Below are 115,343 nucleotides of genomic sequence, written 5' to 3' on the forward strand. Positions count from 1 at the left end.
CACGGCCTGGGGCCCCTCACCTGTTCCTACGCGGTGCCCCACGGTGACTGGCTGATCATGGACTACGACGGACCGTCCCGGTACGCGGGGGCGAATCTGGTCGAGGACGAATTCCCGCGCTACCGCAACCCGTTCGCCCGCATCACGTGGCAGCAGGATCGGTATGTCATTCACCACCAGGACAGATCGGTGATCCACGACGTCGTCAACGGAACCCGGACACTGGGCGGCCGACTCGGGACTCTGAAACATGACACCCCGCTGACCATCTACGCACAGAACATGGGTCTGCTGCCGGGGCCGCTGTACAAGGGCGTCGACAGCGATCGCGCGTTGGGGCACCTCATCGCGATCCTGCGGCAACGCCAACCCGACATCGTCGGGCTCAGCGAGATGTGGACCGACTCCGACCGTTCCCGGGTGACCGAGGAATTGGCCGACATCTACCCCTACAGCCGTGTCGGCCCGCGCGACCCACTTATCGAGACCCCATTGGGCGACATCGAGCTGATGGACGGCGGTCTCCTGTTGCTGAGCCGGCACCCGATCATTGCGGCCGGGTCCACGGTGTACCGCCAATGCTCGGGTGACGATTGCCTGGCCAACAAAGGCGTCCTGCACGCCCGCATCCAGCCGAGGGGAAACCCCACTCCGATAGATACTTTCCTCACCCACACCCAGGCCGCCGAGCCGACGGTCGGCGGTACCACCGCAGGTGCGCGGCACGCGGTCGAGGGCCAGATCCGCCACCTCGCAGCGTTCATCCGCGCCAGCCGCGACCCGATGGGACCCGCCCTGTTGTTCGGCGATTTCAACGTCGAGTTCTTCAAGCATCGCGACCTCTACGACTTCCTGGTATCCGCCCTCGGCACGCCCGGAGATACGGCCCCGGCGATCGGCACACCGGTCCCGAGACCATTGGCGACAAGCGAAAGCGACTCGTCGAAGATCTCGTCGTTCCAGCCGGACCATCCGGCCCGCGAACCCGACGCCGGCGAGCGGTTCGGGTCGAGCTCCGAGCGCCTCGACTACATCTTCGCCTTCCCCGGAATCCTGTACCAGCAACATGTCTCTTCCTCGCGCGTGCTCGTCGAACAGTGGACCCGCGGCCGTGACATGTCGGACCACTACGGTGTCGAGGCCACCATCGACACCACCACCGAACAGCTACCGACAGAGCGGCCGCTCGATGTCACGGTGACGCTGACGGGGTTCCGTTGCCTGCAGACGACCGGCGGTCCCGGCGACGACGAGGTCAGGTTCACCATGAGCGTGCTGCCGGGCAGGGGCCGCGCCCAAATCGTGTCGACCGGCGAGATCGACGACGTCGGAGCCGGCGACGCCCGAAGCCTGAACCTCGTGGTGAACGTCGGCGATCCCGGTGACCTGACCGTCGCTGTCGGCGGCCTCGAAATCGATACGCTCTCCGCCGACGACGCTCTGGGACGGGTCTCACGCACCTTCGAACACGACGACCTGTGCGCGATCGCCGACACCGGACAGGCACTGATCGGGATGCCCGTGCTGCTCGGGGACGGCGGCGAGTACGTCCTCGACATCACTGTTCAGGTGGACAGCGCCACCGGCTGACCCGTCGATCCTCGGTCGCTCGTGTGACCAAACGCCCCAATAACCACCTCCAGCAACATCCACCTCGGTAACGTCGGCAGAGATGCGGCGGGCACTGACGTGTTGATGGCGGCGTTACGCGATCTGCAGTGGCGGCGACGGCGATTCCTGATCGCCGCCGTCGGCACCGGCTTGGTCTTTGCCATGACGTTGGTGTTGACGGGCCTGGCTCACGGTTTCCGCGTCGAGGCTGAACGCAGTGTCGACGCGCTGGGCCTCGACGCCTACATGATCAAGGAGGGTGCGGCGGGCCCGTTCCTCGGCTCGGCACCGTTGCCGCCCACCGACGTCCAGCGTGCCGCGCGCCTGCCCGGCGTCACCGCAGCCGTCCCGCTCGTCTACGGCTCCTCGACGATCCCCAACAACGGCACCCCGCGCAACGTGAATGTGTTCGGGGTACCCGATGCCGGCCCGGGCACACCGGCATTAAAGGAAGGCCGGGCTCCGCACGCGCCCGACGAGGTCGCGGTATCGACGACGATGGACCAGCCGATCGGCTCCGATGTCCCGGTCGGGGCGGCCAAACTGCGCGTCGTCGGCCTGGTCGACGACCTCACCGCCCTGGCCGCCCAGGACAACATCTACCTGACGGTGCCCGGCGCCCAACAACTGCTGTTCTCGGGGCAGAAGCTGATCTCCTCGGTCGGCATCGTCGGTACCCCGGGCCCGCCGCCACCGGAATTCCGCATCGTCGACCGGTCCGGCGCCATCGACGACATGGTGCGCCCACTGCGGGGCGCCAACCAGGCAATGAGCCTGATGGCCGGCCTGCTGTGGGCGGTCGCGGTGTTGATCGTCGGCTCGGTGATCTATCTGTCGGCGCTGGAACGCACCCGCGACTTCGCGGTGTTCAAGGCCGTCGGCGTGGCAAGCCGATCGATCATGGCCGGCCTTGCGATGCAGGCCGTGACGGTCGCACTGCTGGCAGCGGTGCTGGGCGCGGGGCTGTCATTGCTGCTCGGACCGCTCTTCCCGATGCGCTGCGACGTGCCCACCGTGGCATTCGTCGCGCTACCGATCGTCGCCGTCGTGGTCGGCCTGCTGGCCAGTGTGGCCGGCCTGCGCCGCGCCGTGAACGTCGACCCAGCCCTGGCATTCCGAGGACCCTGACATGGCCGACTTAGTCGTCAAAGACCTCGTCGTGGAGTACTCCAGCGGCGGCTACGCGGTACGCCCGATCGACGGGCTCGACCTTGAGGTCCCCGCCGGATCGCTGTCAATTCTCTTGGGCCCCAGCGGTTGCGGGAAGACGACGCTCCTATCGTGCCTGGGCGGGATCCTCAAGCCGACCGCGGGCCGGATCGAATTCGGCGACATCGACGTGACGACGCTCGACAAGAAAGCGCTCTCGGATTACCGGCGCGACACCGTCGGCATCGTGTTCCAGGCCTTCAACCTGGTACCCAGCCTGACCGCGCTGGAGAACGTGATGGTGCCCCTGCGCGCCGCCGGCAAGACACGGCATGAAGCCCGCGAACGCGCCACCGAACTGCTCACGCGGGTCAACCTGGAGAGCCGATTGCACCACCGCCCCGGCGATCTCAGCGGCGGGCAGCAGCAACGCGTCGCGGTGGCCCGTGCCATCGCGCTCGATCCTCCGTTGATCCTGGCCGACGAGCCGACCGCGCACCTGGATTTCATTCAGGTGGAGGAAGTGCTGCGGCTCATCCGTGAGCTCGCCAGCGGCGAGCACGTCGTCGTCGTCGCCACCCACGACACCCGCATCCTGCCCCTGGCCGACCACGTGGTGGAGCTTGTTCCACACGTCGCCGTCGAGCATCAGAACACCGAGACCACGACCATCGAGGCCGGCGAGGTGCTGTTCTCCCAGGGCGAGATGGGCGACCTGATCTACATCATCAGCGAGGGCGAGATCGACCTGGTCCGCGAATTGTCCTCCGGCGGTGAGGAAGTCATCAAGATCGTCGGGCCCGGCGACTACTTCGGGGAGATGGGGCCGTTGTTCAGCCTGCCCCGGTCGGCCACCGCGCGCGCGAAGACCGACGCCACCGTCATCGGCTACACCATCCAGGCGTTCCGGGAACTGCTCGGCCCCACCGGCGCCCGCAATCTCATCGGGCAACCCGAAGCCGAGGACTGACATGACCGAACTCAACACCCGCGTCGCGGTCTACCTCGACTTCGACAACATCGTGATCTCCCGCTACGACCAGGTCAACGGCCGCAACTCATTTCAGAAGGACAAAGCCAAAGGCCTGGAACCCGACAAGCTCACCAAGGCTACGGTCGATATCGGCGCGATCCTGGACTTCGCCTCGTCCTTCGGCACGTTGGTGCTCACCCGCGCCTACGCGGACTGGTCGGCCGAGGTCAACGCCGAGTACCGGCAGCAGCTCGTCGGCCGCGCCGTCGACCTGGTACAGCTCTTCCCCGCCGCCGCCTACGGCAAGAACGGCGCCGACATCCGGCTGGCCGTCGACACCGTCGAAGACATGTTCCGCCTGCCCGACCTCACCCACGTGGTGATCGTGGCCGGCGACTCCGACTACATCCCGCTGGCCCAGCGCTGTAAACGCCTGGGCCGCTACGTCGTCGGCATCGGAGTCGCGGGCTCCTCGAGCCGGGCGCTGGCCGCGGCATGCGACGAGTTCGTCATCTACGACGCGCTTCCCGGAGTCCCCACGATCACTCCCGAGCCCGAACCCAGACAGCAGAAGCGCACCCGTAAGACGGAAGAACCCGACCCGCAGGCCGAGGCCACCGCGCTGCTCACCCGCGCCCTTCAGATCGGCCTGGAGAAGGACGACGACGTCGAGTGGCTGCACAACTCCGCGGTCAAACGCCAGATGAAACGGATGGACCCGTCGTTCAGTGAGAAGTCCTTGGGCTTCAAATCTTTCAGCGACTTTCTGCGGTCACGGACCGATGTCGTCGAGCTGGACGAAAGCTCGACGACGCGCATGGTCAAGTTGCGGTAGCCGGCCCCGCGCCACCACCCGCGTGCGTCCTGGTGATGCCAGGCTCCGGATATCCCGCCTCACGCACCGCCCCCAACACCGCCTCGCCGACCGCATTCACCCGCTCCTGCGGCACCAGCGCGATGACGCAGCCACCGAACCCGCCACCGGTCATCCGCGCCCCGAGCGCGCCGGCCTTCACCGCAGTGTCAGCGATCAGATCGAGGTGAGGTGTGGTGATCTCGAAGTCGTCGCGCATTGAGGCATGCGACGCGGTCCACAGCTCACCGACCGCGGCGAAATCCGACGACGCCAGCGCGGCAACACAATCGAGCACCCGCTGGTTCTCAGTAAGCACGTGGCGTGCCCGCCGGGCATCGACCGGATCTCTCACCGCCGTGAGCGCTGCGAAGGCAGACACCTCACGCAGCGAGGCCACCCCGAGCTCGGCGGCAGCCCGCTCGCACGATGCCCGCCGGGCCGCGTACTCGCCACCGGCGTGCGCGTGCCGGGCCCCGGAGTCGATCAACAGCAGTGCCACCCCGGATGACCCGGGATCGAAACGCACTGGCCGCACGGTGATGTCGAGGAAGTCGATCAGCATGGCCTGTCCGGGTTCACCGAACAGCGACGCCAGCTGATCGAGCAGTCCTGTTGGCGCACCGACGTACTCGTTCTCCGCCTGCTGGGCAATCCGCGCCTGATCGACGCGATCGAGATCGTCGCCGTCTGCGGCAAGTAGCGCGCCGAGCACCGCGCATTCCAATGCTGCCGACGACGAGAGCCCCGACCCGGTCTCAACCTCACTCGTGATCGCCATCGTTCCACCCGGCACCGCGATCCTGGCAGTCCGCAGCGCCCACACCACCCCGGCGACATACGCCGCCCACCCCGTCACCTCTCCCGGCACGGTGTCCAGACCGATCCGCACCGGCCCGTCGCTCAACGAACTCGAAACCTCTAGAGCACGAGATGAATCCGGATCAAAGCTGACAAAGGTCCGCTGCGGCAGAGCAATCGGCAGTGCAAAGCCCAGGTTGTAGTCGGTGTGCTCACCGATCAGATTGATCCGGCCCGGTGCGGAGTATCTGATTCGCACTAGTGCGGATCCACCCGGTGGGCCCGGCGGAAGCGGTCCAGATAGGCCGGCCAGTCCCAGGTGGACAGGAACTCCGTGGTCGCCGCGTAGCCCTTGTCGTACAGCGTCTCGGCCTCGTTGCGGGTGATGTCGAAGTCCAGCACCCCGACGTCGGTCGAATCCACCTGGATCGCACGCACCTTCACCCACGGCAGGCTCAGATGGGCCTGGTCGTGACCGACCAGCAAGGTGGTGAGCAGGCTTTCCAGGAAGGTCGGTTCGCCGCAGCGCAACATCCCCAACCCGGGGATGAGCTGCTCGGCCGAGGGCGCGGGCAGGTACGGCACCACGGCCGCCCCGAAGGTGGGCCAGCGCGGCTCGGCACCGTCGGGACGGTCGAACGAGTCGATCGGGAAGTTCGACAGCACCCCGCCGTCGACCAGCGTGCACGGCTCGCCCGCAGCGGTGTTCAGTGTGACCGGATTGAACAGGAACGGGATGGCCATCGAGGCCCGCACCGCATCGGCGACGAGTTGCTCGTCGGGGTCCAGGCCATAGACACGTCGGTAATCCCAGGGCAGACGAACCAATTGCTGGGTCGTCACGTCGGTCACCGTGGCCACGAACCGGTAGCGACGTTCAGGGAGCAGATGATCATCGGTGATCGCCAGGTCACCGAAAGTCTTGACGCCCAGGTTCTTCAGCTCGCTGCGTATCCAGTCGTAGGCGAAATCCCCGCGATAGACACCGGTCTCACGCAGCAACCCCCACGCGGTCCCCAGCACCGGGATGCGTTCGATCGGCCCGCTGTCGCGGAACTTGCGGTAGGGCACGTTCAAGGCGAGCTCGCGCAGCTGCGCACTGGTCAGGTCGTTGCGTTGCTCGGCGGCCGCCACCACGGCGCCGACCAAAGAGCCGGCCGAGGTTCCGGAGATCCGCTCGATCGCGTACCCGGCGTCCTTGAGCGCGACGATCGCTCCCACCAGGCCGATGCCCTTGACCCCGCCGCCGGAAAGCACGAGGTCGGCGCGGTGCGGGGAACGTTTCGCAGCCATATCTCCAGCTTGGCACGCGAGTCTGACGCTCGGCTGGACATCGGGGCGCCGGTTTCCGAGTCCACGCACTTGTCGGTGACTGTTTGTACGTTCACCTGTTCGCCTGGCGTGGATACCAGGCACCAGACACGAAGGAACGACATGAGCATTCCCTATCCGCCCGCCCCCGGTCAGTACCCGCAGCCCGTCGCACCGGCCAAGAAGGGACGGAAGTGGCCGTGGATCTTCGGCGTCGTGATCTTTCTGATCGCGATGTCCGCGTTCGCCAACGGCGACAAGGAGGACACCAAGCCCGACACCCGTGCCGCTCTGGTCCCCACGACCGCGGCGGCACCCGAACCCGAGTCTGCGGCGGCCACGCTGAACACCCCGGTGCGCGACGGCAAGTTCGAGTTCGTCGTCCGCACGGTCCAACCCGGCCTGGCCCAGGTCGGCGACAACCCGTACCTGCAGCAGCGGGCCCAGGGCCAGTTCGTGATCGTCACGCTCAGCGTGCAGAACATCGGTGACCGCGCCCAGGGATTCAGCCCGGACAACCAGAAGCTGTTCGACACCGACGGTCGCAGCTTCGAGACGGACGCGTCCGCGCAGATCGCCCTCGGCGACTCCGATATTCCGCTGTGGGACAACATCAACCCCGGCAACGCCGTAACCGTGAAACTGGTCTACGACATGCCCCAGGGTGCGACGCCGGCCCGCATCGAGCTGCACGACTCGATGTTCTCCGGAGGGGTGGCCGTGAACCTGATGCCGTAGCCCTCCGACCTGAGGACCGCCCCGATGCCGGGACGGTCCTCAGCCGGGGTGTGGGCCCATGGTGGTCTCCAACCCGATGAGCAGCACGTCGAGGCCGCGGTCGAGTTCGGCTGCGCCGTCGTAGGACCCCAGCGCGGAAGCCAGTGCGCGCACCTGCGGGAACTCCGTGATGGACAGTCGGTGCAGACCCAGCCGCAGCACATCGTCGGACTCCTCTGGCCGTTCGACGACCTCCTGTAACTCGGTGAGGATGTGGCCGTGCAGGTAGCCGAAGAGCATTCGGTAGATGTACAGGGCATCCGTCCCGCAGAATCCTGCTGCTGTCAACAGCGTCAGGACATCCTCCAGTGGCCGCAGCATCCCCGGCGGACGCTGCCCCAGAGTGGTGGCCAGCGGACGAGTTACCATCAGCGGCACGATATTTGGGTGATCCAGGGCCAACTGGCGAAACCTGTGCGCCGCCGTTCGTAGCTGGCCGGCCCAGTCTGGATCGGCGGTGTCGACGCGCAGCTGGCCGATCACCATCTCGGTGACCCCGTCGAGCAACGCGGCCTTGTTGGGCACATGCCGGTAAAGCACGGCAGGATCGCGGCCGACCTCCTCACTGAGCCGGCGCATCGAGAGGCCATCGACGCCGTCGCGGTCCACCAGTCGCAGTGCAGCCTGCAGGATCACCGAACGGTTTATCTGACCGTCCACACCACGCCGTGCCGCGGTCGCCTGTTTAGCCATCGTGACGACTCCTCCAAATGACTGGGAGCGCCAGACTACATCGCATGCCCGCAATGGGTTTCTACATCGTTGACAGCGGGAGCATCTCTCCACCGGCTGTCAACACTGTTGGCACACATCGTTGCGGGTGCAGTGGACCGCGCGTAGGGTCAAGCTATCGGGACCACACAGGCCCCCAAGTCAAAGGGGCCGACCATTTCTGACAAGTCGCCACGCCAGAGTATGACCAAGAAATCAGGGAAGTCGCTCAAGGAGAAACGCGCGGCCAAGCGGGACAACGCAGGCGACCCACACTCGACCGAGGGAGTTTTACACCCGAAAAAGCGTTGAGACTCCGTCAACTCGGCTCGCCGGATAAGCCAGGGGGAAGGAGGGGCCCGGGCGTAACCACGTCCGGGCCTTTCGATGCAAACACTCCCGCACGCCTGAAACCGCCACTCGCGTAGCATCGAATTGCTATGCGGATAGCCATCAGTGGAGCCGGGGTCGCCGGGGCGGCGCTCGCACACTGGCTGCACCGCACCGGCCACAGCCCGACGCTGATCGAGCGGGCGGCGGCATTCCGCACCGGCGGCTACATGATCGACTTCTGGGGCATCGGCTATCGGGTGACCCGAAAGATGGGCATCGAATCCGCCATCCGCGACGCGGGCTATGAAGTGGGGGCGGTGCGCTCGCTGCGATCTGACGGCGCCACCCGCGCCGAACTTCGCGTCGATGTGTTCCGCCGAATGGTCGGCGACGATCTCACCAGCCTGCCCCGCGGCGACCTGGCCGCCGCCATCTACCGCACTATCGAAGGCTCCGTGCCGACGCTGTTCGACGACAGCATCACCGGCATCGACCAGCATTCCGACGGGGTCCGGGTGACGTTCGAGAACGCACCGGCCGGCGACTTCGACCTCGTCATCGGCGCCGACGGCCTGCACTCCAACGTGCGCCGCCTGGCGTTCGGTCCCGAGGAGCGGTTCGAGCACTACTTGGGCTGCAAGGTCGCTGCCTGTGTGGTCGACGGCTACCGCGGCGGGTCTGGTTCCGACGCCTATCTCACGTACAGCGTTCCGGGGCGCCAGATCGGGCAGTTCACCTTGCGCGGCGACCGCACCATGTTCCTGTTCGTGTTCCGCGATGAGCATGACGACCGCGGTATGACGCCAAAAGAGCAGTTACACAACCAGTTCGACGATGCCGGATGGGAATCTCGACAGGTCCTGGCCGCGGTGGACCAGGTCGAGGATCTCTTCTTCGACGTGGTCAGCCAGATCCGGATGGACCGCTGGTCCGAAGACAGGGTGTTGTTGATCGGCGATGCGGCGGGCTGCATCTCCTTGCTGGGCGGCGAGGGCACCGGGCTGGCGATCACCGAGGCATACGCCCTGGCCGGGGAACTCGCCCGCGCTGGTGACGATCACCGCCGCGCCTTCGAGAGCTACGAGTCGCTGTTGCGGCCGTTCATCGAGGGCAAGCAGGCCGGTGCCGAACGACTGCTGGGTTTCTTCGCCACCAGGACCCGGTTCGGGTTGTGGTTCCGCGATGTCGCGATGCGCACGATGAACCTCGGACGCCCGGTGGCGGGGCTGTTCGCCGGCAGTCTGCGCGACAACCTCGACCTGCCCGATTACGGGATCGGCTAGCGCGGGGTGGCCTCGGCCCGGCTGCGATCGTCCTCGACCGAGGGCTCGCGGACGGTCCGCACACAGATCCGCGCCCCACGATCGGGCACCAGCGTGACGTGCTTGACCTGCTGCCGTTCGTCCGCGGCGGTCGTGGTGAAAAGATCCACCCGACACAGGATTTCGCGCAGCACCACCCGCAGCTCGACCATCGCGAAAGTCGCCCCCAGGCACCGGCGGTTGCCGCCGCCGAACGGGAACCAGGTGGTGGGCCCCAGCGTCACGCCGAGCATGCGGCCCGGGTCGAACCGGTCGGCGTCGGGATACACGTCGTCGCGTTCGTGCACCAGCCCGATGCCCGGGGCCACCATCACCCCGGCGGGCAGTCGGTAGCCGGCCACCTCCACCGGTTGTTTCAGCACCCGACCCACGTCGAACACCACCGGCCGGATCCGCAACGTTTCCTTGGCCACGGCGTCCAGGTACTCGTCGTCGCCGGTACGCGCGGCCCGCACCGCCTTGTCGAGTACCGCGGGATGACGGGTCAACCGCTCCAGCGCCCACGACAGTGCGGTCGCGGTCGTCTCATGCCCGGCGGCGAGCAGGGTCATCAGCTGATCTCGCAGCTCACGGTCGGTCATCGTGTGCCCGTCCGCATCGGCGGAACGCACCAGCATGGCCAGCACATCGGTGCGTGTCGCCAACTCCGGGTCGGCGCGCCGATCGGCAATCTCGGCGAACAACAGCTGGTCAGCATTCTCGATGTTGCGTTGCAGGGTCCGCCACGGACGCCGCCGCTGAAGGCCCGGGCTGGCGATGGCCAGCGTCTCCCACGGGCCGACACTGAGCAGCCGTGGCATGACCTCCCGCAACGCGGCCAGCCGGGCCGGATCCGACGCCCCGATGACGGTTCGCAGGATCACCTCCAGGGTGATCTCAGCCATCTTCGGCGCCGCCGCGAAGGGAGTGCCCACTGGCCAGCTCGCGACGTTCGCTGCGGCGATCTCAGCCATGATCTCGGTCTGGCGGGCCACGGCGTCGCGGTGAAACGGCGGGAGCATCTGCCGGCGGCGTTCGCGGTGTTCGTCCTCGTCGATCACCAGTACCGAACTGTCGCCGAGCAGCGTACTGAGCACCGAATTCGCTTCCCCGGCATGAAAAATTGTCGGATCTCCGGCGAACACCACCTTGATGTCGGCCGGGTCCGCCAGGTACACCATCGTGCCCATCGCCGTGATTCGCAGCGTGAATACGTCGCCGTAGCGTCGCCGGCAGGCCGATACGAACCGCGGCCAGTAACGGAGCATCAATGCGGCCTGTACGGCCCGGGGCAACGGCGGCCCCGGCGGTAGTGACGCGGTACCACCCATAACCCCACCATACGAGCAGTGGCGGCAAGCCGAAGGCCCGGACGCCGGCTTGCGTCCGGGCCTTGCCTCCCCCAGGCCTACTTGGCGTGGTTGCGCTGATGGTGGTGATGGACCGAGGAGCCGGGCTGAGGCATGTTGTGCTGGTGCGGGAAGGCCTGATGCGAGCTGGACGACGGCCCGGCGCTGAGGGTGGCGGAATCGGCGTGAGCGGTGGCGGCACCCAGGGCGATCAACGCGGGAGCGGCGGCCAGGGTGAATCCTGCGGCGATGCGGCGGGCGATGGTGCTCATGTCGACTCCTTTGTCGGATAAGGCTTTTCGTTGCTTCCGGTGTCCGTTCCGGCGTTGAAATAAGAATGCGCCGATCCGACCTTCGGGTGTATCGACCGACCGGCCCATCGACCGGACGAATCCCATGTCCCCCGATCGGGGGAACGAGCCCGGCCAGGTTCCGGCCGGCCTACGCTGGTCATAGGAGTGTGACCATGGCCAGTGGTGCGGTGAATCAAAAGGTCGCGCGGGGAAAGCTGCGCAAGACCAGCCGAGCCCCACGGGTGGTGCAAGCCGCCGCCGTCATCAAAGACACCCTGTTTGCCGACGTGTCTGAGTGGCAACGCCCGGTCGATGACAGCTACCCGTACCAGGTGCTCTCGATCCGGGTCAGCGACGGCACGTACCGCGACCACAATTTCGCGGCCAACTACTCGTGGATGCGCAGCGCCCTGGATTCCGGGCGGCTGGTATTCGGCATCGTCTACACCTACTGCCGGCCCAATTGGCTGGCCAACGCCACCACCGTGCGCGCGATGATCGACGCCAACGGGGGCGTGCACCCGCGTATCGCCCTGATGCTCGACGTCGAGCAGGGCGGTAACCCGCTCGGCGACGGCTCGGATTGGATCAACCTGCTCTACGGGAATCTGTCCGATTACACCGGCGACCGCGCCCGAATCATCGGCTACGGCAACGTCGGCGACCTGAACAGGATGTGGCGCACCAAACCAGGCGGGATCCGGCTCGTCGTCGCCGCGTACGGCAGCAACCCCGACTATCCCGGCAAGGTCGCCCACCAGTACACCGACGGCAGCGGGTTCGGTTTCGGATTGCCGCAGGGCGCACCGCCGTTCGGCAACTGCGATATGAACTCCGCCGACGGCCTCGACCCGGTGCAGTTCGCTGCGGCCTGCGGTATCGCCACCCCGTCACAGGAAGGCGCCGACCTGGTCTGAATGATCGGGATCCGGCATCAAAACCATTGCGCTGCAACGGATTACAATCAACATTCGGGCAACGTTGACACGGCCCCCATATCGGCGTCTACTGGGAGTACAGGGCGCGCCACCCGTTGATCGACAGCTTCTCCCTGTTCGACCACCAACGGCACAGGGACTGCAGAAGTAACGTTCCTTTTCGGGATCCCGGTCAGATGGGTGGCGCCGCTCGGAACACCGCGCGCCACCCCGCATTGGGCAGCGCGAGTTTGAAGATAGTCCGCACAGTCTGCAGGTACTGGCGGGTGAGCGACCCGCTGGTGTAGGGCAGGTTGTACTTGTCGCACAATGCGCGCACCCGCAGGCCGATCTCCGGCAAGCGATTACTGGGCAGGTCCGGGAACAGGTGGTGCTCGATCTGGTAGCACAGGTGCCCACTGGAAAATGCCAGCACCGGGCCGGCTTTGAAGTTGGCTGCGCCCAGCATCTGCCGCAGGTACCACTCACCGCGGCTCTCCTCTTGCAGCACTTCCGGGCCAAACCTCGCGGCGCCGTCAGGGAAATGTCCACAGACGATCACGACGTACGCCCACAGATTGCGCAGCACATTCGCGGTCAGATTCGCGACCAGGGTCCGCTTCCAGCGCCGCCCACTCAGCGCCGGCAGCACGACGTAGTCCTTGGTGAGCTGACGGCCGATCTTCGCGCGCAACTCCTGCCGCGCGGCATCTTTACCGCTGTCGGTGGTCGCCCGGTCCCGAGCGGAGTAGAAGTCGTGCAGGGCGATGCCCCATTCGAAGATGAGGGCCAACAGCACATTCCGCAGGGGCTGCACCAGATGTTGACGTTCCCATTGCTGGTCGCGGCTCATCCGGAGGATCCCGAAGCCCAGGTCATCGTCCACGCCCAGCACGTTGCTGAACACGTGATGTCGGTAATTGTGCGAATACCGCCACTGCGGCGACGGGCCCACCATGTCCCACTCCCAGGTGCTGGAGTGGATCTCGGGATCGTTCATCCAATCCCACTGGCCATGGCCGACGTTGTGCGCGAGTTCCATGTTCTCAACGGATTTCGCGTAAGCCAGCGTCGCCGTCCCGGCAAGCAATCCGGCCTTCGACCGGGTGCCGGCGATCAGTAACCGTGCGGCTACCTCGAGCGCCCGCTGGAACACGATGGTGCGTCGAATGTAAGCAGCATCCCGCGCACCGAGTGAATTCTCGATGTCGCTGCGGATGGTGTCGAGTTGAGCCGCGATCGCGTCGATGTCCGCGCAGCTCAACTTCGAGTATGCCGCGATATCTCTGATAGTCAGTTTCCAGGTCCGTCTGTGTAGGGCGGCATGGGTCCGGGCCACCTGGGAGTGAGTGCCTTCAGCCTAGGTGCGGATGCGGATCTCTGCCACAGCGCGACGTCGAGCACCCCTGACCTGGTCATACGCTGCGCTCCCCGTGCAATGCGCCCAGCAGTTCGGGCAGGGGGACGGTGGCAATGCGGATTGCGGCGTCGCCGACCCCGAACGGCAGCACCAAGGTGTCGGCGTGCACGAGCGCGCCGCAGGAGTACACGACATTGGGCACGTAACCGTCGCGTTCGTCGTCCGCCGCACTGAGCAGCGGTTCAGTGAGCCGACCGAGAATCCGGGTTGGATCGTCCAGGTCGAGCAGGAGGGCCCCGATCCGGTAGGTGCGCATGGGGCCGACGCCGTGGGTGAGCACCAGCCATCCATCCTCGGTCTCGATGGGTGGACCACAGTTTCCCAGTTGGAGCGCCTCCCAGGGCTGCGTCGGCTGCTGGCACGGCAACGAGCTCGTCCACACCGCCGGGTCGTCCGAATAGGCGATCGTGTTCGATTCCCGGTCTGATCGCGACATGGCCGCGAATCGTCCGCGGATCCGGCGCGGAAACAGGGCAAGTCCCTTGTTCGCGGCGGCCCGTCCGACCATCGGCACCGAGGTGAACGACCGGAAATCGGTGGTCGCAAGAAGCTGTTGGCTGATCTGCGAGCCGCTGTACGCCGTGTAGGTCGCGTAGAACGTGACCGCACCGTCGTTGTCAACGAAACGCACGAAACGCGCATCTTCCATGCCGGCGGCTTCTGCGCTGGTTGCGGGCCACAGCACACGTTCTGAGAGTGCGGTATCGCCGGAGAATTCGACCCCGTACGCGCGGTCCGCGATCGCTCGAATCAACGCGATTGTCGCCGGTGCATGCCGGCGGGTGCTGCGGTGTCGCTGCAACTGCTCCAGCCGCTCATCCAGGTCGGCACGGGTGAACCGATCGCCGAGCGCATCGAGCACATAGTCGGATGCCTCGCCTCGACCTTCCAGCCAGGCCAACTCGCTGCGAAACACATCCGCGTCGAGGAGCGTCGGCACAGTTGCACCGAGGGAGGCGAACGGTACCGGGTCGTCGACCACGACCCGGCCGGCATCATCGACGGTGCCGGTCCGGAAGCCGATCGATGACCGGTGCCCCTCCCCGATCCCCCGCACGCTCATCACGAATCTCACACTGCCCGTCGCGGTTCCGGATTGATCCGGGTGCACGACGATGCTGGGGTTGCACAGTGCGGCACCCTCGATCGCGTATTCACTGGTGAACACCGCGCCAAGCAACAACATTCGAGACTCGGATAGCTTCGCACCCAAAGCGAGCCGGTCGGCCAGCTCCGCGGCATGGCGCCGAAACGTGTCGATGAGGCCGTGGTGGCGATCACCGTGTCTGAGAAAGACATCGTCCAGCGCCGCCAGCACCTGGATCTCGTCCAGATCCAGGATCCGCCTGAGAACCTTGCCCGCCCGGGATTCCTGAAGTTCGAAACCCTCCTGACCCGGCACGAACAGCTGTGTGATCACCCGCGAATGGTCAGGTATCAACCACTGAGAACTGCGCGTGAGTGTTAGCGGACGGATCGACGTCATGGGGCGACATGGGAAAAGCGTTGTGCCTGTTGAAAAGTCGAGAGCACTGCCAGCGTCGACTCGGCACCCTGATTGCGGTTCACCCCATCGGCGTGCAACCCGTCGAATCCGCCACCGGTCTCGGGATCCCACATCAGCTCGCCGATATCGTTGGCACCCTGGAACCAGGCGGCGGCGGCCCGCACGGTTTCTGGCCAGATCGCGCTCGGATCGACAGCAGCCGCGCGGGCACATGCATCTGCCAGTGCGGCCACCTCGATCGGCTGCTGGTCGAATCCCGGCCGCGGATCATCGACGCCCCAGCCGCCGGCAGGGGTGACCGACAGGTGATCGCCGGCCGTTTCGCGCTCGACCAGCCATGCCAGCAGGTCCAGGCCCCGGTTGTACAGCGCCGAGTCTTCGATCGCGACGCCCGCGGCAATCATGGCTTCGGCGAGAACCGCATTGGCGTAGGTGAGTCTCGGTTCGGGCCAGGGCCAGGCCGGGTCACCGGTGGGCGCAGGAATACCGGCGACGTAGTCGGCGATGAGCGAGTGGGCGACGCTGTGCCCGGGGTGGGCGGAGAGCAGCTCAGCCGCTCCCAGCACCGCGAACGCCATCGCCCGTGGCCACACCGACCTCCGCTGTGCGCCACGCTGGAATTGATTGGCAGCCATCTTGCGGACCATGCCGACATCACTGTGTGCAGCGGCGGTTCCCAAGCCCCACAGGCAACGCCCCCAGGCGTCCTCCAACGCCGGTTCGTCGACCCACGCGCCGGAACTTTCCATCCGGTTGCGGCAAGCACCGGTGAGGGTCTGCGCCTCGTTGAGGAAGCGCATCGCCACGCCCGCGAGATGGTTCAGGTCCCGGTCGGGGCCGGGTGCGCGCGTGGCGACGATCAGTACGCGCGCCATATCGTCTGTGCAATAACCATTTTCGGCTCTCGGCTCGGCCAGACGGGCATGCTCGAAGGTTCCGCTGCCGTCCGTCATCCGCAGTAGGTGGTCGAAGCGGGGGATCGGCAGGTCGGTCACTGGAGTTCCGACCGGTCGGCCAGGATCTTCCGTGCAGTCGACAGGTAGGCATTGGCGACGACTGACCACGACATCATCGGTGCCAACCGACGCGCCTCGGCTGCCATCGCGCCGGCGAGGCGCGGTTGGGTGAGCACGCTGCGCAAGGCGGAGGTGAGTGCCTCTGGATTCTCGTGGTCGACCACGATGCCCGCCCCACTCCCGAGCAGCTCAACGGCATGAGGAAAGGCGGTAGCGACAACCGGCCGCCCATGGGCGACCGCGTCGACCAACACCCCGGAGGTGACCTGCTCTGTCGAGTCGTAGGGCAGCACCACTACGGCCGCGGAGCGGAGCAGAGCAGTCAGCGACGCCCCGTTGAGATAGCCGGAGTCGAAGTGCACCGCGTCGGCCAGGCCACTACGCCGTGCCTTTTCGATACAGAAGTCGCGGTAATCCTCGCCATCTGCAGCGAGCACCTTTGGATGCGTCCGGCCGGCTACCAGATACCGTGGCCGACCGTTGAGCTGATGCAGGTCGCCCATTGCGTCGATGACCCGCTCGATACCTTTTCCCGGCCCGAGCAAACCCCAAGTCAACAGGGTGGGCCTGCCTCCGCGCTTGGTCTGCGCAGGCGCCGGGACAATCGCACCATGCGGGATCGTGGTGACTTTTCTCCGCTCAACGTGGAAGCCGAGACACAGTCGCCGGTGAGCCGACTCGGACATGACGACGACCTGATCCGCCAGTGCCGCCACTATCTCCAGCACTGAACGCTGTTGGGGCGTCGGATCTTTGGGAACGGTGTGCAGAACGACGATCGACGGAACATCGAGGTCACCGATGATGTCGACAACCTCGGCGCCGTCAGGACCCCCGTATATGCCGTACTCGTGCTGGATGACGGCGATGTCATTCTGATTGAGCAGATCCGAACTGGCCGCGACCGATGCCGCGGATCCGTTGACCAACTCACCGACGACCCGACCCCCGCCAGACGGCGAACCATCAGAGACTCGAACGACACTCACATCCGTACCGGTAGCGGACAAACCATCCGCGAGCGCCGCACTGAAAGTCGCCAGACCACAAGGAGTCGGCGGATACGTACTGAGTATCCCGACTCTCAGAGGATCGGGATAGGCACGCACCCCTCTGGGGCCGGTCGGCAAGTGCAGAACGGCCGGAGCGCTCAAGACGAACCCGACATGATTTGGGCGCGAAGCGCTTCCATCGTGGCCAAGGCCGCGATGGAAACTTCTGAATCGTCAACATCTTTCGACTTTGACGGTCCCATATCCGCATGGTTGCCGATTACCCTCGGCTCGGTGATGTGCGTCATGTACTGCCCTCGCTTCGGCTCACGGCCGACATCTCGGGCCACTCCGAGCGCGTCAAGACCGTGTATGAACTGAACCGAATTTCGCGATACCGCAGGAAAACTCGCTGCTTTCCGCTAGCGCGTGGATCGATTGTGCCTATTGGCGGGATCCGGGCCAGAACACCAGTCAACGCTGCACCACAGGCATTGTCAACCGCGCCGACCTGTGCCGTTGCGCATAGCCGACCGTAGGCGGAGGGTTCCAGGAACCGGGACCGACACAGGCCCCCACATCAACGGGGCCGACATGGCCGACAAATCGCCGCGGCAAAGCCTGGCCAAGAAGTCCGGCAAATCCCTCAAAGAAAACGGTCCGCCAAACGTGTCAAAGGTGGCGATACGTCGTCCACAGATGACGTTCTGAACCCCAAGAAGCGCTAGATGTAGCTCCAGGCCTCTCGATCCGAAACGTGCGCCGGACCCCCTGACCGTTTACGATCAGCAAACACGGTCAAGGGGGTCTCATGTATGTGCAACGTGCGGTCGCCCCGGCCATCGCCGCTATCGCACTGGCAGGCGCTGCCCTCGGTGGTTGCAGTGTCAAGCAAACGAATGACCCCGACAGCACACAGGTCGACGTCCTGGGCAGCATGTTGGCCAGCGAATCGGAACTCAACACCATCCTGGGCACGACGGGCCTACGCCCCAAGACCGCGCTGCGTCAGCCCGCCAGGCTCGACGCCGACGAGCGCGCCTCACGCCCGGTCTGCCTGGCCGTCATCGGCAACGCCATGGACGAGATATACCGCGACAGTGGATTCCGGCAGTTCCGCGAGTCACTGTTCGCCGACGAGGATGTTGACCTCGAAGTCGATCAGGCCGTCACCGCCTTCGATACGCCCACGGCGGCGCGGGCACTCGTCACCCGCACGGTCGATACCTGGCGGCAATGCGCCGGTGACACGCTCAGGCTCACCTACGAGGGCAACCGTCAGCCCAGCTCCTTCACACTCGGCAACCCGAGCGTCGTCGACGACGTCGACGTCACCAACGAGCAGACGCCGACCAGCCCGCAGCAGGGCAGCCGCCGCGCGATCCTGTCCGTGGCCAACCTGGTGGTCGACGTGCGGATCACCGGAACCGACCTGACCGATAACCAGGTGGTGCAACTCGCCAAGGCCATCGCCGGGCGCAACGCGGTCTGACTGCCGCGAGGCGTCAGTGGAACGCCCCGTTGATCACGGGTTGGGTGATCATGCCTTTTTCCACACCCCACATGGTGGCGATGGTGCGGTACTCGCCGGTGCCCATCACGTGCTCCAGCGCCAACCGCAACGACTCTGCCAAACCGGAACCCTTGGCCACCGGCCATCCGTAGGGCGCCGAATCGAACACGTCACCGGCGGGCTCCAACGCACTGCCGCTCAGCTTGATCGCGAACCCCGTGACGGGTGAATCGGCGGTCATGGCGTCCACCTCACCGGCGATCAACGCGGCCGTCACCTCATCCTGATGGGTGCGCACCACCTTCTCGATGGGAGGAAGCCCCGCCGCCACGCAGGCGTCCGATTTGGCCGGGATCTCCTGTGTGTCCTGAATCGTGCTGTACGCCACGCCTATTCGCAGTCCACACGGAGAACCCGGATCGGCCGACGAGCCGGGCCGCCGTGCCCACAGCGTGCCCGCCTGGAAGTAGGTGACGAAGTCGGCCTGCTGCTCGCGCTCGGCGGTGTCGGTGATCGAGGACATGCCGACGTTGAAGTTGCCGTCCTGCACCGACGGTAGGATCCCGTCGAAACCGGTTTCGCGGAAGTCGGGCACCAGCCCCATCGCGCGGGCCACCGCCTTCATCAGGTCGATGTCGAACCCGACGATCTCGCCGCTGGAATTCTTGAACTCATTGGGCGCATACGGCACGTTCACCCCGACGACCAACCGCCCGGAGTCACGGATGTCGGCCGGCACCGTTTTCGCGATCTCGTCCACCGCACCCGTCGGCGCCTGCACCGGACCGGAACCCGCCGAACCCACCGCATTGGCCACCCGGTCCGGACCGCTCCCCCGCAGCTGCCACACCCCCACCGCGCACAGGGCGGCCACCAGCGCCGTCGCACCGGCGATCGCGGCCACCTTCTTGGACACCCGGACCCGGGTCGGAACCCGTTGCGCCGAATGCCGTCCCGACCGCCCGGCGGCACGGACCGGGACCGACAGCGCTTCCTTGGCCGCCACTGCCAGCGCCCCGGCACTCTGATAGCGCTTCGACGGCTTCTTGGCCATGCCCTTGGCGATCACCTCGTCGAAGGCCGCCAAGCGCGGGTCCTTGTCGGAAGCCCGCGGCGACGGGGACACCATGTGCCCGGCGATCTGCTGTTCGAGGCTGTCCGCCGGGTAGGGCCGTTCCCCGGTGAGGCATTCATAGAGCACGCACGCCAGGGCATAGATGTCCGAACGCGGATCGACCTTGCCACCGTCGAACCGCTCCGGCGCCATATAGGCCAGCGTGCCCAGGGTGCTGCCCGCAGTGGTCATCCCCGAGTCCCCCGCGGTACGGGCCAACCCGAAATCGATCAGGTACACGAAGTCGTTGTCGGCGATCAGGATGTTCGACGGCTTGACGTCGCGATGGATCAGCCCGGCCGCGTGCGCCCCGTCCAGCGCCTCAGCCACCTGCCCGACCATCCCGACCACGAACGCCGCGTCCAAGGGCTTGCCGGTCTTGGTGAGCATGGCGCCGAGGTTGCGGCCCTCGATCAGCCGCATGTCCAGATAGAGCCGGCCATCGATCTCGCCGTATCCGTGGATGGGCACCACATGCGGGTTGCTCACCCCCGCCGCGGCGTGCGACTCGCGACGGAACCGTTCCTGGAACGTCGCATCCTGCGCCAGATGCGGAGGCAGAACCTTGAGCGCGACGATGCGGTCGGTGTCGGAATCGTAGGCCTGGTAAACCTCGCCCATCCCGCCCCGACCGATCAGCTTCTGCAGCTGATAGTGCCCGAATGGGGTTGAATCCACCGTTCAACTCCTCCGGAGCGGCCAATTCGGCGTCGGCATGTCGATCGAAGCTACATCACGTTGCTCGCATGTGTCGGTCCAGATCACATCAGGCGAGCAAAAATTGTCGCCCACGGTGACGCGTGAGACCGATGTGAATTCGTAACGGTCCAGATCGCCACCAAACGCCGATATCGGCATCCGAGCCCGCTACCTTGGTCGCGGGCTTTGATAGCGCGTCTCTATAACGGGCGGGAAAGGGGGAACATGCGCGTCGACGGACGGGACATCACCGTCACCGGCAGCCTCCTGCAACCCCCGACCCGGCGCACCAACGACATCCTGCGTCTGACGCTGGCCGCGATCTTCCTGGCCACCGTCATCACCAGCTCGCTGATCACCCGCTACGAGTGGGAGGCACTGGAACGCTCCATCTCCGAGATCGTCGGCGTTCTGACCCCTACCCAGTCCAATCTGGTGTACCTGGCCTACGGCATCGCGATCTTGGCCCTGCCGTTCGTGATCCTGGTCAGCATCGTGTTGGGGCGGCAGTGGAAGCTGCTGGGCGCCTATGCCGCCGCGGCCCTGATCACCATCGTGTCGCTGTCGATCTCCGCCAACGGCATCGCCGCCCCCAAATGGCATTTCGACCTGTCCGACCGGCTCGACTCGCAGCTGTCGCAGTTCCTCGACGACCCCCGCTGGATCGGCATGCTCGCCGCGGTGCTCACGGTGTCCGGGCCGTGGCTGTCCCGCCGGCTGCGGCGCTGGTGGTGGACGCTGCTGCTGGCGTTCGTCCCCATCCACCTCGTGGTCAGCGCCGTGGTGCCGGCCCGCTCACTGCTGGGGCTGTCCGCGGGCTGGTTCGTCGGCGCCCTGGTGGTGTGGATCGTCGGCACCCCCGCGCTGGAAGTCCCCCTCGACGGTGCGGTGCGCGCCCTGGCCCGGCGCGGCTTCGTCGTCTCGGCGCTCACCGTGGTGCGCCCGGCCGGCACCGGCCCGCTGACGCTCGACGCGGCGTCCCAGGATCCGGACTCCAGCGCCGTCGTCGAGCTCTACGGCCCCAACCAACAGAGCGGCGGCGCCGTACGTCAGGTGTGGCGAAAGCTGCGCCTGCGCTCCAACGAGACCGCACCCCTGCAGACCTCGATGCGCCGGGCCGTCGAGCACCGGGCCCTGATGGCCATCGCCATCGGCGACCTGGGCCTGGCCAGCACCTCGACCATGTCGATGGCCGCGCTCGACCGCGGTTGGACGCTGTACGCGCACAACCGCAAACGCGGCATCCCGCTGGACCAGTGCACCGACGAGACCACCGTCGGGCGGGTGTGGAACGCGTTGCGCACCCTGCACGACCACCAGATCTCCCACGGCGACCTGCACTCCAACGAGATCACCGTCGACGACAGCGCCGTGCTGTTCGGTGGGTTCGGCAGCGCCGAATACGGTGCCACCGACGCCCAATTGCAGTCCGATATCGCGCAACTGCTCGTCACCACCACGGCGCTGTACGACCCGCAGTCCGCAGTGGCCGCGGCGATCGAGGCGTTCGGCCGCGACGCCGTGCTGACCGCGTCACGCCGCCTGACCAAGGCCGCGGTGCCGACCCGGGTCCGCGACGCCGTTCCCGACGCCAAGGCCGTGATGGCCGCCGCGCGCGACGAGGTGAAACGCCAGACGGGTGCCGACCAGATCCAGACCGAAACCATCACGCGGTTCACCCGAACCCAGGTGATCCAGCTGGTGTTGCTGGGGGCCCTGGTCTATGTGGCCTACCCGTTCATCAGCACCGTGCCGACGTTCTTCTCCGAACTGCGCACCGTGAACTGGTCATGGGCCGCACTCGGGCTGACCGTCTCGGCATTGACCTATGTCGGTGCGGCGGCCGCACTGTGGGCGTGCGCCGACGGGCTGGTGAGTTTCCGCAACCTCTCGATCATGCAGGTGGCCAACACCTTTGCCGCCACCACCACACCCGCCGGTGTCGGCGGCCTGGCCCTGAGCACCCGGTTCCTGCAGAAGGGCGGGCTGAGCACGACACGCGCCACCGCCGCGGTGGCCCTGCAACAGTCGGTGCAAGTGATCGTGCACGTGATCCTGCTGATCCTGTTCAGCACCGCGGCCGGCGCCTCGGCCGACCTATCGCATTTCGTGCCGAGTTCCACGATCCTGTACCTCATCGCCGGGCTCGCGCTCGGACTCATCGGCGCGTTCCTGGCCGTGCCCAAACTACGACGCTGGCTGGCGTCCTCGGTGCGGCCGAAACTCGAAGAGGTCACCGCAGACCTGGTCAAACTGGCCCGCGAACCTCAACGACTGGCCCTGATCGTGCTGGGCGCGGCAGGCACGACTCTCGGTGCGGCCCTGGCACTGTGGGCCAGCGTCGAGGCATTCGGCGGAACCACCTCATTCGTCACCGTCACGGTCGTGACGATGGTCGGCGGCACCCTGGCCTCAGCGGCCCCCACCCCCGGCGGTGTCGGCGCGGTCGAGGCCGCGCTGATCGGTGGTCTGGCCGCCTTCGGCGTGCCCGCCGGGATCGCGGTGCCCGCGGTACTGCTCTACCGGGTGCTGACCTGCTGGCTGCCGGTGTTCATCGGCTGGCCGGTGATGCGCTGGCTGACGAAGCACGAGATGATCTAGATCGGCATGCGGTAGCCGTAGAACTCGTGGTCCTCGTTGTACCCGCCGTGTCCCCATCCGACCTCACGGAAATCCGCCACGAACTCGACCGCCTCGATCCACTTGACCTGTTTGAAGCCGAGCTCCAACTCGTTACGCAGCCGCAACGGCGCACCGTGCGCCTCGCTGAGCATTTCGCCATTCATCTCATAGGCCAACAACGCCATCGGCTCACGCATGTGCTCGATGCGGTGGCAGTCGTAGTAGCGCCCATGACCGGGTTCGGCCCCTTCGGCGAACGAGTAGAACACCACCCACTTCGCCTCCGCTAGCGGCTGCACCAGCGCCAGAATGTCGGCCATCCGCACCCCACCCCACTTGGCCACCCCCGACCAGCCCTGGATGCAGTAGTGCTGGGTGATCTGCTCATGTTTGGGCATCGCCAGCAGCTCCGGATAGGACAGTTCAACGGGATTGGCGACCAGGCCCTCGATACGCAACCGGTACTGCAACCAGTCCCCGCGCTGCAGCCAGCGGTAATTCTCGGAGTTGGGCAGGGTGCCGTTGGACCACAAGTAGGGAGAAATATCCTTGTCCCGGTATGACATTCGGGGATGAGTGCGCTCCATCCAGGCCTTCGCCCACCCGACAGTGAACCGCCCGGCGTTCTGCACCACCCTGGGATAACGAATCGTCACCGGCGAGGCCGCCAACCACAGAGCGACGACCAGCGCGGCCGCCAGGCCGAATACCGCCAGCGCCCAATAGGAATCGGTGTCGGTACCTAGTGTGATGTGAGTGAGGTTCTCCACCGCGCCCGTGGTCATCACCATGGTGACGTGGATGACGATGAAGACCACCATCCACAACCAGACTGCGAAATGCACAGTCCGGGCGACCTGACGGTTCAACGGTCCCCGGCCGGTGCCGAACCGGGCCGCGATCGCCGGCGCTTGCAGCAGGCCGGTGACGAATGCCAGTGGCGCGGCCACGAAGACCGTCAGGAAGTAGGCCAGGATCTGCATGCCGTTGTAGGCGGTAAACCCCTGGTTCACCGGGAAATTCAACGAGGCGTACTGCACCGCGGTCGACAGCGCATTCGGGAACACGTCCCACGACTGCGGCACGATCCGCTGCCACTGCCCGGTGCTGAACAACAGCACGTAGAACAGCGCACCGTTGATCAACCACAGCAGGTCGAAACTGAAATGCCACCATCGGGCCAAACCAATGGAGTGTCGGAAACCCGGTATTCCCAACCATTTCGGCAAACTCACTGCATCGTCCTTGGACGTCCACACCCGCGCCGGATCGCTCTTGTCCATCCGGTCGGCGGGCACCTGGCCACGCATCCGCAACCACTCGGTGCCGGGCCGGCAACCCGAATTCAGATACAGCCGTGGATGATCGGCCAGGATCTGCAGCCCGGATCGCAGAATGAACAGCATGAAGACGATGTTGAAAAAGTGCTGCCACCGCAGCCACGCCGGGAAACCGCCGGTTACCGCGGGCGCGTATCTGGTCGAGGTGCCCGGATAGCGCGTGATGAAGCCCTGCATCCAGCCGTACTCACGTAGCTGTTGGGCCACCGCGACAGCGACGAGCAGGCCGACGGCACCCAGGGCGATCAACCACAGCGCGTTGACCCAGTGCCGACCCAAACGAACCGTCGGGAAGCGGGCCGGCACTTGCGGTATGCCGCCGCCGAACTGCAGTTCATCGACGCGTTCGTGCAGCACCCTGGCCGGGTGATGGTGATCTAGCAGCGACTCCAACCGGTTATCGACGGCCATGCCCCGACCTCCTCATCACCGCGCATCACAGGATCCACGGAAAATTCCCGTACATCGGGAAGGTGTTGATGAACGGCGGAGCATCGTTGATCTGCGCGTTGCCCGGTGAGATGCACATACTGCCGACGTTGGTGGTAGTGCAGGTCTGCGGGGCCGGCTTGATGTGCTGACTGCCGGTCGCTACCGGTGCGGCTCCCGCCAGGGGCGCCAAGATGAGAGACACCGCGACGCCGGCCGTGGCCAGCGCGGCGGCAGGGAATATTCGCATGATCCGCCACCTTCCATATGTTTTTGTATGGTGCAACTCCAAGTTAGCTCCGCCAGCTGGGCATTCCCTGTGATGAACGTGAGCGGAACCGAGAACTTCGCGAAGAGCAGCCCGGCCACCCCGGCGGAATCCGTGCACCCGGGCCCGGCCCGACAGTGCAATGATGATTTGCCATGGACAGCTCCGACCCCGCTCAGCTGATCCGCCATGCCGATGCGGCGCTCGCCGGTATCGGCAAACTTCGTGCCGAGATCGCCGACCGCATCCACGCGAGCACTGACGGGGTGGTGAACCGGACGCTGCAGGCCGCGCCACTGGAGCACGTGCGCCCCTACCTGGCCCGGGGCGCCCGTCTCGGCGGGCTGGCCAACTCCGAGTACCGCACGGCCGCCGACGTCCTCACCGTGCCGGCCCGGCTGTTGACCCAGGTGCCCGGGGTCGACATCGAGGCCGCACAGTCGGTGCAGGCCGCGGCACAGGCGATGGCCGAACACATCCGCACCACCACGCGCCCCCAGCTACGCGATGAGGACACCGCGCTCCTGACCTCGCTGCTGACATTGGTCCACGCCGATGCCCCGGTCAAACAGTTGCGCCGACTGATGCCGCGGCTGCGCAGCCATACCGCCTCCGATCAGTTACGGGAATCGGTCGGCGAGCTGGTCGACCGGATCGAGGAGGCCCACCACTCCCAGGGCGACCCGTGGGGTTCGTACCGCGCCGACCCGCGGCCGATCGACCAGTTGATGAGTGAATTCGCTTCCGGGACAACCGATGTGGATGCCAGCCAGGGGTTTGTCGGGGCGGAGGTGGCCGCGCAGGTCGAGCAGACCGTACTGAACCGCTCACTGCTGCAGACCGAATTGCGTGGGTACCAGGAGTTCGGCGCCCGCTATGCGGTGGCGCGCGAACGGGTTCTGCTATGCGACGACCTGGGGCTCGGCAAAACCCTGCAGGCATTGGCGGTCGTCGCGCACCTGGCCGCCGTCGAACAGCTGCGCCACACCCTGGTGATCTGCCAGCCCAACACCGGAATCCATTGGGCCGCAGAAACAGCCAAGCACACCACGTTGCGGGCGATCGAGATCCGCGGCCGTGAGCGTGATGCCCGCCTGGAGAATTGGAAGACCGCCGGAGGCGTGGCCGTCGTCTCCTACGACACCGTGGCGCGCATCAAGCTGCCCGAACGTCCCGGCCTGGTCATCGTCGACGAGGCACACCTGCTGCGCGACCCGAAATCCGACCGGTCCCGCGCCGTCCGCAACGTGTTGACCTCCGACAACCGCGTGCTGTTCCTGTCGGGTGTGCCGATGCACCAACGGATCGGTGGTTTCCGCCACCTCGCCGATTTCCTGCAGCCAGACGTCGCGGGCAAGGTGGCGCCGAACGCGGGCGACCGCGGATCGATCGCCTTCCGCCGGGCAGTGGACCGGGTGTACCTGCGACGCGACTACCGCGACGTGGTCGACGAACTGCCGGTGCGGATCTCCACCGAGGAATGGGTGCGGCCCACTCGGGCGGACCGCGAGCGCTACGGCCAGGCCGTCACCAGCGGCAACTTCAGCGCGATCCGGCAGGCGGCCTGGCCGTCCGGTTCGCCGACGCCGGCCGCCAAGCTGGACCGACTCGTCGAACTCACCAACGAGGCCCACATCAATGGGGCCAGGGTGGTGGTGTTCTCCCACTTTCCCGCCGTGCTCGAGGTGATTCGGAAAGCCTTGCCGGGAAACACCTTCGGAACCATCGACGCATCAGTACCCGATCAGCAGGCCGTCGTCGACGCATTCGCCACCGACCGCGGGCCGGCCACCCTGCTGGCCCACATCGGTGCAGGCAAGCTGGACCTGCGCCGACTGGACGCCCCGGTGGTGTTCATCATCGCCGAACCCCAGTGGCAGCCGCGCGCCGAACGGCAGCTGATCGGACGCACCCAGCGGCTCAGCGAACTGCACACCGTGCGGGTCTACCGCTTGCTGGCCAGGGGCACCGTCGACGAGCAGATCCGCCGCCTGGCCCAGCACCCCGACCAGGCTCCCCCGCATCAGGACGAGGTGGTGCGGGCCGAGCAGGCCCGGATCGCCCGGTCCGGGCTCACCACCAGGTTCAGTGGAAACGGTTGATGATCGGGATGCGCTCGATGATCCGGTCCCGCAGCCGCGGCTGCGGGTAGGTCACCGGCGGCGGCACATACGGCGGAGGGCTGTAGACCGGGGCCGGCGCGGGCGGCACATAGACCGGAGCCGGCGCGGGTGCCGGAGCGGCAGGAAGCTGAGCGGGCGGTTGATGTGCCGGCGGGCTGACCTGCTCGACCGCCTGCGCCGGCGGCGGGGCCGCGGGAGTGTGCGGCGGCGCCGCTGGTGCCGGCTTGGTCGCAGCCTTGTCCACCGACTTGTGTACCGGTTTCGGTGCCGGCCCCGCCTCGGGGGCCGATTCATGGATACCGGCGGCCTGCGCCGTCTCCGATACCGCTCCCGGATGCAGATGCAGGCCGACCGCCGCCGAGGTCGCGACGACGAGCGCCACCAATGCCCCACCGATCACCGACGACAGGGCTCCGACCTTGGTCCAGTGCACCGCCTTGGCGGGCGCGGCCGCGGTATTCACCGCGAGCGCTGCTGCCAGGCCCGCACCCCGGGCAAACGCCAGATCGGATTCGTTGGCGGTGATCACCGCGGCCGGGATGGACTCAGCCAGTGCGGCAACGATCGGACCGTCCGCATCGGAACCCAGGACGAACAGGGCACTGATCGGTCGGCCGGTGAGGGCCAGGAGCCCGGCGATGTCGGCGACGAACGTCTCAGAACGCTCGATGCGGTCGGCACTGACATCGTCGGGCGTCACGATCGCCACTACCGCGGCGTCGGGTTCGACGACGCAGACCGCGATGTCGTCGTGCTCGGTGATCTCGGCGATGCCACTGGCCAACATGCCCGTCGCCTCGATCTCCGACACCGCGAACACATTTCCGTAGCCCCGGGTGTCCAGGGACTGCATGATGTGGCCGGCCAGCGGCGCAGCATCATTCGTCCAGGTCACACCGATCGCGTGAATGCGATGCCCGCCCTCGAGTTCGGTGTCGTCCACCAAGCCGCGCAGCAGGCCGTCGGGGTCATAACCGGCGACGTCATCGAGGGAGATCGCGCCGCGGTCAACCGGACGCCCCTCGCCCGTCGTGCCTTCGACAAGCACCCACCGAACGGCTCTCGAAGTCATCGCGAGGCCGAGCACGAGATCCATCCCGATCCCCCGATCTGCCTAGTCAGTCATCAGTCAGGTTACCGGTGTGGCGTGGCTTACACATGGGTGCGGCGATCTACGGACAACTCCGGCGTCGACGTCCCGAAGCACTGAGCAGGTCACCAGGCACGGCTATACCGGCGCAATCGGCGGCGGCGCGACCGGACCCGGCGCGCTCGGCGGGGCAGCCGGCGTGGCCGGGGTCGGCGCTGCGGGGCTCAGTGCCGGGGCCGGGCCAGGAAGGTTCTGCGGCGCCGGTCCCATGTGTTGCGCCGGCCGGACCGGCGGGACCTGCGATGGCTGCGACGGGCCGGTACCGACCAGCGTGGCCGGCGGAACCGCCTCGGTCGTCTGCTGCGCCCAGTCGTCCTGAAGCTTGCTCGCCGCGAACGCCGCGCCCTGGTTCACCAGACCGGCCTCCGCGTACTGGGTGTGGATACCGAAGCTTCGGCCCTGTGGGTCGCACACCAGGTCGTTGTCGACGCACAGGTCGATGGCCTTGGCGGTGTAATTCGGCCCGACGACCACCGAGGGATTGTTGAGCACCTTCATGAATCGCGGCGACGGTTTCCCGAACAGCGCGACGGCCGCAACATGGTCGGCCACATCCGACGGCATCGGCGCAGGCACGTCTGCCGGTGAAACCCCGTCGGGCACAACGCTCGCAGTGACGAAGCCGACGACGGCCGCACCCTGAGAGAACCCGCCGAGCACCATCTTGGTGTCAGGACAGTTGGCAACGGTGGTCATGATGCGGGCTCGCGCATCGGCGATTCCCTGGACGGCGGTGGGAAAGTCAGTGGTGGCGGGGTAATCGACGGGATAGACCTCCACCGATTTGGTACCCACGTTGGCGCGCAACGCGTTGACGAACGCCTCGCCGGTATCGCCCAATCCAGGCGCTTCCATGGTGCCGCGGGCGAATATCACCTCGGCATCCGGACACGGCGCCGCATTGGTGGACGGCATCGTCGCGGTGCTCAGCACGGAAGCCGCCCCCGCAAGGACGGCGACCACAGCAGCACTTCCGCGCTTCCGCACCAATTCACTGTGACACAGCACAGCGTGGATCGCGCCCCGAGAGTGCGAAGCATAGAGTTCCCTCAAGAACCAAAGAGAACTCTCAGGAAGTGGGCCAAGGGGTTTCGCGTCCATTCGACCCCGGCGCGCCCACCCAATTCCAGCGAAGTCCCTTTCCTGCAACATCTTTCGGCAATGACACGATCAGGGGACCCGGCGGCCTGCCGGCATCAGTGGATCTGCGTGGCAATGGCGCCATTACACTGCGATCCATGGGTAGACCGCCGGTGGCCCCCGGGACGCACGAAACGCCGGAGCCCACTGCAAAGCCCCGCGGGCAGCGCACGATCCGCGGACTCGATGCCGAGCAGCGTCGCGCCCATCGCCGCGAACAACTGTTGACGGCTGCCTTCGAGCTGATCGCGCGCGACGGGTACCCCAACACCTCGATCGAGCAGATCTGCCAGGCGGCATATGTCGGCAACAAAGCGTTCTACGAGGTGTTCGGTAACAAAGAGGACTGCTATCTGGCCCTGCTGACTCAGATTGCAGAGCGAATCGAGAAGCAGGCGGTCGACGCACTCGCCGATGCCCCCGATGATCCCGACGAAACGGTCCACCGCCTGCTGTCGGCGTTCGCCCACGCGCTTGTCGACGATCCCCGCGTGGCGGTGGTGGCTTTCGGTGAATGCGCCGGGATCTCGCCGCGTGTCGAACGGCTTCGTCGCGAGAATCGCCGCTGGACCGCGGCTTTTCTCGAAGGACTGTGGCGGCAGCGCGAGTTTCCCAGCCTGCCCGAGGACGACGCGGTCGACTATCACGGCTTGGCGGTGTCCACCGTGGGTGGCCTGTTCGAGAGCGTGGCCGACTGGCTGCATCAACGAGAGATCAACAGCGACTCGCCGCCGACTATCGATACCCTGATCGGCACGATGACGACGTTCACCTCGGTGGTTCGCGCCGGGATCGCGGCGTCGGCGCGCTGAACTCGCAGAACGTTTGCAACAAGAGTTCTTGTTGCAAACAGTCACCCTTGCCATAACTTCTACCCGCTGGTAACTTTCGGCTGCGCATGGCGTGGCGCCCGTCACAGTTCACCACTGATGTGTCGGTAGTCCCTCTAGAAATTTCGGCGGCGTCCAGACATCTGGCCGACCGGACGAACCACGAGGAAAGAAGGAACAGGCATGAACGGTCGGGGTCGCCGGGGGGTGCCGCCGCGCAGTGAGCGCCGGCAGCGCCGTTCACGTCGTTGGGCATCGATGTTGATGGCCGGCGGAGTCGTCGTCGCCGCATCGGCCGGGGTCACCGTCAGCACTCCATCCGCCACCTACAGCGCTGCGGTGCGGTTGGTCGGCACCACGATCGGCGTGGGGCCCTCGTTCGACGGATTCGGGTTGAGCGTCCCGCTGTTCTTCTACGGCAGCACGGTGCCCGAAGGCGACTCGTTCCACACCGTCCCCTACCCCGCCCAGATCAGCCTCGACTTCCCGATCATCTCGGATCTGCCGGGCCTGTCCGACATTCCGTACTGGCCGCACTCGCTCAAGCGGTCCGCCCAGATCGGGGCGGGCTACCTCCAGCAGGACATCGCCAACACACCGGCCGACGACAAGGTCACGATCATCGGCATGTCACAAGGCACCCAGGTAGCCGAGATTGTGCGCGCCGAGATGGCCAAGGACCCGAATTACGTAGCCAACGCGGACAATTACGAGTTCGTCTTCATCGGTGACCCGTACCAGCCCAACGGCGGCATACTGGCCCGCTTCACCTCGTTCAGCGATGTGCCCGTGCTCGGCGACATCTTCCCGCTGGGTCGGCCGGGACCGTCCGACAGCCCCTTCAAGACCACGTACTACCAGAACCAGTACGACGGCTTCGCTGATTTCCCAGCGTATTTCAACGTGCTGTCCATCTCGAACGCTCTCTCCGGGATCCTGTTCCAGCATGTCTTTCCCGGCTATGTGCTGGAACATCCCGACGCCCCCAACGCCGTGTCCACCCAGGTCGGCAACACCACCTACGTGATGCTGCCCCAATATCTGCCGCTGTTGGCACCGCTGCGGATTCCCGCATCCCTGATCGGTGCCGAACGGTTCGTCGATGCCATGGATCCGGTGCTGCGGGTGTTCATCGAGATGGGATATGACCGCATGGCAGATCCCAGCCAGGTCAAGGAATTCGGCTGGGTCACCCCATCGGAGAAGGTGCACGAGGCACTGAACGCGTTGCCCGGTGCATTCGAGCAGTCGCTGGCAATTCTAGGCGGCGAGAAGTACACCCCCACGCTTCCCCAGCCCGTGGTCTCCGGCACCGAGCCCGAGACTCCGGTGACCGAGCATCCGATCGATCCCGTGGGTACCTCGCCATTCGAACAAGGGGTACGCCACACCGTCGTCGACGTGACGAAGGCGTTGTCGGAGGCAACCCGCCCACTGGCCAAGGTGCTACAGGCCATCGGTGAGGCAACAGCGCCGAAGCACGCCGTCGAACCGGTTGACGGGACCGCGCCGGAAACTGCCGAAGTGACTGCCAAGGTCGCCGCCGACCCGGACACCGTGGCCAAAGCCGAACCCGAGGCCGATAGCGACACCGCGCCGAAACCCACTCATGTCAGTCGGAACGGGCGGGCGAGAACGGCCTCTCCCCAAACCGATTCGGCGCAGCGGCGACTGAGTGCGGTCCCGCATTCCGGTGGTTCCGGGAAGCGCGACGTGAACAGCGCACCCACCCGCACGTCGACCGACGAGCGGCGAGCGCGCTCGTCAACGGGAACCGATCACTCCGACCGAGCATCGGATCGATCAACGCGACGCGCTGCACAGCAGGCCGCGAAGTCGGCAGGCAGTCAGCGCACCGGGCAATCACGGCAAGACAGCGCGCACGCAAGTTAGCCGTCGCCGGTGCCTGAAGGGTTTCGTCGACGGTGCGACCAGCACTGTCGACGAATCTTTGTTTGCCCCAATAACTCTTGACACTTTCTTGACGGCTCAAGTCCACAACTGCCCTTCGAGAAGATGCGCCGATCTCGCTATGGGGCACCGATTTCGCTGGTAACTTTCGCACCCGACGAGCGGGGAAAGAAGGCGCAGGCATGATGAGTCGGGGTCGACGAGGGGCGCCGCCGCGCCGTGCACGCCGGTGGGGGGCGATGTTGATGGCCGGTGGCGTCGTCGTCGCGGTCTCGGCGGGAGCCACCGTCAGCACCCCGACGGCCACCTACAGCGCCGCGGTTCGACTGGCCGGCACAACCATCGGGGTGGGCGCGTCATACGACGCGTTCGGTCTGAGCATCCCGATGTTCTTCTACGGAAGCATCGTTCCGGAAGGTGACACGTACCGCACCGTCCCCTATCCGGCACAGATCAGCATCAGCCTCCCGGTCATCTCAGACCTGCCGGGCTTGTCCGACCTTCCCTACTGGACACAGTCTTTGAAACGGTCCGAGGCGATCGGTGCCGGGTACCTGCTGCAGGACATCGCCAGAACGCCGGCCGGCGAGAAGGTGAGGATCATCGGCGTATCGCAGGGCACGCAGGTCGTCGAGATCGCGCGTACCGAGATGGCCAAACTTTCGAATTATGTTGCCAATGCCGAGAATTACGAGTTCATCTTGCTCGGCGACCCATATCAGCCCAACGGCGGAATCCTGGCCCGCTTTGCCTCCTGGAGCGACCTGCCGGTGCTGGGTGACATCTTCCCGTTCGGCCGCCCGGGCCCCTCCGACAGCCCGTTCAAGACCACCTTCTACCAGAACCAATACGACGGTATCGCCGACTTCCCGGCATATTTCAACGTGCTGTCCATCGCGAACGCCCTTGCCGGACAGGTCTTTGAGCACGCCTTCCCCGGCTACGTGCTGGAGTATCCCGACGCGCCCAATGCCGTGTCCACCCAGGTCGGCAACACCACCTACGTGATGCTGCCCCAGCACCTTCCTCTCCTGGCACCGCTGCGGATTCCCGCGGCGTTGATCGGTGCCGAACGATTCGTCGACGCCATCGACCCCGTGCTGCGGGTTTTCGTCGAGATGGGATACGACCGCACCGCAGACCCCAGCCGGGTCAAGGAATTCAGCTGGACCACCCCCGACGAGAAGATCCACGAAGCGTTGAACGCATTGCCCGGTGCGTTCGAGCAGTCCCTGGCGATCCTGCGCGGCGAGAAGTTTGTTCCGACCCTTCCCCAGCCCGTCGTCTCCGACGCCGAACCGGACACACCGCTGCCCGAGCATCCGGCCGATCCGGTGGGCACCTCACCGTTCGAACAAGCGCTGCGCCAGGTGGTGGTCGACGTGGGGACGGTGGTGACGGGTGCCACCAGGCCGCTGGCGAAGGTGTTCCAGGACATCGGCGGTAGAGCACCGGCCCGGAAAACCGTTGAGGTGGCGGATGAGACCGGCGACGAGAACGCCGTCGCCGCACCGAAGTCCACACCTACTCGTCGTCTCAGTCGGCCCGCGAGAATCCAATCGGACTCGCCGCACACCGGTGTGGCGCCGCGATCGAAGGCGGCCCCGGGGGCGAAGGGTAACGACCGGGATTCCGTTCGCTCGAAGATCCGATCGACGATTCGCTCGGCCAAGCCGGCCAAGCCGGACCCGAAATCCACCCACTCGCAGCGCCACCGCCCCTCGCAGCACCGGGGTGACCGCGCGGGTTAACCGTCCGAGCGTGGGGGCTGCGGACGACGCTGGATCCGCAGCGCCTGCGTCGGCACCTGAAGATCGGTCGTCGGCGGTGCCGCCAGCACGGTCGTCGAATCCTCCTTCAGCCGAACGATTCTCGGCACCGATGCCGCCCGGGGTTGCCGGACGATGGTCGGGGGCGCGGAATCCTCAGCAGGCCTGGCCGGCACGACCTCCGTCGGCGGTTCCGGGGCCGCAGGCTTGGCCGAACGGGTTTCGCGTCGCACCAGATAGCCGGCGAACGGTCCGGTGAACACCATCACCGCCAGCACGAGCACACTGAGCACACACACCGCGACATCGAAGGTGCTGGTGATCTGCTGGGCCAGGTTGTTACCGTAGATCGCCGCGGGCGCCGGCCCCGCGTAGCGCGGTGCCAGGGCCACACCGATCGCCACGTTCGCCACGGTGAAGACGAACAACACGGCGCTGAATGCCGCGGCCACCGTCGTCGACGTCAGCCCCCTGTCGAGCTGGCGGTGCAACCACCGCGCAACCAACGCGGTCACCAGGTTGAACACCGTCATCGCGACCGTGTCGTACAACGCGCGCGGGAGATCCAGCGACAGGGCGATCACGAAGTCGACGACCCGCAGCGCCGCCGCGGCGAACGCCCAGAAAGCGATCAGCGTCAGGCACTTCTGCGCGGCGCCGCGGTAGGCACCGATGGTCGGCGGCTTGATCAGGAAGACGGCGTACAGCGTCGTCGGCGCAACGATCGCGCCCGCCGCGGCCCAGGCGAGGTAGCCCTCGTAGCCCACGGCCGCCGTCGAGGTGTTCTGGGCGATGCCGTGAAAGGCGTCGATATCTCGGCCGATACCGACCAACCACACCAGGGTGGCGGCGATCGCACCCGAGACAGCGATGGCCGTCGTGGCCAATCGGGCCGCCCCGGTGCGCTCGGTCAGCCACCGTGAGGCGATGACCAGAGCGATCATCGCCTCCGCCCCGTAGAGCACGGTGGTGACGATGACGGCGATGTCGTGACCGCCGAACTCGACCTGGGTGACGAACAGATACCGCAGCCGCCAGTAGACGTTGAATGCGACCGACAGCGTCGCCAGCGCGATCGACAGGAAACCGATCACCCGCGCTATCGCATACCAGCGCCGAAACTTGTTGTCCTCGATCGTGATCGACGTGATCGGCGGCTGCCCGGCCAACAGTGCACCCGCGACTCCGAGCAGCATGCCCGGACCCACCCCCGGCGGGACGGCCCCGGTGCCGCCGCCGCGCACGGTCTGCACCACGTGATAGCCGACGAAACCGATGACCACAATCAGGTAGGCGGCGCTCAGCACCAGCCGGATCAGGCTGGTACGACGAACATCGGACTTGGGAGTACCGAGGCGGAACGGACCCAGGTGCGGCGCCAGTGCGGCGGCGATCGCCAGCAGCGTCACGACGGCCAGCAGGACGAACGTCGACCCGGCACTGCCGGGGACACCGACGCCGAATTCCAGGTTCCACGGGAGGAGCATCGCGATGACGAGCAGCACCACGGCGAGGCCGTCACGCACCCGGTTGGTCCGGCTGGGTACATAACCGACCCGAGGAGAACGCTCGGCAGCCGGCGCGGCCGCGGTTGCCACCTCGACGGTGGCGGACGCGTCGTAACGCTCGTCGCTCACGTACCGATTCCTCTCTATGAGTGACCCCGCACGGGACCCAACCAGCGTGCTCACTTTTGCTCCGGCGCACAAGCGGCGCTGGCAGCCGCGGTCGTTCGGCCACCAAGGCCCGCCGAGGCTGTGCGGTAGCTTGGATTTGTCTGTCGGGGCCCGTTGTACATGCACGAAGCAAGGAGAGGAACCGTGGACGTAGTCCTCGGCGTTGCGGTCACCGGGCGTGTGGCGCGCCTGGCCATGATCGGATCGCCCGCGAGCGGCGGACAGGTTCTGGATCAGTACGCACTCGACCTGCCCGACGACCTGGTGGCCGAGATGTCGGAGCTGGCCGAGACCATCATCGGCACGCACCGCGCGGTGACCGAGTCCGGTAACCAGGTGACCGCGACCCGGCTGTGCCTGCCCGACGATTCGGCGGCCGACACGTTGCGCCAGACCGTGCTCGACGCCGGAGTGCCCAACGTCGAAGTGGTGACCGAAGCCGAGGCGGCCGCCGCCTTGGCCCGCAGCGTGGGCGCCGACGCCGCATTGCTGCTGGCCGACGACGACACCGTGTCGCTGACGACCATCGGTCAGAGAACCGGGACCCCCGCATCGACAACGACGGCATTGGCCACCATGCCGATCGGCACCGCCGGGGCCGCCGCCGCGTGCGCCGCGGTGCTCAGGCGGGTGCCCGCCGACGCGGCCCCGACTCGCGTGCTGTTGGTCGGCCAACGACTCGATCTTGATTCTGTTGCGGCAGAGCTTCGTTCGACCGCACCGGTCGAGCTGGCGCCGGACGCCGGCTATGCGATCGCCCGGGGCGCTGCCCAGCTGGTTGACGACATCGCACCGGCCAGTGCATCCACTCAGATGGCGCCCGCCGTCGGTGTGCCACAAGATCCGACGCAAATGGCGCCCGTGGCCTCGGATGCCACGCAGATGGCTCCTGCCGCGGCCGACGCCACGCAGATGGCACCAGCCGCCGCCGACGCCACCCAGATGGCACCAGCCGCCGCCGACGCCACCCAGGCGACACCCGCCCGTGCGGATGCCGCCGTCGGGCCGGACCTGGCCTACTCACAGGACCCCGAGGACCAGCCGTGGGCCGACGAGATGCCGATGGACGCGGTCAACGAGTTCGTCCCCGAACAAGACGAGGACCCCGACTACACGACCGTCATCGCGCCGCCACCACCGCGGATGCTGCTGATGGGCAGCGCCCTGGCATTCGTGGTCGTCAGCTTCGCCACACTGGCCGTCACGGTCGCGATCAACGTCCGGCCCACGGCCGATGTGCGCGCGCAGCCCGCGCCCACCGAGCAGGCGGCGACCGTGCCCGGCAACTACCTTCCGCCGGTCCCGCACGAGCCAGATCCGGTCGCCCTGCCCGTCTCGGTGCTGACTCCCCCGCCCGCGGCACCCGCGGCGCCCAAGGTGCGCCAGGACATCGGCAACCAGCCGGTCAACCAGGCTCCTCCGGTGGCCCCGCCTCCTGCGCCGATCCCGGCACCCGCACCCGTCGTGGTTCCGCCGGTTCCGGTTCCGGTGCCCATTCCGATCCCGCTTCCCGTTCCGATCCCCGTTCCGCCGGTCGTCTGGCCGACGCTGCCGACGCGGGTGCCCACGACTCCCCCGACGACCCCGCCGACCACTACCGCGCCGCCCACCACCACGACGGCTCCCCCGACGACAACGACGGCGCCGCCCACGACCACCACGGCCCCGCCGACGACGACAACCGCACCACCCACGACGACGGCACCGCCGACCACCACCGCGCCACCCACCACCACTGTCGCTCCGCCGACCCGTACGTCGGAACCTCCCATCGAGGTGCCGACCCACACTGTGCCGACGTACACACCCCCGGTCGAACAGCCGACCTTCGAGGCTCCGGTGACTCAGGCGCCGGTGACTCAAGCTCCGGTGACGACGGTGGCGCCGCAGTCGCCGTTCGGTGGCGACTCCCCGTATGGGCGCGGTTCGTCGTCCGGCGGTAGTTCGTCATCGAGCGGCGGGTCGTCGAGCGGCGGCCTCTTCGGCGGCGGTAGTGGCTCTGGGAGCGGCAGTTACGGTGGCTCGCCGGTGACGACGATGCCGGGCAGTCCCTAGCCGGGTTCCTCGTCCGCAGCTGCCTACGTGCCCTTCACGTTGAGCACCTGACGGAGCTCGTGTTCGATCTCGATCAGGCTCGCCGCGTCAGCCATGACGACGTCGATGTCCTTGTACGCGTCGGGAATCTCATCGACCCACTGCTCGCCATGGCGATACTCGATGCCCTGCATCCGCTGCGCGAGGTCGTCGGCGGTGAAACGCCGACGTGCCTCGTTCCTGGAAAACCGGCGCCCGGCACCATGCGGAGCTGAGCACAGGCCGGCAGGATTTCCCTTGCCGCGCACCACATACGACCGAGTGCCCATGCTGCCCGGGATCAGCCCCATGACTCCGGCATGAGCATCGATCGCACCCTTGCGGGTCAGCCACACCTCCCGGCCACCGTGGTGTTCCTTGCGGGTGTAGTTGTGATGAGTGTTTATCCGTTCGACCTCGAAGTCGCCCGCGGTCTTGGGCTGGTCCAGATGGGCATAGCCCATCCACGCGGCAAACACCCACATGTAGCGGTCCATCATCTCGGCGCGGTTCTCGAAAGCGAAGCGCTGCGCCCAGTTGAGATCGCGCAGATAGTCGGTGAACTCCGGGGTGCCCTGAGGTAGGTAGGCGAGGTCCGGGTTGGGCAGCTCGATCCACCACCGCTTCATGAGCTTCTGCGCGACCTTGATGTGCTTCTGCGCGATCTTGTTTCCGACACCGCGGGAACCGGAATGCAGGAACAACCACACCCGGTCGTCCTGATCCAGGCACAGTTCGATGAAGTGGTTGCCGCCGCCGAGGGAGCCGAGCTGCTCGCGCCACTTGGGCGAGTGCGACAGGTCGATTCCACCGTCCTTGGCCAGGTGCTCGAGGTCGGTGATCCGACCTGCCGTGAACGGGAAGCGGGTGAGCGTGTCGTTGTAGTTACCCGGCGACAGCGGAATCGCCACCTCGATCGCCGTGCGCAGCGCCGCAAGATCACGGCCCTGGATGTCGGTGGCGGTGAATTCGGTGCGGGCCGCGATCATGCCGCAGCCGATGTCGACGCCGACCGCGGCCGGGATCACGGCGTCGATGGTCGGGATGACGGTGCCGACGGCCGACCCCTTGCCGCTGTGGGCATCAGGCATCAGGGCGACATGAGGATGCACGAACGGCATCGAGGCGGTCTGCCTCGCCTGCTCGATGGTGTTGTCGTCGATGTGGCTGGCGAAGTTCAACAGCTTGTCGTCGACGACGCGGTGCGTAGTCATGACGTCGATTCTCCCGGCGCTGTCGAGCTGTTTGTCTGTCCGGGCTCACTCACGGCTTCAGAAACCAAACAGGCCCCCTCCGGAGAGGGGGCCTGACTCGGGTGGCAGATGCAGGATTCGAACCTGCGTAGGCGTAAGCCGACGGATTTACAGTCCGCTCCCATTGGCCGCTCGGGCAATCTGCCTGGTTTCGCCCCGCCCCGTTTCCGGTTTGGTGCGACTAGCAGGGTACAACGAGGATGTACCAAAGTTACAAACCGGCAGCATTCACCGAGGGAAGAGGAGGGGCGTCCGATGGCGGATTCCAGCTTCGACGTCGTCAGCAAGGTCGACCGCCAGGAGGTCGATAACGCGCTCAACCAGGCCGCCAAGGAGCTGTCCACCCGGTTCGACTTCCGCGGCACCGACACCAGCATCGCCTGGAAGGGCGATGAGGTGATCGAACTCACGTCCACCACCGAGGAGCGGGTCAAGGCCGCGGTCGACGTGTTCAAGGAAAAACTGGTCCGCCGCGACATCTCGATGAAGGCCTTCGACGCCGGCGACCCGCAAGCCAGCGGCAAGACCTACAAGGTGACCGGGGACATCAAGGAGGGCATCACCAGCGAGCAGGCCAAGAAGATCACCAAGCTCATCCGCGACGAAGGCCCCAAGGGCGTCAAGGCGCAGATCCAGGGCGAGGAGATCCGGGTCAGCTCGAAGAAGCGTGACGATCTGCAGGCCGTCCAGGCGCTACTGCGCGGTGCCGACCTTGAGGTGGCACTGCAGTTCGTCAACTACCGCTGATAGGACGGCACGTCGAGTCTGCGGTGAGGGCGCTGCCTTCTCGAGGTTTCGCGCCCTCAGCGCAGAATCGATTCGGCGCTAGTCGACTGCTCGGCGTCTACGCGCTGGTTTCGGTCGCCGTCGCCGTATAACGGCTCGGCTGGCGCGCCAGCCCGTAATGCCCGCGCAGGGTGGTCGCGGTGTAGTCGGTGCGGAACAGTCCGCGCCGCTGCAGGATCGGCACCACCTGCTCGACGAAATCCTCCAGCCCGCCGGGCAGATACGGCGGCATGATGTTGAACCCGTCTGCCGCGCCCTCGGTGAACCACAACTCCAAGTCGTCGGCTACCTGTTCGGCCGTCCCGGCGAAGGTCCGGTGCCCACGGCCGCCACCGAGCGAGGCGATCAACTGCCGCACGGTCAGCTCTTCACTGCTGGCCAGATCCTTCACGAGTTGGTATCGGCTCTTGTTGCCCTGGATCTGCTCGATGGGCGGCAGCGGCGGCAACGGCGCGTCGAGCGCATGCGCGGTCAGATCGACCCCGAGCATCTGCGACAGCTGCCGTAGCGAATACTCGGGCGAGATCAGGTCGGTGAACTGCTGCTCCAACTCGCGCGCGGCGTCCTCGGTGGGCCCGATGAACGGCACGATGCCGGGCAGGATCTTCACCTCGTCGGCGCTGCGGCCGAACTTGACCGCCCGCGCCTTCACGTCGCGGTAGAACGCCTTGCCGTCGGCCACCGAACGCTGCGCAGTGAAGATCGCCTCGGCGTAGCGCCCGGCGAAATCCTTGCCGGACTCCGAGGACCCGGCCTGCACCAGCAGTGGACGGCCCTGCACCGAGCGCGGTGAATTCAGCGGGCCGCGCACGGTGAAGTGCTCCCCGTCGTGGTCGATGCGGTGCACCCGTTCCGGGTCGGCGAAGATGCCGGTGGACTCGTCGAGGACCAGGGCCTCGTCCTCCCAGCTGTCCCACAATGCGGTTGCCACATCGACGAATTCGTTCGCCCGCCGATAGCGCCCGGCGTGATCCGGGATGCCGTCGACCCCGAAGTTGGCCGCCTCGTCCTCGCCCGCCGAAGTCACGATGTTCCATCCGGCCCGCCCGCCGCTGATGTGATCCAACGATGCGAAGTTGCGGGCCAAGGTGAAGGGATCGATGTAGCCGGTGGTCGCGGTGGCGATCAGCCCGACGTGCTCGGTGACCGTAGCCATCGCGGTCAACAAGGTGATCGGTTCGAAGATTGCCTGCGTGTTGTGCTTGACGCGCGGGCCGACCGCCAACCCGTCGGCGAAGAACACCGAATCGAGCTTGCCTCGCTCCGCCAGTTGGGCCAGACCCTGGAAGTGTTTGACGTCAGTCAGGTTTCGCGCATCGGTGCGCGGGTGCCGCCACGCCGCCTCGTGGTGGCCGACACCCATCAGGAAGGCGTTGAGATGAAACTGTCGCGTCACGTCTTTCTCCTCTACGAAGTGGTCCGCCAGCCCGACAGCCGGCTCTCGATCGCCACCAGGATCCCGTTGAAGGTGACCCCCACCAAGGCGATGGTGATGATCCCGGCGTACATGTTCGGGATCTGGAAGTTGAACTGCGCGGCGGTGATCAGATAACCCAATCCAGCCTTGGCCCCGACCATCTCGGCCGCGATCAGCACCAGGATCGAGGAGGCCGCCGCCATCCGCAGTCCGGTGAAAATGGTCGGCACCGCTGCGGGCAGAATCACCTTCTGGAACAGCCGGACCGGGGAAATCCCCAGTGACCGTGCTGATTTGATCAGCAACGGATCCACGGTGCGTACTCCCGAGATGGTATTGAGCAGGATCGGGAACGAGGCGGCGTAGATCACCAGCGCTACCTTGGAGGTCTCCCCGATCCCGAGGATCAGGACGAACACCGGAAGCAGGGCGAGCGCAGCGGTATTGCGGAACAACTCCAGGATGGGGTTGAGAAACTCCGCCACCGGGCGATACCAGGCGATCGCCACCCCGAGCGGAATGCTGACCACGATGGCAATCGCGAAGCCGACCAGCGCGCGCGACAAGCTCGCCAAAACATGTTCGACGAGTTGACCGTTGCTCAGCAGAACGAACCAGGCGCTGACGACTTCGGAGAACGGCGGCAGAAAGACCCTGTCCACCAGCCCGATCCGTGGGGCGGTCTCCCACAACGCCAGGAATGTGCCGATGACGACGGCGGGACGCAACAGACGCCACAGCAGCGGAGCGAGCCGACGGCCGGGGGATGCCGCCGCCGGCGTCGCCACCTCGACAGGCGCGTGCACCATGGGCAACGCAAGGGCACTAGACATGGGCGACCTCCTCGGACCCGGCGCGCTCGACCTCGTCGTGCAGAAGGGACCAGATGTGGTGGCGTTGCACCCGGAACCCTGCGCTGGAGCGGATGTCCTCGACATTGCGGTCGATGTCGACGTCGACGATCTTCTTGATCCGGCCCGGCCGCGATGTCAGCACGGCGACCCGCTGCCCCAGATACAGCGCCTCGTCGATGCCGTGGGTGATGAACAGGATGGTTTTGCCGGTGGCCTGCCAGATGCGCAGCAGCTCGTCCTGCAGCGACTCGCGGGTCTGGGCATCCAGTGCGGCGAACGGTTCGTCCATCAACAGCACCTCGGGATCGAAGGCCAGGCTGCGGGCGATCGCGACGCGTTGCTTCATGCCACCGGACAGCTCGTGCGGGTAGCGGTCGGCGAACGCCTGCAGGCCCACCAGTTCCAGGTAGTGCTCGGCTCGCTCCCGACGCTGCGATGCCGGCAGGCCCTTGGCCTCCAAGCCGAATTCGATGTTCTTGCGGGCAGTCCGCCACGGCAACAGTGCGTACTGCTGGAACACGATGCCCCGGTCCAGACCGGGCCCGGTGATCGGCGTTCCGTCGAGCAGGATCTCCCCCGACGTCGGCCGGCTCAGCCCGCCCAACAGGTCGAGCAGCGTCGACTTGCCGCAGCCACTCGGGCCGACCAGGACCAGGAACTCACCGGCCGCCAGGTCGATACTGATGTCCTGGATCGCCGTGAAATCGGCCTCCTCACCACGGATCGCGAACCGCTTGGTGACGTTGCGGAGCTGCAGTTTCGGCTGGGTAATCATCTGCGCACCAACGCTTTGCCGTCGGGACCGCTACCCTCGGGGTAGGCGCCGTTGGCATACGGGTTGAACTCATTGGTGTAGAGGTCTTCGGCTGTCAACTGCCCGTCCTTGAGCTCGCCGTTGCGGACCAGCCAGTCGATCCAGGTCTGTAGCTCCCGCTCGGCGATCACCCCGCCCGGCGCGGGAATGCCTGAGCTGCGCCAGTATTCGATGGTCCTGCTGTCCTCATTGCGGTGACGCTTGGCGATGATGTCGCGGAACTTGGTCACCACCTCGTCCCGCGGCGTCACCTGAGTCCAGCGGATGGCCCTGGCGGTGCCCTGCACGTAGTCGGCGACCGCGTCCCGGTTCTCGGCCAGGTAGTCGTCGCGCACCACATAGGTGCCGTAGCTGAACGCACCGAACAACGCCTTGTCGGTGAACAGCGGTCGGATGCCGCCACGCGCGGTCGCGGTCTCCCGCCAGATGGTATTGAGGGCCGCGACGTCGATCTGCTTCTCCCGCAACGCCTGTTCGGTGTTCACCGGCGGTACCACAGTGAGGGTGACGGTCTTGATCTCGTCGCTGGTCAGGCCCTGCTGAGCCAGCCACTCCCGAACCAGGAACTCGTGGTGGGCGCCGAGCGTGTTCATCCCCACCTTCTTGCCGATCAGGTCGCGTGCCGAGTGGATCGGACTGTCTTGCAAGACGAAATACCCGGTGTATTCGCCATCGTCGGCGCCGTAGGAGCTCAGCACCGAAGTGATCGGTGCACCGGCCGCATTGAGCTTGACCACTGCACCGTTGAACGCCTCACCGACATCGATGTCGCCGGTGGCCACCGACTGAATGTCCTGCGGACCGCTGGTGGTGTTACCGACCCAGTCCAACTTGATCTTCTGGTAATAGCCGAGGTCCTCGGCCAGCTCCTGGGGCTCCACCTCACCGGCCCAGCCCTGGTAGCGCACCAGGGTCCTACCGTCTTCGGTGCGCGCCGACTCACCGGAGGCACCGCACGCGGTCAGGGCCAATACGAGCGCACTGAGCATCGCAAGGACCGAATGAGATAAACGCATTGGCTCATGCTGGCAACGAAGGCCGGCCAAGTCACCAATTGGCCTCGCGACGAATCGAAAGGGTCAGACGACGTCCGGTCTGACGGTCAGGCGCCGCCGTACTGCGGTTGCAGTACCGGGGCGAGCGCCGAGAGCGGAATGTGCGCCTGCACCGTGCCGCCGTCCATCGACCACTGCATCGCTCCCGGAGTGAAATTGATCGGGGAGTCGCGACCGACCGGGTAGTCCGGCATGTAGAGGATCAACTCGTCCTGAGTCAGCGCCCAGGCCTTGTAGCCGCCCGAATACACCTTGTCCGGGGTCCAGCGGTCCGGGGTGAAGGGATAGGTGCCGGGCTGGTGCGGCGGCGGTGCGGCATCGAGTGCGGCGACGATGAACGGCTCACCCAGGCGAGGGATCTCGGCCCGGTGGTCGACGCCCGGTTTGAACAGGTCGGCCAGCTGCACCTGCCGGCCGCCGGCGAACGTGAAGGTGCGGTAGGCGTCGCTGACGATTGGTGCGTTCGGGTGTGACAGGGCGTCGGTACCCCACGTACCCGAGTACATCTCGTGGAAGACGGCCGTCGTCGCGTCGCCATGCTGGAAGATTTCGAACTGCTCCTCGCCGAAGCTGTCGGCAGCCATCTTCTGCGCGGCATTGCGCCAGTTGTTCATCAGATTGGTTAGGTACTGCCGGATGACAGGGTTCTCCACCAGATCACCCGGCAGCGCGATCGTGATGTTACGAACCGCTTTTCGGTCCGAGGTCACCGATGCGCGGCAGGCCTGCCCATCCCATTGTCCGGCCAGTTCGTCACAGAATGATTCCGCCGACGCCGCGGCGGGCGGGGCGGTCAGGACGGCCACCACCGAGCCTGCCGCCAGGACCACCGCGCCGATCAGCTTGCCGATACGCAACATGTCAATTCCTCAGGCGAGTTCCACTTTGCTTGCACGCCACTGCCCGTCGACCTTATCCATCGTCATCTTGATGCGGCTGCGGTCGATCCGCGGATCGGGCACGCTGCTGTTGGACACCGACTGGTCGACGAACAGCAGCACCACGACCTTGTCCTTGCTCGCCGACTGCACCGCCGACTGCACTACCACGCCGTGCGCCGTGGCCTTGTTGTCGATGAGCAGCTGGCGCAGCTGGACACTCGACTGCGAGTACATGTCTTTGAACTCACCGGTCGCGCCGGCCAGCACTTGATTGAAGTTCTCGTCGACCTTGCCGGAGTCGATGCTCGTCAAGATCTGGGCGTAGACCACTGCGGCGTCCTCCGCCTGCTGGCCGGCCTGGGCCACCTGCTTGGTCTGCCACAGCGTCCAGCCCAGGAAGCCCGAAAGTGCCAGCGAGGCAACGAAGACGAAGGCCAACGCACCGATGAGCGCCCGGCGACGCCAGCCTCGTGACGACACCGCGGCTGCCTCAAGGTCGAGCGCTGTCGCCTCTTCGGTTTCGGACTCGACGATCTCTTCAGCTGTCTCTTCGATACCGATTGCGTCGTCGGCGGTCTCGGCCTGATCGTCGTCGGTCTTCTTGTCAGTCGTCACGGTCACCGTCATCTCCTTTGGGTGAGGTTGGGTGGTTTAGCGGGGCGGTTCGATCGGCAGCGTCGGACCACCGTACGGCGTCGGAATGCTGTAGCGACCCCGAGGTGTCGGGTCGGTGGTGCGTCCCAGGTCGGCCCCGGGCGGCGGGCCTGCCGTGTCGTCATCGGCCGGACGTGGCGCGTTCTTGGCGCCGCGAACCAGGAGGCCGGGATGATCGTCGCTGCAGTAGGTGTACATGTAGGGCTCGGGGTAGTCCGCCGACGCCGGTGGCCGGCGCGGTGTTCCGTAGTCACAGGAGTAGCGCGGGTAGATGTCGGCGGTCGCCCACAGTCCGTTGTCATGCATGACGCTGCCCAAGGCGTCGAGCATCGAGGTGCGGTAGGTCGGGAACAACGCATTCAGCGCCGGCACCCGCAGATACAGCAATTGCGATGTGCTGGCGAGGCTTCCGAGCAGCTGCACCATGGTGTCGGAGTTGTCGGCGAACAGGTTGTCGACCGAGTTCAACGCTCCCGGGGTTTGATTCGTGAGACGACGGAAGCCGTCACGCATCGTGTTTATCCCGTCGAACGTCGAGCTGAGGTTGTCCGAGGCCACTGCGATCCCGGCATTCTTCTCGGACATCAGGTTGAACACGACGCGGCTGTTACGCAGCAGGCTCACCGTCTCGGGCAGCACCGAATCCAGCGTCGACAGCAGGAATGAACCGCCGTCGATGACATCGGCGAGCTTGCCGGGGCCGGCTTGCGACATGCTCAGTTCCCGGCGGATCACTTCGAGCTTGCCGGGATCGACCTGGGCCAGTGCACCGTCGGCGTCGGCGAGCAGCTGGGCCAGACTGACCGGCACGGTGGCCTTGCCCAGGCCGATCACACTGCCGTCAGACAGGAACGGCCCGTCACCGGTGTCCGCGACGAAGTCGATGTACTGCTCACCTGCGGCCGACAACCCCGACACCCGCACATCGCTGGCCTTCGGGATCGACACTGCCGAGCTCACGTTCACCACCGCGTTGACACCGGACGGCGTGATGTCGAGCCGTTCCACCTTCCCGACCCGCACGCCCCGCAAGGTGACGTCCTGATTGGGCAGCAGGCCGGCCGATTCCGGCAACTCGATGGTGATGCGGTAGTCGGAGGCGAAAGGTTGGACCCGCAGCGCCCCGATCATCAGGTAGGCGGCGGCCACCACCAGGGTCATCACCAGCGCACCCGCCGAAAGCCAGGCGCGACGCCGATACCCGGCCCGGACGGCGCCGACCACGAGATCCGCGAGGGCGTTGATCATCGCGGTGCCTCCGCCGATGCGGGTGCGGGTGCCGGAGGGGGCGGTGCCGCGGGGGGAACTTCGGGAGCCGGAATGATCGCGCCGGGTTCGGTCGGACTGGGGATCACGGGCATCTGTGGCACCTCAGGACCACGACCCACGACGCGCTCCTGCAGCCGCAACAACGTGTACTGCAGCGAGCCGACCAGCTGATGCCAGTTGTAGCGCTTGGGGCCGTGCAGTCCGGTATCGCCGGCGAACCCGATATCGGGAATCGAACCGAGAATCAGCCGGTCGATGCTGGCGCGCACCGAAAGGCCGCTGCCCGAGGTCGCTTTCACCAGGGGCGGCATCATCCGGTTGAGCGCGTACAGCGAGGCATCGGGGGCCAACGCCACATCGTTCCAGGCGCCCGCCACCGTGTTCGCATCAGCGATCACGCTACGTCCGCTGGTGTCGGTCCCCGCGATAGACGGGAATTTGCGCAATTGTGCCGAGGTGTCGCCGATCTGGGTGATGAGATCGGCGATCTGGGTGGTGTGTTCGGCCAGCGTCTCGGTGGCGGGCCCGGCCGCATCCATCAACTCGCTGACGGTCTGGTTCTTGTCCTCGATCTGCTGCAGCAGCCGCGCGGTCTCGCTCATCGCGGTCGACAGTTGGTCCGATCGTGCGTTGAGGGTGCCCAACGTGTGGTTGGTCTTGGAGATCAGCGTGCCGAAGGCCTGACCCTGGTCCCCGGTGGCCTTGCCGAGGCCGTTGATGATGTTGGTGAAGTTACGCACCGCACCACCGTTGACCAGGATCGCCGCCGAACCCAGCAGTGATTCCACCGTCGCGGCGGCGTGGGTGTCGTCCAGACCGATGGTGTCGCCGTCGGTGAGCAGCGGTGCGTTCAGGTCGACCGGGGTCGGCGGCCGCAGCGACACGAACACATCTCCCAGCGGTGTCGCCGAACGTAATTCGGCCTCGGTGCCGCGCGGCAGCCGCACCCCGTCCATGATGCGCAGCGTGGTCACCGCCGTGTAGTTGCGGGCAACCATCGACTCGAGCTCACCCACATCCGCACCGGCCAGCTTCACCTTGGCATTGGCCGGCAGGTTCAGGGCGTTGGAGAATATCGCGGTCAGTTGGTAGCCGCCCGAGCCGACCCCAGGAGCCGGCAACGGCAGGCTGGCCAAGCCCTCAGAGGCGCATCCCGACATCGTGAGACATGCCGTCATCACCACGGGCAGAACGAATTTTCGCACCGAGCTGTTCATCGTTGCCCCATCGCTGCCATGCCGTCGAGCATGTATGAGAGCCCGAAGTCGGGACCGAAGTCCTGAACTGTTCCGGTGCTGCATCCCAACTGCGCAGCCCCATCATGTTGCACACCTCTTTGACGGTCTGTGAATCGAACAGCACCTTGTCCACGAGAACGTGGGCCCGCGCCGAGCCGTTCTTCTGGTCGACGATGTTGTAGACGTTGTCCAGTGTCAGCGGGGCCAGATCGAGGAACTCGGCCAGCTCCCGACGCTGGTCCACCGTCGTGGTGAGCGCAGTATTACCGTTGAGGACAATCTGTTTCACCTCGTCGCGGTGAGTTTCCAGCACCTCGCCCACCTGCTCGATCACCTGGTTGATCTTCTTGCCGGTGGTGCCACTGCCGAAGTTCTCGTCACCCAGGATCTGGCTGATTTGACGCACCGAGGAGCCGAATTCGCGCAGCGTTGCGTCGTTGCGGGTGGCGGCGTCGAACAGTGAGCTCAGGTTGCGCACGATCGTGGTGAGCTGGTCGTGGGTCACTGCCCCACGATCCGAACTGAGTCGCAATGCGTCCGACAGTTCACCGAGGGCGTCCTTCATCTGCTGTCCGTTGCCGTCGGCGATCGCGGCACTGGCATTGACGACGTCGGCCAGCGGTCCATTGCCCTTACCGTCGCCCTTCAGCGAGGCCGACAACTTGTCCAGAACGTCGAGCACCCGGGCGAATTCGACGGGGGTCCTGGTGCGGTTCAGACCGATGGTGTCGTGATTGCTCAAGGTCGGCCCGCCCTTATAGGCCGGGGTCAGTTCGATCTGACGGTCGGTGAGGATCGAATTGGAGATGGTGACGGCCTGAGCGTCGGCGGGCACCGCGACGTCCTTGTCGACGGTGAACTCGACCTCGACATAGTTGCCCTTGGGCGTGATCTTGGTGACGCGGCCCACCTGCATACCCAGCACGGCGACCGTATTGCCCTCGTAAAGCCCTGCCGCACTGTCGAACTGGGCCGTCACCGTGATGGTGTCGGTCCGATCTTTGAGGAACCACCAGCCGGCGCCCGCGACCGCGGCGACCAGCACCGCCCCGGCCACGCACAGCGTGAGAACCTTGCTTCGGATCAACCTCATTTGCAGTCCTTGTAGTACTGGATCATGTTGAACTGCTTGGCTCGACCGCTGATCGCACACATCCAGGAGTCGACCAGCAGCCCATTGCCCACGTACATCTCTCCGGCGTTGCCGTTGCCGGTGGCATTCGCGAGCCCACGCAGGGCGACCGGACCCGACTGCAGCGTGCTGCGCAGCAGATCGTCATGCTGGCCCAGCATGTCGGTCAGGCCGCGCAGATCGGTGAGCAACTTCTCCAGCTGCGGCCGGTCGTCGACCACGATGCCGGTCAGCGTCTGGACCAGGTTGGTCAGCGACGCCAGCATGGCCTGGAATGACGCCCGGCGCATGACGAATTCACCGAGCAGGTCGTTGCCCTGGTTGACCAGGTTGCCGATCGTGGCCTGCTGGCGACGCAGCGTCTTGCCGATCACATCGGTGGTTTCCAGCAGGGAACCCAACTGGTCGCGCCGGTCGGCGATGATGGTGGCCAACGTGTGGGTGTTCTGCAGCGCTTTGGGCACCACTGCCGGCAGACCCTCCAGCTGCTTGCCCAGGACGCTCAGCGTCTGGGCGAACTTGTCGGAGTCGACCTGCTCGAAGGTGGTGGTGACGTCGCCCAATGCCTCCTGAAGGTCATAGGGCACCTCAGTGTGGGTCAGGTCAAAGGTGTTGTCGGGCAGGGAACCCGGGCCCGCGGGCTGCAGGGCCAGATAGCGCGAGCCCAGGATCGTGGTGATCTTGATGACGGCGCGGGAGTCCTTTCCGAGCGGAACGTCGTCGCGCACCTTGAGTGTGGCCTCGACGTGGTCGCCGGCCAACTTCATGCTCTGGACCTCACCCACCGGCATGCCGGCAACGGTGATCGGGTTACCGGCCTTGAGCGCCGCAGCCTGCTGGAACCGCGCGCTGTACTGGCGGTAGCCGACGTCGGCCACCTTGATGATCAGCATCCCGCCGATCAGCACTCCCACCACGGCGATCGCGATGATCCCGAGCCAGGTCCGGTTGTAGCTCTCCAGCGGACGCCGTTTCTTCGGCGCCTTCGGCACCGTCGGCGTCTCCGCCTTCGTCAGTTGCTCAACCATTGGCCATGTTCCTGCACTTGGGCGTGTATTGCGCCTTGTTCCCCGGGGTGGCCGCATCGACGATGATCGGTGTGACGTCGTTGAGACCCGGGAAGAATCCGGTCGCATTCAGGTCGCACGCATAGGTGGTGGCGTAGGCGCCCTCGTTCGTCATCCGGGCGAACCCCTTGAGCAGCAACGGCAGATTGGCACCGGTGAACGCGAGCTGGGGTTCGATACCCACCATGTGCGAGACGAACCCGGGCTGCCGGGTGACCAACTCGTTCAGCGACGGGTAGACCTCATCGCTGATGGTCGACAGCTGCTGTACCACCTTGGAGATCGAGCCCAGCGAGTCCACCATCTCGGGCCGGCGGGCATCGAAGGTGGTGACCATCCCCCGGGTTTGGGTGATCACCTCATCCAGACTGTCGTTGTGCTCGGCCAGGTTCTTGGCAACCGCGTTCAGGTTGTTGATCACATCGCCGAGTTCCTGATCGCGGCCGGCGAAGGAATCGGTCAACTGCGCGGTCTGGTCCACGAGGGCGACGATGGACGCGTCGTCGCCCTGCAGCGAGGCGATCACCCCTTTGGTGAGATTGTCGGCATCACGGGGGTTGAGCACGCTGAACAGCGGCTCGTACCCGTTGAGCAATGCCCCGACGTCGAACGACGGATCGGTCTGCTCGACCGGGATGACGCTGCCGGCGGCAAGTGGGCCCGGGTCACCGATACTGCCCAGCGACAGGCCGAGATAGCGCTGGCCGACGATGTTCTGATACGTCACCGAAGCGACGGTCCGGCCGAACATCGGCTGGTTGTCCTGCACCACGAACGACACCTTGGCCAGCGGGCCCTGTAGTTCGATCTTCTCGACCCGTCCGACACGTACGCCGGCCATCCGGACGTCATCGCCTTCGCGCAGGCCGAACACATCGGAGAACAGCGCTGCATACGGCATCGTCTTGCCCGCCACATCACGGCGCAGCGTCACGTAGACCAACCAGGTCAGGGTAAGCGCGACCACCATGAACAACGACAGGCCGATCGCCGCACCACGGTATTTCATTGGCCCCCCTCTCCTGAAACAGGTTGTGCGGCAGCCGGTGCAGCCTCGGCGGGCAGCAACGGGCCGGCGGGTCCCGGCGCGGGTGCACCGGCCGGAGGCGGGTCTCCGGGCCGCGGTGCCACCGGCGCGACCGGTGATAGCGGCACCGGCGGGGGCGGGGTCGGTGCCAAAGCGGGATTCGCCGTCCCCGGCACCGGCCCGGCCGGCGGCATCCAGGACGGCAGAGGCGGATTCGGGTCGGCCAGGTTCGGGTTCGGATTCACCAAGGGCGGACCGACCGCGATGAGATTGCCGTTGGCGCCCAGCACCGTTCCGGGAGGCGGCGCCAGATCTGCCGGTGGTTGAAAGTTCTCCGGTAGCAACATATCCGGGAGGGACGCGCGGGTCGGCACCAGCGGGGCGGTGAAGCAACTGGGGCCCTTGAGCTCGCCGTACTGCGGGCAGTCGGCACGCGTGTAGGCGTAGCTCGGCGTCAGCGAGAGGTTCACCCGCATGTTGCCGATGTCGTTCCCCGGGATCCAGACATGCTCGAAGAACCTTCCTGACAGCTGGTTGAGCTTGACGAAGGCCGGAACCCAGTTGCCCTGCATCTGAGCCAGCACACCCATCACCGGCGTGAGGTTCGCGGTGGTCTTGACGAGTTGGTCGGTGTGGTTGTCCAGCGCGGTGTGCGCGGTACCGACGGTGTTGATCCCACCGTTGATCATCGTGTTCAACTGTGAGCGTTGCTCGACCAGGGTCTGCATCGGCTGCACGGCCTTGTGCAGGGCATCGAGCAGATCGGGCGCGGTCTGCTGCAGCCCCTGGGTCGCCTCGATCAGCGCGGACACCGTGGTCGGTCCGGGTTCGGTGGCGACCACCGAGTCGAGCTGGTCGATCAGCCGATTCAATTGCGCTCCGCTGGCGAGCAACTCTTTACGACGGTTCTCGGTCGCGGCGTTCACGGCGGCCAGGATGCCCACCGTCTTGTCCTCCCGGCCGCGCCCGGTTGCGGCCAGCACGTCGCGCAGCTTGCTGATCGTGGTCTGGAACAGCACCGTCGGCAGTTCGGTGTCCTCGGGGATCTGGGCGCCCTCGGCGATCGGTGCGCCACGGCTCGAACCATTTGCCGGCCCGCCGGCGCGGTCGATCAGTTGCACCGAGGACACCGCAAACACGTTGCTGGGGACCACCCGCGCGGTCACCGTGTTCGGGATGGAGCCGGCATATTCGGGTTTGAGGTCGATGTGGACGAAGTTCGGATCGCCGTTCGCCGCCGGGACGACGTCGTCGACCATCCCGACGAGCACACCGTGGTACTTCACGTCCGACCGCTGCGGCAGCCCGTCGCCGACGTTCGTCAGGGCGGCCACCACCGGCACCCGGTCGTCCAGCTTTCCGGTCGCCTTCACCAGAAGAAACGTCGAAATCAATCCCGCCACTACGAGAACCGCGGCACCACAGCCGATCAGCTGTCGGTCGGACGGCCCACGCCCGTCGGTTTCCAGCGAGTTACCCATCTAGCCGCCGAACCTCGCTCCTGAATCGACCGTCCACAGCGCCATGGTGAGCAACATGTTGACGATGATCACCACCGTGATGCTGGCCCGCATGGCATGGCCGGCTGCCACACCGACGCCCACCGGTCCGCCCGATGCGTAGAACCCGTAGTAACACTGCACGGTGGAGGCGATCCACACGAAGATGACCGCCTTGAGCACCGAGTAGAGGATGTCCGGCCCGGAGAGCATGAGGCTGAAGTAATGCAGATAGGAGCCGCTGGAGCCGCCGCTGATCAGGTACACGACCGCCTGCGTGGTCAGGTAGCTCACCGCCAGGCAGAGGGCATAGAGCGGAATCACCGCGACCACCGCGGCCATCAGCCTGGTGGTGACCAGGTACGGGATCGGGCGGATGGCGATGGCATCGAGCGCGTCGATCTCCTCGGCGATCCGCATCGACCCCAGCTGTGCGGTGAACCGGCAACCGGCCTGGGTCGCGAAGGCCAGTGAGGCGGCGATCGGCGCCAGCTCGCGCGTGTTCACCAGCGACGAGATGATGCCGGTGGCCGGGCCGAGACCGAGCAGATCGAGGAAGTTGTATCCCTCGATCCCTACGAGTGCACCCACCGTGATGCCCAGCACCACCGCCACCCCGACGGTTCCGCCGCCGACCACGAGTGAGCCATTGCCCCAGGCGATATCGGAGAGCAGCCGGACGAATTCTCCGCGGTAGTGCCGCAACGCGACGGGCACGGCCGCCAGCGCCCGGACGAAGAACACCATCATGTGGCCCAAGCGCATCAGCGGCTTGGAGGCACGTTTGTACAGCCGCACCAACGGTGCGAACAACGGTGGGACGAACGTCGACGCTGTCATGTCACAGCCCGACCCGGGGGAACAACATGATGTAGAGCTGGCTGATCGCGACGTTGACCACCATCAGCAACAGAATCGATTCCACCACCGCCGCGTTCACCGAGTTCGCGACGCCGGTCGGGCCACCTTTGGTGGACAGCCCCTTCTGGCACGACACCACAGCCACGATGGCGCCGAAGATCACCGCCTTCAGCAGCGCGACGACCATGTCGCCGGTGGTGGCGAACGAGGCGAAGGTAGCCACGAAGCTGCCGGGGGCGCCGTTCTGGAAGTAGACGTTGAACAGGAAGCTCGCGAGGAAGCCGACGAAGCACACCACCCCGGTGAGCGCGACGCCGATCATGATCGCGGCGACGAAGCGCGGCACGACCAGACGCTGAATCACCGAGACCCCCATGACCTCCATGGCGTCGGTTTCCTCGCGCATGGTCCGTGAACCCAGGTCGGCGGTGATCGCCGACCCGACCGCAGCGGCCATGAGAACGGCCGCGACCAACGACGCGGCCTGCCGGATCACTGCCAGACCGCTGGCCGCGCCGGCCAGTGACGTCGCGCCGACCTGACCGGCCAGCAGGGCGAACTGTATGGAGAGCGTGACGCCGATCGGCAGGGCCACCAGAATCGTGGGGAGCACGGCTGTGCCGGCCATGAAGGCACCCTGGCGGACGAACTCCTGCCATTGGAAGCGACCCGTCAGAAGGTCGAGGAACAGGATCTGGATGGTCCGGACACCGAGCACGAACTGGTCCCCGACCGTGGCGAGTGACGCCAGCGGATGACGCCGGGCATAGCCGGTGGCCCAATTCTCGATGGCGTCGATTCCCCGTTGCGGTTCGACCTCATCAGCCATGCTCTCAGGCGGCGCCGTCATCCTCTCTCATTAAGCAGCAGAACGAACACAGATCAACCTCCCCAGGCTGAGGTATGGCCACCGCCGGCCGGATAACTCGCAGTGGTTGGCACCGTATCGTCGGCGCTCATCCCCCGTCAATGTTTTGCCGAATTATCATTCACTTATCGAGATTGGCTCATCAATTGCCCGCAAATCCGTCGTCGCCGCTGACACCCACCCCCTCCACCCCATCGCGCCGCTGATGCGCGTGTCATTTCTCGTAACACGTGTAAATGCAGTGCATTCAGGCTTCAGCGGGTTCTCACTATATTGACGCTGGCATAAATACTGTCGCCCGCGCGGCCCAGATTCGCGCCCCGGGGACAAACTCACCACGGAATCCGTACCCGGGATGCACGTTAACTTTGCCGATCGTCGAGAAACCGCGAAAACAGTTGCCAGATTTGCCCCATCGGGTGACGCCCGATACCTGGGCGCACCGCTGCGCCGAAGTCTACTGACTACGGGCGATGTCAGTCGGGTTTCGGCACATCTCGCGCGATCTGGGTCACCATCCACCGGGATCCGGACACCGGCAGACCCAGTTCGACAACTTGGGCTCAGCAACCGTGTCTCGGCAATACTCTGGTCGCCATGGCACCAGCGCAACGCGAACCCAACGTCATCGTCCTCGGCGGCGGATCCTGGGGCACCACCGTCGCGTCCATCTGCGCCCGGCGCGGGCCGACGTTGCAGTGGGTGCGCTCGGAGGAGACCGCCAAGGACATCAACGACAACCACCGCAACTCGCGCTACCTGGGTGACGAGGTCGCCCTGCCCGAAAGCCTCAAAGCCACCAACGATTTCAACGAGGCAGCCAACTGCGCCGATGTGATCGTGATGGGAGTGCCCTCGCACGGCTTTCGTGGCGTGCTGACCGAGCTGGCCCGTGAGCTGCGCCCGTGGGTGCCGGTGGTCTCCCTCGTCAAGGGCCTGGAGCAGGGCACCAACAAACGGATGAGCGAGATCGTCGACGAGGTGCTGCCCGGACATCCGGCGGGCATCCTGGCCGGGCCGAACATCGCCCGTGAGGTCGCCGAGGGCTATGCCGCTGCCGCCGTGCTGGCCATGCCCGACCAGAATCTGGCTGCGAATCTGGCACAGTTGTTCCGCACCAAGCGTTTTCGTACCTACACCACCGACGATGTGGTGGGCGTGGAGATGGCCGGGGCACTCAAGAACGTCTACGCCATCTCCGTCGGCATGGGCTACTCGCTGGGAATCGGGGAGAACACCCGCGCCATGGTGATGGCCCGGGCGATCCGGGAGATGTCCAAACTCGGCGAGGCGATGGGCGGGCACCGCGACACCTTCGCCGGCCTGGCCGGCATGGGCGACCTCATCGTCACCTGCACCAGCCAGCGCAGCCGCAACCGCCACGTCGGCGAGCAACTGGGCGCGGGCAAGACGATCGACGAGATCATCGCCTCGATGAATCAGGTCGCCGAGGGGGTCAAGGCCGCCAGCGTGGTCATGGAGTTCGCCGATGCTTATGGGCTGAGCATGCCGATCGCCCGCGAAGTGGACGCGGTGATCAACCACGGGTGCACCGTCGAGGACGCCTACAACGGATTGATGATCGAAAAACCCGGCCACGAGGTGCACGGCTCGGGGTTCTGAAAGCCTTTGAGCCTCAGCCGATCTGAAAAGTGGGCTTGAAGTCCGACTCCTGCTCACCGATGACGAAGCTGCCCGATGGGCTGATCACGAAACCGGACTGATTGCGGCCGTCGATGCACGACGTCGTCACGCCGTCGGTGCCGCAGGTCACCGTCTGATAGCTGAGTCGAGAGTTCGGCGGCAACGGCTTGGGATTCTCGACGACGGCGAACACCGGGGCAGGCGAGCTGGCGAACCCGGGCACTCCCGGCCCGCCGCTGACCAGGTTGGCTCCGTTGGGCGCGGCCGGGATCGGTCCGCTGCAGCCGTAGGTGCCGTTGCGCTGAATGACGCAGGTGATGCCGTCAGGGATGTTGAATGCGTACCAGGTCTTGTCCATCACCGCGTATTCGGAGGTCTTGACCGGTGGGTAAGCATTGACGTTCGGGACGGCGGGAGCCGGCGCAGGGTCGGCTTGCGCCACCCCTGGCACGCCCATCACTGCCGCACCCGCGACACTCACCAGGCCAAACACCACTCTGCTGAACACGCCGCCACCCTAACTCGGGGCGATGGCGCGGTCCACCGCTGCGGAGCGCGGCTACTTCTGGTCGCCGCAGGCGAGGTCGACGTACACCGTGGTGTAACGGACCCGCTCCTCGGTGTTGCCCCGCCGCGTGTTCTTGAGCTCGGTGATCTCCCGACCCGGCCGCACCGCTTTGACGTTGCAGTCCTTGATCGAACCGGTGCCGACCCGGGACAGGATGACGCGGTAGCCCTCGTCCTCCAATTGCTTGATGGTCTGCTGGGCCGACCCGCTGCCACCCGGTGCCGCAGCGGCCGGGCCGGCGAGCGTCAACGCGCCCACCGCCAAGCCGGTCCCCACGGTGACGACGGCAACATTTTTCCAGATGTTCATCATTGAATTACCTGGCCTTTCTCTCGCTGGTGTAGTACCAGCCTAAAGAGCTATTCAGCCGGGGTCCATCAACTCATGTTGAACGCATACGAATTCACGCATACGGCCAGATCCCAAAGAGAATTCAGGCCGAATTCATATTCTTCGGTCGGCTGGTCGCGGCCTCCGACTCGGCCGCACGGGCGAGCGGGATCCGCACGGTAAACACGGTGCGACCAGGCTTCGAGGCGACTGCGACGGTACCGTCGTGGGCCTGAACGATAGAGGCCACGATCGCCAGCCCCAACCCGGTACTACCCAATTCCCGCGACCGCGATTTGTCCGCCCTGACAAACCGTCCAAAAAGATTCGGCAACAATTCGGCATCAATTCCGGGACCGTCATCGGTCACCGTCAATTCCGCGAATTCACCGACCTCGGTCAATGCAATGGTGACGGTCACACCGGGCGGCGTGTGTATCCGGGCGTTCGTCAACAGATTGCTGATCACCTGATGCAGCCGAGCCAGGTCCCCACGCACCCACAACGGTTCGTCGGGCAGCTCGGCCACCCAGTGATGTTCGGGTGCACCCACCGCCACGTCGTTGACCGCGTCCACCGCCAGATCACTGAGGTCGATGTCATCGGTCTCGAGTTCCTGACCCTCACTCAGGCGCGACAACAACAGCAGGTCGCTGACCAGACCCGTCATCCGCCGCGCCTCGGCCTCGATGCGCGCCAGTGCGTATTCGGTGGTCGGCGGCAGGTTGGCGCTGTCCTGCCTGGTCAGCTCGGCGTACCCCTGGATCGCCGCCAGCGGGGTCCGCAGCTCATGGCTGGCGTCGGTGAGGAACTGCCGGGTGCGCCGGTCGGAGGCCGCCAACGCGGCCAGGGCGCTGTCGACATTGGTCAGCAGCCGGTTGAGCGTGTCTCCCACCAGGCCGACCTCGGTGTCGGGATCGGTGTCCTGGTCGCGGACCCGGGTCGTGATGCGATTGTCGGCACCGTCCAACGGCAACGTCGCCACCTTCGCCGCGGTCGCTGCCACCCGGCTCAACGGCCGCAGGGCAATCCGGACCACCGCGATGGTGCCCAATGCGGTGACGATCAGCGCGATCACGATCATCACCGCGACGGTCACCGTCTTGCGGGCGATCACCAGGTTCGCGCTGTCCAGCGACACCCCCGACACCAGCACATCGCCGGTGCCGGAAGACTGGCTGGCCAGCCGATAGGAGCCGAGCACCGGAAGCTTCACCGTGCGGGGATGCTCGTCGGTCCAGTCGTACGTGTCGAGCGCGCGGGTCACCTCCGCCGGAGCCGGCTGCGGCTCCCCGTCGGAGAACACGGCCGACTGAATTACCTCGCCGTCGTGCAGTACCGCAATCAGGTTGCCGGGAGCCTGCCCCACGAACGCGGTGAGCGCGTCAGCGTCCGCGGCGATCTCGTGCCCGTCCTGGCTTTCGCGCCACTTCTCAAGAGAATGGCTGAACGCCGCCAGGGATCGCGACACCTCGGTGTCGCTCATCGTCGTCACATAGGTATGCAGGCTGTACACCGACAGAGCCCCGACGGCGAACAGCGCCACGGTGACGATCGCACTCACCCCGAGCACCAATCGCCTGCGCAGCGAGCGCGGTCCCCAGAGTCTGGGTGGCATTAACGGATCACTAGGCGGGCCGCAACATGTAGCCGACCCCGCGCACGGTGTGGATCATCGCCTCACGGTCGGTGTCGACCTTCTTGCGCAGGTAGGAGATGTAGAGGTCGACGATGCTGGACTTCCCGCCGAACCCGTAGTTCCACACCCGGTCGAGAATCTCGGCGCGGCTCAGCGCCCGGCGGGGGTTACGCATCAGGTAGCGCAGCAGCTCGAACTCGGTCACGGTCAGATTGATCGGCTCGCCGCCGCGGGTCACCTCGCGACTGGCCCCGTCGAGCACCATGTCCCCGACCTTGAGGGTCTCGTCGGCCGGCGGCATGGTGTGACTGGATCGGCGCAGCAGCCCGCGCAACCGGGCGACCAGTTCCTCGAGGCTGAACGGTTTGGTCATGTAGTCGTCGGCGCCGGCGGTCAGGCCGGACACCCGGTCCAGCACCGAATCCCTGGCCGTCAGGAACAGCGTGGGCGTGTAGCCGTCGGCCTCCCGGACCCGCTGCAGAATCTGCAGGCCGTCGATGTCGGGCAGCATGATGTCGAGCACGACGACATCGGGTTCGATCTCGTCGAACTTCGCGACCGCGTCATGGCCGTTGTGCGCCACCTCGACCTCCCAGCCCTCGTAATGCAGGGCCATCTTGACGAGGTTGGTCAGCGCCGGCTCGTCATCGACCAGCAGTACGCGAATCGCAGACCCATCGGCGCGATGAATCTTCGGCAACTGTCCGAGGATGGCCTGGCGCGGTTGCTGGGCACGGGGGGAAACGGACACCGTTGTCATATTTCTATTGTGCGGACTACACAGACCGTTGTCACGGGGTTCATATGGAGTTCTAAGAGAACGCCGCTCCAACGGGCCTTTCTATGACACTCGTCACCCTGGCGACCTGGTGTGATTTGCCCCAAACGCATTGCTATATATACAATTTTCAACGAACGGGTGAACAGTTGGCGCCGCCACCGTTTCCGTTCCTGGCGACTCGCCCTGCACACCAGGCATATTCGCGGGGAGTTACTTCTTCGAAATATTTGGGTTCTCTATGCATGGCCCAAACTTCCTTGCACCAGCTCACAGCGATAAATACTCTCGCTCTTAGCAATTGGGTGCTACCGAGATTCGACGGGTCCAGACAAAGGCCCGTGTTCCGCTGTACCCCAACATCTTTCGAAGTTGTTCACCGACAACGGCGTCAATAACTGTGCGCGGACCCGCGAAGAGGCGTGCCCGCGTATCACCAACTCCAGACGGAGGCGTTCCATGCAGCAAACCACTGATTTCGCAGAACGGGCCCGGTCCGTACTGCGTTACGACCTGCCGGCCTCGCTGGTGGTGTTCCTGGTTGCCCTGCCGTTGTCGCTGGGAATCGCTGTCGCCTCGGGTGCTCCGGTACTGGCCGGCATCATCGCCGCCATCGTCGGCGGCATCATCGCGGGCGCCCTGGGCGGATCGCCCCTGCAGGTCAGCGGGCCCGCAGCCGGGCTGACCGTGGTGGTCGCCGGCATGATCTCGCAGTTCGGCTGGGCCGTCACCTGCGCGATCACCGTGTGCGCCGGCGTGCTGCAGGTGCTGTTCGGATTGAGCCGGGTGGCGCGCGCTGCACTGGCCATCTCCCCCGTCGTCGTCCACGCGATGCTGGCCGGCATCGGCATCACCATTGCGCTGCAGCAGGTCCACGTGCTGCTCGGCGGCAGTTCCAACAGCTCGGCCTGGGCCAATGTCATCGAATTGCCAGGTCAGCTGATGAATGCTCACGGTCACGGCGTCATCCTGGGCGCGCTGGTCATCGCGATCCTGGTGGGCTGGCGCTGGATGCCCGCCGCTGCGAAGAAGGTGCCCAGCCCGCTGGTGGCCATCGTCGGCGTGACCGCGCTCTCGTTGCTTCCGGCCTTCGGTGACGTCACGCGCATCCAGATCAACGGGTCCTTGCTGGACGCCCTGTCGCTGCCCAGCCTGCCCGACGGCAACTGGGGGGCATTCGCCGCCGGCGCGCTCACCGTTGCGCTGATCGCCAGCGTCGAGAGCCTGCTGTCGGCAGTGTCGGTTGACCGTATGCACACGGGCCCGCGCACCAACTTCGATCGCGAGATGATCGGCCAGGGCGCCGCAAACATCGCCTCGGGCGCCATCGGCGGGCTGCCCGTCACGGGCGTGATCGTGCGCAGTTCCACCAACGTGGCCGCCGGAGCTCGCACCCGGGCGGCGGCGATCCTGCACGGTGTGTGGATCCTGGCGTTTGCCGTGCCGTTCGCCGGCCTGGCCCAGATGATCCCGACCGCCGCTCTGGCGGGCCTGCTGATCGTCATCGGCTGCCAGCTGGTCAAGCGTGCACACATCGAAACCGCCAGGCGTACAGGTGATTTCGCGGTATACGCAGTGACGGTCGTCAGCGTGGTGTTCCTCAACCTGCTCGAAGGCGTGCTGATCGGACTCGCACTCGCGGTCGCACTGACCGTGTGGCGCGTGGTGCGGACCAACATCACCGCCGAGGCCACCGGTACGGACACCTGGCGCGTCGCGATCGAGGGCTCCTGCACGTTCCTGTCCCTGCCCACCTTGACCCGGGTGCTGGCCAGTGTGCCCTTGGGTACCGCCGTGACCGTCGAACTGTCGGTCGACTTCTTCGACCACGCGGCCCACGAGACCCTCGAAGAGTGGCAGCGCCAGCACGTGGCCACCGGCGGCACGGTCGACATCCACGACGTGGGCGCAGTCGAGATGGGCAGCGCTGTCACCGGTCCGCCCATCCGCGGCTTCACCCCGTTCGACAAGCGCTCCGGCGTGGTGCCGTGGAGCTCCTGGCAGCGCGAGGAGATGTCGTCTGTGCTGCACGGACTGGACGCCTACCACCGTCGCACCGCCCCGGTGCTGCGCCCGCACATGCAGGAGCTGGCGCACGCCCAGCGGCCCGAGACACTGTTCCTGACCTGTGCCGATTCGCGGGTCGTGCCCAACGTCATCACCAGTAGCGGTCCGGGCGATCTGTTCACCGTGCGCAACGTCGGCAACATGATCCCGGCCGGCCAGACCGACTCCTCGATCGAAGCCGCCATCGCGTTCGCAGTAGACAAGCTCAACGTTTCCTCGATCGTGGTGTGCGGGCACTCCAGCTGCGGCGCGATGACCGCGATGCTGGGCAAGACCGACGTGGGCGACAAGCACCTGGAATCCTGGCTGGCCTATGGCGATCCCTCCCTCGCGGCCTTCGACGAGGGCCGCCACCCGGTGGCTCGGTCAGCCGCCGAGGCCGGTTTCGGCATGGTCGATCAGCTGTCGATGGTGAACATCGCGGTGCAGGTTCAGACGCTGCAGGCGCACCCGCTGGCCCGGCGCGTCAACGTGATCGGCCTGTTCTACGACATCGCCAGCGCCGCCGTGATGCGGGTGACTCCCACCCACGTGGAGGCCCTCGTCGACGCCGCGTAGGAGTCCCCACCCACCGGGGCACTAGGCACTGGGCACCGCGAGCGTGCGTGTCTGTTGGCCGACACACCGTCGGCCGCAGTTCACGCACGCTCGCGGTGTCTCGTCAGTCCGGTGGCACCAACGTGCGCAGAACGCGAACCGCGAGCGGCGTGTCACACATGTAGACACGCACACTCGCGGTGCGAAGGAACCAAAAGGGATCAGTAGTGGCCGGGGCCGCGGCCGGCCATGTCCTCCAGGCGGCGGATCCGTTCTTCCATCGGCGGATGCGTCGAGAACATCTTGCCGATGCGCTCGCCCGCCCGGAACGGGCTGGCGATCATCAGATGCGCCTGATCGGCCAACTGTGGCTGCGGGGGCAGCGGTGCCGCTTCGACGCCACCGGAGATCTTGCGCAGCGCCGAGGCCAATGACAGTGGGTCACCGGTCAATTCGGCGCCGGACTGATCAGCCTGGTACTCACGCTGGCGGGACACCGCCATCCGCACCACGGTGGCCGCGATCGGGCCGAGCAGCGAAACCAGGAGCATGGCAAGCGGATTCGTACCTTGACGGTTACCGCCGAACATCCCCGCGAACATGGCCATGTTGGCCAGGGCAGTGATCACCGATGCCATCGCGCCGGCCACACACGAGATCAGGATGTCGCGGTTGTAGACGTGGGAGAGCTCGTGCCCCAGAACCGCGCGCAGCTCACGTTCGTTGAGGAGCTGAAGGATGCCCGTGGTGCAGCACACCGCGGCATTGCGCGGGTTACGACCGGTGGCGAACGCGTTCGGGTTGGCGGTGTCGGAGATGTACAGGCGCGGCATCGGCTGATGCGCCGTGGTGGCCAACTCCCGCACGATCCGGTAGATCTCGGGCGCCTGCACCTCGGTGATCGGCTGGGCGTGCATCGCGCGCAACGCCATCTTGTCGCTGTTGAAGTACACGTAGACGTTCATGCCGACGGCGAACAGCACCGCCAGGTACATCACGTTCCGGCCGAACAACGAACCGACGAACACGATCAACGCCGAAAAACCGACCAGCAACAGGAATGTCTTGATCCGGTTCGCGTGCGGGTTCCACCTCATCGCAGTTTCCCTTCCTAGGCAACTACTCGGCAACCATCGCTGATCAAACGCTCAGTTACCTCCTGGGGTTCCGGAATCAGCCGTGACGGTTGACCGTGTAGTCCACAAGTGTGGCCAGCGCGTCACGTCCGGGCCCGGCCGGAAGGTTCGCCAACTCGTCACGTGCCTGCGCCGCGTACCCGGCCACCGTCTCCTTGGCCCGCGCCATCCCGGTCGACCGACGCAGCAGAGTCAACGCCTCGGCCACGTCCTCGTCACGCTCGACGGGGGTGGCCAGCAACTCGCGCAACCGGTCGGAATCCGGCCCCGAGTCGCGCAGCGCATACAGCACCGGCAGGGTGTGCACGCCTTCACGCAGATCAGTACCCGGAACCTTGCCCGATTCATCGGGATCGCTGTCGATGTCGATGATGTCGTCGGAGATCTGGAACGCGGTGCCCACGATCCCGCCCAACCGGTGGAGCCGCTCGATCTGCTCGTCATCAGCACCCGAGAACGTCGCGCCGAACCGCCCCGATGCTGCGATCAGACACGCGGTCTTCTCGTAAACCACCTTGAGGTAATGGTCGATGGAGTCGACATGCTCGGCCGCACCGCGGGTCTCGCGCATCTGGCCGGTCACCAGTTGGGCGAATGTGTCGGCAATCACACGCACCGCGTCGGGTCCGAGTAGCGAAACCAGCCGCGAGGCCGTGGCGAACAGGTAGTCGCCGGCCAGGATGGCGATGTTGTTTCCCCAGCGGGCGTTGGCGCTGGGGGCACCGCGCCGCATCTGGGCCTCGTCCATCACGTCGTCGTGATACAGCGTGGCCAGGTGTACCAGCTCGATGACCGCAGCGGCGATCGCGACCTCGGGATCGTCGGGACGGGGGCCCAGCGACGCCGCAAGCACGGTGAACAGCGGGCGGAACCGCTTTCCGCCGGCTTGGAACAGATGCTGGACCGCCTCGGCCATGAGCTCGTCGGCTTTGCCCAGCTCGTCAGACATCAGTTGTTCGATCCTGGCGACGCTGTCCCGGACGTCGGCGGCGAACGCCGCGTCCCCAAAATCAACGCCTGCCACCACAGTCGCTGGTGTCCTCATTCGTCCAACATACTGGGAGCAATGGATATCAAGGCAGACGTGGTCGTCGTTGGCGCCGGACCGGCCGGGTCGGCGGCCGCCGCATGGGCCGCCCGAGCCGGTCGCGACGTGCAGGTGATCGACGCGGCCCAGTTCCCCCGGGACAAGTCCTGCGGCGACGGACTGACGCCGCGCGCGGTCGCCGAACTGGAACGGCTCGGCATGGGCCCGTGGCTCGACACCCGGATCCGGCACCACGGTCTGCGGATGTCGGGATTCGGCGCCGACGTCGAGGTGCCGTGGCCCGGACCGTCGTTCCCGTCCACCGGAAGTGCGGTCCCGCGGACCGAACTCGACGACCGGATCCGTTCGGTCGCCGCCGATGACGGCGCCAAGATGCGCCTGGGTGTCAAAGCCGTTGGGGTCGACTACGACTCACGTGGACGGGTCGAGTCCGTACAGCTCGATGACGGCACCACCATCAGCTGCGCCCATCTGATCGTGGCCGACGGGGCCCGCTCCACCCTGGGCCGCGTGCTGGGCCGCACGTGGCACAAGGAAACCGTCTACGGCACCGCCATCCGCGGCTACATCGCCACACCACGCGCCGACGAGCCGTGGATCACCTCGCATCTGGAGCTGCGCTCCCCCGAGGGTCAGGTGCTCCCCGGCTACGGCTGGATCTTCCCGCTGGGCAACGGCGAGGTGAACATCGGTGTGGGCGCGCTGGCGACGGCCAAACGTCCCGCCCACGCAGCGCTGCGGCCGCTGCTGTCGTACTACACCGAGCTGCGCCGCGAGGAGTGGGGATTTTCCGGGGAACCCCGCGCCGCGCTGTCGGCGCTGCTGCCGATGGGCGGTGCGGTGTCCGGAGTGGCCGGACCGAACTGGATGCTCGTCGGAGATGCGGCAGCCTGCATCAACCCGCTCAACGGGGAGGGCATCGACTACGGGCTGGAAACCGGCCGGTTGGCGGCCGAGCTAATCGGGTCCGGTGACTATTCGCACGCCTGGCCGGCACTGCTGCAGGCCCACTACGCCCAGGGTTTCTCGATCGCCCGTCGGCTGGCCGTGCTGCTCACGCTGCCCCGGTTCCTGCCGGCCACCGGCCCGGCCGCGATGCGGTCGTCGTTCCTGATGAACATCGCCGTGCGGGTGATGGGCAACCTGGTCACCGAAGAGGACAACGACTGGATCGCACGGGTATGGCGCACGGCCGGCCTGGCCTCGCGGCGACTGGATCCGCGCACACCGTTCAGCTGACGCGGTTCAGCATCCAGATCCGGGTGGACAGCGCCGTCGCGAACGCGCACCACATTGCGTACGGCGTCAGAGCGGCCCCGGGGGCGCCCTGCGCCCGGACCGAGCGACGGGTCAGGTCGGCGCTGCTGGCCGTCAGCGCCGCGGCGGTGACGGCTGCCGCCCCGAGCTGACGGCGCGAGAAGAACACCCACGACCACGCGGCATTGACAGCCAGGTTGCCGCCCAGCGCCACGGTGTACGCGCGGGCTTCGTCGTCGCGCCCTTCGGTACGCAGCCGGTCGACCGTGCGCGCCGATACCACCGCGATGGTCGCGTACAGGATCGGCCAGACGATCGGAAAGGCCTGTCGCGGAGGCTGAAAGGACGGTTTGCGCAGCTGCTCGTACCAGGTGGACTGGGCGGGCCGACTGGCCAGCCCGCCGACGAGCGCAGTGGTCAATGCTGCAGAGGCCGTCTTGGCCAGGGTGATCGGGCGCATGGGTAACTACATACCCGGATCGGGTGGTCCGCACACGTGCGCGCCGTGCATCGCTTTCTACGCCAGGGCTGCGCTTCGCGCCGCGGAACAGCCCCCAGGTAGAAAGCGGCGTACAGAGAGGCCAGTAGAGCCCCCGCTCAGCGGTACTCGCACAGGTAGGCCGTCTCGGTCTCGGCGCGCACCTGGAACGCGCTGTCGGCGGGCACAGTGAACTGTGCACCGGCCGCGAAGGTTTCCCACTGCTCGCTGCCGGGCAACTTGACCGTCAACGCGCCGGAGACCACCCGCATGATCTCGAGCTGGGAGGTGCCGAACTCGTACTCGCCGACAGTCATGACGCCCACGGTCGCATTGCCCTCCGGCGTGGTGAAGGCGATCGATGCGACGTCGCCGCCGAAGTACTCGTTGACCTTGAACAATGCGGCTCCTTGAATTCGGGTGAGCGGCCAGAATAGCCGGACGGCGAACCGCCGCCGCCGGCTACACCACGTACTTGAGCACCCCGAGCATCGCGTTCTCGTCGGCAGGTTCGCCGGTGCACCGCCGGAGCCCGGCGCGCACCGCCGACGGGTCCATCCCGGTGCCGATCACCACCAACTCGGTGGCCCCCGCCCGCCGCTTCTCGAAGCGCAGCGAGCTGCCGACCAACTGCAGCAGGAAGCGCTGGGACCCGAAGTCGACGAATCCCTTGGCGCGGTACAGCCCCGCGGGGCGGTCCCGCAGAAACTCCATGAACAAGCGCGGATTCACGACGGCATCGGTGCGGAACTCGATGCTCTGATACTCGGGATGGTGGTGATCATGGTGATCGTCCAGCAGTTCGTCGAAGGACAGCTGGGCCTGCGGCGCACGGGTCTGCGGCGGGTCGATCAGCAGCTCGGGGTCGATGCGGGCAAAGTCAGTGGGCTGCACCGGAACCCGGGGGCTGAGCTCGCGGATGCGGGCGAGCAGACCGTCGACGTCGGCGCACGCGGACACCTTGTTGAGCACCACCAGATCGGCGACCGGCAGTCCGTGGCTCAGGTCGGGTTGCATGCCGTCGAGGACCAGAACCAGCCCGGCGTAGTGGAAGCGGGAATCGTCGACGGTGACGATGGTGCGGGCCAGGGAGGCCGGTTCGGCCACACCGCTGGCCTCCACCACGATCAGATCGAGCCGGGGTTTGACGGCCGCGAGCTTGCCCAGCATCTCGCCGACCTCCTCACCGTCGACCGCACAGCAGATGCACCCGTTGGACAGCGACGCCATCGCATCGACCTGACCCGCGACGAGCATGGCGTCGATGTTGACCGCGCCGAAGTCGTTCACCAGCGCACCGATCCGGACGCCGCGGCTGTTGCGCAGCAGGTGGTTGAGCAGTGTGGTCTTGCCGGAGCCGAGATGCCCGGCGACCGCCAGCACGGGTACAGATCCGGTCGACGTCACCGGGCCATCGTAGGGCGCGATTTGTGTGCGTTCACCGGCGGTGGGCGCCGCTGAACGCACCGAAATCACCGGGTCAGGTCGGCCAGCGGGTGTCGACGATGTCCAGCGCGTGGGGCAGCCGGGCCCGGTACCGCGCCTTGTCCGCAGCCTTGAACGGGCCCCACCACGGCGCCTGGAACAACCCGAGGACGTTGGCCTTCGGCCCTGAGTAGCCCGAGGCCAGCAGCACCCCGTTGGCGGCGTAACGGCCGCCCTCGTTCGCGCCTTCCATCGTCGTGACGTTCTGGTCGGTCTTGATCCACTCGCCGGCCAGGAACAGGTTGTCGATGCCGGTGACCGCCTCGGGCCGACGTGCCCACGATCCCGGGTCCTGGATGAACAGCGGCTCGTCGTTGCGCACGTTGGGTGTGCCCGAGTCGATGATCGACGGGTCGAGGAACCACGAATGCACCATCTTGTCGGTGACCACGATGCTGGTGTCGTTGAGGTGCGCCTTGATCTGCGCCCAGGCCTCGGCGGCGATCTGCGGCGGGGTGCACTGCCTCGCACTGAGCCCGTTGAAATTCCCCTGCGTGCTCCAGTCCGAGATGATCGCCGACAGGCAGTCCTTGACGGTGCCGTCGCCGTAGGACGTCAGCGGCCGCTTCCAGAACTGGGCTTCGCTGATGGAGGTGAGCCCCCAGCCCGAATCGACGTAGTTGACGTGGCCCTTGGTGACGTCGACACGTTCGCGCAGGAAGAACATCAACCCGTTCATCCACTCGGTGCGCAACGCCGCCACCGAGGCCAGCTTGGGATCGGCGGCGACCACGTCGGGAGTCAGCACCGCGGCGAGCTTCTCGCACGGCACCGCCGAGATGTACCAGTCGGCGACCACCGGCTGGGCCACCCCATTGCCGTCCACCACGGTGGCCGACGCGATGTGGCGGCCGTTGGGGGTCAGCCGCGCCAGTGACTGACCGAGCCGGAACGTCACCCCCAGAGACTGCAGATGCGCAACCCACGGATCGATCCACTGCAGGCTGGTGGGCCCGTTGAGCACCCGGTCGAACCCCTTGTTGTCGATATCGTTGCCCAGCAACAGGATCGACCACACCGAGGCCTCGCCGACCAACCCGATCGAATGTGCGCTGGCATCTTTGGATTTGGAGGCGGCCAGATTCCGGATGATGCCGTCGGCCAGATACCGGTTGTACTCCTTGCTCTTCCGGTCGGCGCCGATGTATTTCTCCCAGGTCATGTTGTCCCACTGGCCGAGCTTGCGCTCGTCACAGCTGGTGACGTAGACGGCGAGTTTCTGCGCGGCATACACCGCCTCCAACGGCGGCAGCCGGAACAACGTCTGGAACACTGCAGCCACCGACTCGGCAAACGCCTTGGGGGTGATCGGGTTGGGCAGCGTCGGGATCGGAAACGGCAGCGGGATGGTCAGATCCGCCCGCCCCAGGCCTGAGTGCAGGTATGACGTGGCCCGAGTCAGGTTCTGCCAGACACCGAACGTGTTGCCGGCGAACGGGATACGTCGCATGGTTTCGGTGACGTTGCGATAGAAGCCCGGGAAGAACCGGAAGCCGTGCTCGGCAGGCAGCGGGCTGCCCGACGGTGACGGCGCTGCGATCGAACGCGCCTTGCCGCCCAGCGCTTTTCGCTCGAACACCGTGACGCGGTATCCGCGTTCGGCCAGTTCATGGGCGGCGGTCAGACCTGCCACCCCGGCACCGAAGATGGCCACTGTCGAACCAGGTGCGGCGCGCGCGGCCGCCGGTCTTCCGAGTGTCGCGGCGGCCACCCCCGCGGTCGCCGTCCCGGCCAGAAACGACCGCCGTGTTAGATGACGCTCCCCGACCCCACCCGACATACCGACACCACCTCAGCTCGGCAACCCATGTGGGCGTTAAGTTAATCGCCATTCTCTCGCGCGCCGGTCCGACACGCCGTGTTGAATTCACTCCAATCGGCGCGATCTGACAATCACAAACCAGGCCTTCCAACTTGTCCGGACCACTGGATACCGGGCGGAAGTACTCGAGAATGATGATTCACTTAATTCTTGCATTGGCGTCCCGAAATGTGACATGCTCCACAGGCGACCGGGGGGTCGAAACGGTGCTCAGCACAGCCGGTAGCCACCGGTCGGCCCCGCGCATGCCATGACACGCGCGGAAGGAACTCGATGACCTACCAGCTACCAGCGGCCAAGGGCCCTGTTCGGGACGTCCTGGTCCAGGGCGGCTACGTGCTCGGCTTCTCGGTCCAGGCGCTGGTCAGTGTCGTCACCGCGGTGGTACGCCGGCGCCTGGTACTCGACGAGGTCGTCAATCAGACCCTGTTCATCGGCCGGGTCTGCACCGGGCCGGCCCTGCTCCTGATGATGCCGATCGGCGTGTTCATCGCGGTGTCGGTCGGCGAGCTCGCCGGGCGCATCGGCGCCGGAGGCTACTCGGGAGCCGTGGTGGCGTTCATCATCGTCGGCCAGGCCGCGGCCCTGGTGTGCGCGTTGATGATGGCCGGCGTGGCCGGTTCGGCGATCTGCACCGACCTGGGATCGCGCACCATCCGCGAGGAAATCGATGCATTGGAAGTCATGGGCCTCGACGTGATCGAACGCCTCGTCGCGCCCCGCCTGGTCGCCGCCGTCATCGTGGCCCTGGCCCTGTGCTCGATCGTCACCTTCGGCGGCGTAATGGCCTGCTACCTCTACCACATCAGCGTGCAGCATCTGCCCGCCGGAACGTTCCTGGCCACCTTCAGCCAGTACGGCCAGGTGTCGGATTTCGTGATGGCACTGATCAAGTCGGCGGTGTTCGGACTCACCGCGACCCTGATCGCCACCTTCAAGGGGCTGCACACCAAGGGCGGCGCCGGCGGAGTGGCCAACGCGGTGAACGAGGCTGTGGTGCTGGCCTTCGCGCTGGTCTTCATCCTCAACACCACCATGTCGGCCCTCTACACCGTGGTGGTTCCGTCCGTGGGCAGCTACCGATGACCGCGATCACCAGCAGTGCTGCCCTGCGCCGCATTTCACGACCCGCGGTCGCCGGATACGACGCACTCGCGGTGGCCGGCCAGCACGTCACGTTCTACGCCAAGGTGCTCGGTTCACTGCCGTACGCCCTGGTGCGCTACCGCAGGCACACCCTCGGCCAGATCGGCGAGGTCACCTTCGGCACCAGCTCGCTGCTGTCTGGCGGCGGGACCATCGGCATCGTGTTCGCGATGTCGCTGGCCGCGGCAATGATGCTGGGCGTCGAGACCCAGCGCGGCCTGGACCTGGTCGGGATGAACACGCTGTCGGGAATGCTGGCGGCGATCGCCAACACCCGCGAGCTGGCACCGGTGGTAGTGGCAATCGCGTTGGCCGCCAAGGTCGGGACGGGTTTCACCGCCCAGATCGGGGCCATGCGGATCTCCGATGAGATCGACGCGCTGGACGCGATGGCGCTGCGCTCCATCCCCTACCTGGTCGGCACCCGCGTACTGGCATCGGTGGTCTGCGTCATCCCGATCTACATGATCGGACTGCTGGCGAGCTATCTGTCCACCCGCACCGTGGTGGTGTTCTTCAACGGCGCCTCCCCCGGCACCTACGACTACTTCTTCCATCTGGCCCTCGGCCCGCAAGACCTGCTGTATTCGGGCATCAAGGCGATCGTCTTCGCGATCGTGGTGGCGCTGGTGCACTGCACGTACGGCTACTTTGCCTCGGGCGGGCCCGCCGGGGTGGGACAGGCCGCGGGCCGCGCGTTGCGCACCGCGATCCTCGCGGTCGGCATCCTCGACGTGCTGCTCACCTTCGCCCTGTGGGGTCTGGTCCCCGAGATCCCCGGGATGGGAATGTGAAGGGGCCAAGGCAATCCAGGAAGCGAAGTAGGCGCACCGACCCCAGCCGGGCCAGGCTGGCTCTGCGCGGCCTGGCCGCCGCCACCGTGGCGGTCGCGGTGGCGTCGGTGCTGGTGGCCCGGGCATCGGGACACCTGGAACGCAGTGCCGATGTATTTGTGGGCGTTCCGGTGTCGGCCGGGCTCATCACCGGCGGATCTCCGGTGCGCTACCACGGCGTCAACGTCGGACGCATCGCCGACATCGAGTCGGGTACCCGCACGTCGAGGGTCCGGTTGGCGATCGAACCCGACTACCTCGGCGTCATCCCGTCCTCGGCGGTCGCCCGGATCGTGCCCCGCACCTTCTTCGGCGACATCTACCTGCAACTCGTCGACCCGAGCGGCAACCGGTCGGCGACCGGGCTGAAGGCCGGCGACACCGTGGCGATCGACGACAGCCCCGACGCGATGGCGCTCTACGACGTGTTCACCAAGATCGTCGACCTGTTCTCACAGATCAAGCCTGAGCGCATGCAGACCGCGCTGACCGCGATCAGCCAGTCACTGCGCAACCGCGGCACCGAACTGGGCACCACGATCGACAACCTGAGCGCCAGCGCACAGGTGCTGACCCCGGCACTGGTCCGATTCCTGGACACCACACCGCAATTCCGGGATGTGCTGGCCTCGCTGAACGTTGCCACCCCTGACATCATCTCCACCCTGTCGGCCGCGACATCGGTGTCCAACCGGATGGTCGACGACCAGCGCAAGTTCGCCTCGGCGCTGGACGGTTTCGCCCGGTTCTCCTCGGTGCTCACCGCGTTCATGTCCGATCACCGCGAGCAGTTGATCACCGTCATCGACTCGGCAGGCAAGATCATGGCGACCACCGCCGCCCAACCGCTCGGGCTGGTCGACACCCTGGCCGGCGCCCAGTCGTTCGGTGAAGCCGGAGCGAAAGTATTCGCGACGGGCAAGTTCAACATCACGGCCGTGGCGACCTTCGCCGGGCCGATGCCGTACTCACTGCAGGACTGTCCGGTGTACGGCAACAACACCCAGGGTGCCCGGTGTGCCGAATCCGCGCCGACGGGTGGGGTGCCAGATCAGCCGGTGGACGTGTTGGCCCGCCCGGCCGCCGACCTGCCCGTCACTCCGTTCACCGCGCCGGCGCCGCACCTGCCGACGCACTCGTTCCTGCCGCCGGGCCCCGGGCTGCCGCAGTCCGCACCCATACCGACCGAATCGGTTCCGGGTGCCGCGCCCGCGTCCGCGGTGATCGACGCCGACGGCCAGGCCCACGCGCTGGCGGTGCTGCAGGACGAACTGGTGCCCCCGACCGGTGCCCCCTCTACTCAACCGAACATCGCCACCGTGCTCATGCTGGGCCCGTTGGTGCGCGGCACGGAAGTGCAGGTCTCATGAACCGCAACAGTGGGTGGCAGTCGTGGGCCAAGCTGGGCGCCTTCGGCACATCCGGGGTGCTCAGCGCGGTGCTGGTGATCAACACGCTGTCGGTGCCGGTGCGCGGGAGCACCGTCACGTACCAGGCGCAGTTCAGCAGTGTCGAGGGCCTCAACGTCGGAAACCCGGTGACCATGAACGGTATTCGGATCGGACGGGTGGATTCGATCCGGTTCGCCCCCGATGCCGACGGCACCAGCCGGGCCGACGTCGACATCGAGGTCAGCTCCGATTTCACCCTCACCAGCAATGTGACCGCGGCGGTGCGCTACGGCGACATGCTCGGTGCCCGCTATGTGGCGCTCGCTGATCCGGGCGGCGCCATCATGGATGTCTCCACCGACGATCCGCCGGCGCGCCTGGCCGCCGGTGGCGTCATCCCACTGGCCCAGACCTCGCCGGCAGTAGATCTGACCGCGCTGCTCAACGGATTCAAGCCACTGTTCGACGCGCTGGCTCCCGAGCAGGTCAACACCCTGACCCGGGGATTCGTCGAGACCTTCAGCGGCCAGGCCCAGACCTTGACGACGTTGCTCACCCAGATCGCCGCAATGACTTCGTCTTTGAGCAGCAATGCGGGCATATTCACCCAGCTGATCGACAACATGTCGGCACTGATGCGGACGATGAACACCCGGCAGCCCCAGCTGGAGCAGATGCTGCACGGACTCAACCGGCTCAGCGCCGCGGTGACCTCCGGGGACCGGCAGTTCGAGACGCTCATCGACCAGGGCAACGCCGTGCTGGCAACGCTGGCCAACACGGTCAACAACTCCAGTGCCGCATACGGAGACACCATCACCAATCTCGATGCCATGCTGCAGGCCTGGCAGCCCAACACCGAGCAGTTCACCACGCTGCTGGCCCGGCTGCCGGAGTTCGGTGATGCGATCAACCGGACCTCCAGCTACGGCGGGTTCGTCAGCTTGTACCTGTGCAACTTCACCCTCAAGATCCGCAGCCACGAAGCCAACATCTTCGGCAGCAGACATTCCGAGGTGTGTCTGTGATGTTCCTCGTCAAACTGATCGACCTCTTCGTCGGCGCGGTGATCTTTCTCTTCGTCAAAGATCAGCGCAAACACAACCCGTCAATTCCCTTGGCGCTGGGGATGATCGGCACCATCACCCTGGTCGCCATCATGGTGGTCTCGGTCGGGATCCCCCGCGCGGTCTACCACGTGCGGACCAATGCGTATGTCGCCGAGCTGGCCAACGCCAGCGGCCTGTCCGGGGGCGACCCGGTGTACGTCGCCGGGGTGCCGGCCGGGCGCGTGGAAGACGTAGCCCTGGCCGGCGACCGGGTCCGCGTCGGCTTCCGGCTGGACAAGGCGCAGGCGCTGGGCAACCGCACCACGGTCACGGTGCGGCTGCGGACCGTGCTGGGCAAGCGGTTTCTCGACGTCATGCCCGCGGGAACCGTGAATGGCATGGACTCCAATGTGATTCCGTTGTCGCGCACGACGGTGCCCTACAGCCTCGACGAGGTGGGCCGCAAAGCCGCCGACACCGCCGAGCACGTCGACCCACAACCGTTGACGGCAATGATGAACACGCTGGCCGAGACCATGCCGGGCAACAGCACCGAACTCGGCCAGGCACTGGCCGGGATCAGCGCGGCCAGCTCGGCCTTCGCCGACAACGGCGACAAGATCGACGAAATCCTCCGGATCAGCCGGTCGATGGCCGAAATGCTGTCCCACCAGACAGATTCACTGGCCGACACCGCGGCCAACGCGCAGTACATCGTGTCCTCACTGGCCGCGCGACGTCAGGCGCTCACCGACATCGTCGCCAACCTGACCGCGATCACGGAGCACCTGGCCGCGATCTACACCGAGAAGCAGGCCGATTTCGGCAGCGTGATCACCGGCCTCACCGCGGTCACCGGAACCTTGAAAGCCAACGTGGACAAGATCGATCAGACCCTGCTGAAGATGCCCCCGGCGATCCGCGCCGTCACCAACTCCACCGGCAACGGCACCTGGGCCGACGTCAACTCACCATCCGTGGTGATGCCCGACAACCTGTTGTGCTTCCTCAATGTTCAGCGGGAGTGCCGATGACGCATAAAAACCGGAGCATTGCGACCGCCCTCATCGTCGTCGTGTGCGTGGCCGCCGGCGGCTGGTACGTCTTCGGCCGCACCGACCGGGCCCGGACCGTGCACGCCGACTTCGGCTACATCAACGGCATCTACCCGGGCAGCAAGGTCACCGTGCTCGGGGTGCCGGTGGGACGGGTCACCGCAGTGACACCGCAGGGCACCACGGTGCGGGTCACCATGACGCTGCCCGACGACGTCACGCTGCCCGCCGAGCCCGATGCCTACGTGGTGAGCCCGGCGCTGATCAGCGACCGCAGCGTCGAACTCGGTCCGGCCTACAGCGGTTCCGGACCCACCCTGGCCGACGGGCACGTCATCGGAGCCGACCACAGCCACTCCCCGATCACCTTCGACACCATGCTGGGCAGCCTGAGCACACTGACCTCGGCGATCGGTCCGCAACAAGGTGACATCGGGGCGGTGCTGAGCCGCGGCGCCGAACAGTGGCACGACCAGGGCAAGCTGTTCAACTCCGCGATGCGCAACCTCAGCGCCGCCAGTGGCGTCCTCGGCGCCCGGGCCGAAGACATCGGCGCGGTGGTGGACAACCTCAGCACGTTGATGGCCGCGTTCAATCAGCGGCAGGTGTCGCTGAACCAGATGGTCGACGAACTCGGCCAGGTCGGTGGCAGCTGGGCCGACGCCAACGTCGACATCGCCGCGCCCATGGCCGATCTCAAGGTCGTGCTCGATCAGGTCGACACCTTCGTCGCCCAGCACGGCGACGATCTGGGCACCATCGCGGCCAACCTCAACGCCGTCGGCGACGTGCTGACCGCCAAGCAACCGCAGCTCGCCGAGTTCATGGACCTGGTGCCGTTGATGATGCAGAACCTGTCCAACACCGTCGGCCCCGACCGGCGCGGCCGGATCCGGCTGAACGTGTCCACGGTGCTGACCCAGTTCGCCGCGGCCCAGAACTTCTGCGACCGCAACATGCTGCCGATGTGTGTGGGTGCCGGGATCACCAACCCGATCTCCTATCCGATCAGCCGCTCGGACCCGCTGGGCATCGTGTCGGCCGTGACCGGCAACGCACCGGCGCCGAACCCGAAGTACCCGAGGTGACCATGCGTGTATCCCTGGTTCGCACCGCCACCGGCTGCGCCGTCATCGTCGCCGCTGCCGGCGTGTGGGCGTTGAGCGATGTCGGCATTCAGGATCTACCGCTCGGTCGCACCTCCCCCACCGACACCATGGCCGTCACCGTGGTGCTGCCCACCGCCGACGGCATCACGATCGGCGCCGACGTCCGCAACGGGCAGAAAGTGGTGGGCCGGGTCAGCGGGATGAACCTGGCCGCCTCAGGTGCCTCGGTGCAGCTGAGCCTGGCCGACGCCGACGGCCTGGATTCCGGGACCGTGGCCAGCGTGGAACTGCCCTCGGCCCTGGGTAATCCGTTCGTGCGGCTCAGCAGTCCCCGGCAGCTGCCAGAGCGGGCGCTGCGTGACGGCGACGTGATTCCGCCCAGTCACACCGAGCTGGGGCCGCAGATCGAAAGTGCGCTGGCCACATTCGGCGCATTGCTGTCCCGCAGCGGCGTCGACCAACTGGCCACCATCGTCACCGAATTGGACAAGGCATTCGGTGGCCGCGCCGAGAAGGTCCGCGGACTGATCGATTCGATGTCGTTGCTGGCGGCCAAGGCGTCGGAACATCAGGGCGAATTCGACCAGGCAATGAGCCTGGCCGCCAACATCACCGGGCAGTTCGACCACGAACAGAAGACCGTGGCGGGCTACCTGGACGCGGTGCCCAAGGTGGTGGCGTTGCTCGACGTGCAACGCGCCAAGCTGCAGACCCTGTTCTCTTCCACCACCGCCCTGGCCGCGACGGCCAACAACGTGTTGTCGTCGACCGACCTCAAAGCCATGGTGACCGACGCCGGCACCGTCGTGCAGACGATGGGCGCCTTCAACGACCGGCTCGGCGGGATGCTCACCGCGATGAATACGTTCCTGGAGAAGTTCGGCAACTCGGTCCACGGCGACTACCTGATGTTCGATGGCGCCCTGGACATTCCGGGCACCATCGACAAACTCCTCACCGGAGGGTTGATCGTCAACGGCACCCCGATCACCGGGGACGTGGCCCTGGAGGGGTTCTTGTCGGGAGGTCTGAAATGAGACGCCTGGTGGTGGTTCAGCTGGCGATCTTCGCGGTGATCGCCGCGATCGTCATCCCGTTCGGCATCCGTTATGTGGCCGGGCCGCAGGGTTTTCGGACACCGATGACGCTGACCGCGACGATGGCCGACGCGTTCGGCCTGACCGCGGGGACCAGTGTCACGGTGCGCGGCGTGCAGGTCGGCACCGTCGACGACGTCTGGCTGGCTCCGGATGGCACCGCGATGGTGCGGCTGGCCATCGACCCGGACACCCGGATCCCGCGCGATGCGATCCTGACCGTCGGGATGGGCACGGCCGCAGGCATCCAGAGCGTCGACATCATGCCGCAGTCCGACGCCGGCCCCTACCTGGCTTCAGGGGACACCATCGCCGCGCCCGCCGACCGCCAGCCCATCCAGATGGACCGGATCATGGGCGATACCGCGCATCTGGTGAAAGGCATTGACACCCAGGCAGTTCGGGATGTCGGCACCGAACTGTCGAACGCTTTCGACGGGTTGGGCCCCGACCTGGCCATGCTGATCGACAACGCGTCGGACATGTCCACCCGCATCCGCAACCAGACCGGCCAGCTGCAGCCACTGATCGACGGCACCGCTGAGCTGGTCACCACGATGGCCGGCCAGGGCGATCCATTCGTTCGGGGCATGGCAGCGAGCGCGCGACTGGCCAACCAACTCGACGGCAGCGGACCGGCATTCCTCTACCTGACCGACCGGTCACCGGCCGCACTGAGTTCCCTGCAGCGCATTCTGGACACCTATCAGGGCACCTTCGGCGCCACCCTGGCCAACCTGGCGACGGTGACCCCGGTCATCGGTGACCGCACCGATTCGCTGCAGACCGGACTGTCGACGATCCCCAAGGGCCTGCAGGATCTGACCTCGATCGTCAAGGTCGATGCCACCGGCCAGACCCGGGCCGATTTCTCGTTGATCGCCACGCAGGGGCCGGTCTGCAACTACGACGTGGACCGCCGAGCCATCGGCGACGTCAGCCCGACCGAACCCAACCTGGTGATGTACTGCCCGCCCGCGCCCGACATGCTGATGCGGGGCGCGGTCAACGCACCCCGACCCAACGATCTCGGCCTGCAGACCTCACAGACCCCCGGATATCCGATCGGACCCGAGGTCGTCACTGATCCGGTCAAGATCCCGACCCTGGCCCAGCTGGCCTACAAATGGCGCAGCATCCTGAAAGGCGGCCCGCAGTGAGCAAACCCGAAGACGACTCCGTCGACGACGACCGCAGCGAATCGGTGCTGACGTTGGAGAAACCCTCCGAGGACGCTGACCCTGAGGTCGCCGAACCCGCGTCCGAACCCAGCCCGCCCGGCCGGACCCGACGCCGCCTGATCGCGGCGCTGATCGCGCTGGTGCTGCTTGTCGCCACGGCCGCTCTGGTGATGTTGTCGATCGGCGAGTATCACCACCGCCGCGACGACGCCCTGCGTACCGACGCCGTTGCGATGTCACGCGACTATCTGGTGGCGATGGCGGCATTCGACTACCAGAAGATGGACGCCAACCGCGAGCACATCGTCGCCAATTCCACCCCCGGGTTCGCGGCCAAATACGACGAAATGGTCAAGGCGCTGCGCGACATCGTGGTGACCAGCAAGGGTGTCGCGACCGCGACGGCCGACCACGTCGTCGTCGACTCGCTCGACGGTGACACCGCAACCGTCGTCGCATTCGTCGACCAGCACGTCACCAATGTGACCGCGCCACAAGGTAGTAACCAGAAGTATCGGATGGTGGCCAAGCTGGTGCGCAGCGGTGACCGCTGGATTGTCGACGACGTGCAGACCGTGTAGCCCCCGTTCGTCCCGTTTGTCCAAGAGAGGAGTTCCATGCCAGCGACGTACGTGGATCTGGCCGCCGAGGCGCGGCTGACCACCACCGAGACCCGCATCACCGTCACTCAGCAGATCCCGCGGTGGATCCGAAAGAAGGACGTCGACCTCTCCGACGCGCTGGACTTCTGGTCGGCGGCCGGGGCGGCGGCCAACGTCGTCATGCAGATGAGCTGGCCCGAGGTCGGGTACGGTGTCGCCGAAAGCCGGGTGGAGTCAGGCAGTCTGGTGCACCACCCCTGGAAGCGGCTGCGCACCACCGCGCAATACCTGACCGTGGCGATTCTCGGCACCGACGAGGAGAAGAACGCCTACCGCGAGGCCGTCAACGTCGCGCACCGGAAGGTTCGCTCCACCGACGACAGCCCGGTCAAATACAACGCGTTCAACCGGGAACTGCAGTTGTGGGTGGCGGCATGCCTTTTCATCTTCTACGAGGACACCCATCAGTTGCTCTACGGCAAGATGACCGAGGAGCAGGCCGAAGGTTTCTACCAGAGCGCGATGACCATCGGCACCACGCTGCAGGTGCTCGAGGAGATGTGGCCGGCCACCCGCGCCGACTTCGACGCCTACTGGAACACCGCCTGCGAACGCGTCGAGATGACCCCGTTCGTGCGGGATTACCTCATGGTTCTGGTGGAACTGCGCATGATCAACTGGCCGATGCGGTTGATCCTCGCACCGCTGTTGCGCTTCCTGACCATCGGCTTCCTGGCCCCGGTATTTCGGGACGCGATGGAACTGGAATGGACCGACACCGACCGGCGCCGCTTCGAGCATCTGTTCCTGTTCGTCGCGGTGGTCAACCGGTTCCTGCCCAAATCGCTGCGCACCGGCAACTACTCGGTGCTGATCAAGGATGTACGGCGCCGGATCCGTCGCAAGAAGGCCCTGATCTGAACGAGACCGCCACGCAGCTGGGACCCGACACGCTGCTGTGGCGCTACCTTCAGGATCGGCGGTTCCTGTTCGTCCTGCCGAGGGCAGTCTGCCTGCAGTCGCTTCATCCGACGATCGCCACCGGGATCACGCAGCACGCCCTGCTACACCGGCGAGTCTGGTTGCACCACAAACGCACGGTGACCCAGGCGATCAGGATCGCCTTTACCGAGGTCGACATGCGCCCGTACATCCGGTTCGCACATGAAGAGGTCAAGGGCCGCGACCCGGCCGGGCGGAAGTACCACGCGCTGGACCCCGAGGTGTTCCACTTCCAGCACGCCACCTATGTGGAAAGCCTTGTGCTGATGGTGAATACCTTCATCCGGAAGCTCGACGGCGACGACCACGAGCAGCTCTATCAGGAGTGCTGTGCGTGGTACCGGCGCTACGGAATCTCCAGCCGCCCGATGCCGGCCAGCTGGCCCGAGTTCTGCACATATTTCGAGGACGCCTGCCGCACCCAGTTGGCGGCGGGCGAGCACTTCGAGCCCTTCCGCCGGCAGATGTTCGCACCGACGGACTGGTGGCCACGGGCCGTGCCGCGGCGGGCGATCCGGGCCATGCAACATCCGCGGGCCGCCGAGCTGACGGGGACGACGGTCAGCGCCCGCGATCGGCGATCGCTACAGCGGTTCGCGGTGACCAGCCGAGCCCTGTCCTGATCTTCCACCGGGAGAGGCCAGAATGACCGGGTGCGCAGAACTCGAATGTGGTGTGTGACTGTCACGGCAGCACTGATCGGCCTCACCGGGTGCACCAGCATCGTGTCCGGCACGGCACAGACCAAGGCTCCGTCACCCGAGGAATCCAAGATCGAGCAGATCATGCTGCCGATCGACGAGCTCAAGGCGATCGTCGGAGCCAACAACTTGAGGTTCACCAGCAAGTCCGCGGACATGGACAACAACTTCTGGAAGGTTCGAGATCCGAAGTGCATGTCCGCGCTCTTTCCGGCCGAAGACACCGAATATCTGTTCTCCTACTGGACGGCCGTCCGCAACCAGGTGGCCCAGGATCCCGACTCCGACCACCGCCACTGGGTGCAGCAGACCACAGTGCTCTACGCGTCCGAGGCCGAAGCCCAATCCAGGCTCACCGGCGCCAAGAAGTGGTGGGGAATATGCGCGGGATCCTCAATCCCGATCCGCGAGAAATCGGGCGATGAAACCAGCGACCGCACCTGGACCATCGGCGATCTCGTCGTCGACGGAGACCTGATCAAACAGACCACCACCCGCGAAGACACCGACGGATGGGCATGCCAGCATGCCATGTCGTCGGTCTCCAACATGTCGCTCGAGGCCAAGGTGTGCGGCTATCAGATCCGGGACCAGGCAGCCACCATCGTCCACAAACTGATCGCCAATGCTCACCGCTGAAATGCGGCCGGCCGAAAGACCGTTGCGGTACGCGATTTGCGGCGTGTCAACGTACAGACACGGTCGCTCGGGGTGCTTACGGAGACGGCTTCGTCGCCGCGTGCAGCGCCACGATGCCGCCAGTCAGGTTGCGCCACTTGACCTGTGACCAGCCGGCGTCACCGATGCGCCGGGCCAGCTCGGCCTGATCCGGCCAGGCCCGGATCGACTCGGCCAAGTACACATAGGCGTCCGGGTTACTCGACACCGCGGTGGCCATCCGCGGCAACGCCTGCATCAGGTACTCCTTGTAGAGCGTGGCGAACGCACCATTGGTCGGTGTGGAGAACTCGCACACCACCAGCCGGCCGCCGGGCCGGGTCACCCGGGCCATCTCACGCAGGCCCGCCACATGGTCGACGACGTTGCGCAACCCGAAGCTGATGGTGACCGCGTCGAACACCCCATCGGCGAACGGGAGCCGGGTGGCGTCGGCGCCCACCTTCGGTACCGGGCGCGAAGCCCCGGCCGCGAGCATGCCCACCGAGAAATCCGCGGCCACACACCACGCGCCCGACGTCGACAACTCGACCGTCGACACCGCGGTGCCAGCCGCCAGGTCCAGCACCTTGTCCCCGGGGCCGATGCCCAGCGCCGCGCGGGTCTGGCGACGCCAGAACCGGTCCTGCCCCAGCGACAGCACGGTGTTGGTCAGGTCGTAGCGCCGCGCCACGGCATCGAACATCGATGCCACTTCGTGGGGGTTCTTCTCCAGACTCGCTCGGCTCACGCCGCCGACGGTACCCGTACTGATCCCTGTGAACTTCCTGCGACCGGGAATTGGCGCTCACCGGGGCGCCTTGAACATGATCATGAGCGAAAAAGTGTGGTTCATCACCGGTGCGTCGCGGGGCTTCGGCCGGGAGTGGGCGATCGCAGCCCTGGACCGGGGCGACAAGGTGGCCGCTACCGCCCGCGACACGGCGACGCTGGCCGATCTGGCAGACAAGTACGGCGCCGCGCTGCTGCCGATCCGACTGGACGTCACCGACCGCGAGGCCGACTTCGCCGCCGTCGAACAGGCCCACGATCATTTCGGCCGGCTGGACATAGTCGTCAACAACGCGGGTTACGGCCAGTTCGGGTTCATCGAAGAGTTGTCGGAGGCCGACGCCCGCGATCAGATCGATACAAACGTCTTCGGCGCACTGTGGGTCACCCAGGCCGCGCTGCCCTACCTGCGCGCCCAGGGCAGCGGACACATCATCCAGGTGTCCTCGATCGGCGGCATCACCGCGTTCCCCCTGGTCGGCATGTACCACGCGTCCAAGTGGGCCCTGGAAGGGTTCTCGCAGTCGCTGGCCCAGGAGGTCGCACCGTTCGGTATCCATGTGACGCTGATCGAGCCGGGCGGGTTCTCCACCGACTGGGCCGGATCCTCGGCCAGAATTGCTGCGCCGCTTGCCGATTACGACGAGGCCCGCGCGGCGGCGCAACGTGCCCGCGCGCAGCGCAGCGCCAAACCCGGCGACCCCAAGGCCTCGGCTGAGGCGGTACTCAAGATCGTCGACGCCGAAAACCCGCCGCTGCGTGTGTTTTTCGGCGAGCTGCCGCTGCAGCTCGCCAAGGCCGACTACGAGAGCCGGCTGGCGACCTGGGAGCAGTGGCAGCCGGTGTCGGTCCTGGCGCAGGGCTGATTTCTCTCGGCGAGATCCGGGCTGCGTTGCGGCCGAAGCCCAGTCAGGCGGCGCGCAGTTGACGCAGGCCCTGCACGGCCTCGTAGTGGCCGATCAGCTCATCGCAGATGGCGGGCCAGGTGCGGCTCAGCACGCTGCGCCGGGCAGCCACCGAATAACGGGGCCGCTCGGCGATCAGATGCTCGACAGATGCCGGCAGGGCAGACTCGAATTCATCGACGGGCAGCAGCAGCCCGGTGCGGTACGGCGCCACCAGATCCCTGGGGCCGCCGGCGTCGGGCGCGATCACCGGCAGACCGGACGCCATCGCCTCCTGCACCGCCTGGCAGAACGTCTCATGCTCGCCGGGATGGACGAACACGTCCATGCTGGCGTAGGCGGCGGCCAGTTCCGTCCCGTGCAGTTCCCCGGTGAAAACGGCGGTGGGCAAGACGGTTTGAAGCTTGGCCCGGTCCACCCCGTCACCGACCACCACCAGCTGCAGGTCGTCGCGCCCGGCCAATGCGGCCAGCCGTTCCACATGCTTCTCCGGCGCCAACCGTCCGACGAACCCGACGATCGGCTTACCGTCAGCCGACCATGACGCCCGCAACTTCTGGTCGCGGGCCGACGGGGCGAACCCGGTGATGTCGACCCCGCGTCCCCACTTGAACACCCGGGGAATGCGTTGGGCCTCCAGGTTTTCCATCGCCGAGGTGGACGGGGCCAGGGTGCGGTCGGCTTTGCCGTGCAGGCGACGGGTCCAGGCCCACGCCGCCCGGGACAGGGCGCCGACCCCGTAGCTCTCCGTGAACCCGGCGATATCGGTCTGGAACACCGCCACCGTCGGTACCCCCAGGTAGCGGGCGGCGTGCACACCACCCCAGCCGAGCAGTGCGGGTGAGGCGAGGTGCACGACATCGGGGTCGAAGCCGCGCAGCACATTCACCATCCGGGGCCGCGGTACGCCCAACGGCAGCGAGGTCACCTTGGGAAACATCCGCGAGGGCACCCGGTGCACGCGCACACCGTCATACACACGTTCGGCCGGCGGCTGACCGCGCGGGGTGTCCGGGGCGATGACGAGTACCTCGTGGCCGGTGCGGCGGAGATGCTCGATCACCCGAAGCACCGAGTTGGTGACGCCGTTGACATTCGGGAGGAAGGACTCTGCAACGATCGCAACGCGCACACCAGAATGCTCCCAGCGGCACCTGTCGCCCAGGTAGCGCCCGGGGATACGACACGCTAAAACCTGATGCGCGGGGCTAGTGTTGCGACATGCGATTGTCGCGCGTTGCTGCAGCAATGCTGGCCGTGCTGGCCTTGGGCGTTGCGGGATCCACCACCGGGTGTACCCGGTTGGTCGACGGCGCCGCCCAGGCCAACGGCAGCAAGCCCGGCAGCGAGATCACCGGGGACGGCTGGGGTATCCAGATCGGCTATCCGGATGCACCCGCCCGGATCGAGTTTTTCACCGAGCCGCAGTGCCCGGCGTGTGCGCACCTGCAGCACGAATCCGGCGACGCCATCGCCGCCGCCGTCGGCCAGGGCCGGCTGGCCGTGATCTATCGGCCCCTGACGTTTCTCGACCAGGGGATCACCGAGTACTCGGCCCATGTCGCGAACGCCATGTTCCTGGCCGCCGGCCCGAACACCACGGGGACGGCATTCCAGGCGTTCGTGCAGGATCTCTGGGGCCATCAGGAGCCCGAGGGCTCGCCCGGCCCGACCGACGACGCGCTCTCCGCCATGGCCTCCGAGAGCGGGGTCGGCGCCGAGGAAACCGACAAGATCGCCACCGGTAAGCAGGCCATCGACTCCGATCAGCTCAACGAGGCCAACGCCGAACTGCTCAGCGAAACCCAGTACGAGGTGTCCACCCCGGCGATCTACGACCTCGTCGGCGAAGAGGTCGTCGACATCAGCGACCCGGACTGGTTGGCCAAACTGCTTGCTACACCGAGGAGTTGACGGTTCCGGCGCCGGCTGCGCTGAGCCGTCGCTGCAGGAAGGCCAGCAGCCCCAGCGCCGCGGCCGCCACCAGCCAGCCCACCACCGCGATGGATCCGGCCGGGATGATCGCCAGTGACGCGTTGCGGTCACGCACCCGCACCAGGTCCGGATTGTTCTTGTCGTACTCGACGTAGATCCGCATCCCGGCGTCGAGCTCGGAGGGATACAGCACCCCGAGTTCGGGGCGGTAGGTCACCCGATCCGGCGTGACGAACTCGACGGTCGAGCGCCGCGGCCCGGCGCTGAGCACCTCGGCCGCCGCCACCCCCATGTTCCGCTCGATCTGCTGATCGTTGCGCCACGCGCCCGCCACCAGTAGCCCCGACTGCAGCGTGACCAGGCAGGCGGTGATCACCACGCCGATCCGCACCCGCCGGATAATCCGCTGCGAGCGAGTCTCCCCCGGTTCGCCGTACAGGTGTGGGATCAATGTCTGCACCAGCGCCCGGAATCGCGCCGCGATCTGCGCGGGCCTCACAGGGCCGCCTTGATCGACGCGTGCAGGGCACGCAGCGACGACCGGTCGGCCTTCACCTCCAGCACCCGCATGCCGTCGAAGGGTTCGGCCAGCGCGGCGGCGAGCGCGCCGGCCTCAACCTGTCCGCACTCGACGTGATAGGCCCGGCACAACGCCGCGATGTCCACATCGTGCGGGGTGCCGAAGATGCGCGAGGACACGTCGGAGAACCGCGGATCGCCCTGCTCCAGCAGCTCGAAGATGCCGCCACCGTTGTCGTTGGACACCACGATCGTCAAGTTGCGCGGCGTCGGCTCGGTGGGCCCGATCAACAAACCCGAGCTGTCGTGCACGAAGGTCAGATCCCCGATCAGCGCGACGGTCCGGCGCGGCCCGTTCCCGTCACCCAGCCGATCGTGCGCCAGCGCCGCGCCGATCGCGGTCGACACGGTGCCGTCGATACCGGCCACACCGCGGTTGGAACGCACCTTGACGCCCTCGGTGTTCAGCCCGACCAGTGCGGCGTCGCGCACCGGGTTGGATGCCCCAAGCACCAGCTGATCCCCGGGGCGCAGCGCATCGGCGACCACCGCGGCCACATGCAGGCCGGTGGTCAGCGGGTGCGCCGCGAGTTGTTGACGGACCGCCTCGACGGCGTGCCGGTTGACCTCGGCGCAGCGGTTCAGCCAGGCCGGATCCGGGGTGCCGGTGGTGACCGCCCGGGTCCCGGTGGCCATCGAATTGCCGGACACATCGGGCCAGCGCGGGCCGGTGGTCAACGCATAGACCGGGACCGCCGGATCGGCCAGCAGCGCCGAGACCGGCCGGTGCAGGGTAGGCCGACCCAGCATGATGACCTGCTTGGGATGCACGAGGCGCAGCGCCAGCGGATGCAGCGGGTTCGCCGGACGCGGTGCGGTGGGCTCGGCCACCGTCGGCAGCCCGGCCAGGGTGGGGTGCGCGCCGGCGCCGTGCCCGGCGATCACCACGGTGTCCGGGGTGAGGTCGATCTCGAGCGGCTGATCGAAGCTCACCGGCGGGGTGTACGTCCACGGCTTGCCGTCCGGGCGGCCCGCCGGGAACGACGCGTCCCCGTGTGCGCTGTCAGGAACCAGCGGTTCGCGCAGCGGGATGTCGAACTGCACCGGGCCGGCGTTGGCGGTGCGTGATCCGGTGGCCGCCGCCAGGACCCGGCAGGTCGCCGAACGCCACTGGGCGTTCAGGGAATCAAGCTGTTCAGGACGGTCTTCAGCCAGGCCCAGACTGACATTGGCCCGCACCTGGGTACCGAAATAGCCCAACTGCTCGAAGGTCTGGTTGGCGCCGGTGCCCAACATTTCGTAGGGCCGGTTCGCGCTCAGCACGATCAGCGGCACCCGGGCGTAATTGGCCTCCACGACCGCGGGGCCGAGATTGGCCACCGCGGTACCCGAGGTCATCGCGATGCAAACAGGGGACCGCTCGTCTGTGCCTCCCCCGACCGCGAGACCGATCGCCAGGTAGCCGGCCGTGCGCTCGTCGATGCGGACGTGCAGCCGGATCCGACCCGTGCGGTCGGCATCGGACAGCGCAAACGCCAGCGGCGCGTTACGCGAGCCCGGGCACAGCACGACGTCGCGGACACCGCCGCGGATGAGTTCGTCGACGACTACGCGCGCCTGAGCCGTCGATGGGTTCACCAGTCCACCTTATTCGTCAGTACTGGCCGGTCTGTCCGGTCTGCCCGGCCAGGAACTCGAGCAGTGCGGCGTTGACGACATCGGGCTGCTCGATGAAGCCGAGGTGGCCCGTGTCGGGGATCTCCAGGTAACGGGCCGTGGGAATCGCGTCGGCCACCTCACGACCCAGATGCGGAGGCAGCACCACATCATCGGCGAAACCCATGACCAGCACCGGAGCCGTGATGGCCTGATAAGCCGGCAGCCGGCTGACGACCGGAGCGGCGTCGGACTGGGCGACGAGACCGGGGGTCTGCTTGGTGGGCCACATGGTGAACATCTCGCTCCAGTCGCGCACCAACACGTCGTTGTTGAGTGTCTTGGGCGAAAAACTCTCCATCATCCGGAGCTTGGCGTCGAACGTCGCCGGCAACTGCACACCTGAGGCCGCAAGGTCTCGCTCGGCGGTGCGGAAGAACTCGCGCGCCCGGTCATGGCGGCCACGGGTAGCCATCAACACCGCCGACCGCACCAGATCCGGACGGGCCACCATCAGTTCCTGAGCGATGAACGAACCCATCGACACACCCACGATGTGCGCCGGAGCCGCTCCGAGCTTCTCGATCAGCTCGGCGGTGTCGGCCACCATCTGCTCGATGCCGAACCCCTGCGCGTTCTCCGTGGCGCCGATCCCGCGATTGTCGAAGGTGATGACACGGTAGCCGGCCCGCTGTAGCGCCGGGACCTGGTGCAGGTGCCAGGTGCGGCCGGCGCCCCCTCGACCGGCGATGAACAGCACCGGATCGCCCTTGCCTCGCTCCTCATATGCCAGATTCACCCGGCCGACGCTACTTGATGGCCGTCGGGGCGCTCACGCTCACGCGCTGCAGCGGTCTGAGCGCTCACGCGCTGCGAAACCCACGCACCCTCCGGATCGCCTGATCCCAGGCCAGCAACACCCCGGCCTTGAGTGGTTCGCGCTTGACCATGTCCCTGCCCAGCAGCGCGGTGGCACTGGCCTTGGTGACCGCGCTCGCCTTCGACATGTGTCCGGAATCGAACGGCGGCTGCGGGTCGTACTCGATCATCAGCTGGATGGCCCTGGCCTTCGCCTCGCCCCCGATCTGGCCGGCCAGCCACATCGCCAGGTCGATGCCCGCCGATACTCCCGCCGCGGTGACGAGCTTGCCGTCGGGGTCGGCGCGCACGATCCGCTGATCCCCCACCGGTGTGGCGCCCATCAGCTTCAACGCACTCAGCGCCGACCAGTGCGACGTGGCAGGTTTCCCGTCGAGCAGGCCCGTCGCGGCCAACACCACCGAGCCCGAGCACACCGACACCATCCAGGTGGTCCCCGGATACACCCGACGCAGCCACTCGAGCACCTTTTCGTCACGCGCCACCATGGTGGTGCCCGGCCCGCCCGGCACCAGCACCACATCGGGCGAAGGGGTTTCGTCGAACGTGTGGGTGGCGCCCACCATCAGTACGCCGGAATCGGCGGTGATGGGGCCGGGCTCGTGCCAGACGAACCGCACTTCCGTGTCGGGCAGGTTGCGCAGCACCTCGTAGGGTCCGATGAAGTCGAGCGCGGTGAAGCTCGGGTACAGCACGATGGCGATCTGCATGGTTCTTCCTTTCAGGCGAAAGTCTTGCGGTACTGGTCGGGTGAAATACCAAGGCGTCGAACGAAGTTGCGCCGCATGGTCTCGGCGGTGCCGAATCCGCAGCGGGCGGCGATGGCGGTGACGGTGTCATCGGATTCCTCGAGCTGGCGGCGGGCGGCATCGGTGCGAATGCGTTCCACGTAGGAACCGGGCGCCTCACCGACCTCGTGCGTGAACACCCGGGTGAAATGACGCGGGCTCATCGCCGCACGCCGGGCGAGCTCGGAAATACTGTGCACCCCACCGGGTTCGACCTCGATGGCTTCCTGCACCTCGCGGATGGGGGCACGTTTGGCGCGGGGCATCCAGACCGGCGCGGCGAACTGGGTCTGGCCGCCCGGCCGGCGCAGGTACAGCACCAGGTACCGCGCCACGGTCTGGGCGATGTCGGTGCCGTAGTCGTCCTCGACCAGCGACAACGCCAGGTCGATCCCCGCAGTTACCCCGGCCGCCGTCCACACCTGCTCGGAGCTGCGCACGAAGATCGGCTCGGGATCGACTGCGACCTTGGGGAATTCGTCGGCCATCCGGCGGGCCGAGGACCAGTGGGTGGTGGCGACGCAGCCGTCGAGCAGCCCGGCCTGGGCGGCCAGGAATGCGCCGGTGCAGACGCTGACGACGCGGCGGGCGTGACGTGAGGCGGTACTGATCCAGTCGATGACCGCCGGGTTGGCCCGGGCGGCATCGGCACCGATTCCGCCGGGGATGACGATCGTGTCGATCGGAGCGTGGGGGTCGGGTAGTGGCGCGGCGACGAACTCCAACCCGGTGAGCGTGGTGACGGGTTGACCGTCCACCGAGGCCACCGTGACGGCATAGCCGCCGGCCTGGCCCAGGCCGGCCAGGGCCAGGGTGGCGGTGGAGAACACGTCGAAGGGCCCCGCCAGGTCCAACGCCTGCACCCCGGCGTAGCCCAGGATCACCACCGATCGCGTCACGCCTTCAGTGTTCGCGACCGTGGCGATGGCGTCTACGCCATGCACCCCACAAATCAGGACATTCGCCGGATTGTCGGACGGTGTTGCGACGATCCGCGGCATGACCGAGTACACCTACCGCGCTCAATGGATGCCCGATGACCGCTGGTACCTGGGAATGTGTCTGGAGTTTCCCAATCTGTCGGCGAATGGCCTCACCGCACACGAGGCGATCGCCGCTGTCGAGAAGAAGGTCACCGAGGAGTTGGCGATCATCCGGGCCGCCGAAGATGAGCCGCCACAATCCCTCACCGACCATCACTACAGCGGCAGGTTGCTGGCGCGGCTCCCGCCGACGTTGCACGCCAAGCTGGCGGTGGAGGCAGCTGAACAGGGAGTGTCGTTGAACCAGTGGATGATTCACAAACTCTCGGGTCGGCCTTCGATTTCACTGAGCGATCTGTACTAGCCGCCTCGCTCGGCGGCTGGTTTCGAAGGCATAACCGACTTCGAAACCCGATATCACGGGCGGTATTACATTTCCAGAGCACAGTGCTTGTGGTCCCGCACGGTCCGAGACCGGACTTACAGCTTCTTGAGCCTGCTCACGATCTGGCTGAACTGCAACTGCGACACCAACCCCTTGCGCAGACTCCGCTGCACCGGACCCATGTTGACCATCACCAGGTACCGGACACCGTTGTCGCGCCACGCAGTCGCCTGTTCGACGATCTCGGCGGGCGTCCCGCAGAAGTACATCTCGCGCAGCAGCGACATCGGAATCGACTTGATGTAGGACAGCGCGGTCTGTTCGTCCCAGTCCTGCGGCAGGAGGTCCTGCGCACCCGAGAAACCCACACGAGCGGGTGCTGCGCGCCGTGTCGGGCATAGAAATCATCGGGGGCGATCAGTGCTCCCGCTTTGATGACCTCGGATTCCAGCGCCTCGTCGACGTCGGCGCGGTTGCGCCCCGGCACCACCATGCACCACAGGGCGGGGGTTATCGCCATCGGATCGCGCCCGGCATCGGAGGCCGCCGACCGCACGACGTCGAGACGCTGGGCGTACTCCTGCGGCGTATGGGCGAACGCGGGAAAGAACCCGTCGGCATACCGACCGGTGGCCCGCAGCATCCGTGGACCATGCCCGGCGATCCAGATCTCAGGCCACCGCCCGCGGTACGCGGGCAGGTCGAAGATCGCGTTGCGCAGCGGAAAGAATGGTGAATCACGGTTCACCAGTTGCCCTTTCGAATCCCACAGCGCCCTGATCGTGGCCATCGCCTCCTCGAACCGGGCCACCGGCTTCGCCCAGTCCACCCCGTAGGGTTCGTTGCCCTCCCGCTCCCCGGTGCCGACACCGAGGATGAACCGGCCCTTCGTCAGCAGGTTCATCGTCGCGGCAGCCTGCGCGGTGACGGCGGGGTTGCGCCGGCCCGTGTCGGTCACCGACACACCCAACGTGCGCCGGGCGACCCGATTGCGGGCAGCGAGATTGCCCAGCATCGTCCACGTCTCCAGATACGCATCGGCCGACGGCAGCATCTTGGCGCCGCCGCAGAACTTCGGCTGCCACAACGACCGGGGGAACAGCGCGTTGAGGTGGTCAGGCACCCAGAGCGAGTCCACCCGCCCGGCCACCGCGCTCAGGTAATTGGCCCTGGTGAACGTGTCCACAGCGGGGCGTGCGGCGATCAGGGGGTCCATGATGCCGACGCGGAAACGAGTCATCCAGCGAGTGTCGAACGCCCGGACCGGTTTGCTTAGAGTAAGGACCTACTCGAATGTCAGTGGGTAACACTCCCGCACCCGCTCGATCCACCATTGCCGCCGCTCCGGCGTCGCGGCCAACGCGGACAGCCGCGCGGGATCCGGAACGACCAGCTCGACCGGCAGGTAGCCGTCGACCGGCGCAGGCACCTCGGCCACGTCCGCCACGAAAAATCCTCCCGTGCCCAGCCCGCACGCATGCTCCAACTCGGGCAGTGCCGCCGCGGCCAACAGTCCCCGCGCAATGCCCACCGCGGAATCCAGAGCGCTGGACACCACGATCGGGATGTCGATCTGCGCGGCGATGTCGAGCATCCGCGACACCCCGCCCAGTGGCGCCACCTTGAGCACGGCGACGTCCGCGGCGCGGGCCCGCACCACCCGCAGCGGGTCAGACGCCTTGCGGATCGACTCATCGGCGGCGATAGGCACATCGACCTGGCGGCGCAGCGCGGCCAACTCCTCGACCGTCGCACACGGCTGTTCCAGATACTCCAGCGGTCCGTCGGCAGTCAGCGCCGCAGCGGCGGCCACGGCCTGCGGCAACGTCCAGCCGCCATTGGCGTCGACCCGCACCACCGGAACCTGCGCGCGCACCGCGTTGACCCGCGCGACGTCGTCAGCCAGTGTCTGCCCCGGCTCGGCAACCTTGACCTTGGCCGTGCGTGAACCGGGGAACCGCGCCAGCACCTCGGGCACCTGGACGGCCGGGACCGCGGGCACAGTGGCGTTGATCGGAACGCGTGCTCGGTGCACCACCGGGGCCGGCCGATACGCGGCCTCGATCCCGGCCGCCAACCACGCCGCGGCCTCGGGCGCCTCGTATTCGAGGAACGCGCCGAACTCACCCCAGCCGGCCGGGCCGTCGATCAGCGCGACTTCACGAACCGTGATGCCGCGGAAGCGAACCCGCATCGGCAGCGACACCACGTGCAGACGGTCCAGGAGATCGCCCAATGCCGGCGCCGTGTCCATCACGCCGTCAATGATGCCCAACCCGGTCAGGCAGCGCCCAGTGTCCGCTGAATGTCGGGCTTCATCTGGTTCAGCTGCGCACCCCAGTAACCCCAGGTGTGGGTGCCGGTGGGCGGGAAGTTGAACACCGCGTTGTGCCCGCCCGCCGCGACGTACTGGTCGCGGAAATTGAAATTGCTCTGCAGGGCCGTGTTTTCGAGGAAGGTCGAGGCGACGTCGTTGCCGCCCAACTCCCCCGGCGTCCCCGAACCGCAGTAGACCCAGATGCGAGTGTTGTTCGCGACCAACCGCCCCACCTGCAGCGTCGGATCATTGCGCGCCCATGCCGGATCGCCCGGCGGCCCCCACATGGCGTTGGGCGAGAAGCCACCCGAATCGCCCATCGCCAACCCGATCAGCCCGGGCCACGGACCTGCCGACGGATTCAGGAACGCCGACAACGACCCCGCATAGCTGAACTGCCCCGGGTGGTAGGCGGCGAGAATCAGCGCCGAACTGCCCGACATCGACAGTCCGACCACAGCGTTGCCCGACGTGGACACCTGCTTGTTGGCCGCCAGCCATTGCGGTAACTCACTGGTCAGGAATGTCTCCCACTTATAGGTCTGCACGCCGCCGTTGCCCGCCGCGGGCTGGTACCAGTCGGAGTAGAAGCTCGACATGCCGCCCACCGGCATGACCACCGACAGCCCGGATTTGTAGAACCACTCGAAGGCCGGGGTCTCGATGTCCCACCCGTTGAAGTCGTCGCGGGCCCGCAGGCCGTCCAACAGGTACACCGCGTGAGACCCGCCGCCCTGGAACTGGATCTTGATATCGCGACCCATGGACGCCGACGGTACCGACACCACCTCGACGGGCAAACCGGCTCTCGACCAGGCATTTGCCGTCGGCGCCGGTCCGAGCAGTCCGACCGTCATCGCCAACATCAGGGCCGACAAGATCGCCGGCCCGCGGCAAAACCCCTGCAATACATACGTATCCGCCATGTCCGCCACCCCACATCTCCGCGCACACACGTATGGCCCGAAAATACTCCGTTCGGAGCGGGAAAAACAGAGCAACGGCCAGTCAATTCACACCGTGGTGCGGTCGCGGCCCTCCCAATAGGGCTTGCGTAGATCCTTCTTGAGGATCTTGCCAGTGGGATTGCGGGGCAGTTCATCGACGATATCAACCGTCTTGGGGCACTTGTAAGCAGCCAGATGTTCCCGGGCGAACGCGATCAGTTCCTGTTCGGACACGTCCCCATCCAGTGTCACAACGGCTTTCACCGACTCGCCCCATTTCTCGTCGGGCACGCCGATCACCGCGACCTCGACGACCGCGGGATGCTCGCCCAGCACGCGCTCGACCTCGATCGAGTAGATGTTCTCCCCACCGGAGATGATCATGTCCTTGAGCCGGTCCTCGACGAAGATGTACCCGCCGTCGTCGACGCGACCGATATCGCCGGTACGGAACCAGCCCTCGGGCGTGATCGATTCCGCCGTGTCCTCCGGCCGGTTCAGGTAGCCCCGCATCAATTGCGGTGAGCGGAACCACAATTCACCCTGCTCGCCGACGGGAACCTCGGCGCCGGTATCTGGGTCGACCACCCTGACCTCGGAGCCGGGTACCACGGTGCCCGCACTCATCAGCCGCGCTTCACTGGCCGCACGGTGATCATCCGGGCCCAGCCGGCTGATCGCCCCCGACACCTCCGTCAACCCGTACACCTGGATGAACTCCGTCTCCGGCCACGCCGTCAGCGCAGAACGCAACAGCGGCAACGGCATCGGGGACGCACCGTAGGCGAAGGTCTTCAGCGCCCCGAACAGCTTCACCGCATCCTCGCCGGTGTCGAACACCTTGGCCAGCACAGCAGGCACGAGGAACGTCCGGTTCGCCCCGGCGAGGATTCCGCCGGCCAACGCCATGCCGTCGATATCACGCGTCATGAACGACGGCGCCCCGTGGTGCAGCCCCCACTGCATGTAAGACGAGCCGCCGACATGGAACAGCGGCATCGCCACCAGACTCTTGTCCCCGTCGGTGAGCGTCCAGCCCTCGAAGGCGTTGAGAGTGTGGGCGATGATGTTGGTGTGGGTCAGCGCAATGCCCTTGGGCCGGCCCGTGGTGCCCGAGGAGTACATGACGATGGCCGTGTCCTCGGGCCGCACCTCCGGCGAACGATCCACGGGTGAGGCGCCGGCGAGCAGCGCCTCATATTCGTCGCCGTCCGAGCCCTCGGGCGTCACCGTCACGATGTGCTCGACGGACGTGAGCCGGTCGGCGATCGCGTCGACGCCCGATCTGAGCTCCTCACCGACTACCAGCACCTTGGCCCCGCAGTCGTTGAGGACGTAGTCCAATTCTTCGGCCGCCAGCCGGAAGTTGATGATCGCGTTGCCCGCGCCGAGCATCCCGGCCGCAAGCGTCATCTCCACGCAGGCCGGGTGGTTCTTGTCGAGGAACGCCACCACATCACCACGCCCGACACCCCAGGCACTCAACGCACCGGCCAACCGCCGGACCCGGTCGTACCACTGCGACCAGGTCCAGGTGCGGCCCAGATAGGTGACCGCCTCCTCGTCAGGTTTGGTCGCTGCCCAGTGCGCGACGCGTTCGTCGAGGAACTTCGGAACCGGCAAATCTGACATGCCCCGAGCGTGCCACGGCGCGCGAGCCGTCAACCGGCTTTCGGATAAACCTGCCGCCCCGCCAGGAATGTGGCCTGTACTTCCAGGTCGGCGATGCTCTTTGGGGCGGTGTTACGCGGGTCGGCCGAGACGATCACGAGGTCGGCGTATTTGCCCACCTCAAGCGAGCCGATCACGTTGTCGGCGAACAACTGCCACGCCGCATCGATGGTCTGCGCCCGGATCCCCTGCTCCACGGTCAATCGCTCTTCGGGGGCCAGGACCCGGCCGCTCGGCGCGGTCCGCGTGACCGCCACGCTGATGTTGCGCAACGGCTCCTCCGGGGTGACCGGCGGATCGTTGTGCAGGGAGATGCGCATGCCGGTGGCCACCGCCGACCCCGCAGGCATCCACCGGCCGCCGTGCTCGGGACCGAACAGTCCGTCGACGAGCACGTCGCCCCAGTAATGCAGATGGTCGACGAACAGGCTGCACGTGACCCCGAGTCCGTGCGCACGCTGCAACTGCGCGGTGGTGATGGCGCCGACGTGTTCCAGCCGCAGCCGGTGATCGTCGCGGGGATGGGCACGCAAGACCTCTTCGTAGACGTCGAGGATGGTGTCCACCCCGGCATCGCCGTGCACGTGACAGGCCAGCTGCCAGCCCTGCGGAAAGAACGTGCCGACAATCTCGGTGAGCTGCTCTTTCGTGTAGTTGGCGTGGCCGCAGGACCCCGGCACCACGCCGATGGTCCTGGTGGCATCGGTATCCAGATACGGGAACGTCAGGTCGATGTTGCCGATCCATGGCGACCCGTCGACCCAGATCTTGATACCGATCTGGCGCACCACGTCGTCGCCGTCGAACGGAGTGGCATCGGTGTGCAGTGCCGCGGTGGACATCTCGTAGGTGCGCAGCCGCACCGTCAGCTGGTCGTGCAGCTGCGCGAGCATCGGCCGGAACATCGGGTCGAAGGCCATCTCCGAACACGTGGTCAACCCGGCCCGGTTCAGCCGCGCGCACTCGGCGGCCAGCATCGCCGGATAGTCGCTCACCGAGATGGCATCGCCCAGCAGCGGGAACACCGCCCCGGTCTCCTCGGCCGTGCCGTCGAGCTCACCGTCGGGGGTACGGCCGTATTTGGCCCCCTTGGGGTCCGGTGTGTCTCTCGTCAGCCCGGCGCGGCGGGCCGCCGCCGTGTTGAAGAAGGCCTTGTGACCGGAGTTGTGCACGATCACCAACGGGGTCTCGGGGGCGACGCTGTTCAGCCAGGCCAGGGTGGGATCGGGTAAGCCGTTCTGCAGCAGCGGATCCCAGCCGTTCAGGAATGCACCGTCGGCTCCGCGCCTGGCGACCTCGGCGTTGATCGCGTCGAGCACCTCCTGCGCCGCGGCGAGCGTCACCGGACGGATGTCGACGATGCGACCCGACAACGCCACCGCCTCCATCAACGGATGACCGTGCGCCTCAACGAAACCCGGCATGACGCAGCCGTCGACCTCGCGGACGTCGGTGCCCGGCCCCACCCAGCCGGCCACATCGGCCCGGGAGCCGACCGCGACGATGCGTCCACCGGACACCGCGAGCGCCTCGGCGGTGGGTTGCGTGTCGTCGACGGTGAGGATGGTTCCGTAGAGGACGAGATCGGCTGTCGCGTTCGGGCTGCCCATGCCCGCGATGGTAGGGGTGGAGACGCGCGTCCGGAAGAAATTCTTGACGTCATGTCGATTTCCGGGGGTTGCCGATCGACGTGGTAACGAGGGCACGATGGGCGAGCCCCTTCCCGACGCACGAAGGAGACACACAATGTCGCGCTACATGCTGATCATGCGGTCCACCCCCGAGGCCGAGGCCGCGATGGTCGAGGAGAACATCGACTTCGACGAGATCATCGCGCAGATGGGCCGCTACAACGAAGAGCTGATCAAGGCCGGTGTACTGCTGGCCGGCGAGGGCCTGACCGACCCCGATGAGGGCTTTGTCGTCGATTTCAATGCCGACCCCCCGGTAGTCACCGACGGGCCGTACACCGAGGCCAAGGAGCTGTTCAACGGGTTCTGGATCCTCGACGTGTCCTCGAAAGAGGAGGCCAAGCAGTGGGCACGGAAGTGCCCACTGGGCTGCGGCGTGAAGCTCGAGGTCCGCCGGGTCAGCGAAACCGAGGAATTTCCGCAGGACAACGAGTGGATTCAGAAAGAGATCCAGTGGAAGGCCGACCTGGCAGAAAGGGTGGCGCAGGTCGCCCGTGCGGCAGCCAATCGCTGATCAGAGCACAAGCCCCGGCGGTCCCTAACCCGCCGGGGCTCGGCTCCCGCCCCCCACATCTGAGACTTTAAGCAGCGCCAACCACGTCGACACGAGTAGCGCACTACCCGTATTTCGGTCCGCGATGACGTCGTGTTACACCCACATCGGGGGATCGGCTCAACAATTTCTGGAACACGTTCTAGTCTGGACCCCATGAGTGATGCGCTGCTGCACCATCCCATCCATTCCGGCCACCTCACCGTCGGGGCGCTCAAACGCAACAAAGACAAGCCCGTGCTGTTCCTCGGCGACACCACACTGACCGGTGGCGAGCTCGCAGAACGCATCAGCCAGTACATTCAGGCCTTCGAAGCGCTCGGCGCCGGCTCCGGCGAAGGCGTCGGCCTGCTGTCGCTGAACCGGCCCGAGGTGCTGATGATCATCGGCGCCGGCCAGACCCAGGGCTACCGCCGCACCGCACTACACCCTCTCGGTTCGCTGGACGACCATGCCTACGTGCTGGCCGACGCCGAGGTGAGCACCCTGATCATCGACCCCACACCCGCGTTCGTGGAGCGGGCCGTCGGATTGCTGGAGAAGGTGCCGTCGCTGCGGCAGGTGCTGACGATCGGCCCGGTGCCCGAGGCGCTGGCCGCCGTCGACGCGTCGGTCGCCGACCTGGTGGCCGAAGCCGCCAAGCACGCCCCGGCCCCCCTGGTGGCCGCCGAACTCGACCCCGAGCATGTCGGCGGGCTCACCTACACCGGTGGCACCACCGGTAAGCCCAAGGGCGTGATGGGCACGGTGCGCTCGATCAACACCATGACCACGATCCAGCTCGCCGAGTGGGAATGGCCCGAGAACCCGCGCTTCCTGATGTGCACCCCGCTATCGCACGCCGGCGCGGCGTTCTTCGTGCCGACGATCGTCAAGGGCGGCGAGATGATCGTGCTGCCCAAGTTCGACCCGGCCGAGGTGCTGCGGGTCATCGAGGAGCGTCGCATCACCGCGACCATGCTGGTGCCGTCGATGATCTACGCGCTGATGGACCACCCGGACTCGCACACCCGCGACCTGTCGTCGCTGGAGACCGTGTACTACGGCGCCTCCGCGATGAACCCGGTGCGGCTGGCCGAGGCCCTCAAGCGCTTCGGGCCGATCTTCGCGCAGTACTACGGCCAGTCCGAAGCCCCGATGGTGATCTCCTACCTCGGCAAGAAGGACCACGACGAGAAGCGGCTGACCTCCTGTGGCCGGCCCACCCTGTTCGCCCGGACGGCTTTGTTGGACGCCTCCGGCCAGCCTGTTGCGCAGGGCGAGGTCGGCGAGATCTGCGTGTCCGGACCGCTGCTGGCCGGCGGCTACTGGAGGCTGCCCGAGGCCACCGCGGATACCTTCTCCGGCGGCTGGCTGCACACCGGCGACATGGCCCGCGAAGACGAGGACGGCTACTGGTTCATCGTCGACCGCGTCAAGGACATGATCGTCACCGGCGGGTTCAACGTGTTCCCGCGTGAGGTGGAAGACGTTGTGGCCGAACATCCTTCGGTGGCGCAGGTGTGCGTGATCGGCACCCCCGACGAGAAGTGGGGCGAGGCCGTCACCGCGGTGATCGTGCTGCGTCCCGACGCCGCGTCCGACGACGAGGCCGTCGCGAAGGTGACCGCCGAGATCCAGGCCGCGGTCAAGGACCGCAAGGGCTCGGTCCAATCGCCCAAGCAGGTCATCATCGTCGACTCCGTGCCGGTGACCGCGCTCGGCAAGCCCGACAAGAAGACCGTCCGGGCCCAGTTCTGGGAGGGCTCCGCCCGCTCGATCGGCTAGTTTTCTGGCGCATCTGCGCCGCTTTGTCACGCTGGAGTGGCTCTGGTGCTCGACCGCCACGCCAGCGTGACAATGGGCGGCTCGGCAGAATGGGTGAGGTGGCTGAAACCCCGGCGCCCACCGATATGCGCGCCACGCTCGACGCGGTCTGGCGGATGGAGGCGGCCAAGATCCTGGCCACCCTGACCCGTACCGTCGGCGATGTCGGTCTGGCCGAGGACCTCGCCCACGAGGCACTGCTCGACGCACTCACGCAATGGCCGCAGACCGGAGTGCCCCGCAACCCCGGCGCCTGGCTGACCACGGTGGCCAAACGCAAGGCCATCGACCACTGGCGCCGCGCGGAAAACCTCGATGCCAAGTACGCCGTGCTGGCCCACGATCTGGCCGAGCATGTCGATGAGGCCTGGGACCCCGACCGAATCGACGACGACGTCCTGCGGCTCATCTTCATCGCCGCGCACCCGGTGTTGTCGCGTGAGGCCCAGGTCGCGCTGACGTTGCGCATGGTCGGCGGGTTGAGCACCGACGAGATCGCCCGGGCCTTCCTCACCTCGACCGCCACCGCGGCCGCGCGCATCACCCGGGCCAAAAAGACCCTGACACAAGCCAACCCGCCCTTCGAAGTGCCGCCGCGCGACGAATACCCGCAACGACTGTCAGCGGTGCTGTCGGTCATCTATCTGATCTACAACGAGGGCTACTCGGCGTCAGCCGGACAGCGGTGGATCCGCGACGAACTGTGTACCGAAGCACTGAGATTGGGCCGCGTGCTGGCCGCACTGGCACCTGAGGAACCCGAGGTCCACGGCCTGCTGGCGCTGATGGAGTTCCAATCCTCACGCTTCGCGGCACGCACCGACGCCGACGGCCGGCCCATCCTCTTGGAGGACCAGAACCGGGCCCGCTGGGACCGGGCACAGATCCAACGGGGCACCACGGCCCTTGAGCGCTCCAGTGCCACACGGCAGCAACGCGGTTGGGGTCCGTACGCGCTGCAGGCCGCACTCGCCGAATGCCACGCGGTCGCCCCGACCGCGGCCGACACCGACTGGGCGCGCATCGTCGCCCTGTACGACGCGTTGTTGCAGATCGCCCCGTCCCCCGTAGTGCAACTCAACCGGGCGGTCGCCGTCGCCATGCGCTCCGGCCCGCAGGAGGCACTGACGCTCGTCGACGCTATCGAAGGCCTCGACGGTTCGTACCTGCTGCCCAGCGTGCGCGGCGAGTTGCTGTCCCGTCTCGGCCGGCATACCGAGGCTGCCGAACAGTTCGACCGCGCTGCAGCCCTGACCGACAACGAACGCGAGCGAGACGTACTGGTGGACAAGGCGATCCGCGAACGCAGCTGATAACGGCCGACATCGTGGCACGATGGCGGACATGCTGTCGGCAGTGTTGTTCGACTTCTCCGGGACCTTGTTCCGCCTCGAGGAACAAGACAGCTGGTTCGCCGGGATGGCCGTCGACGAACGCGCGGTCGACGGCCACGTGCAAACCGAATTGATGCGCCGGCTCACCGCCCCGACCGGGCGGTCCGTGACCATGACCGACGAGCAGTACCGGGCCTGGGCCAACCGCGACCTGGCGCCACACCTGCACCGTGAGGCCTACCTGCATGTGCTGCGGGAATCCGGATTGGCCGACCACCACGCGGAATCGCTGTACAACCGGGTGATCGACCCGGCCAGCTGGACCGCCTACCCCGACACCGCAAGGGTGTTCAAAAACCTGAAGGCACAAGGACTCCGGACGGCCGTCGTCTCCAACATCGCTTTCGATGTGCGTCCGGCCTTCACGGCGATCGGCGCCGCCGGGCACGTCGACGAGTTCGTGCTGTCCTTCGAGGTGGGTGCGGTCAAGCCGGATCCCGCGATCTTCACCACAGCACTGGACCGCCTGGGTGTGGCCGCTGCGGACACGCTGATGGTCGGTGACAGCGAGGAAGCCGACGGCGGCGCCCGCGCGGTAGGTTGCCGATTCGCGCTGGTCGACCCGCTACCACCACCGAGCGGCCGGACGGACTGATCGCAGCCCTGCAGGGTGTCGGTATCCGCGCCTAGGGTGGAGTCATGGCTGACGACCGCATCCGGCCACCATGGTGGCTGAAGTACGTCAACAAGGTGATGATCGGGCTGAACAAGCTCGGCGTCGGCGGCGACAAAGGTCCCGTCGTGCTGACCGTACCGGGCCGCAAGAGCGGTAAACCGAGGTCGACGCCGGTCACCCCGATGACCGTCGACGGGCACCGCTACATCGTCGCCGGACTGCCCGGGGGCGACTGGGCCGCCAACGCCCGGGCCGCCGGTGAGGCCACCGTGCACCAGGGTCGTCAAGACCAACAGGTGCGCGTCGTGGAGATCCCCGCCGAGCAGGCCCGGCCGCTGTTGCGTCAGTTCCCCATCCTGGTTCCGACCGGCGTGGGGTTCATGCGTAGTGCCGGACTGGTCACCGGGCCCCACCCCGACGAGTTCGAGGCACTCGCGGGGCGCTGCCCGGTGTTCCGGCTGGACCCGGTCTAGCGCGCCCGTATCAGCTCAGGTGCGGGGCTTCCTTGATCTTGGAGTCCTGCTTGCCCACCGTCTGGCAGAAGGTCTGCACCGCCAACCGGGTTCCGGTGATCTCGAGTTGAGCGGCATCGGCGCCCTTCTCGTCCTTGAGCATCTTGGCCACCGCTTCGTTCTGCGTCTTTTCGTCCTGGCCGATGAAGTCCTTGCACTTGGTGTCACCGCCGGTGATCGCGGGTGAACATCCGACGAGCACCGAGCCCGCAACCGCGCCCGCCATCAACACCTTTGCCAACTTCGTCATCGTGGCCCTCTCTTGTCTGGTGACGCGCCGTACGCATCATCGCGCCAGGTCTGATACCCAGCGACGGTACCTGTGAAACGTCGCGTCGTCCTCGTTCTACAGTCGAGCACGTGAGTGCAGACAACCCGTTCGACCCGACGGCCTGGGAGCCGGTGCCCGGCTTCGACGAACTGACCGACATCACCTACCACCGTCACGTCGCCGACGGCGCCCGGCAGCCCACGGTGCGGATCGCATTCGACCGGCCCGAGGTGCGCAACGCGTTCCGGCCCCACACCGTCGACGAGCTGTACCGCGTCCTCGACCACGCCCGGATGTCCCCCGATGTCGGCGTGGTGTTGCTGACCGGCAATGGCCCGTCAGAGAAGGACGGCGGCTGGGCCTTCTGCTCCGGCGGCGATCAGCGCATCCGCGGCCGGTCCGGCTACCAGTACGCGGATGGCGAAACCGCGGAAACCGTCGATCCGGCACGAGCCGGGCGGTTGCACATCCTCGAGGTACAGCGGCTGATCCGGTTTATGCCGAAAGTGGTGATCTGCCTGGTCAACGGTTGGGCAGCCGGCGGCGGGCACAGCCTGCACGTCACCTGCGACCTGACCCTGGCCAGCCGCCAGCACGCGAAGTTCAAGCAGACCGATGCCGACGTCGGCAGCTTCGACGGCGGATTCGGCAGCGCCTATCTGGCCCGCCAGACCGGCCAGAAGTTCGCCCGCGAGATCTTCTTTCTGGGCCGCGCCTATGACGCCGAGACCATGTACCAGATGGGCGCGGTGAATGACGTCGTCGACCACGCCGAGCTGGAGTCCGTCGGCCTGCAGTGGGCGGCCGAGATCAACGGCAAGTCGCCCCAGGCCATCCGGATGCTGAAGTTCTCGTTCAACCTGATCGACGACGGCCTGGTGGGCCAGCAGGTGTTCGCCGGAGAAGCCACCCGCTTGGCCTACATGACCGACGAGGCCGTCGAGGGCCGGGATGCCTTCCTGGAGAAGCGCGATCCGGACTGGAGCGGATTCCCGCGCTACTTCTGAGGGATTTGGGTGCGTTCAGCGGCGGTCAGCGCTGCTGAACGCACCCAAATCGCGGGGTCAGAACCGGAAGGTGGTCTGGCCGTGCGGTGACTTCGCGAACGCGAGCGCCTTGGCCGGCCTGACCTGGTAGACGATCGCGGCCTCACCGTCCGGGTCGAAAACCTGATCGTCGCAAGCGAAATCCCAGTCGTCGCCGTACTTGGCCCGGTAGGCATCGGCCAGGGCTGTCAATCGCTGCAGACCCGTCACCCGCACGGCGGTCCCCTCGACAACCACGTCCAGGCCCGCATTCCAGGTGTTGGTTCCGGTCGTCACCACAACAGCCGTCCCCGCCTGCAAATTGCGCGCCTTCTGTTCGGTGGGCCCGGTACAGAACACGAATGCGTCGTCGGTCCACAACCCGACCAACGGCGTGACGTGAGGCCGACCGTCCCCGCGCACCGTGGTGAGCCAGTAAAGCGCGGCGGCGTCGAGTGCGCCCGCGACGGCCTGCCACGTGATCGGTTCGGTCGCCTCGCTGAAGCGCTGGTCAAGCTTGCCCGTGATCGTCATAGCGGTATCGACTCGGCAGAGGCCCACAAGTCATCGCAGAAAGCTAGGCGACCTAAACTCGGCCCATGAGTAAGAACCCGCTGCGCCGGCTGTCCGAACAGGTGCTGCTGACCAGCATGCGTCCGCCGCTGACCGAACGACTGCAGGCCCGTGGCGACATCAACGTTGCCGGCAAGCGGATCCTGTTGACCGGCGCCTCCTCGGGTATCGGTGAGGCTGCGGCCGAGAAGTTCGCCGCGAAGGGGGCCACCGTCATCGCGGTGGCCCGCCGCCAGGAACTGCTTGACGACCTGGTCGGTCGGATCACCACCAAGGGCGGCGACGCCCGCGCCCATGCGGTGGACCTGTCCGACCTGGATGCCATCGACGAACTGGTCGCCACCATCGAACGCGATCTGGGCGGCGTCGACATCCTGATCAACAACGCCGGCCGGTCGATCCGGCGCCCACTGGCCGAATCGCTGGACCGCTGGCACGACGTCGAGCGCACCATGACGCTCAACTACTACTCACCGCTGCGGCTGATCCGCGGTCTGGCCCCGGGCATGCGCGAACGCCGCGACGGGCACATCATCAACGTCGCCACCTGGGGCGTCATGAACGAATCCTCACCGCTGTTCGCCGTCTACAACGCCTCCAAGGCCGCCCTGGCCGCGGTCAGCCGGGTCATCGAAACCGAATGGGCCTCCGTCGGCGTGCATTCCACGACGCTGTACTACCCGTTGGTGAAGACCCCGATGATCGCCCCGACCCGCGCCTACGACGGGCTGCCCGGGTTGTCAGCTTCCGAAGCCGCCGAGTGGATGCTGACCGCGGCGCGTACCCGCCCGGTGCAGATCGCGCCACGGATGGCGGTGACGGCCAAGGCCATCAACACCGTGGCACCCGGACTGGTCGACGCCGTGATGAAACGGCAACGGGTCCAGCCGGTCTGACGTGTCATGGCGCGGCCCGCCTGGCCGCGGTGGTAGACAAGGGTCATGGAAATCCTGGCCAGCCGGATGCTGATTCGGCCGGTCGACTACCCGAAGTCGGTCGAGTTCTACCGCGACCGGATCGGTCTGGCCATCGCGCGTGAATACGGTGCCGGCACAGTGTTCTACGCCGGGCAGTCACTGATCGAGTTGGCCGGCCACCACAGCCCGACCGAATCAGGTGTGTTTCCCGGGGCGCTGTGGCTGCAGGTGCGCGACGTCTATGCCACTCAGGCGGAGCTGGAAAGCCGTGGGGTGGCCATCGCCCGACCCGCAGCCCAGGAGCCGTGGGGTCTGCACGAGATGCATGTGATCGATCCGGACGGCATCACCCTGATTTTCGTTCAGGTGCCCGACACCCACCCGCTGCGGCGAGACACCCGGGACTGACGAGGAGACCGCCGTGGCGAAATCAGTGCTCGGCCGTGGCTCCGCGCGCGCACGGGTGCTCGAGGCCGCGCTGACACTGTTCGGTGAACACGGCGTCAGCGGCACCACATTGCAGATGATCGCCGACAGCATCGGCGTGGGTAAGGCGTCGGTCTACTACCAGTTCCACTCCAAGGAAGACATCGTGGCGGCCGCGGCCCAACCGATGTTCGACGACATGGCGCGGGTGATGGCGATCGCCGACGCCGTCTCCGACCCGGCCACCCGCCGCGAGATCACCATCAGCGGCCTCATCGACCTGAGCGTGCGGCACCGCCGGCTGGCCGCGGTGCTCAAGGCCGACCCGGCGCTGGAGCACCTGATCCAGTCACGCGAGGACCTCACCGAGCTGACCGAGCGCTTCACCAACCTGCTGCTCGGCGACGCCCACAAGCCCGCGGGCAGAGCCGTCATATCCATGGTCACCAACGGCGTCTTCGCCGCCGTGACCGACAAGACACTGGAGGACGTCAGCGACGAAGATCTGCGCCGCACGCTGTTGGAAGCCTCGCAGCAATTGATGCGCACTTCATCCTATTTCGAGTGAGCGCAGTGCGAATCGAGCGCTACCAGGTCCAGACCGTCGGATCGGCGGGCGGGTAGGTCGCGCAGTTCTTGGTGCCGTGCGCGACGACGCCCTTGTTGTTGAAGAACAATTTGGCCCAGTTCGGCCAGCGCCAGGACATGTTCTCGAAGAACGCGTTGGTGGCCGTGTTCTCCGAGTACTGGCGGCGGCCGGCGTAGTCCAACGAGAAGAACCAGTTGATACGGTCCCGGGCGCCCTGCTGATCGGCGGCGGGCTTGTTGTTGTAGTCGATCATGTAACGCTCGTAGTACACGGGATTCGTGTCCCGCACCGCGGCCATGTACTGGTCGACGGTGCAGGTGGTCCTGAGCATGTTGCTCGGGATCGGGTACTCGTCGGTGGCGTCGGCGGCCGCTACGCCCGGCGTGAAAACCAAGGTCGTGGCCGCGGCGGCCGCAGCCAGGTAGGTACCGATGAATCTCTTGCTTCGCATGGGGTTTGAACTCCTCAGCGTTCGTCGGCGGCGCGCTGGAGCGCGGGCGCCTGTTCCGGGCAGTAGGCCGGTATCGCACCGCCGACGAACTGCCAGGCCTGGTCGGTCGTGGCGTCGTTGTTCAGCTGGGCGTGCACGAACTTCGCCGACGCGAACGCGTCCGGGTCAAGGCCGTTGCGCAGCCGCTTGCACATGATCTTGGCGATCCAGGCGTTGTAGTCCCTCTGCCCGTAGATCCCGTAGGTGTGCAACTGCTCGGCGAACTCCTGATCGGGATCGGCGTGAGCGATCGGCGTGGCACCCATCGGTCCCACCGCGGCGGCAACCATCGCCACCGCCGCGATCGTTCCGCGTTTCATCCATGACATCCGCACTAGACCAGAGCCTCCTGTGGCTGGCGCTGAATCGGGGGCCACGGCTGCGGAATCGGCCGCGACCGCACCCGCTGCGGCCACCAGAACCACTTGCCGAGCAGTGCGGCGATCGACGGCGTCATGAACGCGCGGATCACCAGGGTGTCGAACAACAGACCCAGACCGATCGTCGTACCGACCTGGCCCATGATCGTGAGATCGCTGACCGCCATCACCATCATCGTGAAGGCAAAGACCATGCCCGCGGCGGTCACCGTCGAACCGCTGCCACCCAACGCCCGGATCATGCCGGTGTTCAGCCCGGCGTGTATCTCCTCTTTGAGCCGGGAGACGACGAGCAGGTTGTAGTCCGCACCGACCGCCAACAGGATGATCACCGCCATCGGCAGCACCATCCAGTGCAGCTCGATCCCCAGCAGGTATTGCCACAGGAGCACCGAAACGCCGAAGGACGCACCCAGCGAGAGCACCACCGTGCCGACGATCACCACCGCGGCCACGATCGCCCGGGTCAGCAGCAGCATGATCAGGAAGATCAGACCGACCGCGGCAACCCCGGCGATGATCAGGTCGAACTTCGTGCCGTCGGCCATGTCCTTGAAGGTGGCTGCGGTGCCGCCTAGGTAGATGGTCGACCCCTCGAACGGCGTGCCCTTGATCGCCTTCTTGGCCGCGTTCTTGATCGAGTCGATCCGCTCGATGCCCGCCGCGGACATCGGATCACCCTCATGGTTGATGATGAACCGCACCGCATGCCCATCCGGGGACAGGAACTGCTCCAGACCCTTTGCGAAATCCGGGTTTTCGAACGCTTCGGCGGGAAGATAGAACGAGTCGTCGTTCATCGAATCGGTGAAGGCCTTCCCCATTTCGGTCGAGGTCTCGGCCATGATGCGCTGCTGTTCCTGCATACCCTGCTGGGTCTGCTGCATGGTCAGCATCATCTCCCGCATGTTCACCATGGTCTGCTTCATCTCGGGCATGATCGCGATCATCTGCGGCATCAACGTGTTGAGCCGACGCATCTGCGGCATCATCTCGTTCATATCGCTGGTCATCACGTCCATGCCGTCGATGACGTCGAACACCGAGCGGATCGACCAGCACATCGGGATGTTGAAGCAGTGCGGTTCCCAGTAGAGGTAGTTCCGAATCGGCCGGAAGAAATCGTCGAAGTTGGCGATGTTGTCGCGCAGTGTTTCGAGGTTGGCCACCATGCCGTCCATCGACGACACCATCTGACTGGTGGTATCGGCCATCTCGATGGTGATGGCGGTCATCTTGTCCATGCTCTCGATGGTGTTCTGCATATCCGCAACCTGATTGGTCATATCGGCGGTGCGGTCGGTGTTGTACTTCTCGTTGAGCCGCTGCAGGGTGCTCTGCTGACTGATCATGTACGGGATCGTGGTGTTCTTGATCGGCGTACCGTCGGGTCGGGTGATGGTCTGCACCCGGCCGATGCCCTCCACCTGGAAGACCGCCTTGGCGATCTTCTCGATAACCAGGAAGTCGGCGGGGTTACGCAGATCGCGATCGCTCTCGATCATCAGCATCTCGGGATTCAGCCGGGCCGGCGAGAAGTGCCGTTCGGCGGCCGCGTAGCCCTGATTGGACGCGATGTCACCGGGTAGGTAGAGGCGGTCGTTGTAACTGGTCTTATAACCCGGCAGCGCCAGCAGTCCGATGAGCGACACCGCGATGGTGGCGATCAGGATCGGGCCGGGCCAACGCACCACGGCGGCGCCCACCTTGCGCCAACCACGCACGCGCATCGCACGTTTGGGATCCACGAACCGGCCGGCGACGGTAACCATGGCAGGGCCGAACGTCAGCGCGGTGGCAATGAGCACCAGCATGCCGATGGCAAGCGGCACACCGAGAGTCTGGAAATACGGCAACCGGGTGAAGCTCAGGCAGTAGGTGGCGCCCGCGATGGTCAGGCCGGATCCGACGATCACATGTGCGGTGCCCCCGAACATGGTGTAGTAGGCCGACTCTCGATCCTCGCCACTATGTCGGGCCTCCTGGTAGCGGCCGACGAAGAAGATCGCGTAGTCGACCGAGATCGCGATCGCCAGCGTCACCAGCAGACTGGTCGCGAAGGTCGAGAGACCGATGATCTCGTAGTAGCCCAGGAATGCCACCGCACCGCGGACCGTCAGCAGACTGACCGCCACCATAAGGATGATCAGCACTGTCGTCATGATCGACCGGAAGATGGTGAGCAGCATGACGATGATGACCAGGAAGGTCAGCGCCTCTACCAGCCGCATGCTGCCGTGGCCGGCCTCGGTCTGTTCGGCGGTCATCGCCGCGGACCCGGTGACGAAGACCTCGACACCGTCGGGCGCGGGGATGCTCTCCGCGATGCGTTTGACGGCTTCGACGGATTCCAGCGACAGTGCCTCGCCCTGGTCGCCTGCCAGGTTGGCCGAGACGTACACGGCCTTGCCGTCACCGCTCTGAACCCCGGACGCGGTCAGCGGATCACTCCACAGATCCTGGACATGCTCGACGTGTTTGGTGTCGGCGCGGAGCTTCTCGATCAGCTCGGAGTAGTAGCGGCGGCTGTCCTCGCCCAGCTTCTCCTGACCTTCCAGGACGATCATCGCCGAGCTGTTCGACGTGTATTCGTCGAACACCTGGCCGATGCGCTGGGTGGCGATGACCGCGGGCGCTTCCTGCGGACTCATCGACACCGACCGCATCTCACCGACGTCCTCGAGTTGCGGCACCGCGACGTTCAGAAAGGCGGCGATACCCACCCAGACCAGGATGATCGGCACCGAAAGCTTGCGGAGTACGCGGGCGATCTTGCCGAAGTGGGCGGTTTCGTAGCGGGCTGGAGCGGTGCGGGTGATGGGTCCGGTGGGCGCATCGGCGTTGTGCCTGCTCATGCGGACTTCACGATGCAGAAGGTCTGAACATTGGCGCCGGTGGCCGTGCGCTCGTCCTTGAGCTCACCGTCGACGATCACCCGGCATCCCAAAAAGTCGGTCTTGCCCTGCGCCACGATGTTGGCGGCAGCAGACGGCTCGGTGGTCTGCAGCGTTATGGACCACGGCAGGATGGCGCCGTCGACCCGCTGCGGCTCGCCTTCCAGATCCACATAGTTCACATCCACAGCGGCACCTTCCGGACCAAAGATCTCGTACGTCAACACTTTTGGATCGAACGGGTCGGGATCGTTCGCGAACTCCACCGGTGTGGTCAGCGGTGGGTCGGATGCAAATACGCCGCGGACACGGTCGACGGTCAACCCCACTACGCCGATCACCGCCACGAAGACCAAGGGCAACCACACCCGTTTGAGCAATTTCATCGCCGCCTCCTCCTGCACCCTGCCGTCCACCCGAACCAGATGACCGCGGTCATCGACGGGACTTAAGTTATACAAGCGGCTTACTTCAAGCAAGCCGGTCGTATAAGTAGAACTAACCAACTGGCCAAATAGGCCCAGCCGTGTGGTCAACCGGATGGTGGCAACAGGGAGAGTTGGGGCAACGCACGGCACAGCCGGGTGGCGGCCTGGGCGTCGCCAAGGGGGTTCGGTCTACTACCAGCTGAGTCCGTAGACGGACCGCCCTGGCGCCACTTCGGTGTGTTCGACGACATCGCCGTCAAGCGGCGTCAGGCGTCAGGCGTCAGGCCCGATTCGCCGAAATTCCTTCGCGCAAAAGCTGATCGCGCAGTTGTGGAACGAATGACCGCAGCCAAAGAAGCTATGCGTTGAAGCCGGGAACGGCCCTGATGGCGCGGCGCGAGGCATTGCCGTACGCGGGGATCGCCGGACTCCACCCCCCCGGTCCAGGCGTTCACAAGATCGCCGGCGCGCAGATCCTCCTACGCCGGGGATTCAGGCAGCGTGCTGCCGTGACTAAATAGACAGCGGCCAGCCCACCGAAGCCAGCCGCGCGGCGACCTGGTTGATCTCTTCGGGGTTGGGTTCCTTCTCGATGACGTTGTGCACCGCAACGCGGATCTCGTCGTCGGTGACCGGGCTGTGCCCGTCGCTGGACCGCAGGATGTCATGGGTGGCCTTGACCACCTCATCCTCGGTCAGCGATCGGGTCAGCAGCGCCAACAACGCGAAGTGGTCTTTGTGCGGCACGCCCTCGGGATAGCCGGCACGCAGCCAGCGCAGGACGTTGTCCAGGAAGCTCGTTGTTTCAGCCATGACGCTCAGCTCACTTCGTGGGCAGGAACGGGAACAGGTCGACACCGGTGTGGTGGATGATCGTGGTCCGCGTGATCCACGCGATGGCCACCAGAATCACCACACCGACCAGGGTGAACAACGCCAACCCGAGGAACCTCAGGGCCGCATTGGGGGCGTGGGTGGTGCCGTCGGCACCCACACCGCCGCCACCGTTGGAGTAGGCCACGAGTCCCGCGGCGAACACCGCAGGCAGACCGGCGCCGAGCACCAACCCGACCGCGAGAACCTTGAAAATGGCTTCCAGATAAGTCATTACGATTCCTTGTGTCAGACCGCGGCCTTGTCGGCACCGGACTTTGCGGTACCGGCAGGCTTGTCACTGTTCGGCGTGGAGTTGGCGGCATGGCGCACTTCGGCGGGCACCACCGAGTTGGTGGAGTCGTCCCAATCGGCGTTGACGTTGCTGGGGTCGACCTTCTGCTGCTGGGCGCGCCACCACATGTACCCGGACAGGGCGACCAGCACCAGGAAGATCAGCCCGTCACCGGCGAGCGCCGAGGACGTCAGCGATGCAATGCCGTGGGACAGCCAGAAGGCCAGCGCGCCAACGATGCCCGCGGCGGGCAGCGTGACCAGCCAGGCCACGGCCATGCGGCCGGCGACCGCCCATCGCACCTCGGCGCCGGGCTTGCCCACGCCGCTGCCAAGGATGGACCCGGTCGCCACGTGGGTGGTCGACAGGGCCATGCCGGCGGCGCTCGAGCTCAGGATGATCGCGGCAGACGACGCCTCGGCCGCCAGGCCCTGTGGGGATTCGATCTCCACCAGGCCCTTGCCCAGGGTGCGGATCACCCGCCAGCCACCGATGTAGGTTCCCAGGCCGATGGCCAGCGCGCACGAGGCGATGATCCAGAACGGGAGACCGTCGTTCTTCACGTCCCCACTGAGGTGGCCGGTGGTGATCAGGGCCAGCGCGATGACGCCCATGGTCTTCTGCGCATCGTTGGTTCCGTGTGAGAGCGCGACGAGCGAAGCGGTGGCGATCTGTCCCCAGCGGAAGCCCGCTTCGCGACGTTTCTGCGCGACATTGCGGGTGATCCGGTAGACGAGCCAGGTGCCGCAGCCCGCCACCAGGCAGGCGATCACGGGGGCGGCTACCGCCGGGATGAGTACCTTCTGGCTGACGCCGGCCCAGTTCACGCCGGCCAGGCCGATGGCGGCCAGGCCGGCGCCCATCAGCCCACCGAACAGTGCATGCGACGAGCTCGAGGGGATGCCGAACAGCCAGGTCAGCAGGTTCCACAGGATGCCGCCGATCAGGCCGGCGAAGATGATCGTCAGCCCGGTCGAGGCGTCGATCGTCGGGATCAAGGCTCCGGTCTTGGAGTCCTGAATCTTCAGCACCGAGCTCGTGACGGTGATCGCGACCTCGACCGACAGGAATGCACCGACCAGGTTCAGCACCCCGGCGAGCAGCACCGCTGTCTTCGGCTTGAGAGCGCGGGTGGCGATCGAGGTGGCCATGGCGTTACCGGTGTCATGAAAGCCGTTGGTGAAGTCAAAAGCCAGTGCTGTTGCTATCAATAGCACCAGGACGATCAGCTCAGCGCTCATGGCCGTAATTCTGTCGGACCGCAGGCGATTTTGACCAGCCGGAAACACCGTGCTGAGCTGGGAATTCGGATACGCTACGAATGAGTTCACCCAGTGTTCACCTAGGCAACCCGCACTGTTTGCCGGGGCCATTTGCCGTTCCCGGCACAGCCGATAAATTCACTGCATGCCAGAGTCGGCCGGCAGCACTACGATCAATGCCGTCTCCGGTTCCTGTCCCGCCGAATTGGGGACGGCAGCCTCGGGGTGCACCATCAGGAGTAGGCGCAGTGAACGAATTTCTCGCGAAGATCGCGGCCTGGCTGAACGCCGGGTACCCCGACGGGGTGCCCGGACCAGATCGGGTGCCGCTGTTGGCACTACTGACCCGACGACTGACCAACGACGAAGTCAAAGCCGTCGCACGGGATCTCATCAATCGTGGTGACTTCGATCACATCGACATCGGTGTGCTGATCACCCAGATCACCGACGAGCTGCCCCGCGTCGAAGATGTCGAGCGGGTACGGGAACGACTGGCCGTCAAGGGCTGGCCGTTGGACGATCCGCGCGATACCGAGGACTCCGTCGACACCGACCGCAGCAACGGTGGCGAGCCGAAAGACCCAGGGGGCCCGGCATAGCCGTCCTGCGCCCCATCGCCGTCGGATCCGCGACGGACGCGTTGCTGGCGGCCCTCGGCGACATCCTGACCGGACGCGGGTCGGCGATTCTGCCGGTTCCCGCCGACGACGAACGTCAAAGATCTTTACTGACAACCACTTTGCGCGCCGGCGAGGAAATCGACGACGACGTTGCCGTGGTGATCTCGACCTCGGGCACCACCGGCAAACCGAAAGGCGCGTTGCTGACCGCGGCAGCGCTGCGATCCAGCGCCGAGTCCACCCACGCCCGGTTGGGCGGCGAAGGTCGCTGGCTGCTCGCCCTGCCCGCCTATCACATTGCCGGTCTGCAGGTCCTGGTGCGCAGCGCGTTGGCCGGCACCACGCCCGTCGCCGTCCCGGCTTCCTTCGACCCGAGCCAGTTGCCCTCTGCGGTAGCCGCTTTGGGTAGCGGGCGGCGCTACGCCTCACTGGTGGCGGTGCAGCTGGACAAGTCATTGCAGGACCCGGCCGCTGCGGAGGCGCTGGCCGAACTCGATGCCGTGCTGATCGGCGGTGGGCCGATGCCCGCCGGCGTGGCCGAACGTGCGCAGGCGGCGGGAGTGAACGTGGTGCGCACCTACGGGATGAGCGAGACGGCGGGGGGCTGCGTGTACGACGGCGTGGCACTCGACGGCGTGAAGGTGCGCGTGCACGATTCCCGCATCCTGCTCGGCGGCGCCACGGTGGCGAAGGGATATCGCGACCCGATCACACCCGATCCGTTCGCCGAGGCCGGCTGGTTCCGCACCGATGACCTTGGCGTCATGGATGATTCGGGTGTCCTACGCGTTCTGGGCCGGGTCGACGACGCGGTCAGCACCGGCGGTTTGACGGTGCTGCCACAACTGGTCGAATCGGCACTGGCCGGCCATCCGGCGATCGCCGAGTGTGCGGTGTTCGGGGTCCCCGACGAACGCCTCGGCCAGCGGGTGGTGGCCGCGCTGGTGCTGGCCCCGGGTTCGGCAGCCCCCGACGTGGCCGACCTCCGGGCACAGGTGTCACAGACGCTGGATGCCACCGCGGCACCGCGCGCGGTGTACATCGTCGACGAGTTGCCCCGTCGCGGCATCGGCAAGGTGGACCGCCGGGCGCTCATGTCGCGATTCGGTGACCGATAAACCGTTCGCCATCGCAGGCATGATGGGTACATGCGCCGAGAAGTGACCTCCGTCGATGACCTTCGCGCCATCGTCGGCCACCCCACCGCGGCCGTCGCCAACAAGGTGACCGCCCGACTGTCGGAAGCCCAGCAGGACTGGCTGAAACAGTCACCGCTGGGCTTCGTGGCGACCACCGACACACACGGCCGCGTCGACGTCTCCCCCAAAGGCGACCCGCCTGGTTTCGTCCACATCATCGACGACACCACGATCGCGATCCCGGAACGCCCCGGCAATCGTCGCGCCGACGGCTACCTCAACATTCTGCAGCGCTCACAGGTCGGCACGGTGTTCGTGATCCCTGGCCGCGGCGACACCCTGCGGATCAACGGCACCGCCCGGATCCTTTCGGATGCCGACTACTTCGAGGACATGGCGGTGAACGGCAAACGTCCGATCCTGGCTTTGGAAATCGCTATCGAAGAGGTGTTCTTCCACTGCCCCAAGGCTTTCCTGCGCTCTGCGGCGTGGAAGCCCGAGACCTGGAACCCGACCGCGGTGCCCACGGTGGCGCAGATGGCCAAGGCGTTCAAACCCGATCAGACCCAACAGGAACTCGACGCGTACTACAGCGAGGACAACCTACGCACGATGCTCTACTGAGACGCCTCAACCGGTTTCACCAGGATCGCCCGGGTGTAGAGCAGCTGGAAACCCCGGCGCTGGACGTTGCGCTGGGACTTGGAGCCGGGCGCCGTTGTCACCACAGCAATCTCGCAGCCGGCGTCGGCGGCCTCGGCCAGCCGCGCCGCCAGCAACGCGGCCTGCACGCCACGGCGCCGAAAGGCCGGTGCTGTCGCCGCTCCGGCCAACTGGGCGATCCCGTCGGTCAGCCGCATCATCGCGCCGCCGGCGACGACTCCGTCGCACAGCGCGACATACGCGGTGGCCCCGGCTTTTTCGATGTCCCGTTCGGCCCGCTCGATGATGTCGGCAGGGAAATGCTCATGGCTGACCGGGCCCTCACCGTCGGGGTGGGCGAAGCCCTCCACCACGACGTTCACCCATGCGGTGAGATTGTCGGCCCGGCGCACCCGCACATCGGTCACCGGCGGGCGCTCGTCGTGAATCGGCCTGCCCAGCACATTCTCGAATTCGTCAAGGCGATAACCGCGGCCGGACAGCAACGCGGTGATCTCGGGATCGGCCAGGCTGGACAGCTCCACCCGGGTGGCGGCGCCCCGGGCCGCGAACGCACGCTCGATCTCACCCAGCACCGCTTCATCGGGCAACCCGTCGAAGCCGAGGCCGACCACCTTGTTCATCGGAGATGCAGCCTCGGCGAAACACGCGTACCCACCGGCGACGGGCAGGACCAGCCCGTCGGCGCCACGGTGCCCGGCAGCGCGCGTCGCCGCTACGATCAGGTCCGCCTCGGCCTTCTCGATTTGCCGGGCCAATTCGACACCGCAGAACAATGGGTACGAGCCCGGATCTGAGTCACCGTTGACAGCCACGTAGACATTGTGCCCGGGCAGGCGTTGCTCACCGAGGCGGCCCGGCAGGCGCCCAGGTTTGCATCGCGCGCTC

The 115,343-nt window shown here is 66.3% G+C and carries 105 protein-coding genes, 1 tRNA gene and 3 pseudogenes (2 of these 109 running past the window's edge); 45 read left to right on the plus strand and 64 right to left on the minus strand.

Annotated features, from left to right (window positions below):
- The 4 genes from JOF57_RS31355 to JOF57_RS20260 all read left to right on the plus strand — a co-directional run.
- On the plus strand, window positions 1-1,590 hold the 3' end of the coding sequence (locus tag JOF57_RS31355; protein WP_209919355.1) for an endonuclease/exonuclease/phosphatase family protein. The gene continues 2,484 nt to the left of window position 1, outside the view; only the last 1,590 of its 4,074 coding nucleotides appear in the window; its start codon lies off the left edge, out of view; the stop codon is at window positions 1,588-1,590.
- A 99-nt stretch (window positions 1,591-1,689) separates the two neighbouring features.
- Entirely contained in the window at window positions 1,690-2,739 is a 1,050-nt protein-coding gene (locus JOF57_RS20250; RefSeq protein ID WP_209919357.1) for an ABC transporter permease, read from the plus strand.
- Window position 2,740: 1 nt separating this feature from the next.
- Window positions 2,741-3,730, plus strand: coding sequence for an ABC transporter ATP-binding protein (locus tag JOF57_RS20255; RefSeq protein WP_209919359.1), 990 nt, complete (start codon window positions 2,741-2,743; stop codon window positions 3,728-3,730).
- A gap of 1 nt (window position 3,731) precedes the next feature.
- Entirely contained in the window at window positions 3,732-4,568 is an 837-nt protein-coding gene (locus tag JOF57_RS20260) for an NYN domain-containing protein (protein WP_209919361.1), read from the plus strand.
- On the opposite strand, the gene JOF57_RS20265 is transcribed toward JOF57_RS20260, so the two are convergent.
- A complete protein-coding gene (locus JOF57_RS20265; RefSeq protein ID WP_209919364.1) occupies window positions 4,555-5,646 on the minus strand; it encodes a galactokinase in 1,092 nt (363 codons plus the stop codon). The genes JOF57_RS20260 and JOF57_RS20265 overlap by 14 nt on opposite strands.
- Window positions 5,646-6,680, minus strand: a complete 1,035-nt coding sequence (locus JOF57_RS20270) for a patatin-like phospholipase family protein (protein ID WP_209919366.1) — start codon at window positions 6,678-6,680, stop codon at window positions 5,646-5,648. The genes JOF57_RS20265 and JOF57_RS20270 overlap by 1 nt, the downstream gene beginning before the upstream one ends.
- Window positions 6,681-6,821: 141 nt before the next feature.
- Between JOF57_RS20270 and JOF57_RS20275 the strand changes: the two genes are divergently transcribed.
- The gene (locus JOF57_RS20275) at window positions 6,822-7,436 is read left to right on the plus strand and encodes a DUF4352 domain-containing protein (protein ID WP_209919367.1); all 615 of its coding nucleotides are present in this window, start codon (window positions 6,822-6,824) and stop codon (window positions 7,434-7,436) included.
- A gap of 39 nt (window positions 7,437-7,475) precedes the next feature.
- Here JOF57_RS20275 and JOF57_RS20280 read toward each other — a convergent pair whose 3' ends face one another.
- Window positions 7,476-8,168: a TetR/AcrR family transcriptional regulator C-terminal domain-containing protein gene (locus JOF57_RS20280; RefSeq protein ID WP_209919369.1), complete on the minus strand. Its 693-nt coding sequence runs from the start codon at window positions 8,166-8,168 to the stop codon at window positions 7,476-7,478.
- Between the two features lie 458 nt (window positions 8,169-8,626).
- Here JOF57_RS20280 and JOF57_RS20285 point away from each other — a divergent pair, with 458 nt between their 5' ends.
- Complete coding sequence (locus JOF57_RS20285; protein WP_209919371.1) at window positions 8,627-9,802, plus strand: FAD-binding domain; 1,176 nt, start codon at window positions 8,627-8,629, stop codon at window positions 9,800-9,802.
- Here JOF57_RS20285 and JOF57_RS20290 read toward each other — a convergent pair.
- Window positions 9,799-11,151: a cytochrome P450 gene (locus JOF57_RS20290; RefSeq protein WP_209919373.1), complete on the minus strand. Its 1,353-nt coding sequence runs from the start codon at window positions 11,149-11,151 to the stop codon at window positions 9,799-9,801. The genes JOF57_RS20285 and JOF57_RS20290 overlap by 4 nt on opposite strands.
- Before the next feature lie 77 nt (window positions 11,152-11,228).
- Window positions 11,229-11,441: a hypothetical protein gene (locus JOF57_RS20295; protein WP_209919375.1), complete on the minus strand. Its 213-nt coding sequence runs from the start codon at window positions 11,439-11,441 to the stop codon at window positions 11,229-11,231.
- Between the two features lie 263 nt (window positions 11,442-11,704).
- Between JOF57_RS20295 and JOF57_RS20300 the strand changes: the two genes are divergently transcribed.
- Window positions 11,705-12,379, plus strand: a complete 675-nt coding sequence (locus JOF57_RS20300; RefSeq protein WP_407666639.1) for a glycoside hydrolase family 25 domain-containing protein — start codon at window positions 11,705-11,707, stop codon at window positions 12,377-12,379.
- Window positions 12,380-12,572: 193 nt separating this feature from the next.
- On the opposite strand, the gene JOF57_RS20305 is transcribed toward JOF57_RS20300, so the two are convergent.
- The 4 genes from JOF57_RS20305 to JOF57_RS20320 form a co-directional block, all read right to left on the minus strand.
- Window positions 12,573-13,676, minus strand: coding sequence for a fatty acid desaturase family protein (locus JOF57_RS20305; protein ID WP_209923529.1), 1,104 nt, complete (start codon window positions 13,674-13,676; stop codon window positions 12,573-12,575).
- Window positions 13,677-13,794: 118 nt separating this feature from the next.
- Window positions 13,795-15,285 carry a glycoside hydrolase family 130 protein gene (locus tag JOF57_RS20310; RefSeq protein ID WP_209919377.1) on the minus strand — a complete coding sequence of 497 codons (1,491 nt, stop codon included), beginning with the start codon at window positions 15,283-15,285 and terminating at the stop codon, window positions 13,795-13,797.
- On the minus strand, window positions 15,282-16,259 hold the full coding sequence (locus tag JOF57_RS20315; RefSeq protein ID WP_209923531.1) for a glycosyltransferase: 978 nt from the start codon (window positions 16,257-16,259) through the stop codon (window positions 15,282-15,284). The genes JOF57_RS20310 and JOF57_RS20315 overlap by 4 nt, the downstream gene beginning before the upstream one ends.
- Window positions 16,260-16,297: 38 nt before the next feature.
- Complete coding sequence (locus JOF57_RS20320; protein WP_209923533.1) at window positions 16,298-17,431, minus strand: glycosyltransferase; 1,134 nt, start codon at window positions 17,429-17,431, stop codon at window positions 16,298-16,300.
- A gap of 694 nt (window positions 17,432-18,125) precedes the next feature.
- Between JOF57_RS20320 and JOF57_RS20325 the strand changes: the two genes are divergently transcribed.
- Window positions 18,126-18,806 carry a sensor domain-containing protein gene (locus tag JOF57_RS20325; RefSeq protein ID WP_209919378.1) on the plus strand — a complete coding sequence of 227 codons (681 nt, stop codon included), beginning with the start codon at window positions 18,126-18,128 and terminating at the stop codon, window positions 18,804-18,806.
- A 13-nt stretch (window positions 18,807-18,819) separates the two neighbouring features.
- Here JOF57_RS20325 and stpK7 read toward each other — a convergent pair whose 3' ends face one another.
- A complete protein-coding gene (stpK7, locus tag JOF57_RS20330) occupies window positions 18,820-20,619 on the minus strand; it encodes a serine/threonine protein kinase StpK7 (protein ID WP_209919379.1) in 1,800 nt (599 codons plus the stop codon).
- 246 nt (window positions 20,620-20,865) lie between these two features.
- Here stpK7 and JOF57_RS20335 point away from each other — a divergent pair, with 246 nt between their 5' ends.
- Window positions 20,866-23,241, plus strand: a complete 2,376-nt coding sequence (locus tag JOF57_RS20335; protein WP_209919381.1) for a lysylphosphatidylglycerol synthase transmembrane domain-containing protein — start codon at window positions 20,866-20,868, stop codon at window positions 23,239-23,241.
- Here JOF57_RS20335 and JOF57_RS20340 read toward each other — a convergent pair.
- Window positions 23,238-25,013 carry a molybdopterin-dependent oxidoreductase gene (locus JOF57_RS20340; RefSeq protein ID WP_209919384.1) on the minus strand — a complete coding sequence of 592 codons (1,776 nt, stop codon included), beginning with the start codon at window positions 25,011-25,013 and terminating at the stop codon, window positions 23,238-23,240. The two genes, JOF57_RS20335 and JOF57_RS20340, sit on opposite strands and share 4 nt — an antisense overlap.
- A 25-nt stretch (window positions 25,014-25,038) precedes the next feature.
- Window positions 25,039-25,281 (minus strand): hypothetical protein, encoded by a 243-nt coding sequence (locus JOF57_RS20345; protein ID WP_209919387.1) that lies wholly within the window; start codon window positions 25,279-25,281, stop codon window positions 25,039-25,041.
- A gap of 173 nt (window positions 25,282-25,454) precedes the next feature.
- On the opposite strand from JOF57_RS20345, the gene JOF57_RS20350 reads away from it, so the two are divergent.
- Entirely contained in the window at window positions 25,455-27,401 is a 1,947-nt protein-coding gene (locus JOF57_RS20350) for an SNF2-related protein (protein WP_209919389.1), read from the plus strand.
- Here JOF57_RS20350 and JOF57_RS20355 read toward each other — a convergent pair.
- Together JOF57_RS20355 and JOF57_RS20360 are read right to left on the minus strand one after the other, a co-directional pair.
- A complete protein-coding gene (locus tag JOF57_RS20355) occupies window positions 27,385-28,518 on the minus strand; it encodes a DUF7159 family protein (protein ID WP_209919391.1) in 1,134 nt (377 codons plus the stop codon). The two genes, JOF57_RS20350 and JOF57_RS20355, sit on opposite strands and share 17 nt — an antisense overlap.
- A 132-nt stretch (window positions 28,519-28,650) precedes the next feature.
- Window positions 28,651-29,487, minus strand: a complete 837-nt coding sequence (locus tag JOF57_RS20360) for a cutinase family protein (protein WP_209923535.1) — start codon at window positions 29,485-29,487, stop codon at window positions 28,651-28,653.
- A 323-nt stretch (window positions 29,488-29,810) separates the two neighbouring features.
- On the opposite strand from JOF57_RS20360, the gene JOF57_RS20365 reads away from it, so the two are divergent.
- The 3 genes from JOF57_RS20365 to JOF57_RS20375 all read left to right on the plus strand — a co-directional run bounded on the left by JOF57_RS20365 (window position 29,811) and on the right by JOF57_RS20375 (window position 34,204).
- A complete protein-coding gene (locus JOF57_RS20365; protein WP_209919393.1) occupies window positions 29,811-30,524 on the plus strand; it encodes a TetR/AcrR family transcriptional regulator in 714 nt (237 codons plus the stop codon).
- A 201-nt stretch (window positions 30,525-30,725) separates the two neighbouring features.
- Complete coding sequence (locus JOF57_RS20370; RefSeq protein WP_234938195.1) at window positions 30,726-32,435, plus strand: PE-PPE domain-containing protein; 1,710 nt, start codon at window positions 30,726-30,728, stop codon at window positions 32,433-32,435.
- Window positions 32,436-32,692: 257 nt separating this feature from the next.
- Window positions 32,693-34,204, plus strand: a complete 1,512-nt coding sequence (locus tag JOF57_RS20375) for a PE-PPE domain-containing protein (protein ID WP_209919395.1) — start codon at window positions 32,693-32,695, stop codon at window positions 34,202-34,204.
- Here JOF57_RS20375 and JOF57_RS20380 read toward each other — a convergent pair.
- The gene (locus JOF57_RS20380) at window positions 34,201-35,859 is read right to left on the minus strand and encodes a DUF7937 domain-containing protein (RefSeq protein ID WP_209919398.1); all 1,659 of its coding nucleotides are present in this window, start codon (window positions 35,857-35,859) and stop codon (window positions 34,201-34,203) included. The two genes, JOF57_RS20375 and JOF57_RS20380, sit on opposite strands and share 4 nt — an antisense overlap.
- A 183-nt stretch (window positions 35,860-36,042) precedes the next feature.
- Between JOF57_RS20380 and JOF57_RS20385 the strand changes: the two genes are divergently transcribed.
- Window positions 36,043-37,953 carry a DUF7159 family protein gene (locus JOF57_RS20385; protein ID WP_307870058.1) on the plus strand — a complete coding sequence of 637 codons (1,911 nt, stop codon included), beginning with the start codon at window positions 36,043-36,045 and terminating at the stop codon, window positions 37,951-37,953.
- 23 nt (window positions 37,954-37,976) lie between these two features.
- Here JOF57_RS20385 and JOF57_RS20390 read toward each other — a convergent pair whose 3' ends face one another.
- A complete protein-coding gene (locus JOF57_RS20390) occupies window positions 37,977-39,185 on the minus strand; it encodes an RtcB family protein (protein ID WP_209919402.1) in 1,209 nt (402 codons plus the stop codon).
- Window positions 39,186-39,287: 102 nt separating this feature from the next.
- Window positions 39,288-39,370, minus strand: a tRNA-Tyr gene (locus JOF57_RS20395).
- A 109-nt stretch (window positions 39,371-39,479) separates the two neighbouring features.
- Between JOF57_RS20395 and JOF57_RS20400 the strand changes: the two genes are divergently transcribed.
- Window positions 39,480-39,971, plus strand: a complete 492-nt coding sequence (locus tag JOF57_RS20400; protein ID WP_209919404.1) for a YajQ family cyclic di-GMP-binding protein — start codon at window positions 39,480-39,482, stop codon at window positions 39,969-39,971.
- Between the two features lie 97 nt (window positions 39,972-40,068).
- Here the strand turns inward: JOF57_RS20400 and JOF57_RS20405 are convergent, their stop codons facing one another.
- The 14 genes and pseudogenes from JOF57_RS20405 to JOF57_RS20470 form a co-directional block, all read right to left on the minus strand.
- Window positions 40,069-41,406, minus strand: a complete 1,338-nt coding sequence (locus tag JOF57_RS20405; RefSeq protein ID WP_307870059.1) for an LLM class flavin-dependent oxidoreductase — start codon at window positions 41,404-41,406, stop codon at window positions 40,069-40,071.
- Between the two features lie 11 nt (window positions 41,407-41,417).
- Window positions 41,418-42,260 carry an ABC transporter permease gene (locus JOF57_RS20410; RefSeq protein ID WP_209919406.1) on the minus strand — a complete coding sequence of 281 codons (843 nt, stop codon included), beginning with the start codon at window positions 42,258-42,260 and terminating at the stop codon, window positions 41,418-41,420.
- Window positions 42,253-43,056, minus strand: coding sequence for an ABC transporter ATP-binding protein (locus tag JOF57_RS20415; protein ID WP_209919409.1), 804 nt, complete (start codon window positions 43,054-43,056; stop codon window positions 42,253-42,255). Before JOF57_RS20415 ends, JOF57_RS20410 begins: the two co-directional genes overlap by 8 nt.
- Window positions 43,053-44,084, minus strand: a complete 1,032-nt coding sequence (locus tag JOF57_RS20420; protein ID WP_234938721.1) for an ABC transporter substrate-binding protein — start codon at window positions 44,082-44,084, stop codon at window positions 43,053-43,055. The genes JOF57_RS20415 and JOF57_RS20420 overlap by 4 nt, the downstream gene beginning before the upstream one ends.
- A 113-nt stretch (window positions 44,085-44,197) precedes the next feature.
- Window positions 44,198-45,010, minus strand: coding sequence for a DUF3298 domain-containing protein (locus tag JOF57_RS20425; protein WP_209919412.1), 813 nt, complete (start codon window positions 45,008-45,010; stop codon window positions 44,198-44,200).
- 9 nt (window positions 45,011-45,019) lie between these two features.
- Window positions 45,020-45,658 (minus strand): Rv1363c family protein, encoded by a 639-nt coding sequence (locus JOF57_RS20430; RefSeq protein ID WP_209919414.1) that lies wholly within the window; start codon window positions 45,656-45,658, stop codon window positions 45,020-45,022.
- 24 nt (window positions 45,659-45,682) lie between these two features.
- Window positions 45,683-46,933: an MlaD family protein gene (locus JOF57_RS20435; protein ID WP_209919416.1), complete on the minus strand. Its 1,251-nt coding sequence runs from the start codon at window positions 46,931-46,933 to the stop codon at window positions 45,683-45,685.
- Entirely contained in the window at window positions 46,930-48,171 is a 1,242-nt protein-coding gene (locus JOF57_RS20440; protein ID WP_209919419.1) for an MlaD family protein, read from the minus strand. Before JOF57_RS20440 ends, JOF57_RS20435 begins: the two co-directional genes overlap by 4 nt.
- Window positions 48,168-49,285, minus strand: a pseudogene (locus JOF57_RS20445) (MCE family protein). The gene JOF57_RS20440 and the pseudogene JOF57_RS20445 overlap by 4 nt, the downstream one beginning before the upstream one ends.
- Window positions 49,282-50,352, minus strand: a complete 1,071-nt coding sequence (locus tag JOF57_RS20450) for an MlaD family protein (protein ID WP_209919421.1) — start codon at window positions 50,350-50,352, stop codon at window positions 49,282-49,284. The pseudogene JOF57_RS20445 and the gene JOF57_RS20450 overlap by 4 nt, the downstream one beginning before the upstream one ends.
- A complete protein-coding gene (locus JOF57_RS20455) occupies window positions 50,345-51,400 on the minus strand; it encodes an MlaD family protein (RefSeq protein WP_209919423.1) in 1,056 nt (351 codons plus the stop codon). Before JOF57_RS20455 ends, JOF57_RS20450 begins: the two co-directional genes overlap by 8 nt.
- Entirely contained in the window at window positions 51,397-52,899 is a 1,503-nt protein-coding gene (locus JOF57_RS20460; RefSeq protein WP_209919425.1) for an MlaD family protein, read from the minus strand. Before JOF57_RS20460 ends, JOF57_RS20455 begins: the two co-directional genes overlap by 4 nt.
- Complete coding sequence (locus JOF57_RS20465; protein WP_209919428.1) at window positions 52,900-53,757, minus strand: MlaE family ABC transporter permease; 858 nt, start codon at window positions 53,755-53,757, stop codon at window positions 52,900-52,902.
- A 1-nt stretch (window position 53,758) separates the two neighbouring features.
- Window positions 53,759-54,628, minus strand: coding sequence for an MlaE family ABC transporter permease (locus tag JOF57_RS20470; protein ID WP_209919435.1), 870 nt, complete (start codon window positions 54,626-54,628; stop codon window positions 53,759-53,761).
- 615 nt (window positions 54,629-55,243) lie between these two features.
- Here JOF57_RS20470 and JOF57_RS20475 point away from each other — a divergent pair.
- Entirely contained in the window at window positions 55,244-56,269 is a 1,026-nt protein-coding gene (locus JOF57_RS20475; protein WP_209919438.1) for an NAD(P)H-dependent glycerol-3-phosphate dehydrogenase, read from the plus strand.
- Window positions 56,270-56,282: 13 nt separating this feature from the next.
- Here the strand turns inward: JOF57_RS20475 and JOF57_RS20480 are convergent, their stop codons facing one another.
- The 4 genes from JOF57_RS20480 to JOF57_RS20495 form a co-directional block, all read right to left on the minus strand.
- The gene (locus tag JOF57_RS20480; protein ID WP_234938722.1) at window positions 56,283-56,747 is read right to left on the minus strand and encodes a hypothetical protein; all 465 of its coding nucleotides are present in this window, start codon (window positions 56,745-56,747) and stop codon (window positions 56,283-56,285) included.
- A gap of 102 nt (window positions 56,748-56,849) precedes the next feature.
- Complete coding sequence (locus JOF57_RS20485; protein ID WP_234938196.1) at window positions 56,850-57,167, minus strand: hypothetical protein; 318 nt, start codon at window positions 57,165-57,167, stop codon at window positions 56,850-56,852.
- Between the two features lie 124 nt (window positions 57,168-57,291).
- A complete protein-coding gene (locus tag JOF57_RS20490; RefSeq protein WP_209919443.1) occupies window positions 57,292-58,806 on the minus strand; it encodes a sensor histidine kinase in 1,515 nt (504 codons plus the stop codon).
- 10 nt (window positions 58,807-58,816) lie between these two features.
- Complete coding sequence (locus tag JOF57_RS20495; protein ID WP_209919445.1) at window positions 58,817-59,587, minus strand: response regulator transcription factor; 771 nt, start codon at window positions 59,585-59,587, stop codon at window positions 58,817-58,819.
- A 477-nt stretch (window positions 59,588-60,064) separates the two neighbouring features.
- On the opposite strand from JOF57_RS20495, the gene JOF57_RS20500 reads away from it, so the two are divergent.
- A complete protein-coding gene (locus JOF57_RS20500) occupies window positions 60,065-62,230 on the plus strand; it encodes a SulP family inorganic anion transporter (protein ID WP_209919447.1) in 2,166 nt (721 codons plus the stop codon).
- 200 nt (window positions 62,231-62,430) lie between these two features.
- On the opposite strand, the gene htpX is transcribed toward JOF57_RS20500, so the two are convergent.
- Together htpX and grcC1 are read right to left on the minus strand one after the other, a co-directional pair.
- Window positions 62,431-63,306 (minus strand): zinc metalloprotease HtpX, encoded by an 876-nt coding sequence (gene htpX, locus JOF57_RS20505; RefSeq protein WP_209919448.1) that lies wholly within the window; start codon window positions 63,304-63,306, stop codon window positions 62,431-62,433.
- A 76-nt stretch (window positions 63,307-63,382) separates the two neighbouring features.
- Window positions 63,383-64,390: a nonaprenyl/(2E,6E)-farnesyl/geranylgeranyl diphosphat synthase gene (gene grcC1 / locus JOF57_RS20510; protein WP_209919451.1), complete on the minus strand. Its 1,008-nt coding sequence runs from the start codon at window positions 64,388-64,390 to the stop codon at window positions 63,383-63,385.
- A gap of 21 nt (window positions 64,391-64,411) precedes the next feature.
- Here grcC1 and menJ point away from each other — a divergent pair, with 21 nt between their 5' ends.
- Window positions 64,412-65,632 carry a menaquinone reductase MenJ gene (gene menJ / locus JOF57_RS20515; RefSeq protein WP_209919453.1) on the plus strand — a complete coding sequence of 407 codons (1,221 nt, stop codon included), beginning with the start codon at window positions 64,412-64,414 and terminating at the stop codon, window positions 65,630-65,632.
- Here menJ and JOF57_RS20520 read toward each other — a convergent pair.
- The 4 genes from JOF57_RS20520 to JOF57_RS20535 form a co-directional block, all read right to left on the minus strand.
- Window positions 65,625-66,110, minus strand: a complete 486-nt coding sequence (locus tag JOF57_RS20520) for a TspO/MBR family protein (RefSeq protein ID WP_209919454.1) — start codon at window positions 66,108-66,110, stop codon at window positions 65,625-65,627. The two genes, menJ and JOF57_RS20520, sit on opposite strands and share 8 nt — an antisense overlap.
- A gap of 137 nt (window positions 66,111-66,247) precedes the next feature.
- A complete protein-coding gene (gene ppnP / locus JOF57_RS20525) occupies window positions 66,248-66,529 on the minus strand; it encodes a pyrimidine/purine nucleoside phosphorylase (RefSeq protein WP_209919456.1) in 282 nt (93 codons plus the stop codon).
- Between the two features lie 61 nt (window positions 66,530-66,590).
- Window positions 66,591-67,535, minus strand: a complete 945-nt coding sequence (locus JOF57_RS20530) for a CobW family GTP-binding protein (protein WP_209919459.1) — start codon at window positions 67,533-67,535, stop codon at window positions 66,591-66,593.
- A gap of 73 nt (window positions 67,536-67,608) precedes the next feature.
- Window positions 67,609-69,393 carry a hydroxysqualene dehydroxylase gene (locus JOF57_RS20535; RefSeq protein WP_209919461.1) on the minus strand — a complete coding sequence of 595 codons (1,785 nt, stop codon included), beginning with the start codon at window positions 69,391-69,393 and terminating at the stop codon, window positions 67,609-67,611.
- 315 nt (window positions 69,394-69,708) lie between these two features.
- Here JOF57_RS20535 and JOF57_RS20540 point away from each other — a divergent pair, with 315 nt between their 5' ends.
- From JOF57_RS20540 to JOF57_RS20595, 12 genes are read left to right on the plus strand one after another with little or no spacing between them, the layout of a single operon-like run.
- Window positions 69,709-70,521, plus strand: coding sequence for an MlaE family ABC transporter permease (locus JOF57_RS20540; protein ID WP_209919463.1), 813 nt, complete (start codon window positions 69,709-69,711; stop codon window positions 70,519-70,521).
- Window positions 70,518-71,375 carry an MlaE family ABC transporter permease gene (locus JOF57_RS20545; protein ID WP_209919465.1) on the plus strand — a complete coding sequence of 286 codons (858 nt, stop codon included), beginning with the start codon at window positions 70,518-70,520 and terminating at the stop codon, window positions 71,373-71,375. The genes JOF57_RS20540 and JOF57_RS20545 overlap by 4 nt, the downstream gene beginning before the upstream one ends.
- The gene (locus JOF57_RS20550) at window positions 71,372-72,784 is read left to right on the plus strand and encodes an MCE family protein (RefSeq protein WP_209919467.1); all 1,413 of its coding nucleotides are present in this window, start codon (window positions 71,372-71,374) and stop codon (window positions 72,782-72,784) included. Before JOF57_RS20545 ends, JOF57_RS20550 begins: the two co-directional genes overlap by 4 nt.
- Window positions 72,781-73,833: an MCE family protein gene (locus JOF57_RS20555; RefSeq protein WP_209919469.1), complete on the plus strand. Its 1,053-nt coding sequence runs from the start codon at window positions 72,781-72,783 to the stop codon at window positions 73,831-73,833. The genes JOF57_RS20550 and JOF57_RS20555 overlap by 4 nt, the downstream gene beginning before the upstream one ends.
- On the plus strand, window positions 73,833-74,888 hold the full coding sequence (locus JOF57_RS20560; RefSeq protein WP_209919472.1) for an MCE family protein: 1,056 nt from the start codon (window positions 73,833-73,835) through the stop codon (window positions 74,886-74,888). The genes JOF57_RS20555 and JOF57_RS20560 overlap by 1 nt, the downstream gene beginning before the upstream one ends.
- Window positions 74,885-75,997: an MCE family protein gene (locus JOF57_RS20565; RefSeq protein ID WP_209919474.1), complete on the plus strand. Its 1,113-nt coding sequence runs from the start codon at window positions 74,885-74,887 to the stop codon at window positions 75,995-75,997. The genes JOF57_RS20560 and JOF57_RS20565 overlap by 4 nt, the downstream gene beginning before the upstream one ends.
- A 2-nt stretch (window positions 75,998-75,999) precedes the next feature.
- Window positions 76,000-77,055: an MlaD family protein gene (locus tag JOF57_RS20570; RefSeq protein WP_407666641.1), complete on the plus strand. Its 1,056-nt coding sequence runs from the start codon at window positions 76,000-76,002 to the stop codon at window positions 77,053-77,055.
- Window positions 77,052-78,275: an MlaD family protein gene (locus JOF57_RS20575; protein ID WP_209919477.1), complete on the plus strand. Its 1,224-nt coding sequence runs from the start codon at window positions 77,052-77,054 to the stop codon at window positions 78,273-78,275. Before JOF57_RS20570 ends, JOF57_RS20575 begins: the two co-directional genes overlap by 4 nt.
- Entirely contained in the window at window positions 78,272-78,877 is a 606-nt protein-coding gene (locus JOF57_RS20580) for an Rv1363c family protein (protein WP_209919479.1), read from the plus strand. Before JOF57_RS20575 ends, JOF57_RS20580 begins: the two co-directional genes overlap by 4 nt.
- 36 nt (window positions 78,878-78,913) lie before the next feature.
- Entirely contained in the window at window positions 78,914-79,819 is a 906-nt protein-coding gene (locus JOF57_RS20585) for an oxygenase MpaB family protein (RefSeq protein ID WP_209919481.1), read from the plus strand.
- Window positions 79,820-79,854: 35 nt separating this feature from the next.
- Window positions 79,855-80,523 carry an oxygenase MpaB family protein gene (locus JOF57_RS20590; protein ID WP_273544797.1) on the plus strand — a complete coding sequence of 223 codons (669 nt, stop codon included), beginning with the start codon at window positions 79,855-79,857 and terminating at the stop codon, window positions 80,521-80,523.
- Between the two features lie 54 nt (window positions 80,524-80,577).
- A complete protein-coding gene (locus JOF57_RS20595) occupies window positions 80,578-81,240 on the plus strand; it encodes a sensor domain-containing protein (RefSeq protein WP_209919483.1) in 663 nt (220 codons plus the stop codon).
- A 76-nt stretch (window positions 81,241-81,316) separates the two neighbouring features.
- On the opposite strand, the gene JOF57_RS20600 is transcribed toward JOF57_RS20595, so the two are convergent.
- Complete coding sequence (locus tag JOF57_RS20600; protein WP_209919485.1) at window positions 81,317-82,009, minus strand: demethylmenaquinone methyltransferase; 693 nt, start codon at window positions 82,007-82,009, stop codon at window positions 81,317-81,319.
- An 82-nt stretch (window positions 82,010-82,091) separates the two neighbouring features.
- On the opposite strand from JOF57_RS20600, the gene JOF57_RS20605 reads away from it, so the two are divergent.
- Entirely contained in the window at window positions 82,092-82,916 is an 825-nt protein-coding gene (locus JOF57_RS20605; RefSeq protein WP_209919487.1) for an SDR family oxidoreductase, read from the plus strand.
- A gap of 43 nt (window positions 82,917-82,959) precedes the next feature.
- On the opposite strand, the gene JOF57_RS20610 is transcribed toward JOF57_RS20605, so the two are convergent.
- Entirely contained in the window at window positions 82,960-84,087 is a 1,128-nt protein-coding gene (locus tag JOF57_RS20610) for a glycosyltransferase family 4 protein (protein ID WP_209919489.1), read from the minus strand.
- An 89-nt stretch (window positions 84,088-84,176) separates the two neighbouring features.
- Here JOF57_RS20610 and JOF57_RS20615 point away from each other — a divergent pair, with 89 nt between their 5' ends.
- Complete coding sequence (locus tag JOF57_RS20615) at window positions 84,177-84,869, plus strand: DsbA family protein (RefSeq protein WP_234938197.1); 693 nt, start codon at window positions 84,177-84,179, stop codon at window positions 84,867-84,869.
- On the opposite strand, the gene JOF57_RS20620 is transcribed toward JOF57_RS20615, so the two are convergent.
- From JOF57_RS20620 to JOF57_RS20640, 5 genes are all read right to left on the minus strand, one after another.
- Window positions 84,853-85,389 carry a DUF3592 domain-containing protein gene (locus JOF57_RS20620; protein ID WP_209919491.1) on the minus strand — a complete coding sequence of 179 codons (537 nt, stop codon included), beginning with the start codon at window positions 85,387-85,389 and terminating at the stop codon, window positions 84,853-84,855. The two genes, JOF57_RS20615 and JOF57_RS20620, sit on opposite strands and share 17 nt — an antisense overlap.
- Window positions 85,386-87,047, minus strand: coding sequence for a 2-succinyl-5-enolpyruvyl-6-hydroxy-3-cyclohexene-1-carboxylic-acid synthase (menD, locus tag JOF57_RS20625; RefSeq protein WP_209919493.1), 1,662 nt, complete (start codon window positions 87,045-87,047; stop codon window positions 85,386-85,388). The genes JOF57_RS20620 and menD overlap by 4 nt, the downstream gene beginning before the upstream one ends.
- A 16-nt stretch (window positions 87,048-87,063) precedes the next feature.
- Window positions 87,064-87,864, minus strand: coding sequence for an alpha/beta fold hydrolase (locus JOF57_RS20630; protein ID WP_209919495.1), 801 nt, complete (start codon window positions 87,862-87,864; stop codon window positions 87,064-87,066).
- Between the two features lie 64 nt (window positions 87,865-87,928).
- Entirely contained in the window at window positions 87,929-88,654 is a 726-nt protein-coding gene (locus tag JOF57_RS20635; RefSeq protein ID WP_209919497.1) for a DJ-1/PfpI family protein, read from the minus strand.
- Window positions 88,655-88,665: 11 nt separating this feature from the next.
- Entirely contained in the window at window positions 88,666-89,631 is a 966-nt protein-coding gene (locus JOF57_RS20640; RefSeq protein WP_209923545.1) for a GlxA family transcriptional regulator, read from the minus strand.
- A gap of 100 nt (window positions 89,632-89,731) precedes the next feature.
- Between JOF57_RS20640 and JOF57_RS20645 the strand changes: the two genes are divergently transcribed.
- Window positions 89,732-90,079 carry a type II toxin-antitoxin system HicB family antitoxin gene (locus tag JOF57_RS20645; protein WP_209919499.1) on the plus strand — a complete coding sequence of 116 codons (348 nt, stop codon included), beginning with the start codon at window positions 89,732-89,734 and terminating at the stop codon, window positions 90,077-90,079.
- A 116-nt stretch (window positions 90,080-90,195) separates the two neighbouring features.
- Here the strand turns inward: JOF57_RS20645 and JOF57_RS20650 are convergent.
- The 5 genes and pseudogenes from JOF57_RS20650 to JOF57_RS20670 form a co-directional block, all read right to left on the minus strand.
- Window positions 90,196-91,340: pseudogene (locus JOF57_RS20650) on the minus strand (LLM class flavin-dependent oxidoreductase).
- Between the two features lie 45 nt (window positions 91,341-91,385).
- Window positions 91,386-92,354, minus strand: a complete 969-nt coding sequence (locus JOF57_RS20655; RefSeq protein ID WP_234938731.1) for an o-succinylbenzoate synthase — start codon at window positions 92,352-92,354, stop codon at window positions 91,386-91,388.
- 26 nt (window positions 92,355-92,380) lie between these two features.
- The gene (locus JOF57_RS20660; protein WP_234938732.1) at window positions 92,381-93,283 is read right to left on the minus strand and encodes an esterase family protein; all 903 of its coding nucleotides are present in this window, start codon (window positions 93,281-93,283) and stop codon (window positions 92,381-92,383) included.
- A 147-nt stretch (window positions 93,284-93,430) separates the two neighbouring features.
- Window positions 93,431-94,996 (minus strand): long-chain-fatty-acid--CoA ligase, encoded by a 1,566-nt coding sequence (locus JOF57_RS20665; RefSeq protein WP_209919505.1) that lies wholly within the window; start codon window positions 94,994-94,996, stop codon window positions 93,431-93,433.
- A gap of 29 nt (window positions 94,997-95,025) precedes the next feature.
- Window positions 95,026-96,645, minus strand: a complete 1,620-nt coding sequence (locus JOF57_RS20670; RefSeq protein ID WP_209919506.1) for an amidohydrolase — start codon at window positions 96,643-96,645, stop codon at window positions 95,026-95,028.
- Window positions 96,646-96,781: 136 nt separating this feature from the next.
- Here JOF57_RS20670 and JOF57_RS20675 point away from each other — a divergent pair, with 136 nt between their 5' ends.
- The 5 genes and pseudogenes from JOF57_RS20675 (at window position 96,782) to JOF57_RS20695 (ending at window position 101,568) form a co-directional block, all read left to right on the plus strand.
- On the plus strand, window positions 96,782-97,240 hold the full coding sequence (locus tag JOF57_RS20675; RefSeq protein WP_209919508.1) for a YciI family protein: 459 nt from the start codon (window positions 96,782-96,784) through the stop codon (window positions 97,238-97,240).
- A gap of 195 nt (window positions 97,241-97,435) precedes the next feature.
- Window positions 97,436-99,046: a fatty-acid--CoA ligase FadD8 gene (gene fadD8, locus JOF57_RS20680; RefSeq protein ID WP_209919511.1), complete on the plus strand. Its 1,611-nt coding sequence runs from the start codon at window positions 97,436-97,438 to the stop codon at window positions 99,044-99,046.
- Between the two features lie 89 nt (window positions 99,047-99,135).
- A complete protein-coding gene (locus JOF57_RS20685; RefSeq protein WP_209919513.1) occupies window positions 99,136-100,398 on the plus strand; it encodes an RNA polymerase sigma factor in 1,263 nt (420 codons plus the stop codon).
- Window positions 100,399-100,420: 22 nt separating this feature from the next.
- A pseudogene (locus tag JOF57_RS20690) lies at window positions 100,421-101,109 on the plus strand (HAD family hydrolase).
- Between the two features lie 9 nt (window positions 101,110-101,118).
- Complete coding sequence (locus tag JOF57_RS20695) at window positions 101,119-101,568, plus strand: nitroreductase family deazaflavin-dependent oxidoreductase (RefSeq protein WP_209919514.1); 450 nt, start codon at window positions 101,119-101,121, stop codon at window positions 101,566-101,568.
- A 10-nt stretch (window positions 101,569-101,578) separates the two neighbouring features.
- Here JOF57_RS20695 and JOF57_RS20700 read toward each other — a convergent pair whose 3' ends face one another.
- Entirely contained in the window at window positions 101,579-101,857 is a 279-nt protein-coding gene (locus tag JOF57_RS20700) for a hypothetical protein (RefSeq protein ID WP_209919516.1), read from the minus strand.
- A 110-nt stretch (window positions 101,858-101,967) separates the two neighbouring features.
- Here JOF57_RS20700 and JOF57_RS20705 point away from each other — a divergent pair, with 110 nt between their 5' ends.
- Window positions 101,968-102,885, plus strand: a complete 918-nt coding sequence (locus tag JOF57_RS20705; RefSeq protein WP_209919517.1) for a 1,4-dihydroxy-2-naphthoyl-CoA synthase — start codon at window positions 101,968-101,970, stop codon at window positions 102,883-102,885.
- A gap of 57 nt (window positions 102,886-102,942) precedes the next feature.
- Here JOF57_RS20705 and JOF57_RS20710 read toward each other — a convergent pair whose 3' ends face one another.
- The gene (locus tag JOF57_RS20710) at window positions 102,943-103,437 is read right to left on the minus strand and encodes a pyridoxamine 5'-phosphate oxidase family protein (RefSeq protein WP_209919519.1); all 495 of its coding nucleotides are present in this window, start codon (window positions 103,435-103,437) and stop codon (window positions 102,943-102,945) included.
- Between the two features lie 65 nt (window positions 103,438-103,502).
- Here JOF57_RS20710 and JOF57_RS20715 point away from each other — a divergent pair, with 65 nt between their 5' ends.
- Genes JOF57_RS20715 through JOF57_RS20725 form a run of 3 tightly spaced genes read left to right on the plus strand, consistent with a single transcriptional unit; the run spans window position 103,503 to window position 105,387 of the window.
- Window positions 103,503-104,372: an SDR family oxidoreductase gene (locus tag JOF57_RS20715; RefSeq protein ID WP_209919521.1), complete on the plus strand. Its 870-nt coding sequence runs from the start codon at window positions 103,503-103,505 to the stop codon at window positions 104,370-104,372.
- Between the two features lie 45 nt (window positions 104,373-104,417).
- Window positions 104,418-104,801 carry a VOC family protein gene (locus tag JOF57_RS20720; RefSeq protein WP_209919523.1) on the plus strand — a complete coding sequence of 128 codons (384 nt, stop codon included), beginning with the start codon at window positions 104,418-104,420 and terminating at the stop codon, window positions 104,799-104,801.
- A 13-nt stretch (window positions 104,802-104,814) separates the two neighbouring features.
- Window positions 104,815-105,387 (plus strand): TetR/AcrR family transcriptional regulator, encoded by a 573-nt coding sequence (locus JOF57_RS20725; protein WP_307870060.1) that lies wholly within the window; start codon window positions 104,815-104,817, stop codon window positions 105,385-105,387.
- A 19-nt stretch (window positions 105,388-105,406) separates the two neighbouring features.
- Here the strand turns inward: JOF57_RS20725 and JOF57_RS20730 are convergent, their stop codons facing one another.
- From JOF57_RS20730 to JOF57_RS20760, 7 genes are all read right to left on the minus strand, one after another.
- The gene (locus tag JOF57_RS20730; RefSeq protein WP_209919525.1) at window positions 105,407-105,859 is read right to left on the minus strand and encodes a DUF5078 domain-containing protein; all 453 of its coding nucleotides are present in this window, start codon (window positions 105,857-105,859) and stop codon (window positions 105,407-105,409) included.
- A gap of 14 nt (window positions 105,860-105,873) precedes the next feature.
- Complete coding sequence (locus JOF57_RS20735) at window positions 105,874-106,218, minus strand: DUF732 domain-containing protein (RefSeq protein ID WP_209919526.1); 345 nt, start codon at window positions 106,216-106,218, stop codon at window positions 105,874-105,876.
- 14 nt (window positions 106,219-106,232) lie between these two features.
- Complete coding sequence (locus tag JOF57_RS20740; protein ID WP_209919528.1) at window positions 106,233-109,133, minus strand: MMPL/RND family transporter; 2,901 nt, start codon at window positions 109,131-109,133, stop codon at window positions 106,233-106,235.
- Window positions 109,130-109,558 carry an MmpS family transport accessory protein gene (locus tag JOF57_RS20745; RefSeq protein ID WP_209923549.1) on the minus strand — a complete coding sequence of 143 codons (429 nt, stop codon included), beginning with the start codon at window positions 109,556-109,558 and terminating at the stop codon, window positions 109,130-109,132. The genes JOF57_RS20740 and JOF57_RS20745 overlap by 4 nt, the downstream gene beginning before the upstream one ends.
- A gap of 555 nt (window positions 109,559-110,113) precedes the next feature.
- On the minus strand, window positions 110,114-110,413 hold the full coding sequence (locus JOF57_RS20750; RefSeq protein WP_209919530.1) for a DUF3349 domain-containing protein: 300 nt from the start codon (window positions 110,411-110,413) through the stop codon (window positions 110,114-110,116).
- A 10-nt stretch (window positions 110,414-110,423) separates the two neighbouring features.
- Window positions 110,424-110,708, minus strand: coding sequence for a hypothetical protein (locus JOF57_RS20755; protein ID WP_209919532.1), 285 nt, complete (start codon window positions 110,706-110,708; stop codon window positions 110,424-110,426).
- Window positions 110,709-110,722: 14 nt separating this feature from the next.
- Window positions 110,723-112,009: an inorganic phosphate transporter gene (locus JOF57_RS20760; protein ID WP_209919534.1), complete on the minus strand. Its 1,287-nt coding sequence runs from the start codon at window positions 112,007-112,009 to the stop codon at window positions 110,723-110,725.
- A gap of 269 nt (window positions 112,010-112,278) precedes the next feature.
- On the opposite strand from JOF57_RS20760, the gene JOF57_RS20765 reads away from it, so the two are divergent.
- The 3 genes from JOF57_RS20765 to JOF57_RS20775 are packed head-to-tail and all read left to right on the plus strand — an operon-like array spanning window position 112,279 to window position 114,416.
- A complete protein-coding gene (locus JOF57_RS20765; RefSeq protein WP_209919536.1) occupies window positions 112,279-112,632 on the plus strand; it encodes a DUF3349 domain-containing protein in 354 nt (117 codons plus the stop codon).
- 41 nt (window positions 112,633-112,673) lie between these two features.
- Window positions 112,674-113,771, plus strand: coding sequence for an o-succinylbenzoate--CoA ligase (gene menE / locus JOF57_RS20770; protein WP_209919538.1), 1,098 nt, complete (start codon window positions 112,674-112,676; stop codon window positions 113,769-113,771).
- A 30-nt stretch (window positions 113,772-113,801) separates the two neighbouring features.
- Window positions 113,802-114,416, plus strand: a complete 615-nt coding sequence (locus tag JOF57_RS20775; protein ID WP_209919540.1) for a pyridoxamine 5'-phosphate oxidase family protein — start codon at window positions 113,802-113,804, stop codon at window positions 114,414-114,416.
- Here JOF57_RS20775 and JOF57_RS20780 read toward each other — a convergent pair.
- Both JOF57_RS20780 and JOF57_RS20785 read right to left on the minus strand, forming a co-directional pair.
- Window positions 114,410-115,270 (minus strand): GNAT family N-acetyltransferase, encoded by an 861-nt coding sequence (locus JOF57_RS20780; protein WP_307870061.1) that lies wholly within the window; start codon window positions 115,268-115,270, stop codon window positions 114,410-114,412. The two genes, JOF57_RS20775 and JOF57_RS20780, sit on opposite strands and share 7 nt — an antisense overlap.
- Before the next feature lie 28 nt (window positions 115,271-115,298).
- Window positions 115,299-115,343 carry the 3' end of a TetR/AcrR family transcriptional regulator gene (locus JOF57_RS20785; protein ID WP_209919543.1) on the minus strand. Its footprint extends 618 nt past the window's final position, so the window shows 45 of its 663 coding nt (coding positions 619-663); its start codon lies off the right edge, out of view; its stop codon occupies window positions 115,299-115,301.

The sequence above is a fragment of the Mycolicibacterium lutetiense genome (assembly GCF_017876775.1).
In the GTDB taxonomy this organism is placed as follows: domain Bacteria; phylum Actinomycetota; class Actinomycetes; order Mycobacteriales; family Mycobacteriaceae; genus Mycobacterium; species Mycobacterium lutetiense.

Bases quoted from the DNA above. Each gene is read 5' to 3' on its own strand.
- JOF57_RS20255 (WP_209919359.1), top strand. From the start codon at position 2,741: ATGGCCGACTTAGTCGTCAAAGACCTCGTCGTGGAGTACTCCAGCGGC.
- JOF57_RS20260 (WP_209919361.1), top strand. From the start codon at position 3,732: ATGACCGAACTCAACACCCGCGTCGCGGTCTACCTCGACTTCGACAAC.
- JOF57_RS20270 (WP_209919366.1), bottom strand. From the start codon at position 6,680: ATGGCTGCGAAACGTTCCCCGCACCGCGCCGACCTCGTGCTTTCCGGC.
- JOF57_RS20275 (WP_209919367.1), top strand. From the start codon at position 6,822: ATGAGCATTCCCTATCCGCCCGCCCCCGGTCAGTACCCGCAGCCCGTC.
- JOF57_RS20280 (WP_209919369.1), bottom strand. From the start codon at position 8,168: ATGGCTAAACAGGCGACCGCGGCACGGCGTGGTGTGGACGGTCAGATA.
- JOF57_RS20285 (WP_209919371.1), top strand. From the start codon at position 8,627: ATGCGGATAGCCATCAGTGGAGCCGGGGTCGCCGGGGCGGCGCTCGCA.
- JOF57_RS20290 (WP_209919373.1), bottom strand. From the start codon at position 11,151: ATGGGTGGTACCGCGTCACTACCGCCGGGGCCGCCGTTGCCCCGGGCC.
- JOF57_RS20295 (WP_209919375.1), bottom strand. From the start codon at position 11,441: ATGAGCACCATCGCCCGCCGCATCGCCGCAGGATTCACCCTGGCCGCC.
- JOF57_RS20310 (WP_209919377.1), bottom strand. From the start codon at position 15,285: ATGACGTCGATCCGTCCGCTAACACTCACGCGCAGTTCTCAGTGGTTG.
- JOF57_RS20315 (WP_209923531.1), bottom strand. From the start codon at position 16,259: ATGACGGACGGCAGCGGAACCTTCGAGCATGCCCGTCTGGCCGAGCCG.
- JOF57_RS20325 (WP_209919378.1), top strand. From the start codon at position 18,126: ATGTATGTGCAACGTGCGGTCGCCCCGGCCATCGCCGCTATCGCACTG.
- JOF57_RS20335 (WP_209919381.1), top strand. From the start codon at position 20,866: ATGCGCGTCGACGGACGGGACATCACCGTCACCGGCAGCCTCCTGCAA.
- JOF57_RS20340 (WP_209919384.1), bottom strand. From the start codon at position 25,013: ATGGCCGTCGATAACCGGTTGGAGTCGCTGCTAGATCACCATCACCCG.
- JOF57_RS20345 (WP_209919387.1), bottom strand. From the start codon at position 25,281: ATGCGAATATTCCCTGCCGCCGCGCTGGCCACGGCCGGCGTCGCGGTG.
- JOF57_RS20350 (WP_209919389.1), top strand. From the start codon at position 25,455: ATGGACAGCTCCGACCCCGCTCAGCTGATCCGCCATGCCGATGCGGCG.
- JOF57_RS20355 (WP_209919391.1), bottom strand. From the start codon at position 28,518: ATGGATCTCGTGCTCGGCCTCGCGATGACTTCGAGAGCCGTTCGGTGG.
- JOF57_RS20360 (WP_209923535.1), bottom strand. From the start codon at position 29,487: ATGCCGTCCACCAATGCGGCGCCGTGTCCGGATGCCGAGGTGATATTC.
- JOF57_RS20365 (WP_209919393.1), top strand. From the start codon at position 29,811: ATGGGTAGACCGCCGGTGGCCCCCGGGACGCACGAAACGCCGGAGCCC.
- JOF57_RS20370 (WP_234938195.1), top strand. From the start codon at position 30,726: ATGAACGGTCGGGGTCGCCGGGGGGTGCCGCCGCGCAGTGAGCGCCGG.
- JOF57_RS20375 (WP_209919395.1), top strand. From the start codon at position 32,693: ATGTTGATGGCCGGTGGCGTCGTCGTCGCGGTCTCGGCGGGAGCCACC.
- JOF57_RS20390 (WP_209919402.1), bottom strand. From the start codon at position 39,185: ATGACTACGCACCGCGTCGTCGACGACAAGCTGTTGAACTTCGCCAGC.
- JOF57_RS20400 (WP_209919404.1), top strand. From the start codon at position 39,480: ATGGCGGATTCCAGCTTCGACGTCGTCAGCAAGGTCGACCGCCAGGAG.
- JOF57_RS20410 (WP_209919406.1), bottom strand. From the start codon at position 42,260: ATGTCTAGTGCCCTTGCGTTGCCCATGGTGCACGCGCCTGTCGAGGTG.
- JOF57_RS20415 (WP_209919409.1), bottom strand. From the start codon at position 43,056: ATGATTACCCAGCCGAAACTGCAGCTCCGCAACGTCACCAAGCGGTTC.
- JOF57_RS20420 (WP_234938721.1), bottom strand. From the start codon at position 44,084: ATGCTCAGTGCGCTCGTATTGGCCCTGACCGCGTGCGGTGCCTCCGGT.
- JOF57_RS20425 (WP_209919412.1), bottom strand. From the start codon at position 45,010: ATGTTGCGTATCGGCAAGCTGATCGGCGCGGTGGTCCTGGCGGCAGGC.
- JOF57_RS20430 (WP_209919414.1), bottom strand. From the start codon at position 45,658: ATGACGGTGACCGTGACGACTGACAAGAAGACCGACGACGATCAGGCC.
- JOF57_RS20435 (WP_209919416.1), bottom strand. From the start codon at position 46,933: ATGATCAACGCCCTCGCGGATCTCGTGGTCGGCGCCGTCCGGGCCGGG.
- JOF57_RS20440 (WP_209919419.1), bottom strand. From the start codon at position 48,171: ATGAACAGCTCGGTGCGAAAATTCGTTCTGCCCGTGGTGATGACGGCA.
- JOF57_RS20450 (WP_209919421.1), bottom strand. From the start codon at position 50,352: ATGGTTGAGCAACTGACGAAGGCGGAGACGCCGACGGTGCCGAAGGCG.
- JOF57_RS20455 (WP_209919423.1), bottom strand. From the start codon at position 51,400: ATGAAATACCGTGGTGCGGCGATCGGCCTGTCGTTGTTCATGGTGGTC.
- JOF57_RS20460 (WP_209919425.1), bottom strand. From the start codon at position 52,899: ATGGGTAACTCGCTGGAAACCGACGGGCGTGGGCCGTCCGACCGACAG.
- JOF57_RS20465 (WP_209919428.1), bottom strand. From the start codon at position 53,757: ATGACAGCGTCGACGTTCGTCCCACCGTTGTTCGCACCGTTGGTGCGG.
- JOF57_RS20470 (WP_209919435.1), bottom strand. From the start codon at position 54,628: ATGACGGCGCCGCCTGAGAGCATGGCTGATGAGGTCGAACCGCAACGG.
- JOF57_RS20475 (WP_209919438.1), top strand. From the start codon at position 55,244: ATGGCACCAGCGCAACGCGAACCCAACGTCATCGTCCTCGGCGGCGGA.
- JOF57_RS20480 (WP_234938722.1), bottom strand. From the start codon at position 56,747: ATGGGCGTGCCAGGGGTGGCGCAAGCCGACCCTGCGCCGGCTCCCGCC.
- JOF57_RS20485 (WP_234938196.1), bottom strand. From the start codon at position 57,167: ATGAACATCTGGAAAAATGTTGCCGTCGTCACCGTGGGGACCGGCTTG.
- JOF57_RS20490 (WP_209919443.1), bottom strand. From the start codon at position 58,806: ATGCCACCCAGACTCTGGGGACCGCGCTCGCTGCGCAGGCGATTGGTG.
- JOF57_RS20495 (WP_209919445.1), bottom strand. From the start codon at position 59,587: ATGACAACGGTGTCCGTTTCCCCCCGTGCCCAGCAACCGCGCCAGGCC.
- JOF57_RS20500 (WP_209919447.1), top strand. From the start codon at position 60,065: ATGCAGCAAACCACTGATTTCGCAGAACGGGCCCGGTCCGTACTGCGT.
- htpX (WP_209919448.1), bottom strand. From the start codon at position 63,306: ATGAGGTGGAACCCGCACGCGAACCGGATCAAGACATTCCTGTTGCTG.
- grcC1 (WP_209919451.1), bottom strand. From the start codon at position 64,390: ATGAGGACACCAGCGACTGTGGTGGCAGGCGTTGATTTTGGGGACGCG.
- menJ (WP_209919453.1), top strand. From the start codon at position 64,412: ATGGATATCAAGGCAGACGTGGTCGTCGTTGGCGCCGGACCGGCCGGG.
- JOF57_RS20520 (WP_209919454.1), bottom strand. From the start codon at position 66,110: ATGCGCCCGATCACCCTGGCCAAGACGGCCTCTGCAGCATTGACCACT.
- JOF57_RS20535 (WP_209919461.1), bottom strand. From the start codon at position 69,393: ATGTCGGGTGGGGTCGGGGAGCGTCATCTAACACGGCGGTCGTTTCTG.
- JOF57_RS20540 (WP_209919463.1), top strand. From the start codon at position 69,709: ATGACCTACCAGCTACCAGCGGCCAAGGGCCCTGTTCGGGACGTCCTG.
- JOF57_RS20545 (WP_209919465.1), top strand. From the start codon at position 70,518: ATGACCGCGATCACCAGCAGTGCTGCCCTGCGCCGCATTTCACGACCC.
- JOF57_RS20555 (WP_209919469.1), top strand. From the start codon at position 72,781: ATGAACCGCAACAGTGGGTGGCAGTCGTGGGCCAAGCTGGGCGCCTTC.
- JOF57_RS20560 (WP_209919472.1), top strand. From the start codon at position 73,833: ATGTTCCTCGTCAAACTGATCGACCTCTTCGTCGGCGCGGTGATCTTT.
- JOF57_RS20565 (WP_209919474.1), top strand. From the start codon at position 74,885: ATGACGCATAAAAACCGGAGCATTGCGACCGCCCTCATCGTCGTCGTG.
- JOF57_RS20570 (WP_407666641.1), top strand. From the start codon at position 76,000: ATGCGTGTATCCCTGGTTCGCACCGCCACCGGCTGCGCCGTCATCGTC.
- JOF57_RS20575 (WP_209919477.1), top strand. From the start codon at position 77,052: ATGAGACGCCTGGTGGTGGTTCAGCTGGCGATCTTCGCGGTGATCGCC.
- JOF57_RS20585 (WP_209919481.1), top strand. From the start codon at position 78,914: ATGCCAGCGACGTACGTGGATCTGGCCGCCGAGGCGCGGCTGACCACC.
- JOF57_RS20605 (WP_209919487.1), top strand. From the start codon at position 82,092: ATGAGCGAAAAAGTGTGGTTCATCACCGGTGCGTCGCGGGGCTTCGGC.
- JOF57_RS20615 (WP_234938197.1), top strand. From the start codon at position 84,177: ATGCGATTGTCGCGCGTTGCTGCAGCAATGCTGGCCGTGCTGGCCTTG.
- JOF57_RS20635 (WP_209919497.1), bottom strand. From the start codon at position 88,654: ATGCAGATCGCCATCGTGCTGTACCCGAGCTTCACCGCGCTCGACTTC.
- JOF57_RS20645 (WP_209919499.1), top strand. From the start codon at position 89,732: ATGACCGAGTACACCTACCGCGCTCAATGGATGCCCGATGACCGCTGG.
- JOF57_RS20655 (WP_234938731.1), bottom strand. From the start codon at position 92,354: ATGGACACGGCGCCGGCATTGGGCGATCTCCTGGACCGTCTGCACGTG.
- JOF57_RS20660 (WP_234938732.1), bottom strand. From the start codon at position 93,283: ATGTTGGCGATGACGGTCGGACTGCTCGGACCGGCGCCGACGGCAAAT.
- JOF57_RS20665 (WP_209919505.1), bottom strand. From the start codon at position 94,996: ATGTCAGATTTGCCGGTTCCGAAGTTCCTCGACGAACGCGTCGCGCAC.
- JOF57_RS20670 (WP_209919506.1), bottom strand. From the start codon at position 96,645: ATGGGCAGCCCGAACGCGACAGCCGATCTCGTCCTCTACGGAACCATC.
- JOF57_RS20675 (WP_209919508.1), top strand. From the start codon at position 96,782: ATGTCGCGCTACATGCTGATCATGCGGTCCACCCCCGAGGCCGAGGCC.
- fadD8 (WP_209919511.1), top strand. From the start codon at position 97,436: ATGAGTGATGCGCTGCTGCACCATCCCATCCATTCCGGCCACCTCACC.
- JOF57_RS20685 (WP_209919513.1), top strand. From the start codon at position 99,136: ATGGGTGAGGTGGCTGAAACCCCGGCGCCCACCGATATGCGCGCCACG.
- JOF57_RS20695 (WP_209919514.1), top strand. From the start codon at position 101,119: ATGGCTGACGACCGCATCCGGCCACCATGGTGGCTGAAGTACGTCAAC.
- JOF57_RS20700 (WP_209919516.1), bottom strand. From the start codon at position 101,857: ATGACGAAGTTGGCAAAGGTGTTGATGGCGGGCGCGGTTGCGGGCTCG.
- JOF57_RS20710 (WP_209919519.1), bottom strand. From the start codon at position 103,437: ATGACGATCACGGGCAAGCTTGACCAGCGCTTCAGCGAGGCGACCGAA.
- JOF57_RS20715 (WP_209919521.1), top strand. From the start codon at position 103,503: ATGAGTAAGAACCCGCTGCGCCGGCTGTCCGAACAGGTGCTGCTGACC.
- JOF57_RS20720 (WP_209919523.1), top strand. From the start codon at position 104,418: ATGGAAATCCTGGCCAGCCGGATGCTGATTCGGCCGGTCGACTACCCG.
- JOF57_RS20730 (WP_209919525.1), bottom strand. From the start codon at position 105,859: ATGCGAAGCAAGAGATTCATCGGTACCTACCTGGCTGCGGCCGCCGCG.
- JOF57_RS20735 (WP_209919526.1), bottom strand. From the start codon at position 106,218: ATGAAACGCGGAACGATCGCGGCGGTGGCGATGGTTGCCGCCGCGGTG.
- JOF57_RS20740 (WP_209919528.1), bottom strand. From the start codon at position 109,133: ATGAGCAGGCACAACGCCGATGCGCCCACCGGACCCATCACCCGCACC.
- JOF57_RS20745 (WP_209923549.1), bottom strand. From the start codon at position 109,558: ATGAAATTGCTCAAACGGGTGTGGTTGCCCTTGGTCTTCGTGGCGGTG.
- JOF57_RS20750 (WP_209919530.1), bottom strand. From the start codon at position 110,413: ATGGCTGAAACAACGAGCTTCCTGGACAACGTCCTGCGCTGGCTGCGT.
- JOF57_RS20755 (WP_209919532.1), bottom strand. From the start codon at position 110,708: ATGACTTATCTGGAAGCCATTTTCAAGGTTCTCGCGGTCGGGTTGGTG.
- JOF57_RS20760 (WP_209919534.1), bottom strand. From the start codon at position 112,009: ATGAGCGCTGAGCTGATCGTCCTGGTGCTATTGATAGCAACAGCACTG.
- JOF57_RS20775 (WP_209919540.1), top strand. From the start codon at position 113,802: ATGCGCCGAGAAGTGACCTCCGTCGATGACCTTCGCGCCATCGTCGGC.